This is a genomic window from Alteromonas sp. 5NW40-0090, assembly GCF_057552975.1.
Genome location: NZ_BAAJLT010000002.1, coordinates 287,480 through 402,822, shown reverse-complemented (window position 1 = coordinate 402,822; position 115,343 = coordinate 287,480). Strand labels below are relative to the sequence as shown.

The 115,343-nt window shown below is 45.6% G+C and carries 98 protein-coding genes and 1 pseudogene (2 of these 99 running past the window's edge); 39 read left to right on the top strand and 60 right to left on the bottom strand.

The features are described from left to right. Window positions 1-879: the 3' portion of an agmatine deiminase family protein gene (locus AC27KT_RS03875; protein ID WP_487127532.1), read on the top strand. The gene continues 186 nt to the left of window position 1, outside the view; the window shows 879 of its 1,065 coding nt (coding positions 187-1,065); its start codon lies off the left edge, out of view; the stop codon is at window positions 877-879. Beyond that, entirely contained in the window at window positions 866-1,759 is an 894-nt protein-coding gene (locus AC27KT_RS03870; protein WP_039229281.1) for a carbon-nitrogen hydrolase, read from the top strand. Before AC27KT_RS03875 ends, AC27KT_RS03870 begins: the two co-directional genes overlap by 14 nt. 115 nt (window positions 1,760-1,874) lie before the next feature. On the opposite strand, the gene pdeM is transcribed toward AC27KT_RS03870, so the two are convergent. Together pdeM and AC27KT_RS03860 are read right to left on the bottom strand one after the other, a co-directional pair. Continuing rightward, window positions 1,875-2,579, bottom strand: a complete 705-nt coding sequence (gene pdeM / locus AC27KT_RS03865) for a ligase-associated DNA damage response endonuclease PdeM (protein ID WP_487127530.1) — start codon at window positions 2,577-2,579, stop codon at window positions 1,875-1,877. 40 nt (window positions 2,580-2,619) lie between these two features. After that, window positions 2,620-5,226, bottom strand: a complete 2,607-nt coding sequence (locus AC27KT_RS03860) for a ligase-associated DNA damage response DEXH box helicase (RefSeq protein ID WP_487127528.1) — start codon at window positions 5,224-5,226, stop codon at window positions 2,620-2,622. A gap of 223 nt (window positions 5,227-5,449) precedes the next feature. On the opposite strand from AC27KT_RS03860, the gene AC27KT_RS03855 reads away from it, so the two are divergent. Then, window positions 5,450-6,643, top strand: coding sequence for a DUF418 domain-containing protein (locus AC27KT_RS03855; RefSeq protein ID WP_487127526.1), 1,194 nt, complete (start codon window positions 5,450-5,452; stop codon window positions 6,641-6,643). A 47-nt stretch (window positions 6,644-6,690) separates the two neighbouring features. On the opposite strand, the gene AC27KT_RS03850 is transcribed toward AC27KT_RS03855, so the two are convergent. Next, window positions 6,691-7,506 carry a putative porin gene (locus tag AC27KT_RS03850; RefSeq protein WP_487127524.1) on the bottom strand — a complete coding sequence of 272 codons (816 nt, stop codon included), beginning with the start codon at window positions 7,504-7,506 and terminating at the stop codon, window positions 6,691-6,693. A gap of 244 nt (window positions 7,507-7,750) precedes the next feature. On the opposite strand from AC27KT_RS03850, the gene AC27KT_RS03845 reads away from it, so the two are divergent. From AC27KT_RS03845 to efpL, 3 genes are all read left to right on the top strand, one after another. Beyond that, entirely contained in the window at window positions 7,751-8,767 is a 1,017-nt protein-coding gene (locus AC27KT_RS03845) for a ligase-associated DNA damage response exonuclease (protein ID WP_487127522.1), read from the top strand. After that, the gene (locus tag AC27KT_RS03840; protein ID WP_487127520.1) at window positions 8,767-10,497 is read left to right on the top strand and encodes a cisplatin damage response ATP-dependent DNA ligase; all 1,731 of its coding nucleotides are present in this window, start codon (window positions 8,767-8,769) and stop codon (window positions 10,495-10,497) included. The genes AC27KT_RS03845 and AC27KT_RS03840 overlap by 1 nt, the downstream gene beginning before the upstream one ends. 101 nt (window positions 10,498-10,598) lie before the next feature. Continuing rightward, window positions 10,599-11,174, top strand: coding sequence for an elongation factor P-like protein EfpL (efpL, locus tag AC27KT_RS03835; protein WP_025257482.1), 576 nt, complete (start codon window positions 10,599-10,601; stop codon window positions 11,172-11,174). Between the two features lie 127 nt (window positions 11,175-11,301). On the opposite strand, the gene AC27KT_RS03830 is transcribed toward efpL, so the two are convergent. Further along, window positions 11,302-12,270 (bottom strand): carbohydrate kinase family protein, encoded by a 969-nt coding sequence (locus AC27KT_RS03830; RefSeq protein WP_487127518.1) that lies wholly within the window; start codon window positions 12,268-12,270, stop codon window positions 11,302-11,304. Window positions 12,271-12,555: 285 nt separating this feature from the next. Here AC27KT_RS03830 and AC27KT_RS03825 point away from each other — a divergent pair, with 285 nt between their 5' ends. Together AC27KT_RS03825 and AC27KT_RS03820 are read left to right on the top strand one after the other, a co-directional pair. After that, window positions 12,556-13,728 (top strand): ROK family transcriptional regulator, encoded by a 1,173-nt coding sequence (locus tag AC27KT_RS03825; protein WP_487127516.1) that lies wholly within the window; start codon window positions 12,556-12,558, stop codon window positions 13,726-13,728. Window positions 13,729-13,764: 36 nt separating this feature from the next. Then, complete coding sequence (locus AC27KT_RS03820; protein ID WP_487127603.1) at window positions 13,765-14,685, top strand: homocysteine S-methyltransferase family protein; 921 nt, start codon at window positions 13,765-13,767, stop codon at window positions 14,683-14,685. Window positions 14,686-15,005: 320 nt separating this feature from the next. Here the strand turns inward: AC27KT_RS03820 and AC27KT_RS03815 are convergent, their stop codons facing one another. The 5 genes from AC27KT_RS03815 to ubiG form a co-directional block, all read right to left on the bottom strand. Continuing rightward, entirely contained in the window at window positions 15,006-15,665 is a 660-nt protein-coding gene (locus tag AC27KT_RS03815; protein WP_487127514.1) for a glutathione S-transferase family protein, read from the bottom strand. Further along, window positions 15,665-16,273, bottom strand: coding sequence for a glutathione S-transferase family protein (locus AC27KT_RS03810; RefSeq protein WP_487127512.1), 609 nt, complete (start codon window positions 16,271-16,273; stop codon window positions 15,665-15,667). Before AC27KT_RS03810 ends, AC27KT_RS03815 begins: the two co-directional genes overlap by 1 nt. Before the next feature lie 182 nt (window positions 16,274-16,455). Then, window positions 16,456-17,442: a lipase secretion chaperone gene (locus AC27KT_RS03805; protein WP_487127510.1), complete on the bottom strand. Its 987-nt coding sequence runs from the start codon at window positions 17,440-17,442 to the stop codon at window positions 16,456-16,458. After that, the gene (locus AC27KT_RS03800) at window positions 17,442-18,359 is read right to left on the bottom strand and encodes an esterase/lipase family protein (RefSeq protein WP_487127601.1); all 918 of its coding nucleotides are present in this window, start codon (window positions 18,357-18,359) and stop codon (window positions 17,442-17,444) included. Before AC27KT_RS03800 ends, AC27KT_RS03805 begins: the two co-directional genes overlap by 1 nt. 307 nt (window positions 18,360-18,666) lie before the next feature. Further along, window positions 18,667-19,416 carry a bifunctional 2-polyprenyl-6-hydroxyphenol methylase/3-demethylubiquinol 3-O-methyltransferase UbiG gene (gene ubiG / locus AC27KT_RS03795; RefSeq protein ID WP_487127508.1) on the bottom strand — a complete coding sequence of 250 codons (750 nt, stop codon included), beginning with the start codon at window positions 19,414-19,416 and terminating at the stop codon, window positions 18,667-18,669. A gap of 164 nt (window positions 19,417-19,580) precedes the next feature. On the opposite strand from ubiG, the gene AC27KT_RS03790 reads away from it, so the two are divergent. Next, entirely contained in the window at window positions 19,581-19,940 is a 360-nt protein-coding gene (locus AC27KT_RS03790; RefSeq protein WP_487127506.1) for a DUF2237 family protein, read from the top strand. A gap of 95 nt (window positions 19,941-20,035) precedes the next feature. Here the strand turns inward: AC27KT_RS03790 and AC27KT_RS03785 are convergent, their stop codons facing one another. From AC27KT_RS03785 to AC27KT_RS03715, 15 genes are all read right to left on the bottom strand, one after another. Beyond that, on the bottom strand, window positions 20,036-21,466 hold the full coding sequence (locus AC27KT_RS03785) for an aldehyde dehydrogenase family protein (RefSeq protein WP_487127504.1): 1,431 nt from the start codon (window positions 21,464-21,466) through the stop codon (window positions 20,036-20,038). A gap of 31 nt (window positions 21,467-21,497) precedes the next feature. After that, on the bottom strand, window positions 21,498-23,138 hold the full coding sequence (locus tag AC27KT_RS03780) for an acetolactate synthase large subunit (RefSeq protein ID WP_487127502.1): 1,641 nt from the start codon (window positions 23,136-23,138) through the stop codon (window positions 21,498-21,500). A gap of 447 nt (window positions 23,139-23,585) precedes the next feature. After that, the gene (locus tag AC27KT_RS03775) at window positions 23,586-24,050 is read right to left on the bottom strand and encodes a hypothetical protein (protein ID WP_487127500.1); all 465 of its coding nucleotides are present in this window, start codon (window positions 24,048-24,050) and stop codon (window positions 23,586-23,588) included. A gap of 140 nt (window positions 24,051-24,190) precedes the next feature. Then, window positions 24,191-24,592: a DUF4112 domain-containing protein gene (locus AC27KT_RS03770; RefSeq protein WP_487127498.1), complete on the bottom strand. Its 402-nt coding sequence runs from the start codon at window positions 24,590-24,592 to the stop codon at window positions 24,191-24,193. Between the two features lie 83 nt (window positions 24,593-24,675). Further along, window positions 24,676-25,755 carry a ferrochelatase gene (gene hemH / locus AC27KT_RS03765; RefSeq protein WP_487127496.1) on the bottom strand — a complete coding sequence of 360 codons (1,080 nt, stop codon included), beginning with the start codon at window positions 25,753-25,755 and terminating at the stop codon, window positions 24,676-24,678. Between the two features lie 211 nt (window positions 25,756-25,966). Continuing rightward, entirely contained in the window at window positions 25,967-27,568 is a 1,602-nt protein-coding gene (locus tag AC27KT_RS03760; RefSeq protein ID WP_487127494.1) for an AbgT family transporter, read from the bottom strand. Window positions 27,569-27,862: 294 nt separating this feature from the next. Next, the gene (hflC, locus tag AC27KT_RS03755; protein WP_487127492.1) at window positions 27,863-28,744 is read right to left on the bottom strand and encodes a protease modulator HflC; all 882 of its coding nucleotides are present in this window, start codon (window positions 28,742-28,744) and stop codon (window positions 27,863-27,865) included. A gap of 5 nt (window positions 28,745-28,749) precedes the next feature. Further along, window positions 28,750-29,901 carry an FtsH protease activity modulator HflK gene (hflK, locus tag AC27KT_RS03750; protein ID WP_487127490.1) on the bottom strand — a complete coding sequence of 384 codons (1,152 nt, stop codon included), beginning with the start codon at window positions 29,899-29,901 and terminating at the stop codon, window positions 28,750-28,752. Window positions 29,902-29,968: 67 nt separating this feature from the next. Continuing rightward, window positions 29,969-31,258, bottom strand: coding sequence for a ribosome rescue GTPase HflX (gene hflX, locus AC27KT_RS03745; protein ID WP_136782640.1), 1,290 nt, complete (start codon window positions 31,256-31,258; stop codon window positions 29,969-29,971). Window positions 31,259-31,275: 17 nt separating this feature from the next. Beyond that, window positions 31,276-31,524, bottom strand: coding sequence for an RNA chaperone Hfq (gene hfq / locus AC27KT_RS03740; RefSeq protein WP_014951092.1), 249 nt, complete (start codon window positions 31,522-31,524; stop codon window positions 31,276-31,278). A gap of 78 nt (window positions 31,525-31,602) precedes the next feature. Next, window positions 31,603-32,556 carry a tRNA (adenosine(37)-N6)-dimethylallyltransferase MiaA gene (gene miaA, locus AC27KT_RS03735; protein ID WP_487127487.1) on the bottom strand — a complete coding sequence of 318 codons (954 nt, stop codon included), beginning with the start codon at window positions 32,554-32,556 and terminating at the stop codon, window positions 31,603-31,605. Further along, complete coding sequence (gene mutL / locus AC27KT_RS03730; RefSeq protein ID WP_487127485.1) at window positions 32,540-34,405, bottom strand: DNA mismatch repair endonuclease MutL; 1,866 nt, start codon at window positions 34,403-34,405, stop codon at window positions 32,540-32,542. The genes miaA and mutL overlap by 17 nt, the downstream gene beginning before the upstream one ends. Before the next feature lie 94 nt (window positions 34,406-34,499). Next, window positions 34,500-35,849 (bottom strand): N-acetylmuramoyl-L-alanine amidase, encoded by a 1,350-nt coding sequence (locus AC27KT_RS03725; protein WP_487127483.1) that lies wholly within the window; start codon window positions 35,847-35,849, stop codon window positions 34,500-34,502. 85 nt (window positions 35,850-35,934) lie between these two features. Beyond that, entirely contained in the window at window positions 35,935-36,417 is a 483-nt protein-coding gene (tsaE, locus tag AC27KT_RS03720; RefSeq protein ID WP_487127481.1) for a tRNA (adenosine(37)-N6)-threonylcarbamoyltransferase complex ATPase subunit type 1 TsaE, read from the bottom strand. Window positions 36,418-36,486: 69 nt separating this feature from the next. Continuing rightward, window positions 36,487-37,986 carry an NAD(P)H-hydrate dehydratase gene (locus tag AC27KT_RS03715; protein ID WP_487127479.1) on the bottom strand — a complete coding sequence of 500 codons (1,500 nt, stop codon included), beginning with the start codon at window positions 37,984-37,986 and terminating at the stop codon, window positions 36,487-36,489. A gap of 6 nt (window positions 37,987-37,992) precedes the next feature. On the opposite strand from AC27KT_RS03715, the gene queG reads away from it, so the two are divergent. Beyond that, window positions 37,993-39,135 carry a tRNA epoxyqueuosine(34) reductase QueG gene (queG, locus tag AC27KT_RS03710; protein ID WP_487127477.1) on the top strand — a complete coding sequence of 381 codons (1,143 nt, stop codon included), beginning with the start codon at window positions 37,993-37,995 and terminating at the stop codon, window positions 39,133-39,135. Between the two features lie 62 nt (window positions 39,136-39,197). Here the strand turns inward: queG and AC27KT_RS03705 are convergent, their stop codons facing one another. The 3 genes from AC27KT_RS03705 to nudC all read right to left on the bottom strand — a co-directional run bounded on the left by AC27KT_RS03705 (window position 39,198) and on the right by nudC (window position 42,038). Beyond that, a complete protein-coding gene (locus AC27KT_RS03705; RefSeq protein ID WP_487127475.1) occupies window positions 39,198-39,821 on the bottom strand; it encodes a hypothetical protein in 624 nt (207 codons plus the stop codon). Between the two features lie 23 nt (window positions 39,822-39,844). Beyond that, window positions 39,845-40,936 (bottom strand): uroporphyrinogen decarboxylase, encoded by a 1,092-nt coding sequence (gene hemE, locus AC27KT_RS03700; protein ID WP_014951100.1) that lies wholly within the window; start codon window positions 40,934-40,936, stop codon window positions 39,845-39,847. A 268-nt stretch (window positions 40,937-41,204) separates the two neighbouring features. Then, a complete protein-coding gene (gene nudC, locus AC27KT_RS03695) occupies window positions 41,205-42,038 on the bottom strand; it encodes an NAD(+) diphosphatase (RefSeq protein WP_080752380.1) in 834 nt (277 codons plus the stop codon). Window positions 42,039-42,199: 161 nt separating this feature from the next. Between nudC and rsd the strand changes: the two genes are divergently transcribed. The 5 genes from rsd (at window position 42,200) to AC27KT_RS03670 (ending at window position 45,352) form a co-directional block, all read left to right on the top strand. After that, window positions 42,200-42,664, top strand: a complete 465-nt coding sequence (gene rsd / locus AC27KT_RS03690) for a sigma D regulator (protein WP_487127473.1) — start codon at window positions 42,200-42,202, stop codon at window positions 42,662-42,664. 35 nt (window positions 42,665-42,699) lie between these two features. Then, window positions 42,700-43,173 carry a transcriptional repressor gene (locus tag AC27KT_RS03685; protein WP_014951103.1) on the top strand — a complete coding sequence of 158 codons (474 nt, stop codon included), beginning with the start codon at window positions 42,700-42,702 and terminating at the stop codon, window positions 43,171-43,173. Beyond that, the gene (locus AC27KT_RS03680) at window positions 43,163-43,627 is read left to right on the top strand and encodes a chemotaxis protein CheX (protein WP_014951104.1); all 465 of its coding nucleotides are present in this window, start codon (window positions 43,163-43,165) and stop codon (window positions 43,625-43,627) included. The genes AC27KT_RS03685 and AC27KT_RS03680 overlap by 11 nt, the downstream gene beginning before the upstream one ends. Next, a complete protein-coding gene (locus AC27KT_RS03675; protein ID WP_487127470.1) occupies window positions 43,617-44,054 on the top strand; it encodes a secondary thiamine-phosphate synthase enzyme YjbQ in 438 nt (145 codons plus the stop codon). Before AC27KT_RS03680 ends, AC27KT_RS03675 begins: the two co-directional genes overlap by 11 nt. A gap of 101 nt (window positions 44,055-44,155) precedes the next feature. Next, window positions 44,156-45,352, top strand: a complete 1,197-nt coding sequence (locus AC27KT_RS03670) for an OmpA family protein (protein ID WP_487127468.1) — start codon at window positions 44,156-44,158, stop codon at window positions 45,350-45,352. Window positions 45,353-45,506: 154 nt separating this feature from the next. On the opposite strand, the gene dnaB is transcribed toward AC27KT_RS03670, so the two are convergent. The 5 genes from dnaB to AC27KT_RS03645 form a co-directional block, all read right to left on the bottom strand. Beyond that, entirely contained in the window at window positions 45,507-46,892 is a 1,386-nt protein-coding gene (dnaB, locus tag AC27KT_RS03665; protein ID WP_025257448.1) for a replicative DNA helicase, read from the bottom strand. A 115-nt stretch (window positions 46,893-47,007) separates the two neighbouring features. Further along, the gene (locus AC27KT_RS03660) at window positions 47,008-47,478 is read right to left on the bottom strand and encodes a hypothetical protein (protein WP_076011994.1); all 471 of its coding nucleotides are present in this window, start codon (window positions 47,476-47,478) and stop codon (window positions 47,008-47,010) included. Window positions 47,479-47,732: 254 nt separating this feature from the next. Next, complete coding sequence (locus tag AC27KT_RS03655; RefSeq protein ID WP_487127465.1) at window positions 47,733-48,734, bottom strand: DUF4097 family beta strand repeat-containing protein; 1,002 nt, start codon at window positions 48,732-48,734, stop codon at window positions 47,733-47,735. 13 nt (window positions 48,735-48,747) lie between these two features. Continuing rightward, window positions 48,748-49,260, bottom strand: coding sequence for a hypothetical protein (locus AC27KT_RS03650; protein WP_014999873.1), 513 nt, complete (start codon window positions 49,258-49,260; stop codon window positions 48,748-48,750). Next, window positions 49,253-49,828, bottom strand: coding sequence for an RNA polymerase sigma factor (locus AC27KT_RS03645; RefSeq protein ID WP_487127463.1), 576 nt, complete (start codon window positions 49,826-49,828; stop codon window positions 49,253-49,255). Before AC27KT_RS03645 ends, AC27KT_RS03650 begins: the two co-directional genes overlap by 8 nt. A 117-nt stretch (window positions 49,829-49,945) precedes the next feature. On the opposite strand from AC27KT_RS03645, the gene AC27KT_RS03640 reads away from it, so the two are divergent. Continuing rightward, the gene (locus AC27KT_RS03640; protein ID WP_487127461.1) at window positions 49,946-50,596 is read left to right on the top strand and encodes an MOSC domain-containing protein; all 651 of its coding nucleotides are present in this window, start codon (window positions 49,946-49,948) and stop codon (window positions 50,594-50,596) included. 21 nt (window positions 50,597-50,617) lie between these two features. Here AC27KT_RS03640 and AC27KT_RS03635 read toward each other — a convergent pair whose 3' ends face one another. The 6 genes from AC27KT_RS03635 to rpsF form a co-directional block, all read right to left on the bottom strand. Continuing rightward, the gene (locus AC27KT_RS03635) at window positions 50,618-51,709 is read right to left on the bottom strand and encodes an MBL fold metallo-hydrolase (RefSeq protein WP_487127459.1); all 1,092 of its coding nucleotides are present in this window, start codon (window positions 51,707-51,709) and stop codon (window positions 50,618-50,620) included. A 145-nt stretch (window positions 51,710-51,854) separates the two neighbouring features. Then, the gene (locus AC27KT_RS03630; protein ID WP_487127457.1) at window positions 51,855-52,943 is read right to left on the bottom strand and encodes an efflux RND transporter periplasmic adaptor subunit; all 1,089 of its coding nucleotides are present in this window, start codon (window positions 52,941-52,943) and stop codon (window positions 51,855-51,857) included. A 13-nt stretch (window positions 52,944-52,956) separates the two neighbouring features. Beyond that, window positions 52,957-56,136 carry an efflux RND transporter permease subunit gene (locus AC27KT_RS03625; RefSeq protein WP_487127455.1) on the bottom strand — a complete coding sequence of 1,060 codons (3,180 nt, stop codon included), beginning with the start codon at window positions 56,134-56,136 and terminating at the stop codon, window positions 52,957-52,959. A 458-nt stretch (window positions 56,137-56,594) separates the two neighbouring features. Then, window positions 56,595-57,047 carry a 50S ribosomal protein L9 gene (rplI, locus tag AC27KT_RS03620; protein ID WP_012519953.1) on the bottom strand — a complete coding sequence of 151 codons (453 nt, stop codon included), beginning with the start codon at window positions 57,045-57,047 and terminating at the stop codon, window positions 56,595-56,597. 26 nt (window positions 57,048-57,073) lie between these two features. Next, entirely contained in the window at window positions 57,074-57,301 is a 228-nt protein-coding gene (rpsR, locus tag AC27KT_RS03615) for a 30S ribosomal protein S18 (RefSeq protein ID WP_012519954.1), read from the bottom strand. Window positions 57,302-57,312: 11 nt separating this feature from the next. Further along, the gene (rpsF, locus tag AC27KT_RS03610; RefSeq protein ID WP_014951120.1) at window positions 57,313-57,714 is read right to left on the bottom strand and encodes a 30S ribosomal protein S6; all 402 of its coding nucleotides are present in this window, start codon (window positions 57,712-57,714) and stop codon (window positions 57,313-57,315) included. A 246-nt stretch (window positions 57,715-57,960) separates the two neighbouring features. Here rpsF and AC27KT_RS03605 point away from each other — a divergent pair, with 246 nt between their 5' ends. The 3 genes from AC27KT_RS03605 (at window position 57,961) to AC27KT_RS03595 (ending at window position 60,584) form a co-directional block, all read left to right on the top strand. Then, window positions 57,961-58,248, top strand: coding sequence for a YebG family protein (locus AC27KT_RS03605; RefSeq protein WP_014951121.1), 288 nt, complete (start codon window positions 57,961-57,963; stop codon window positions 58,246-58,248). Window positions 58,249-58,470: 222 nt separating this feature from the next. Beyond that, window positions 58,471-59,253: an ABC transporter ATP-binding protein gene (locus AC27KT_RS03600; RefSeq protein WP_487127452.1), complete on the top strand. Its 783-nt coding sequence runs from the start codon at window positions 58,471-58,473 to the stop codon at window positions 59,251-59,253. Beyond that, window positions 59,253-60,584, top strand: a complete 1,332-nt coding sequence (locus AC27KT_RS03595) for an ABC transporter permease (RefSeq protein WP_487127450.1) — start codon at window positions 59,253-59,255, stop codon at window positions 60,582-60,584. Before AC27KT_RS03600 ends, AC27KT_RS03595 begins: the two co-directional genes overlap by 1 nt. Window positions 60,585-60,689: 105 nt before the next feature. Here the strand turns inward: AC27KT_RS03595 and AC27KT_RS03590 are convergent, their stop codons facing one another. The 9 genes from AC27KT_RS03590 to AC27KT_RS03550 form a co-directional block, all read right to left on the bottom strand. Beyond that, on the bottom strand, window positions 60,690-62,273 hold the full coding sequence (locus tag AC27KT_RS03590) for a methyl-accepting chemotaxis protein (protein WP_487127448.1): 1,584 nt from the start codon (window positions 62,271-62,273) through the stop codon (window positions 60,690-60,692). A 153-nt stretch (window positions 62,274-62,426) separates the two neighbouring features. After that, window positions 62,427-63,932, bottom strand: coding sequence for a sensor histidine kinase (locus AC27KT_RS03585; RefSeq protein ID WP_487127446.1), 1,506 nt, complete (start codon window positions 63,930-63,932; stop codon window positions 62,427-62,429). Window positions 63,933-64,004: 72 nt separating this feature from the next. Then, the gene (locus AC27KT_RS03580) at window positions 64,005-65,087 is read right to left on the bottom strand and encodes a methyl-accepting chemotaxis protein (RefSeq protein ID WP_487127444.1); all 1,083 of its coding nucleotides are present in this window, start codon (window positions 65,085-65,087) and stop codon (window positions 64,005-64,007) included. Between the two features lie 151 nt (window positions 65,088-65,238). Next, window positions 65,239-65,550: a hypothetical protein gene (locus AC27KT_RS03575; RefSeq protein WP_487127599.1), complete on the bottom strand. Its 312-nt coding sequence runs from the start codon at window positions 65,548-65,550 to the stop codon at window positions 65,239-65,241. 132 nt (window positions 65,551-65,682) lie between these two features. Continuing rightward, window positions 65,683-67,041 carry a sulfite oxidase gene (locus AC27KT_RS03570; RefSeq protein ID WP_487127597.1) on the bottom strand — a complete coding sequence of 453 codons (1,359 nt, stop codon included), beginning with the start codon at window positions 67,039-67,041 and terminating at the stop codon, window positions 65,683-65,685. Window positions 67,042-67,062: 21 nt separating this feature from the next. After that, window positions 67,063-68,067 carry a YeiH family protein gene (locus AC27KT_RS03565; RefSeq protein ID WP_487127442.1) on the bottom strand — a complete coding sequence of 335 codons (1,005 nt, stop codon included), beginning with the start codon at window positions 68,065-68,067 and terminating at the stop codon, window positions 67,063-67,065. A 6-nt stretch (window positions 68,068-68,073) separates the two neighbouring features. Continuing rightward, window positions 68,074-69,081: a TauD/TfdA family dioxygenase gene (locus tag AC27KT_RS03560; RefSeq protein ID WP_487127440.1), complete on the bottom strand. Its 1,008-nt coding sequence runs from the start codon at window positions 69,079-69,081 to the stop codon at window positions 68,074-68,076. 9 nt (window positions 69,082-69,090) lie between these two features. Further along, window positions 69,091-70,044, bottom strand: coding sequence for an aldo/keto reductase (locus AC27KT_RS03555; protein WP_487127438.1), 954 nt, complete (start codon window positions 70,042-70,044; stop codon window positions 69,091-69,093). A gap of 354 nt (window positions 70,045-70,398) precedes the next feature. Then, window positions 70,399-71,148, bottom strand: coding sequence for a GntR family transcriptional regulator (locus AC27KT_RS03550; protein WP_487127436.1), 750 nt, complete (start codon window positions 71,146-71,148; stop codon window positions 70,399-70,401). A gap of 99 nt (window positions 71,149-71,247) precedes the next feature. Here AC27KT_RS03550 and AC27KT_RS03545 point away from each other — a divergent pair, with 99 nt between their 5' ends. The 4 genes from AC27KT_RS03545 to AC27KT_RS03530 all read left to right on the top strand — a co-directional run bounded on the left by AC27KT_RS03545 (window position 71,248) and on the right by AC27KT_RS03530 (window position 78,608). Then, window positions 71,248-72,000, top strand: a complete 753-nt coding sequence (locus AC27KT_RS03545) for a TSUP family transporter (protein ID WP_014977677.1) — start codon at window positions 71,248-71,250, stop codon at window positions 71,998-72,000. Window positions 72,001-72,116: 116 nt separating this feature from the next. Next, on the top strand, window positions 72,117-74,183 hold the full coding sequence (locus tag AC27KT_RS03540) for a glycoside hydrolase family 31 protein (RefSeq protein ID WP_487127434.1): 2,067 nt from the start codon (window positions 72,117-72,119) through the stop codon (window positions 74,181-74,183). 16 nt (window positions 74,184-74,199) lie between these two features. Next, entirely contained in the window at window positions 74,200-75,927 is a 1,728-nt protein-coding gene (locus AC27KT_RS03535) for a solute:sodium symporter family transporter (protein WP_487127432.1), read from the top strand. A 272-nt stretch (window positions 75,928-76,199) separates the two neighbouring features. After that, window positions 76,200-78,608, top strand: a complete 2,409-nt coding sequence (locus AC27KT_RS03530; RefSeq protein ID WP_487127430.1) for a TonB-dependent receptor — start codon at window positions 76,200-76,202, stop codon at window positions 78,606-78,608. A 121-nt stretch (window positions 78,609-78,729) separates the two neighbouring features. Here the strand turns inward: AC27KT_RS03530 and AC27KT_RS03525 are convergent, their stop codons facing one another. Next, complete coding sequence (locus tag AC27KT_RS03525; RefSeq protein ID WP_487127428.1) at window positions 78,730-79,677, bottom strand: cation diffusion facilitator family transporter; 948 nt, start codon at window positions 79,675-79,677, stop codon at window positions 78,730-78,732. 392 nt (window positions 79,678-80,069) lie between these two features. Between AC27KT_RS03525 and AC27KT_RS03520 the strand changes: the two genes are divergently transcribed. Both AC27KT_RS03520 and AC27KT_RS03515 read left to right on the top strand, forming a co-directional pair. Further along, the gene (locus tag AC27KT_RS03520) at window positions 80,070-82,754 is read left to right on the top strand and encodes a family 16 glycosylhydrolase (RefSeq protein WP_487127426.1); all 2,685 of its coding nucleotides are present in this window, start codon (window positions 80,070-80,072) and stop codon (window positions 82,752-82,754) included. A 67-nt stretch (window positions 82,755-82,821) separates the two neighbouring features. Continuing rightward, a complete protein-coding gene (locus tag AC27KT_RS03515; RefSeq protein WP_487127424.1) occupies window positions 82,822-85,773 on the top strand; it encodes a TonB-dependent receptor in 2,952 nt (983 codons plus the stop codon). Window positions 85,774-85,876: 103 nt separating this feature from the next. On the opposite strand, the gene nhaC is transcribed toward AC27KT_RS03515, so the two are convergent. The 3 genes from nhaC to AC27KT_RS03500 form a co-directional block, all read right to left on the bottom strand. Further along, complete coding sequence (nhaC, locus tag AC27KT_RS03510; protein WP_487127422.1) at window positions 85,877-87,358, bottom strand: Na+/H+ antiporter NhaC; 1,482 nt, start codon at window positions 87,356-87,358, stop codon at window positions 85,877-85,879. A 233-nt stretch (window positions 87,359-87,591) separates the two neighbouring features. Next, the gene (locus AC27KT_RS03505; RefSeq protein WP_487127420.1) at window positions 87,592-90,144 is read right to left on the bottom strand and encodes a glycoside hydrolase family 3 protein; all 2,553 of its coding nucleotides are present in this window, start codon (window positions 90,142-90,144) and stop codon (window positions 87,592-87,594) included. 12 nt (window positions 90,145-90,156) lie between these two features. Continuing rightward, the gene (locus AC27KT_RS03500) at window positions 90,157-91,419 is read right to left on the bottom strand and encodes a sugar MFS transporter (RefSeq protein ID WP_487127418.1); all 1,263 of its coding nucleotides are present in this window, start codon (window positions 91,417-91,419) and stop codon (window positions 90,157-90,159) included. Between the two features lie 206 nt (window positions 91,420-91,625). Here AC27KT_RS03500 and AC27KT_RS03495 point away from each other — a divergent pair, with 206 nt between their 5' ends. From AC27KT_RS03495 to AC27KT_RS03485, 3 genes are read left to right on the top strand one after another with little or no spacing between them, the layout of a single operon-like run. After that, window positions 91,626-92,984 carry a GH1 family beta-glucosidase gene (locus AC27KT_RS03495; protein WP_487127416.1) on the top strand — a complete coding sequence of 453 codons (1,359 nt, stop codon included), beginning with the start codon at window positions 91,626-91,628 and terminating at the stop codon, window positions 92,982-92,984. 18 nt (window positions 92,985-93,002) lie between these two features. Then, complete coding sequence (locus tag AC27KT_RS03490) at window positions 93,003-94,004, top strand: LacI family DNA-binding transcriptional regulator (protein WP_487127414.1); 1,002 nt, start codon at window positions 93,003-93,005, stop codon at window positions 94,002-94,004. A gap of 1 nt (window position 94,005) precedes the next feature. After that, window positions 94,006-95,580 carry a sugar porter family MFS transporter gene (locus tag AC27KT_RS03485; protein WP_487127412.1) on the top strand — a complete coding sequence of 525 codons (1,575 nt, stop codon included), beginning with the start codon at window positions 94,006-94,008 and terminating at the stop codon, window positions 95,578-95,580. Here AC27KT_RS03485 and AC27KT_RS03480 read toward each other — a convergent pair. The 6 genes from AC27KT_RS03480 to AC27KT_RS03455 all read right to left on the bottom strand — a co-directional run bounded on the left by AC27KT_RS03480 (window position 95,570) and on the right by AC27KT_RS03455 (window position 102,974). Further along, entirely contained in the window at window positions 95,570-97,222 is a 1,653-nt protein-coding gene (locus tag AC27KT_RS03480) for an ATP-binding cassette domain-containing protein (RefSeq protein ID WP_487127410.1), read from the bottom strand. The genes AC27KT_RS03485 and AC27KT_RS03480 overlap by 11 nt on opposite strands. Then, window positions 97,209-98,918, bottom strand: a complete 1,710-nt coding sequence (locus AC27KT_RS03475; RefSeq protein WP_487127595.1) for an ABC transporter transmembrane domain-containing protein — start codon at window positions 98,916-98,918, stop codon at window positions 97,209-97,211. Before AC27KT_RS03475 ends, AC27KT_RS03480 begins: the two co-directional genes overlap by 14 nt. A gap of 250 nt (window positions 98,919-99,168) precedes the next feature. Then, window positions 99,169-99,282, bottom strand: a complete 114-nt coding sequence (gene cydX, locus AC27KT_RS03470; protein WP_061486754.1) for a cytochrome bd-I oxidase subunit CydX — start codon at window positions 99,280-99,282, stop codon at window positions 99,169-99,171. A 10-nt stretch (window positions 99,283-99,292) separates the two neighbouring features. Beyond that, a complete protein-coding gene (gene cydB / locus AC27KT_RS03465) occupies window positions 99,293-100,429 on the bottom strand; it encodes a cytochrome d ubiquinol oxidase subunit II (RefSeq protein ID WP_487127408.1) in 1,137 nt (378 codons plus the stop codon). Beyond that, window positions 100,426-102,006, bottom strand: coding sequence for a cytochrome ubiquinol oxidase subunit I (locus AC27KT_RS03460; RefSeq protein ID WP_487127406.1), 1,581 nt, complete (start codon window positions 102,004-102,006; stop codon window positions 100,426-100,428). Before AC27KT_RS03460 ends, cydB begins: the two co-directional genes overlap by 4 nt. Window positions 102,007-102,371: 365 nt before the next feature. Continuing rightward, window positions 102,372-102,974 (bottom strand): Tll0287-like domain-containing protein, encoded by a 603-nt coding sequence (locus AC27KT_RS03455; protein WP_487127404.1) that lies wholly within the window; start codon window positions 102,972-102,974, stop codon window positions 102,372-102,374. A 127-nt stretch (window positions 102,975-103,101) separates the two neighbouring features. Between AC27KT_RS03455 and AC27KT_RS03450 the strand changes: the two genes are divergently transcribed. The 5 genes and pseudogenes from AC27KT_RS03450 to AC27KT_RS03430 all read left to right on the top strand — a co-directional run bounded on the left by AC27KT_RS03450 (window position 103,102) and on the right by AC27KT_RS03430 (window position 107,517). After that, entirely contained in the window at window positions 103,102-103,356 is a 255-nt protein-coding gene (locus tag AC27KT_RS03450) for a hypothetical protein (protein ID WP_487127402.1), read from the top strand. Then, a complete protein-coding gene (locus AC27KT_RS03445) occupies window positions 103,353-103,502 on the top strand; it encodes a helix-turn-helix domain-containing protein (protein ID WP_487127400.1) in 150 nt (49 codons plus the stop codon). The genes AC27KT_RS03450 and AC27KT_RS03445 overlap by 4 nt, the downstream gene beginning before the upstream one ends. A 62-nt stretch (window positions 103,503-103,564) precedes the next feature. Next, a complete protein-coding gene (locus AC27KT_RS03440) occupies window positions 103,565-103,975 on the top strand; it encodes a hypothetical protein (protein ID WP_487127398.1) in 411 nt (136 codons plus the stop codon). Between the two features lie 71 nt (window positions 103,976-104,046). Next, on the top strand, window positions 104,047-106,164 hold the full coding sequence (locus AC27KT_RS03435; RefSeq protein WP_487127396.1) for a TonB-dependent receptor: 2,118 nt from the start codon (window positions 104,047-104,049) through the stop codon (window positions 106,162-106,164). Between the two features lie 123 nt (window positions 106,165-106,287). Continuing rightward, window positions 106,288-107,517, top strand: a pseudogene (locus tag AC27KT_RS03430) (IS3 family transposase). 11 nt (window positions 107,518-107,528) lie between these two features. On the opposite strand, the gene AC27KT_RS03425 reads toward AC27KT_RS03430, so the two are convergent. Then, window positions 107,529-108,311, bottom strand: coding sequence for a sulfite exporter TauE/SafE family protein (locus tag AC27KT_RS03425; RefSeq protein ID WP_487127394.1), 783 nt, complete (start codon window positions 108,309-108,311; stop codon window positions 107,529-107,531). 116 nt (window positions 108,312-108,427) lie between these two features. On the opposite strand from AC27KT_RS03425, the gene AC27KT_RS03420 reads away from it, so the two are divergent. From AC27KT_RS03420 to AC27KT_RS03410, 3 genes are all read left to right on the top strand, one after another. Continuing rightward, complete coding sequence (locus AC27KT_RS03420; protein WP_487127392.1) at window positions 108,428-108,604, top strand: hypothetical protein; 177 nt, start codon at window positions 108,428-108,430, stop codon at window positions 108,602-108,604. Window positions 108,605-108,928: 324 nt separating this feature from the next. Then, window positions 108,929-109,351 carry a YybH family protein gene (locus tag AC27KT_RS03415; protein WP_071816291.1) on the top strand — a complete coding sequence of 141 codons (423 nt, stop codon included), beginning with the start codon at window positions 108,929-108,931 and terminating at the stop codon, window positions 109,349-109,351. 144 nt (window positions 109,352-109,495) lie between these two features. Beyond that, window positions 109,496-109,966, top strand: coding sequence for an isochorismatase family protein (locus AC27KT_RS03410; protein ID WP_487127390.1), 471 nt, complete (start codon window positions 109,496-109,498; stop codon window positions 109,964-109,966). Here the strand turns inward: AC27KT_RS03410 and AC27KT_RS03405 are convergent. Beyond that, window positions 109,890-110,960 carry a 5-methyltetrahydrofolate--homocysteine methyltransferase gene (locus AC27KT_RS03405; protein ID WP_487127388.1) on the bottom strand — a complete coding sequence of 357 codons (1,071 nt, stop codon included), beginning with the start codon at window positions 110,958-110,960 and terminating at the stop codon, window positions 109,890-109,892. The genes AC27KT_RS03410 and AC27KT_RS03405 overlap by 77 nt on opposite strands. Window positions 110,961-110,999: 39 nt before the next feature. Next, on the bottom strand, window positions 111,000-113,402 hold the full coding sequence (locus AC27KT_RS03400) for a TonB-dependent receptor (protein ID WP_487127386.1): 2,403 nt from the start codon (window positions 113,400-113,402) through the stop codon (window positions 111,000-111,002). Window positions 113,403-113,492: 90 nt separating this feature from the next. On the opposite strand from AC27KT_RS03400, the gene AC27KT_RS03395 reads away from it, so the two are divergent. From AC27KT_RS03395 to folE2, 3 genes are all read left to right on the top strand, one after another. Further along, the gene (locus AC27KT_RS03395; RefSeq protein WP_487127384.1) at window positions 113,493-114,155 is read left to right on the top strand and encodes a ZrgA family zinc uptake protein; all 663 of its coding nucleotides are present in this window, start codon (window positions 113,493-113,495) and stop codon (window positions 114,153-114,155) included. 71 nt (window positions 114,156-114,226) lie between these two features. After that, window positions 114,227-114,703 (top strand): MerC domain-containing protein, encoded by a 477-nt coding sequence (locus AC27KT_RS03390; RefSeq protein WP_487127382.1) that lies wholly within the window; start codon window positions 114,227-114,229, stop codon window positions 114,701-114,703. A 95-nt stretch (window positions 114,704-114,798) separates the two neighbouring features. Continuing rightward, a protein-coding gene (folE2, locus tag AC27KT_RS03385) for a GTP cyclohydrolase FolE2 (RefSeq protein WP_487127380.1) crosses the window boundary here: on the top strand, window positions 114,799-115,343 show its 5' portion. Its footprint extends 382 nt past the window's final position; only the first 545 of its 927 coding nucleotides appear in the window; its start codon is at window positions 114,799-114,801; the stop codon falls past the right edge of the window.

Below are 115,343 nucleotides of genomic sequence, written 5' to 3'. Positions count from 1 at the left end.
GACGATCTCAACTCTCGTTTACCAGAGAATGCTCGAGTGCTTATTGTTCCTGCCTCATTTAACGACACATGGATGCGTGACTACGGCTTCATTACTTGTAAAGACAGCGAAGGCAATGGCTCGCCGGTAGAATTTCGCTTTAACGGTTGGGGCAATAAGTTTGACGCCGCTGAAGATAACCTGGCGAATCAGCGTTATCTTGCCAGCATGTGTAAATCTGTACTTCGTAGCAGTCCAATTGTGGCTGAAGGTGGCGCGCTAGAAATTGATGAAGACGGACATCTATTAAGTACTGCGCAGTGTTTACTCAACCCAGAACGTAACGGTGATATGTCGCTAAGTGCTTACGAAGATGCATTTAAAGATATGCTAGGCTGCAGCAAAGTTACTATTTTGCAGCATGGTCATTTAGAAGGCGATGATACTGACGGTCACATTGACACCTTAGTGCGCTTCACGCCGAACAAAGGGCTAGTGATTCAAGCGTGTAACAACCGCCCAAATGATAGCCATTTTGAAGGATTGAAAGCGTTGTGCGACGAGTGCGCTCTTGAGCTGCCTGAGCATGAACAGTTTCATTTACCGCTGCCTAATATTGTAAATGACGAAGGGGATCGCCTGCCGGCATCGTACGCAAATTACTTAATTTGTAACAACGCAATATTATTGCCTGTTTACGGTGAAGAGGAAGACGCAGAAGCTATTGAAACTGTAAAGAGAGCACATCCCAATCATATTGTTGAACCAATCGATTGCAGTGTACTCGTAAGACAATACGGCAGCTTGCATTGCATTTCCATGCAGGTGCCTACAAATACGTTAAAAGATTCGATTATCACCACCTTAAAGAAAGGAGTGTCATTACATGCGCCCAGCTAAGCTAAAAGTGGGTCTGGTACAACAGGCCGTTGCCGATAACGATAAAGCAACGAACTGGAATAAAAGTGCCGAGCAAATTGCCAAATTAGCGGCTGAAGGATGTGAGTGTATTTTGCTTCAAGAACTACACAGCACCCTGTATTTTTGCCAGCAAGAAGATACTGACGCCTTTGATTTGGCTGAACCAATCCCTGGACCTGCGACAGAATTTTTTGGTGAATTAGCCGAAAAACACAATATCGTGTTGGTGACATCTTTATTTGAAAAGCGCGGTTCAGGTTTGTATCACAACACCGCAGTCGTGTTCGACCGCAGTAAAGAAATTGCGGGCAAATATCGTAAAATGCATATTCCTGATGACCCAGGCTTTTACGAGAAGTTTTACTTCACACCGGGCGATATGGGTTTCACGCCTATTGAAACCAGCGTAGGTAAACTTGGCGTATTGGTATGCTGGGATCAGTGGTATCCAGAAGCGGCACGTCTGATGGCGATGGCTGGTGCGGACTTGTTGTTCTACCCTACCGCAATTGGCTGGGATTTAACTGACACAGAAGAAGAACGTACCCGTCAACATGGTGCATGGGAAACCATTCAGCGCTCTCACGCTGTGGCAAACTCAGTACCGGTAATCGTGGCAAACCGCACTGGATTTGAAGCGTCACCTGTTGAAGGTGATCCAGGTATTCAGTTCTGGGGACAAAGCTTTGTAGCAGGCCCGCAAGGTGAGATTTTGGCCAAAGCCGAAGCTGAAGGTGAAACCACGCTAACCGTAGAGCTTGATATGGAACGTACCGAACAGGTCAAGCGCATTTGGCCTTACTTCCGCGACCGCCGCATAGACGCCTACGACGAACTAACTAAGCGCTGGCGCGACTAACCCAAATAATGGGGTCAGAGTACATTTCCCGAGACAATTCTATGTCACGAAATGTATTCTGCCCCCTTTTTTGATTCTGCCAAGTTGGAAATGTACTCTGACCCAATTTGGTGATTCATACTTTAAATATAATGTTGTCGTAAAGCATAAATACCTGTCGTGAGCGTTTGGGCAGAAGCGTTAGCATTACCTCTTCATCTATATCCAGCCCACCAGTGAACTGACCAAAGGCTGGCATCACAAATACATTTTCGTTGTTAGTAAAGCATTTGCCTGAATATCGGCGGCGGGTGATAGTTGTGCGCTTTTTGGGGTGATAATGGCCAATAACCTGAGCACGAGTTTCACTCGTTTCTACTTCGTGTCTGAATACCATATTATCTAGCACTATTTCAAAACACGGCGTACCCGGTATGCCGTCGGGTAAATCTGGATCATGATTACCTTCTACCCACATCCACTCGTCCACATTGCTAACTAATCTGCATAAGTGCTGACGGTCCTCAGTGGTCATGCGCGACATACTTTGTTTATCGTGAAAGCTGTCACCTAAGCTGATAACTCGCAGTGGCTTGTAATCTTCGATGATACTTTCTAACCGCGTTAACGTAGCGGTGGAATCTAAGCTCGGTAACGGGTTCGCATAGCTACGTAAATAACTGCCTTTTTCTAAGTGGAGATCAGACACTATAAGCCAATCGCATGCGGGTAAATACGCCACACCGCGCGCGTCTAACAGCCACAAGTAGTCTGCATATTTTGTAATAGTGATGTGGCGCTGGCTTACTTTTTCGGTTAGCCACGCGTCAGTTATTGCCAAATTATCCTCTTATTCTTTTCGTTTTTGCTTCTTTCTAATACTACTCAACAGATGAGCCCGATAATAACGCACGTACTTCATCTAACATGGTTTCAGCTTCTGCATATAAATTAGCTTGCTCAATGATAGCCTGTGCGCCAGCGCCTTTCACTTGTTCACTACGCACATCCAGCACTATAGGAATGGCCATGGGCGACGGCTTTTCAAGATTCACTAATGTCGCTGAATCTACATAGCGAATAAGTAAATTAGCGAGTCGTCGTAAATCTAGTAGCTCACGCTCTGCATCTGCCCGTGCAACTTTAAGTAAGATATGGTCGCGGTCGTGTTCACGCAATGTATCGTAAATAAGGTCGGTAGAAAACGTTACCTGCTTCATGGTTTTTTGGCTGGCGTGATAGCGCTGTTCAGTGAGGCCACTCACCACCGCCACTTGCCTGAACGAGCGCTTAAGCATAGGTGCCTGTAACATCCAGTCTTCTAACTCGTCCCCTAAAATATCTGGCTGGAATAGCTGCTGCAGCTGTCCTTGGGTGATGGCGTTTACTGATGCTACCGATAATCCGTAATCGGTCACGCTGAAGCTTAAAGGCTTAATGCCCATTTTTTCCATTCGTCGCGTTAGCAACATACCCAAGGTTTGGTTCGCTTTGCGTCCGTCGAAGGTGTAGTACAAGGTATAGTGCGCCTGTCTAAACGGAAATTGTTCTACAAGCACGTTGTCAGGACTAGGTAGTTGAGAAAACGCCTGTTGAAGTTTAAGCCACTCTTGTACCTGTGCAGGCAGTGCTCTCCATGATTTCTGAGTAGCCAAAATTGCCCGTACCCCTTCCGCCAAATAGGTAGATAACGGCATTTGGCCACCTGCGTAGCTTGGTATTTTCGGCTCTTTGGCTTTTGCAGGCTTGGCATGCAGCTGCATGTCGCGAATAGCCTCGAAACGCAGCACTTCTCCGGCAAAGTAGAAGGTATCTCCAGGTGTTAACTGCTGGGCGAAATACTCTTCAACCTCACCTATAATCTTGCCCTGATTTCCCCTACGAATGCGTTTTACTTTAAGCCGACCCGCTTCAACGATGGTGCCTATGTTTTGCCTGTGTCTTTGAATAACCCGCCGATTCGCTGGCGAGTAAGTGCCATCGTCGTTTTTTGTCAGGCGTTGATATCTTTCATATGCGTTGAGCGCACTGCCGCCGTCTTGGGTAAATTGCCACAGCTTATCGAAATCATCTCTATCCAATCCTTGATAAGGCGTGGCGGAAAGTATCTCTTGGTATAAGGTATCTGGACGATCAGCCCTACTACACAAGCAGTTCAATATAAATTGCGGAACAATATCCAGCGCCCCTGGCTGTGGACTTTCCCCGTCTAACTCCCCTTTTTCAATAGCGGTGATCGCCGCCTGACATTCCAGTGCTTCAAAACGGTTTGCCGGCACGAGTAACGCTTCGCTCGGCTCGTCGAGCCTGTGATTTGCTCGCCCTATCCTTTGCAGCAGCCTGCTTACGCCTTTAGGTGCACCAACTTGTATGACCTTGTCTACATCACCCCAGTCGATACCTAGCTCTAACGCAGAGGTACACACAATTGCTCTTAGCATACCGCTCGCCATCATAACTTCGGTTTTGCGCCTTTGTTCTTTGCTCAAACTGCCGTGGTAAAGCGCAATGGGTAACGCAGCTTTGTTTGCCTCCCACAGCATTTGAAACAACAGCTCTGACTGAGCGCGGGTATTCACAAAAACCAGCGTGGTTTTGGCGCTTTCAATGGCCTGGTAAATATCATCGATGGCGTAGCGAGCCATAAAGCCGCCAAAAGGCATGCGCGCTTTAGAGTGCAGCATTTCCACCTTAGGTTTTTCACCCGCTTTCACTTTTACAATATTAGCGACACCGTCACTGCCGGCCAGCCACGCACCTAGCGTTTCGGGAAATGCCACGGTGGCAGATAATCCAATACGCTTACAATGCGGTGATAGAACGCTTAACCGCGCGAGGGCGAGTGAAAGAAAGTCGCCGCGCTTGTTGGCCATTAAGCTGTGTGTTTCGTCGATGATCACGCGTTTAAGCTTGCCAAAAAGCTTATCGGCATCGGCGTAGCTCAACATCAGCATGAGCGACTCTGGTGTGGTAAGCAGGATGTTTGGCGGCTTTTTACGTTGACGCTGGCGCTTGTGTGAGGGCGTATCGCCTGTGCGTGTTTCTGCCGTTATCGGCAGCGCCATCTCTTCAATGGGCTGTAACAAATTACGATGAATATCTTGCGTGAGGGCTTTCAGCGGCGATATGTAAAGGGTATGCAGGCCGTTGAACCCACCCTTTTCTTTTCCTTTCTTTGCCTGTTTATTTATTGCTTTTGTTTCGACCTGTTCACTGGTTCCGGTCTTCTTAGCGAGCTCCCTGTTTTTAGACATCTCAGTAAGTTCACTCGTACCAAATGTCTCTGCAAGTTCGCTGTTTTTCGACATCTCAGCAAGTTCGATTAGGCTAGGTAAAAAGCCAGACAGGGTTTTGCCAGCGCCGGTTGGCGCAATCAATAATGTACAGTCATGCTGGTCTTTCTCCACCAGCATGGTGTGTTGATAATCGCGTAGTTGCCAGCCTTTTTGTTCAAACCAATGGGCAAAGACTGAAGGAAGTGGCGTCATTGATGGTTCTTGTTAATACTTTTAGCACTTATACGGCAAAACCTTGGTTAGGTTTACTTGTCACGCTTCACGATAGATGCACAATGTAATCATCCTCAGCGCGTTTAATGTTTAGATACACTTTTCACTTCGACCTTATGCATTTTCTTGGCGTAAACTTTAGTGCAGAGTTTTCGACCTTCTTATGCTTCACGAAATAGCGATTTGCCTACAAGGACCGTACATGCGAATTCACTCAATAGACGCCGTTAGAGGCTTAGCCATTCTTGGCATCTTATTCATGAACATTACGTTTCACCAAAATGGATACGCTAATTATGCATTTTTTGAAGAGCCGCTATTATCAGACACGGTTATTTCACTTTTCAACACGCTGTTTTTGGATGGACGATTTCGTTCTCTGTTCTGCCTGTTGTTCGGTGCGGGTCTGGCAATTCAATTTGAGGCCTGCGAAAAGCGCGGACACCATTTTTTAGATTTCTCACAAGCCAGACTTAAGTGGCTGTTTGTGTTTGGGCTACTGCATGGTGTGTTTATTTTCAGCGGCGACATCTTGCTGTATTACAGCCTGTGCGCATTTTTTATTTTAAAACACTTCACACTCCCTCAAGATGAACTCAAAAAGAAAAGTATTCATTACCTTATTGTGGGAAGCGCAATTATGTTAATCGGTGGTCTCGTCATGGCGTTTGTTTATGACATGGGGGCTGAACTACCAACGCGCCCCAGTGAAACATTTAACGAAGAAGCGTCCTTGTGGCAAAGCGGCTATTTAGCACAGCTTGGTATTCAAGCGTCGTTTATGCTGTCTACGGTTATAGTCGCGCCATTCACTATGCTGTGGCAGTCTATGGGGCTTATGATGTTTGGTGCATACCTGTATAGAACAGGCTTTTTTAATCACGGCTTCTCATTAGTGGTCTTTAGGAAGTTAGTTTTGGTTGCTATCGTCACATCCATCATCACAGCACTTCCACAATTTTTGTTCAAACAAATAACATTAGATGTGGTTCCCATGTTCACCAGTATTCCAGCTATTTTTTGTGCTTTGGTATACGCTCACATATTGATAAACATAAAACATACTGCAGCGTGGTGGTATCAGTCGCTTATAAACTGCGGCAAAGTTGCACTCACGCTCTACCTAACCCAATCAATAGCACTCGCCGTGCTCTTTCGCATCGTCATGCCGGCATATTTTCCAAACTTTATTTACAGCGTAGCGTTACTTGATTTGCTTCTGGTCACCATTGTCTTCACCGCAGTACAAGTTATTTTGGCAAACGCCATTAATAAGCACTTCAACCAAGGTCCCTTCGAAGCCCTATGGCGAAAAATGTATTTGCGCAGTTTTCACAAAAAGCAAAAATTAAAATATGATGAGAAAGAGCAGTTCACCTACACGGATGAAGTATAAAAAAGGACCTTTAAAAAAATAAGGCCCTCGTCCACTTGAGTGGCGTATTAGAATCTAAATGTTCCTAACAACGTAGCCGAACCCAACTGATTCTCATCGGTATCATAGCCTAAGCCAAATTCGATAGATGAATGCGGGTTAAACCAGTAGTGTGTGCCTAGTTCAATCACGTTGTCAGAGCCTATGACCTCATTACTCTCGTGAATGTAAGTAACGCCTACGCTCCAATCAGGACGGAAATAATAATCTGTATCTAGCTCAACGGAGAACTCACCATCAAACTGCGTTGCTTTTAACTTGGTATCCCAGCCTGGAGGAAACTTGCCAGCGCGCTGCCCAAAACTCGTATATCTTGCAAATGCACTGTAGCTAAATTCAGAATCTGAACGCTCCTCGCTAACGCCAGCATCAATGGAACTGAAAAGCTCTTCATTTAGATGAAAGTACTCTACGCCAACGCCGTATTCCCAATTTTGGTTCGCGAAAGTAGACACCTCTACAGCATAGCGATTTAACGTTTCTTCAAAATATCTGCTGTCGTTGGTTATACGCCCATAGCGCCCTCGAATTACCAGCGCATTTGAGTAAAACCATTCTCCTCGTACATTCATACTATCGATGTTATCAATACCAAAATAATCTACAGAAACATTGTTCGCTCTTTGAAGGTAGGGGCTAATAGACCAAGGTTGCTGGTCTATATTCACTGATTGAAAATAGTAGCGGTAACTTGCGCCAATAAAGTTGTCGTCGGCATCGCGTACATCAGAAAACCCTAACGCAATTTCATGCTGAATATCAGTTGATTGGGCAAACACAGGAAGGGTTGAAATAGCTAGTAAACAAGCGCTTAAACGCAGCATTAGGCAATATCCTTATTTATAGTAAGCATCCAAAAAAAGCTCTTTTGTAGTAGGCGTTGAAGTTAAATTAAAAGGTCGTGTAGTGCAATAATTGACAGCATATCGACATATTTTGTGACAATTCATAAAGCCAACTGCTTCAGCACGCATATCGAGTTATTGGTCTTGCATACTTCAAGTGGTCGTTTTAAGGGAGTGAATACGTAGTAACAAGCATTCTCTAATTTGGCAGGAATGGTAAGTAGTGCACCCATCAACATGGCTAAAAACTGATGATACTGGCTTGTATTGTGAACCTGGTAAGTTTTACATTGACCCCATGAATGAAGTAGCAACAGCGCTTGTCACCCACGGGCATGCAGACCATGCACGGGCAGGTCATTACAGTGTATTCGCAAGTTCAGAAACACTGGCAATTATGAAAACCCGATACGGTGAAGATATGGCTATCCACCAGCACGCTGTAGCAATGGGTGAAGCCGTAAATTTTAACGATGTAAGAGCCACATTTTATCCTGCTGGCCATATTCTTGGGTCTACACAAATTCTTATTGAATATGCAGGCTACCGAGTTGTGGTTTCAGGCGACTACAAACGTCGCCACGATCCTACATGCCCACCGTTTAAGGTCGTTCCATGCGATGTATTGATAACCGAAGCCACCTTTGGGCTTCCTGTCTTTAAGCACCCGCCCATTGAACATGAAATTGAAAAGCTCCTGCATTCGTTACGGGTGTTTCCCGAACGATGCCATTTAGTAGGCGCTTATGCGCTGGGCAAATGCCAACGGGTGATATTGGCGCTGCGCGAGGCGGGTTACGCCAAGCCAATATACTTACACGGTGCGCAGCTAAAATTGTGCGATCTATACAAGCAATTAGGAATAGACTTAGGCGAGTTAATTCCGGTGTCTGAGGTCGCGGATAAAAAAACGTTAGCCGGTGAGATAATCATTGCTCCCCCTTCTGCACTTGCCGATAGGTGGTCGCGAAGCTTACCTAATGTACGCCCTGTTGTGGCATCTGGCTGGATGCAAATTCGCGCTCGCGCTAAGCAAAAAAATGCCGAGCTACCGCTTATTATCTCTGACCATTGCGACTGGCCTGAATTGCTGCAAACCATTGAAGAAGTCAATCCGAAAGAAGTGTGGGTGACTCATGGCAGAGAAGATGCGCTGATGTATCAGGCAGAGAAAATGGGGTATAAAGCCAGAGCGCTATCGCTAGTTGGTTATGATGAAGATGAGCAAGGAGGCGACTAGTGGAAGCATTCAGTCACTTACTCGAACAGCTGTATTTTACGTCTGGAAACAAAGCCAAGGCGCAGCTGATTGCCGACTACATTGCCAATGCGCCAGACCCCGACCGCGGATGGGCAATTGCAGCTATGGCAGGCACATTAAGATTCGACTTCTTTAAGCGAAACACGGTAAAAAAGCTTATTACCGAACATACCGACCCAGAGCTTTTTGCCATGAGCTATGACTATGTGGGTGAGGTTAGTGAAACTGTGGCCCATTTATGGCCTTATAGCGAGCCTTCAGATTCACTACCCACGCTTACCGAGGTGGTAGAAACCTTTACGTCTATAAGTAAGCAGAAAGTTTCTGCCACACTAGCTCACTACCTAACGATAATGACGCCTGCCCAACGCTGGGCGTTACTAAAATTAGGCACCAGAGGCCTGCGTATAGGCGTTTCGGCTCGCTCTATAAAACAAATCTTGGCCGACTATGGCAATAAAGACATTAAAGAAGTTGAGACACTTTGGCACGCGGTTACCCCGCCATATGTCGATATGCTGGGTTGGCTAGAAGGAAAAGTCGACAAGCCTGATATTGAAAATGCCGTCACCTTTCATCCAGTTATGCTTTCTCATCCCATTGAAGATAGCGATATCAACGCTTTCACCAAGAACACGTGGCAAATTGAGAACAAGTATGACGGCATTCGTGTGCAGCTTGTCGTTAAGTCAAATAACCCTGTCAATGATAAGGCTCAGAACGGTAGTGGGGCCGATGGCGATAAGCCCCAAAAAGCCCTTTTCTCCCGCACTGGCGATGATATTAGCCACTCATTCCCTGATCTGCTTGAGTCTATAAGTGGCAATATGGTGCTAGATGGAGAGCTGCTGGTTATCCATAATGCAGAACCTGGCTTTCACCCATCTGAAGAATCGACTGCCCAAAGTGCAGCTAGTCAACGCACGAGTAGAGATAAAAGCGGTAAACAAGCTTCATCCGCCACACAGCCTGATGTGGATACCTTTAATGCCCTCCAGCAGCGCCTTAATAAAAAGAAACCGAGTAAAGCGTTACAGTCTTCCGCCCCGGTTGGACTAATCGTTTACGATGCTTTAGTGCTTAATGGTGAAGATCTAACAGAAAAAACACTAAAAGCGCGGCGCCACGACCTTGAAGAATGGTTTAGCAAAATGAATAACAGCCGTTTGTTTCTTTCTGAAACACTCAATGCCACCTCCCCCGAAACTTTGCGCCAGCTTCACACCCAAGTATGCCAAAATCGTGCGGTAGAAGGGCTGATGATAAAGCGCTTAGATAGTCATTATGTACCTGGCAGGCCTAAAGGCCAGTGGTTTAAATGGAAGCGCGATCCGCTAGTTGTGGATGCGGTAATGATGTATACGCAGCGCGGGCACGGTAAGCGCTCCAGCTTTTATTCTGACTACACGTTTGGCGCTTGGGAGGACAGTCAGCTTCTGCCTATCGGAAAAGCATATTCCGGGTTCACCGATGAAGAGCTTAAAAAACTGGATAATTGGGTAAGGCGCAATGCCGTAGGACGGTTTGGCCCGGTAAGAGAAGTGAAAAAAGAGCTAGTGCTTGAAGTGGCTTTCGACGCTGTACACCCTTCATCTAGGCACAAGTCGGGAGTCGCGCTGCGCTTTCCCCGTATACATAGAATTCGTTGGGACAAGCCTGCGAGTGAGGCTGATACCTTAGCGAATGTAAAAGCATTAATAGAAGGGTAACCCCATCAAAAACCCTTTCTTAGTCGTGTAAAATCGCAGAGAATAGAGCGAGATAGAAATAAGGCTTGCGCCTTAAGAAAATAAAACAATAGGAAATCGCCATGCCTAAGGCTAGTGAAATTAAAAAGAATAACACTGTGGTATTTGACGGAAAAACTTGCATAGTGCGAGACATTGAACGCTCTGTCCCTCAAGGTCGTGCAGGCGGTAGCATCTATCGTATGCGCATGTACGATGTGGTAACAGGTGCCAAATACGATGAAACATTTAAAGACTCAGATACCCTAGATATGGCTGACTTAATTCGTCGCCCTGCTATGTTTTCGTATATTGATGGCGAAGAATATGTATTCATGGATAAGGAAGACTACACCCCTTATCACTTGAACAAAGAAAGCATTGAAAACGAAGCCTTGTTCATTAACGAAGAAACTGACGGCATTCAAGTTGTTATTGTTAGCGAAGTACCTGTTGCCCTGGACTTGCCTATGAGCGTAGAACTTGAAGTAGTTGAGACCGACCCATCAATTAAAGGGGCATCGGCGACTTCTCGTACTAAACCCGCTACGCTTTCAACTGGGCTAGTGGTGCAGGTGCCAGAGTACATCAGTACAGGCGAGTGGATAAAGGTCAACACCGAGGAACGTAAGTTCCAAAGCAGAGCCGATAAGCACTGAGCTGAGTTAACTTATTAAATTAAGCTGCCATCGACGCTTGTTAAGCTTTAAAATGACAAAAAAGGGTTCGTATCGAACCCTTTTTTATTGCCTTGAAATCAGTTTTGAAAACCTTGTTCAACGCCTCTTACTTAGCGATATTAGCCTGTGTAGGCAGCGCACTAAATGCACCGTACTGAGTTACCGTGTAAGCTCCGCAACGAATAGCAAATTCCGTCGCTTCGCTAACGTTTTCAAAGTTTTCTACCCATGCACCAAACTCATCGGCGCTCTTAACTTTGGTAGAAAGGAAGTAAAGGAACCCACCGATAAATGAATCGCCTGCTGCAGTCGTGTCTTTTACATCCATTTTGGGTGACGCTAGCGTGCCGCTAAACGACTTTGTAATATAGTGAATTGGCTCACCACCATCGGTTACCAATACAACTTTAACGCCGCTATCAAGCCATTGCTGAACTTTTGTATCGGCATTTTCTTCGCCATAAAGCTCTGCTAACTCTTCACGGCTTGCCTTAAGTATAGAAACTTTCTTTGCTGCTTCATCAATACGTGTCGGCGCATTTGCAGTGTCATCCCAAAATGCTGGGCGATAATTAATGTCTAAACACACCATCATGCCGTTTTCCTTCGCCTTGTTTAAAATAAACTCGGCGCCAGGAATAAGTTCAGGGCCTGAAATTGAACCTGAACAGAAGTGAAGCACTGTATTTTTGTCGCAATCAATTGTCGACAAGTCTTGCTCTGAAATATGTTTATGTGCGGCATTGTCAACATAAAAATCAAACGAACGCTCGCCGTCTTCATCTAAGTTCACAAATGCCAGCGCCGTATTGCCTTCCTGTGTAGTCCACACAAAGTCCGTATTTACTTTGTAGTGCTCAAGCATTTCTTTAAGAAAGGCGCCAAAGGTATCGTCACCTACCTTCGATACCATTGCACTCTCTCCACCCAGCTGAGCAACAGCAACCGCTACGTTAGCAGGTGCACCGCCAGCATAAGGCTGAAAAGGCTTCATTGCCGGTATGTTACCATCTTTGGGCGCAGCACCTTGGCTTAACATATCAATGAGTACTTCACCTAAACACAAAATTTTCATACCAGCCTCTCTTAACAAAATTTAAAAATTGCAGCTTACCTATGCACAGTTCGCGCAAGGTTAACGAATCGTTAATTAATTGGGGCATAGTATTGTCGAAAGAATCAATTAAATCAACCTAATTGATTTAACCTTTTGCGCAAAAATCAATGGGTGTGATAGGGTTGACGTAGTACTGTCGAATAAAGTTATGTCTGAACAAGTACCTACACCATTTCTTAAATTTGATACACGGCTAGGTTGTTATTACACTCTAGCTTCTTAAAACGATAGATTGTAAATACATTGAATACTGAATCGGCCTTTTACCTGCCATCACAAAAAGCACCTACATTGCTTGATAGCCGCTCAGCGAATGAACGGGATATCCTTACCCTAATTCGCCAACGTTCTTCATTGCCTAAAGCTGAAATAGCCTTATTAACAGGGCTGTCTGCACAATCAGCGACAGTGATCATTAAAAAACTCGAGGCTGATGGCCTTGTTAAGCGCCTAAAGCCAATTAAAGGCGGGGTAGGCCAGCCCAAGGTGCCGTTTGGTCTCAATGAAAATGGAGCGTTTGGTATAGGGCTGAAAGTAGGTCGACGAAGTTTCGATATGACGTTACTCGACTTAAAAGGCAATGTAAGAGCAACACTTCACGAGAAGTTTGCTTACCCGACCGTAAGCAACCTGCTTACCTTTGCAAAACGTGCTTTCAATGTACTAATTAAAAATTTGGATACCGACCAACAACGCCTAATCCGAGGTTTAGGTGTTGCTATGCCTTTCGAAATTTGGAGCTGGGCAGAAGAAGCTGGAGCTCCGAAAAATGAATTGGAAGAGTGGAGAGAGTTTAATCCACAAGCCGCGTTGGAAGATTTATTATCGCTACCTGTGTTTATAAAAAATGATGCTGGTGCAGCTTGCAGCGCAGAGATGTCTTTCGGTAATCCCCAAAATTACAATAGTTTTCTTTACATCTTTGTTGGCACATTCTTAGGTGGTGGCCTGGTACTCAACAACCAGTTAGTTAATGGAAAAACAGGCAACGCAGGGGCTATTGGCTCTTTACCCTTTTACAATGGCAGTACACAACGCCAGCTAATAACCCAGTCTTCACTTTATTTGCTGGAAAGAAAGCTAAACGACGCTGGGCACAACGGTCAGCATATTTATGAATCGCCATCCCACTGGTCTTGTGACACGCACTCAATACAAGACTGGTTAAGCGAAACCGCCAGAGGATTGGCCTTTGCGACTCAATGTGCAATGAGCTTGTTAGACCTAGACGGCGTAATCATAGATGGCGCAATTCCTGATGATGTCAAAAACGCATTGGTCGCGCATACGCAAAGCGCGATGAAGACGCTTGATATGCGAGGCCTTGCTCAGGTACACATAAGCGAAGGTCTTGTAGGCAGAAAAGCGCAATCCATTGGAAGTGCAAACCTAGCCCTTCAGGCAAATTATTACTAATCATCTAACATCTCAAAAGGTTTGTCTTTGGGCAGTATGAAAGAAGAAATGCATGACATTTTAATTTTAGATGGCGGCATGGGGCGAGAGCTGAAAAAGACAGGTGCGCCCTTTAAGCAGCCAGAGTGGTCAGCACTGGCACTAATGCAAACACCTGAATTAGTAAGTGATGTGCACAAACGTTTTCTTGAAGCCGGTGCCTGCGTTATTACCACTAACGCCTATGCGCTTGTACCTTTTCATATTGGAGAAAATACATTTAAGGCGCAGGCTTTTACTCTAGCCCAGAGTGCGGCCGAACTCGCTCGAGGTGCAGTAGACACATTAAAGAGCGATAGTGACAATAAGCGATTTGTCGCGGGTAGCGTTCCTCCAGCTTTTGGTTCTTACCGCCCGGATTTATTTGATGCGAGCCGTGTAGCCGACATTCTCACACCGCTTATTAAAGCGCAGGAGCCCTATGTTGATGTTTGGTTGATTGAAACTGCAAGCTCGGTAGAAGAAGCTAAAGCCGTGGTATCACTTATAAAACAGCACTCATCACTGCCTATATGGCTGTCATTCTCCGTTAGCAATCGAGAAACTCCTAACGAGCCTGTAACATTGCGCTCAGGTGAGCCGCTAAGTGAGATAGCGCCTATATTGAGCGAAGTAGAAAGCATACTTTTCAATTGTTCGCAGCCGGAAGAGATGGAAGACGCTATTTCAATAACGCGAAGTTTAAATACTTCGATTAATATTGGCGCTTATGCAAATAGCTTTTCTGAGAGAAAACGTACGCATGCGGCCAACGCACTACTTTCAGAAATACGTGACGATATAACCCCCGCTCGCTATGTTGAATACGTTAAGACTTGGGTGGCTGCTGGCGCAACTATCATCGGGGGCTGCTGTGGTATCGGCCCTGAACATATTAAAGCCATCAGCGACATTTTTGGTCAAAAAAGCACTAAATAGACGGGGCTAGCTTTACAGCGCAAAGTCCTGTGTTTCGACCTTTTGTGGAATAAAACGCGGCATCGGTTCTGATGGATGGAGAGACGACAAAGTACCCCGTTCAATTCGCTATCGATGTAATGATTTTGGCACGCTGATATCTATTGTCCGACAAGGACTGGCCTTGGCCTACGTGCCTGACTTCATAGCAAAAAGCCATAACCTTACAAGCGTCGACGTATTAGGTTATGACTTTTATCATACGGAGCACTTCAAACTTGTTTACAAACTTAGCATGGCATCGGGATGGCTCAACCGGTTTGTCGACTCAGTTAAGAGCGCTATTTCGTAACAACATTTTTAGCCCCTTTGATCAGTGCTTCTCTGTCAATTTTATTCGGGACTTCCACTCCACGCCGTGCGGCTGGCCTCGCTTCAATACTGTTTTTCCAACGGATTAAGTTGTCTAACCCTTCAATACTTACACCAGACCATTCATATGTGCGTACCCAACACCAGTTCGCCATGTCGGCAATACTGTATTCGTCGACCAAATACTCGTGCTCCTCTAGCCTGCCGTCTAGCACGGTAAATAAACGTCGCACTTCGTTTTGATAACGCGCTATCGCTACCGGAATTTTTTCTTCTAGATAACGATGGAAAACGTTAGCTTGTCCCATCATGGGGCCGATGCCGCCCATTTGAAACATCACCCACTGCATCACCTGACTCTTGCGCTTAACGTCAATCGGTAGAAACTTGCCTGTCTTTTCAGCAAGGTAGACCATAATAGCGCCAGACTCGAACACTACGTGACCATCGGCTTCTCTATCAACAATAACTGGTATGCGCCCGTTCGGGTTCATTGCTAGAAACTCAGGTGTTTTCTGCTCGCCCTTCATTAAGTTTACAGCATGTGCCGTGTATTCAAGCCCCATTTCTTCAAGCGCTACTGACGCTTTCCAACCATTGGGCGTGGCTGCGGTATATAAATCAATCATTAGGCTTTTGCACTCGCTCGGTTGCTTACGGCCCCATACCAGCGCGCTAAATTAACATGCTCATCACTCATACGAATTTTTACCACCCGCGCAAAATCCATGGCGCATAACGCGGTTATATCAGCAATAGAAAATGTATCGCCGGCGATGAACTCTTTGACACCGAGTCGACGCTCTAAAATATTAAGATATTTAGACGCATTGATACCCGCTTCTTTGCCATATTCGGGCACCGGAGTCATGCGATCTTTAAAGTACCCTGTAGTGTGCTGAAAGCACATACCAACTTGCATCATAAACGCTAATTCGACCTGCCGCTGCCACATAGATATAGTCGCTTTTTCAACGGGTGTTGTTCCCATTAAAGGTGGATCTGGATGCAGCGCTTCAAAATACGTACAAATGGCATCGGTTTCGGCAATACATGTGCCGTCATCTAGCTCAAGAATGGGTATCTTTCCCAATGGATTTTTAGCGCGCATTTCTGCACTTAGATTTTCACCTTTTTGTATATCGACCTGAATATAATCCACATCAATGCCTTTTTCGGCTAAAAACATGCGTACTCGACGTGGATTAGGCGCCGTTCTTGTTTCGTAGATTTTCATAATGATTGTCACAAACCTTATTGCGGATTGTTGAAAGTAGGGTATTACCTAGATTAGTAACTGCACAAACTGCTTTCAAATCACTATGCCTATGCACAAGACTATTCAGTGCTTTTATGGTTATACCTCTTTGCTATTTCTCATTTTCGCAACAGCTAGACCGCAACCTTGGAAGCATTGCTTTAAGACCCAGCAATAACCTTTAGGCGCTTTATTTCATTAACAGTGAAGTTTTCAAACTGGTATTCGCGTAGCGTGCTTTCAAACTCGCCCGCTGTTAGCGACTGCTTTTTCAGGTTATCGCGAAACCTTTCATAGTCTGCAATTTTGTTTTTCCACTGTACTTGTTTATCCCAGGTCCTTGCGAAGCGGTCTGCGATCTCACTGCCGAATTCAGCCGCAACGGCGTTGTATCGGTCATTAAGATCACTGTGGCTGCGTTTTATTTCATTGATACGGTGCATATTCAGCGTAGGCTGAAAAACGTCGCGTTCGGTTTGACTTCCCGTTTCTAGCGACTCAACAATAAGCGCTTTTCTTTCTTCCCTAGACAGCGTTCTTTCCTGAGCAAGCTGTAAGCGCGCTAACGCCGCCTCGTCCACTTGGGCTTCTTGGCTAAATATATAGCGGTATTCGGTATCATTGAAATAAGTGCGTCGAATTTTTTCGCGCTCATCGAGCTTATAAGACACATCTTGCAAACTGTGACTTGAAAGGTCGATCTCAACTTCAATTGAAGAGAGTGCCACTTTGTAATCAACGTAGCGATTAAACAAGTCTATCGCCACAATCCGCGTGTCGGGGGTGAATACGGTAATTACATGGGTTGAGTAAGAGAGCTTAACGACATGTGGCTCCTCAGAGGTGCGCATAAGTATAAAACGATCGAAGCTGTCTTTTGTTGAGTAATCGAGCATAAAAACGTTAAGACCAGTATTTGCAGTAACTGTTTCGTTTTGCAACCGATCACTGACTACCGAGTCAACTTGCGTATATCCGCTTTCAACTAGCGTTTTTTCACTAGCATTGTCTCGAGCCTCTTGCAATGAAGCTCGGTTGAGGGTATCTGCTTTGAAAGCAGGATTCGCATAAAAAATACAGGCCAATATTAAGAGGGCCAGAAGCCCTCCCAATAATGGGTAAACCTGGCGTGCTTTACGCGTCGTCACTACAGCCCCAATCTTTTAAGACGGTTGGCCTGACGAACAAATACGTCTACCGGATCAGTTTCAAACCAATGCGTAATGCCAAAGCTCTGATTCACTTCATCCAGGTGATTCATTTTGTAATTATCTTTTAGCACCTTGCCTAAGTGCGAACTACACGTTGAAACTAAACCGTCGTTTGGTTCTTTAAACGCAGTGCCTGTAATGGCAAGAAAAGGGTCTACAACGTCAAGGGCATTGGTATAAGTCCTACCGCCGCTCCATGAGAAATAATACACCCCGTTCTCAGCTAACATTTTTCCATCATTGCGGCAGTAGGCCGTTGGCATGCCTTCTGGGTATTTTTTATTGAAAGCCACCGAGCCTTCTGTTGAAAGTGAGTTAAGTGCAGCGATTGAATCAGTAGGCTTGTCTCGGGGATCTGATCCAGAAGCAATCTCAATAATATTAGCGAAGGCATCAACCACTATGCCTGCAGCACCTTCACCTACTGAGTCTTCAGCAAATGCATCCCTTAATTCATCAGCTACTTTGCTTCCCCAATTAACACCCGCGACTGAACTTACAGATGCAACTTTGTCAGGAGCGACACTTGCGGCGTAACGGGCGGTAGGACCGCCATGACTATGTCCGATAAGGTTCACTTTATCCGCGCCTGACAGGGCAAGTACCTCATCGATATACTCGAGCAGTTGCTCTCCTCGCACTTCTGTCGAATTCGCAGGAGACACCTCAGCAATGTATACAACCGCACCGTTGCGAGTAAGCTTGTGTGGAACTTTATAAAAGTAATCGACAAAGAGTATGTCTTCAAACCCGAAAAGGCCGTGAACCAATACTATTGGATGATTGGTTTTTGCATATGTACTTGCGAAGGCGTGCCCTGCTCCCCCAACAAATGTACCAACGCCTGCAAACATTGCAAGCAACGTGACAATGAGAGCATTCCTTGCTCTTTTATTTTTGGATTTTCTCATCGTGTGTGCCCCATAATTATGACATTGTGGTCTGTGGTCAGACCTTTGTTATGATTATGTAAACTATATGTAAAGATCAACCTTCATGTTAAAACTTTAATAGTGCCGATGAGCAAATATGTGTAAAAACCTGTGACAAACAATCGCTGTTAGTCAAAGAATTCAGTGAGATAGCACTTTTCGACGGTTATTCCATCTCATACCATTTCCCCTCTGCATACAGAAAATAAATAATACTTATAAAATACTATTATCTTTTACAATACGTTTGAATGAAGTTAACAGCCAAGCTTGAGGTCGTCATCCACTTACCTTTAAGCGGATTGAGTTTCATACCTACCTGGTGCATAAGTGTAAAGTCATCTTTAACCCACTTTTCCAATTCAGTAGGTTTTACAAATTTTTTCCAATCATGGGTTCCCACAGGTAAGTAACGCATCACATATTCGGCGCCCACTATCGCAATAACGTAGCTTTTTAGCGTACGATTTAACGTTGCCAAAATAAGTAACCCGCCTGGTTTAACTAAGCTAGCACATTCACGGATAAGCTGTTGCTGGTCAGGAACGTGCTCCACCACTTCAGCGTTTATCACGACATCATACTGCAAACCTTCTTTTACCACTTCGCTGGAAAGCATATGTCGGTACGTTACTTCAACCCCATGTTTTTGCGCATGGCGTTTTGCTACTTCTACGCTCACCGCACTGGCATCTATTCCCGTAACCTGCGCTCCCAGTTTGGCCAGCGGTTCACTTATAAGACCGCCTCCGCTTCCGATATCAATGATAGATAATGCTGAATAGTCTGGCGGTAGGTTACCTCTGCCAAAGTGATTCTCTATCTGTGATCTTATTACATCTAGCCTTGCACGATTAAATTCCAGCGCAGTTTTATATTTTCCTTGCGGATCCCACCAAGATTCCGCCAGTGCGTCAAAGCGCGAAATTTCTTGTTCAGAAAAGTTACTGTCGCCTGTTTTTTTGCTTTTATCGAGCACGATTTTTTACCTTAAAACGTAGTTACCGTAGCGCTTTGTTGTTGACCCTTATCGAGCAGGGTCATAAGGTGGACAGATAAGGTTCTATTCACCCTAATTTCGCACTTGGCGATTTGAATTAGTCATACCTATCAAAATATACGTTGTAAAAGAGGGTTCTGATTTTGGCGAACGCAAAAAATGTCTATGGTCGACCGCTACAGCTATGCTGTGGAAATACTGGATTTACGCGAGAAGGATTTTGCTATGTTCCTGACGCTGATGTGGGTAATCACAGTGTATGTGCTGTCGTCACTGACGAGTTTCTTCAGTATTCGCTAAGACAAGGTAATGACCTTATCACGCCGTGGCCGAGCATGTCATTTCCTGGCTTGTTAGCGGGCGACAGGTGGTGCCTATGTGCAGCTCGCTGGCTACAGGCTTATGAGGCAGGTGTAGCGCCAAAAGTACGTTTGGAAGCTACCCATGAAAAAGCGTTAGACATTATTCCACTATCACTGCTAGAAGAATACGCAGCAGATTAATTCTAATATCAGTCCGCATAGATAGTGCGCCCTCACGTACTTTTTTATGAAACATTGAGGGCGCACTGCATAAAGAGATAGTCAAACTCAGTAATCTACTGGGGAGTACGAATAACCATAAGTCGAGTTTCAGACATATCCTCTATCGCGTAGCGAATACCTTCGCGACCCAGTCCAGAGTCTTTAACACCGCCATATGGCATGTTATCCACCCGCCAGCTTGGCACGTCACCAATGACAACGCCGCCCACTTCTAGCTCATCCCAGGCTTTGTGCGCTTTATAAATATCACGGGTAAATACACCAGCTTGAAGTCCGTAACGACTGTTGTTTACTTCCTTAAGTGCGTTGTCGTAGTTGTCGAAAGGCACAAGGATAGATAGCGGGCCAAACGCTTCTTCGGCACTGGCATCACAGTCTTTCGGTACGTTTTCCATAACCGTAGCTTCAAGCATTGCACCTTCTCGAGTACCGCCACACAAAATAGTTGCGCCCTTTTCCTTGGCCTCTGTAATCCAACCATGTAAGCGTTCAGCTTCGCCCTCTGAAATCATAGGTCCAATGAAAGTATCTTCGATAGAAGGGTCACCCGACACTAGAGCCTTTACTTTTTCTACATAACGCGACTTAAATTCATCGTATATTTTTTTATGCACTAAAAGGCGCTGAACACTGATACAGCTTTGACCAGACTGATAGTAAGCCCCAACGATCACGCGATCGATAGCGTCTTCAATATCCGCATCTTCATCAATCACACATGCAGCGTTACCGCCAAGCTCTAATACCACAGGTTTCTTTCCTGCTTTTGCTTTAAGCGCCCAGCCCACATCAGGTGAACCTGTGAAGCTAAGCAGCTTTAGTCTTTCATCAGTAGTGAATAAATCAGCGCCGTCACGGCTACAAGGTAAAATAGAAAATGCGCCTTTGGGTAAGTCGGTTTCAGCTAATACCTCTCCAATAATGAGCGCACCAATAGGAGTTCGCGAGGCAGGCTTTAGTACAAAGGTACAGCCTGCCGCGATTGCAGGCGCCACCTTGTGCGCAGCCAAATTCAGAGGAAAATTAAACGGCGATATGAATGAGCATGGACCAATAGGGACTTTCTTGGTCATGCCTTGATAACCTTTGGCGCGCGCCGAGATTTCTAAATTCACCACCTCACCATTAATACGCACTGATTCTTCTGCCGCTATTTTGAAGGTATCGATAAGGCGGCTAACTTCGCCCTTAGCATCTTTAATCGGCTTTCCGGCCTCTATACAAAGCGCCTGCGCCAACTCATCGGCCCTTTCAGTAAAGCGCTTGACGCAGTGTTCTAACACCGCTTGTCGTTCATAAGGAACCATTGCCGCCATTGCGGGTTGCGCTTTTTCTGCCGCTGCAATGGCCTTGTCTATAGTATCCGCATCTGCCAATGCAACCTTAGTGGCCACATCTTGCGTGTATTTATTGGTCACTTCCAAATCTGTATTCGCGTATTTTGGCTCGCTCGCTAAATAATAGGGATAGCTTTCCTTTAACATTGGTCACTCCTTACCTGTGTATTACGCTAGCTTATAGCTTGGCGCTTAACGCTTTGATCGTCTGATTAAGTGTTTTGTCATTCATGCTGTAATCAACAGGGCAATCGATAACGTGCACACCTTTCGTGTTCAAACACTTATCCACCATGTGAATAAGTACATCGGTGTCGTCTACTCGCCAGCCCTGCGCACCATAACTTTGCGCATATTTCACAAAGTTGGGATTTCCATAATCTAAGCCAAACTCATCAAACTGCATGTTTGCTTGTTTCCACTTAATCATTCCGTACGCGTCATCACGCAAGATGATCACCACAAGGTCTAGCTTAAGCCTGACGGCGGTCTCAATTTCTTGGCTATTCATCATAAAGCCGCCGTCACCACATACGCTTAACACGGGCGCATCTGGGTTAACGAGTTTTGCAGCGATCGCTGAGGGCAAGCCAGCCCCCATCGACGCCAGCGCGTTATCCAGCAGCAGCGTGTTTGGGTGATAAGCCGGGTAGTTTCTTGCAAACCAAATTTTATAAATCCCGTTGTCTAAAGTGACGATACCATTGTCTGGCATCACCTTTCGTATATCGCGTACAAAACGTTCGGGTAAAATGGGGAATCGGTCGTCATCTTCTGCTTCAGCACGGTGGTCTACATAGGCTTGATGCACATCTTTGTAGAAGTCAAGTTTCCAATTGTCTTGGGGAGTAATGCCTTCTTTTATTTGCCAAATGCTGTTAGCAATATCTCCAACCACTTCGAGTTGTGGGAAGTAAACAGGGTCTACGGCAGCCGAATCAAAGTTAACATGAATGACTTTTTTATCGTTGTGATGCATGAAAAACGGCGGTTTTTCTACTACATCGTGCCCGACGTTGATAATAAGGTCAGCGCGCTCAATCGCTCTATGCACAAAGTCGCCATCAGATAACGCCGTATTCCCGGCAAAGCGAGGGTCACTTTCATTCAGCACACCCTTACCCATTTGAGTAGTGACAAATGGAATACAGGTTTTATCAACAAATTCCCTTAGCATTTTTGCAGTGAGCTTCCTATTCGCGCCTGCGCCAATCAATAACAAGGGGGATTGAGCCTCTTCTATCATTGTGATGGCAGATGCGATTGCTTTATATTCGGCGATGGGTCTGCGCGTTCTACTGGGTGTTAAAAGCTGCGCATTCGTTTGCTCCGCTGCAATATCTTCAGGCAATTCTAAGTGCACCGCTCCAGGGCGCTCTTCTGACGCCAGCCGAAAAGCTTCTCGAACGGTAGAAGGTATTCGGTCTCCACTTACTATCTGATTGGTGAATTTGGTAATGGGCCGCATCATGTCCACTATGTCGATAACTTGAAAGCGACCTTGCTTGCTGGTTTTGATTGGCTTTTGTCCAGTAATCATCAACATTGGCATTGCGCCAAGTTGAGCATAAGCCGCAGGAGTAACCAAATTAGTGGCACCAGGTCCAAGGGTTGATAGACAAACCCCTACTTTTCCAGTCAGTCTGCCGTAAGTAGCAGCCATAAAACCAGCGCCTTGCTCGTGACGAGTCAGCACCAACTTAATGGAGGATTCGCGCAACGACTCAAGTAAGTCTAGGTTTTCTTCGCCTGGGATACCAAAGACGTACTCCACGCCTTCTGCTTCTAACGCTTTCACAAATAAGTCGGACGCTTTCATGTGCTGCACGCTCCTTGTAATTTGAGCAGGAAATAAAGTTATTCTTAGTTGTGCTACGAAACAATGCTGCGAATGGGTTTACTGTGCGTAATAAAATGCCCGTAGCTAACGGGCATGTTAAAAATAGCGTATAGGAGATAAAAAGGAAGTCTAATCACTGATTATTATGCGCTTGTATGCGAGTAAAGAACCGTCCTCGTTTTGTGACACATTAAATGTATACTCATTGTAGTCACTGCCAAACACTGTATCTTGCCCCAGTAACGTGTCCGGCACACCTCGGTGACTGTAGTTGGATGATTGGTACAAATGTCTTGGCAAAAGCTATCGGAAAAGCCAAATTGAGAAACCAATTGATCAGTATTGTTGCGACGTATACGAAAATGGATGTGGATCGCTCGGCTGCTGTACCAGCCGGGAAAACAGCTTTTTAGGTTTATTCTTCCGCTAGCATCTGTCACCGCAATGCCATACTTCAATTTCATAACCGGACAGGGGATTGCAGGCTTCATCAATTAACTGAAGACACAACATCATCGGTAAACCTGTTTGCTCGTATGATATGTCGTCAAGATAATCACTTTGAAAATAGCACGGGCCTTCCGTTTGGGAGCCTGTGAGGGCAATACTGCATACAGAAGCAGAGTCAAATAAGCTATCGTCTGGAAAATCTGATGTCATAGCTGACGTGCCACCGCTTGCCCAACCGTCAAAGTCTTCTTCTGATTCTATATTTGGGTCGGTGTCGTTATTGGAAGGTGAGGAGTTAGATGTTGTGGAACTGTCAGAGGTAGAATTGGAACCTCCACCCCCCCACAATCCGATAGCAATAGGAGCCAATGTCAGTCCTAACGCTGTTTTCATAAAGCGACGTCGTTTGAGCGGCTCTTCCGTTAATTTGTTTGATGTCATCGAACGTTGCCCTTGGTTGTCTTTGCAAAAAAGACATTTCACTTAAGGACATTGCTCTCTTATTTACGCAATCTTTACTCAGCCTTACATATTCCGTAAGTAAGAGGGATTACAGCGAAACTTGGGCCGCTAAATTTACGTCATTCGGCATTCCACTTTGCTAGCGCCTGCTGCGTTACTTTATCTACTTCATGTTTATTTTCACTTATCCACCAGCGTTCCATGATACGGACATTTTTCTGATTGGCTTTATAAAATATGTCCGCGATATCGCCAACAAATGGGATAAAACCTAAGCCAAAATCGATGGCTGAGTTTTTTACCATTTGAGCTATTAACGCTTTGGGCATACCCAATGATTTGCCCAGCCAAACAATACGAAGAGAAACGAATAGCATCAGTGCGTCACCGGCACCTGGGATAAGGCCAACGATAGAATCCAAACCTATTCTTATTGGAATAAAAGGGAGCTTTACGGCAGTGTCCAGTAGATTCGCCAGCTTTTGTGCTTTAAGTAATGCCTTTGGTGCTTTGCCATCCACGACCTTATCTCCCTATAAAAAATTTGTTCGCTAGTGAGCGGGCTATACTCGTTTTTGCTGAGCCATACCCCACCTTTAAAACGCTACTTTTCAGCGCCTAGCGCTCTCGCTAAGCCCGCACGTAAACCGTTGTCTGATTCTACCGCCCAGCCATGTAGATTCTCTTTCACTATGTCAAAAAGCACGTCTATGTGTTCTTCATCACTATTAAGTGCCGCGATATATTCATAGCGCTCACCGCCCGCTTCCATAAAGTACTCGCGATTCTCTTCACCGATTTCTTCAATAGTCTCCAAGCAATCGGCTGAGAAGCCAGGGCACATAACTTGTATTGATTTAACACCTTTTTCAGGCAATGATTTCAATGTTTCATCTGTATACGGTGTTAACCACTCTTCACGACCAAAGCGAGATTGGAAGGTTGTCATATATTCGTCGTGTGAAAGGCCAAGTTTCTCGGCAAGCAAGCGCGACGTTTTGTGACATTCACAGTGATAGGGGTCACCATTCATTAAATAGCGCTTAGGAATACCGTGATAAGACAAAATAAGCTTATCCGCTCTACCATGGGTTTCCCAATGCGCTTTTACTTTGTTCGCCAGCGCGGTGATGAAATTATCGCGGTCGTGATAGTGATTAACGAAACGAAGTTCAGGAAGCCAGCGGCGCGACGTAAAGTCTTTTGCAATGGCATCAAAGGTAGAACCTGTTGTTGACGCACTGTATTGAGGATAAAGCGGAAGCACTACAAGCTTGCGTACGCCTTTTGCCAACATAGCATCAATGGTGTTGCTAATAGCGGGCTTTCCGTAGCGCATGGCAAACTCAACTATGACATCATCGCCGTATTGTGCTTTACAGCGCTCAGCGATAGCAGACGCTTGCGCTTTTGTGATTGCCATAAGCGGAGAGCCTTCTTCCGTCCACACAGTGGAGTATGCCTCTGCCGAACGCTTGGGGCGAAAGTTCAGAATAATGCCATTTAATACAAACCACCAAATTGCTTTTGGCACTTCAACTACGCGAGGGTCTGAAAGAAACTCTTTTAAGTAGGGGCGTAGCGCCTGCTTTGTTGGCGCCTCTGGCGTACCCAAATTTGTTACTAATACGCCTATTTTATCTGGTTGCCCGTGAGTAAAACCTTTGTTCGATTTGTATTTCATGTATTCATAGTCCGAGAAGTACTGCGCTATATCCGTATTATACTGAATTACCTTAGATTATGATCTGCCGTAACGTCAAAAAACTGAGATTGCCGCGATAGGTTTTAGGTATTAAAAAAGCGGCATATGTTCGAAAATATTTTTCAAAAACATGTGCCGCTTTTTAGCTCGCCACTAATTAAACTAGGTGGCTTTTGACCAAGCTATTTAATTAAGGCTGATAGTATGTCGCCGCGCCTGGGCCAACTGGCATTCCAAGCAGAAACACCCAAATATAGAATAATATTGTCCAACCTACGATAAACACCATAGAGTAAGGCAACATCATTGCTATAAGCGTGCCCATTCCCAAGTCTTTCTTGTACCTTGCAGCCATGGCCAAGATTAGCCCGAAATAGCTCATCATTGGCGCGATAACGTTTGTTACTGAGTCGCCGATACGGTAAGCCGCTTGAATAACCTCTGGCGCGTAGCCAATAAGCATTAGCATGGGCACAAAGATAGGTGCTGTAACCGCCCACTGTGCAGATGCACTGCCTAATGACAGGTTTACAACACCACACATCAGAATAAACAGAATAAATACTGCTGGACCATCTAATCCTGCTGCTTGCAATAATGCAGCACCTTTAACGGCTAATACAGTGCCCAAGTTTGTCCATTTAAAAAACGCAACAAACTGCGCAGCGAAGAATACTAGCGTTATGTAAAGCCCCATCGCCCCCATGCTTTTAGACATGGCATCTATTACGTCTTTATCATTCTTCATCGACTTGGTAACTTTACCGTAAACAAAACCAGGAATAGCAAAGGTGATAAAGATGAATGCAACAATGCCTTTAAGGAATGGAGAGCCCGCTACTTCACCTGTTTCGGGGTGACGCAATATACCGTTTTCTGGCACTACCGTTAGCGCTAATATCGCGCAAACTATAACAAACGATATACCTGCCCAACGCAGGCCTTTCTTTTCTAAATCCGTGGGCGCGTCCATTGACTGCTTGCCTAAGTCTATAGAAGCATCAGCAGGGTCAAATTTACCTAGTCTCGGCTCAACAACTTTTTCAGTCACCAACGCACCCATTGTTGCTACCACGAAGGTACTGATGAACATGAAGTACCAGTTTACCTCTGGGCCTACCATATAGTCGGGGTCAATCATGTGAGCAGCTGCCTCAGTGATGCCTGACAACAGGGGGTCAACAGTTCCAAGCAATAGGTTAGCGCTATATCCAGCCGATACACCAGCAAACGCCGCTGCAAGACCTGCTAACGGGTGTCGACCTAATGAATGGAAAATCATCGCTGCCAGCGGAATAAGCACCACATAGCCTAGTTCTGACGCTGTATTTGAAATGATTCCCGCAAAAACGATAGCAAAGGTTACTGCGCGTTTAGAGGCATTCATCACCAATGCGCGCATTGCTGCTGATAACAGGCCAGAATGTTCTGCTACCGATACACCAAGAAGCGCAACAAGTACGGTACCCAGCGGCGCAAAGCCGGTAAAGTTGGTGACCAAACCCGTCACTATTCGCTGCAAACCTTCTGCGCTCATAAGGGATATGACTTCAATCATACCGTCCTCTTCTCGGCCTTTTGCACCGACTGGGCGAGGGTCAGCAACAGCTAAATCGAAGTAACCTAATATCCCGCTTAATAGCACTATGAAAAGCGAAAGCAGCGCAAATAACGTTACTGGGTGTGGAAGTAGATTTCCTAACCATTCCACCGTAGCGAGAAATCGCGAGAATAACCCGCCTTGTCCGCCCTTATCATCGGCAGACACTGAATTTGTATTTTCCGTTGTCAAAATCTTCCCTCTGTCGTTTTATGACGTCTACCACATCAGCGTTAACGCTGGGAAGGCGTTAGTGCTGTACATAAATAGTGACGTGTTTTAATAATATTCAGGTGGTATTTTACCCGATTCAGTGAAAATTTGGCAGTAGGTAGGGTAAATGAAGGGTTGAGTCGGTGTACATTTTCCTTAATAACCAGCACCGTTGATTAAATATAACCCGCTATATCAAACCGTTAGCCTTTTGATAGGCGTAAAAAAACCAGTCTAAAAAGACTGGTTTTTAGCGCTTCAAATCACGGTTGTTTAGTTACCGTTTGACTTGTTCATGTACTTGAAGAAGTCGCTGTCTGGCGCAATAACCATAACATCTTGCTTACTGTTAAAGCTTTGCTTGTACGCGTCCATACTGCGTAAGAAGCTGTAAAAATCAGCGTTCTTTGAGTAAGCGTCAGCGTATATTTGTGCCGCAATCGCATCACCCTCACCACGTAGCTGGCGGGCATTACGTTCAGCGTCTGCAAGCATTACCGTTACTTTCGCATCGATGTTTGCCTTAATGACTTCCGCTTGCTCTTGACCTTCTGAACGGTGCTCACGAGCAACGGCAGCACGCTCAGCGCGCATACGCTGAAAGATTGAATTACTGACCTCTGTCGGCAGGTTTATTTGCTTCACGCGTACGTCAACAATCTCAATACCTAGCTCATCAGATGACGTAGACGCCTGTTCCATTGCTTGGTTCATTAGTGCTGAACGCTCACCAGAGACAATTTGTGCAATGGTGCGAGTACCGAACTCAGAACGTAGGCCGTTGTTTACTTTTTGCTTAAGTAGCGCCTCTGCTTGCAGCTTATTGCCCCCCGTTGATAGGTAGTAACGGGCAAAGTCTTCTATGCGCCACTTAACATAAGAGTCAACGATCAGGTCTTTCTTCTCGCTTGTTACAAAGCGATCGGGTGAGCCATCTAACGTTTGAATTCGCGCATCAAGAACACGTACTGAATCGATGAATGGAAGTTTAAAGTGAAGACCTGGTTCAAATACTTTTGTATCGCCGGTCGCATCGTCTCTTTGCACTTTACCAAACTGAATAACAATGGCGCGCTCGCCTTCTTTAACTGCAAACAGTGAGCCTGATGCAAGCAATACAAGAAGAACGAATACTGCAATTAACAAATTCTTCATTGTGCTTATCTCCCCTCTCTGTAGCTATCGCCACGTAAGCCTGTACTAGGCGAGCTGTTGCGGCTGCGGCCGTTAGCATCAGTTACTGGTGCTTGTAAGCCTTCCAGTGTATTGCGTGTATTCTTATTGTTAGTAGATTGCTGACGTTCCATAATCTTATCTAAAGGCAAATACATCATGTTATTACCGCCTTTGCTATCAACCATGATCTTGCTGGTGTTACTCAACACTTCTTCCATGGTCTCTAGATAGATGCGTTCGCGAGTAACTTGAGGAGCACGCTCGTACTGAGGAAGCAGCTCTTCAAAACGTGCCACTTCACCCTGCGCTTCTAACGTTACACGCTCTTTGTATGCTTGCGCTTCTTCATTCATACGATTGACTTGGCCACGTGCACGAGGCTCAATTTCTCTCGCATAAGCTTCTGCTTCGCGAATGAAACGTTGTTCATCTTCCTGAGCGGCGATGGCATCATCGAATGCATCTTTAACTTGCTCTGGCGGACGTGCATCACGGAAGTTCATATCAATGATAGAAACACCCATGTTGTACGGTTCTATGATGGCCTGTAGTTCTTCCCAAACGCGCTGACGCGTTACCTCACGACCGTCAGTCAACACATCATCCATCTTAGAGTGACCAACAACGTAGCGAATAGCGCTATCAAGCGACTGGCTTAGGCTCTGCTCAGGGCTTTCAACGGCAAATGTCCAACGATATGGGTCTACAACGCGAAATTGCATTTCCATTTGAACGCTCACTACGTTTTCGTCTTCTGTAAGCATAGAGCCTGAAGATGACTGGTCGCGAATTGACTGAACATCAACTGGGATGACTGAGTCAATAAACGTTGGTGCCCAACGAAGACCTGGTTCAACCTGCTCGTGATACTCACCAAAACGAAGGACTACACCGCGCTCTGCTTCACGAATGGTGTAAAAGCCACTAATGAACCAAATCACGACAAGTAAACCTACAAGAATACCAGCACCGATACCGCCTAGGCTTTTGCCTGAGCCGCCACCGTTGCCACCTGACTTTCCAAACTTACCAAATAAGTTTTTAAACACATCGTCCAAATCTGGGGGACCTTGCTCTTTCCCACCGCGATTCTTCCACGGGTCGTTATTGTTGCCACCCGGCTCATTCCAAGCCATGCTGATACTCCATAGATTACTGTTATATTTTTGAATTTTGCATGCTCAATACAGTGGCTAGCACTGATTAATGTCGCACAACATACTCTGATATTCCGTTTTCCAGACGTTTTTCAAGCCTGTTCCAGTCGGCGGCGGGCATTCTTACATCAACCACCCAGTCGCCCTGACTGTCGTATTCTTCGCTTGAAATACAGTTTAGCTCGTACAACACGCCGCGCAATCGACTTTGAGCAGGCGGAATTTTCAATGTGTAATTCACCATGCTTTTACCTAAACATTCGGTCAAAGCTTGGCTTAACAATTCCGTTCCTTCGCCTGTTTGTGCAGACAACCACACTCGAACAGGCACGCCTTCATCGTTTCTTTCTATACGCGGTTGAACGTCGTCTAGTTTATCAATCTTATTACAGATTAGTAATTGTTGAATGTCCCCAGCTTCAATTTCTTCAAGAACGTCGTTCACCTCATCCATGGTTTCACGATATTTCGCATCGGCAATATCGACCACATGAAGCAGCAAATCGGCTTCTTGTGTCTCTTGAAGTGTCGCTTTAAATGCAGCAACTAAGTCGTGGGGAAGATGACGAATAAAACCAACCGTGTCGGCCAAAATTGCGGGGCCAACATCTTTTAACTCGATTTTACGTAACGTTGGGTCTAGTGTTGCGAACAATTGGTCCGCAGCATAAACGTGAGAGTCGGTAATGGTGTTAAATAGCGTCGATTTGCCCGCATTTGTATAGCCAACTAAGGATACCGTTGGAATTTCAGCGCGTTTGCGCGAGCGGCGACCCTGCTCACGTTGCTTCTGCACTTTTTCCAATCGACGAAGGATGGCTTTAATACGACCACGAAGCAATCGACGGTCGGTTTCTAGCTGTGTCTCACCCGGACCTCGAAGACCAATACCACCTTTTTGACGTTCAAGGTGAGTCCATCCTCTGATAAGACGGGTTGAGATATGTCTCAACTGAGCCAGTTCGACCTGGAGCTTACCCTCATGGGTTCTTGCGCGCTGCGCAAAAATATCGAGGATCAGCCCAGTCCTATCTAACACCCTGCATTTACACACCGCTTCTAAATTACGCTCCTGAGAAGGAGAAAGCGCGTGGTTGAAAATAACAACATTGGCATCATGTGCCTTTACTGCTGCTGCTATTTCCTCTGCCTTACCTGAACCGACAAAAAACTTAGCATGAGGCGCGCTGCGTGACGTCGTAATGACCTCTACCGCGTTTACACCCGCAGAAGACACGAGCAATTCAAGCTCACTTAAGTCTTCTTTACTGTTCTCGTCGGAAAAATTAACATGAACAAGTACAGCCTGTTCACCGGCTTCATAACGGTCAAACAAGCGCGTTACCTTTTAAATTATTCACCTTTAGTATTTTCAGAATCTCCTGCGCTAGGCATTGTGATAGCGCGTGCTGGAACAACAGTAGAAATTGCGTGCTTATACACCATTTGGCTTACTGTGTTCTTCAGTAAAATAACGAACTGGTCGAATGACTCAACCTGTCCCTGAAGTTTAATACCATTTACCAGATAAATTGATACTGGAATACGTTCCTTACGCAAAGCGTTCAAGAATGGGTCTTGTAATGATTGCCCTTTAGCCATTTGATATCCTTAGTTTTTATTATCCGTGATAGAAATTTCACTATCACCGCACGTCTAATGTATACCACACTCAAACATTTAAAGTGTGACTTTCGCTGTAATTTTAGTCAAATTATCGTTAGCAAATGTGTCTAGCCATGTAACCTGCTCCCAGCCCCGCAACCACGTAAGCTGACGCTTGGCGAGTTGCCTTGTAGCGATAATGCCTCTCTCACGCATTTCTGCATAATTCAGTTGGCCGTCTAAGTACTGCCACATTTGTCTATACCCTACTGAACGTATAGAAGGTAAATCTTCATGAAGATCACTGCGCTCGTAGAGTTTTAATACTTCTTGCTCGAAACCTGCTTCCAACATCATATCGAAGCGAGTAGCGATACGTTCGTGCAACACTGCCCTGTCAGCGGGCGCTATGGCAAATTGTGCAATATTATAAGGGCACCTTTCACCCTCTTGCTGTTGCCAATGTGTCAACGTCTTGCCAGTACTTCTATACACCTCTAGTGCACGGGTTATTCGCTGTGGATCATTGGGGTGAATTCTCTCACCACTAATTGGGTCTACACCACGTAATTCATCGTGTAATTTAGACCAACCCAAGCGTTGTGCCTGCTGTGTTATTTCATCCCGTACTTTTTCATTTGACTTAGGTAGTGGCGAAATTCCATTTATCAAGGCATTAAAGTACATCATTGTACCTCCAGCCAAAATAGGCACTTTGCCGCGAGATAAAATATCGCCAATCAGTGCGTTGGTATCGTTTACAAATTGCGACACCGAATAACTCTCAGCAGGGTCAATAATATCAATTAGGTGATGCACTACACCTGCTTGCTCTTCCTGCGTAGGTTTCGCAGTGCCGATGTCCATACCTTTGTACACAAGGGCTGAATCAACACTAATTACTTCGCTTTCAATTTTGGCCGCTATATCAAGTGCCAAACCTGTCTTGCCTGATGCCGTGGGGCCCATAATTGCAATCACTGGCAATGCAGAATCTATGCCACTGGACACTTTATTCTCCCCATACATCTAGCACTAAGTTTAAGGGGCGCACTTTAGCAAATTGCTCAATAATTTCCCATTGTTTCGCTTCGCTTTGCTGATCCAACCAGTACCAGAGCGTATTCAATATCTCGTCGTCTAGCACGTGTTCATTTAAAACCAGTGACTTCATCGCTGCTTCAAGCGAATTTACTTCACCGGCACCTTCAATGGATAAAAAGAATTCAAACCATTTTAACCAAGGTAAATGCCGTGTTCCCGCTGGCACTTGCTGTAAGCGGTATTTACCCGCTACTTTGTTCACCTCAAAATGCGATGCGTTTAGCAACTCAACAAGGTTTTCATCGACGTTTTCTAGCGAGACTGCCACAGGCATCAATAGCGGTTGCCCATGCTCTGCTTTTAAAAATAGTTCGCTTAACCAAATACTTGCAACTTTAGTTGCAAAAAGAAGGTAAATTTTTTCTGACTTTGGGTAAATTCTACACGAGGGAGAAAGATTAACGTGAGCATTAGCCCTCTGTTCGCTGTTACCACTATCAACAATGTCACTATTTGGCGTCATCAAAGCGTTATAGCTAGATTGATATGCAGCGCTTGGTCCCCGGCTTTGCCCTCTTCCCTGCAACGACGTCGCGCCACCGCTACCACTAAAACTGCCCGCTGATGGCGGTTTCGCGTTACCAAGGTATTGACCGTTACTTTGCGTCGAATTTTGCGAATATGCCCTCGACGGATGATGAGAGTTGTCATTAAATGTGCGATCGTTATTAAGCGTTTGCTCTTGCAAGGGCCTAATGTAGTCGTGTTCTACCTGAGAAGACATGAAATCTGAGCCAAAGGGGCGGTTTTCGTCCATTCCTGATAAAGGCTGTTCGTCGGTCATAGCGTGCAGCGCATCACTCACGGTTTTACAGATAAAGTCGTGCACCAATCTGCCTTGTTGAAACCTCACCTCATGCTTGGCGGGATGAACATTTACATCCACATCTTTAGGGTTAACCGTTAAGTACACCACAAAGCTTGGTTGCTCCATCACACCCCAAACGCTTTCGTACGCTTGGCGAATAGCGTGCATAATAAGCTTATCTCGCATGCCCCTGCCGTTAACAAAACTGAACTGGCAATCATTGCTGCTGCGAAGCATAGCCTCATTACCTAGCCAGGCATCAATGTGAAGACCTTCATACACGGTGCTAATATGTACGGCGTTTTGAACAAACTTTTGTCCAACCACAGCGCCAATTCGGGTGGCTAAGCTGCCTGCTTTGTCGGCGATAAAGCGCTTTGCAATTTTATCATTGTGTTTTAAAACAAATGACACCTTGGGGTAGCTTAATGCTATGCGTTTTATAACTTCTTCAATATGCTGAAATTCGGTTTTTTCGGTGCGTAAAAACTTTCGTCTTGCTGGCGTGTTGTAAAACAGATCTGCCACATCGATTGTAGTGCCAACAGGGTGGGCCGCTGGCTGGATATTTACCGCCATTTCCCTGCCCTCGCAATAGGCCTGCCACGCCTCACCTTGAGACTCAGTGCGCGATGTCAGAGTTAACCGGCTCACCGAGCTAATACTGGCCAGCGCTTCGCCACGAAAGCCAAGAGAGAGAATTTGTTCTAAGTCATCCAGAGTGGTGATTTTGCTGGTTGCATGGCGACTCAATGCCAGCTGCAGTTCACTTTTGACAATGCCTGACCCATTGTCTTTTATTCGAATGCGTTTGTGGCCACCTTTTTCAATATCGACTTCTATTTTGGTGGCACCAGCATCAAGGCTGTTTTCTAGTAATTCTTTAACCACAGACGCGGGGCGCTCAACCACTTCACCAGCGGCAATCTGGTTTGCAAGTTGGGGAGATAAAAGCTGTATAGGCAAAGGACTACCCTATGATATTAACTGTATGAATTCGTGGCGATACCACATGTAAGTACAATGAGCGCTGAAAAAGCCGATGAAACAAAACCTGCGTTTATGTTCTCGGAATATTGAGTACCTGCCCTACGCGTACAACATCGCTTGAAAGATCGTTAGCGGCTTTAATGCTGCTTACTTTAACATTGTAACGCTGTGCTAATAACGAAAGCGACTCACCGCTTCTTACTTTGTGCGTTCGGTTATTCGCCCTTTCTTGTGCCCACAGTGTACCATCAGGGGGAACTTGCTTGAAGTAACGCTTAGTCGCATTAAACATGGCATTCGCTAGGCGTTCGCGATATTTAGACCAGTTCAGGTTCTTCTCTTCTTGCGGATTCGAAATAAAACCGACTTCGACCAAAATAGAAGGAATGTCTGGCGCGGTCAAAACGGCAAAACTGGCAGCCTGTGGTTTTCGTTTATGCAGACTGGTCACCTGCTTTAACTCTTCAACCACTTTGTTACCTAAATCGTGGCTTGTCGCCATACTGTGATCCATCGATAACCCCAGTATGGTTTCAGTAAGATATCGCTCGCTTGATTTATCATTAATTACTTCAGCTGCACCACCGAGTAATTCAGAGTGACGTTCTGATTTTTCTAGCCATCGACCTAGTTCGGTATCAGCTCTTCGCATGGACAACACCCACACCGAACCACCTCGCGGTTGAGGCTGACTAAATGCATCGGCGTGGATGGAAATAAGTAAATCGGCCTTTTTTTCGCGCGCGATTTCTGGACGTCGATTAGGAGAGACGTAATAATCATCGCCACGAGTCATGATGGCGCGCATGCCTCGCTCTCGATTTATCATATCTTCAAGCTTTTTCGCGATGCTTAGCGTGATGTGCTTTTCGTAAGTTCCCGCCGGGCCAATCGAACCTGGATCATGTCCACCATGCCCTGCATCAATAGCAACGATAATGTCTCGGTCGCGGGCGCTGGTAGAATCATCAATTACCACTGAACCAGTTGATGACGACGCTGCTAGCGTTTTAGACGGTTTAGGGGCTGTATCGGGTAAATCGACAACTAACCTGTGCCCGTAAGCACCATCGGGGGTTACTGCAAACAACGAGGGCTTTGTATTTCTATTGAGCTCAACAACGACTCTGGCAGATGACTTGCTTTTCGGTGTGGAGTAGCGCAGCTTTTTAATCAAATCACCGCTGTTTTCAATGCCAGAAAGCTTAGCGGCGTCGCTGGTGTTATTAAAATCGATGACAAGCCGAAGCGGATTTTTAAGCGTAAAGTAGGTGAACTCTGGCGCTGCTTTCATATCGAAAACAACACGGGTATTGTCTGGCGACGGCCATATCCTAACCCCGTCGATGTTATTTTGCGCGCCGTATGCGAACTGCACCACGAAACACAATAATAATACCGAAACTACACTGCGCACCATAATTAGCCTTTGTGTTATTGTTATGCTGCCCTCGTTAACTCCGGAGCAACTATATATTTAATTCTTCTTTCATTTTGCACTAGCGCTAAACACGCTTGCATTGTTGAAGCAGTTTCGCACCGTGGGCACTTTTTGCTTCCAGAGTAAACTGCCTACCCGATGGCATAATATTTATACTAATCACTAAGTCCGGGGATGCCAAGTATTCGCCCCCTTTTTCCGACCATTCAACAAGCGCAATGGCACCCGAGCCAAAATAATCGCGAATTCCCATGAACTCTAACTCTTCTGGGTCGGCTAGGCGGTAAAGGTCAAAGTGATAGATATTGACGCCGTCCAGCTCATAAGGTTCAACCAATGTATAGGTTGGACTTTTAACGCTACCTGAATGCCCCAAAGATTGAATAAAATATCGGCTAAATGTCGTTTTCCCTGCACCTAAGTCGCCATTTAGATAAATAACAGCATCGGTAGGGAGTTGACTTGAAACAGCTTGCGCTAAATCTCTGGCAAGCTGCGCAGTATCATCTACTTCATTAGCAAAAAAAGAGGTGTGCGGGTAAGACATCAACAATATTCCACAGTAATACAAAGAAACACAGTAGATGCCTGCCCGTTTAAGACAAAACCAACCTATTTAGTGGTTGATAAGCGCACGTACTGCGTCGAACAAATCACTCGCTATCATACCACGTTGACCATATAGTTGGGCAATATCATCACCTGCCTTAGCATGAAGCACTACACCATATTTTGCCGCGATATCCGTTTCTACACCTTGCGCCAGCAGTGCACCTAAAATTCCGCTCAGCACGTCACCGCTTCCAGCGGTAGCCATTCCAGGATTACCGTGACGGCAAACCCAGGTTTTCTTTTCATTGTCGATAAGCGTGCCCGCCCCTTTTAGCACACAGACCGCATGGTATCGCTGTGAGCACTGTCTTGCGTAGTTAAAACGGTCGCTTTCTACATCATCAATAGAAACACCAAGTAAACGCGCAGCCTCGCCTGCGTGAGGGGTTAAAATACTGTCAGACAAGGTGTACGCGGTTGACTGCTTACACAACAAATTTAGCGCGTCAGCATCGATGACCACAGGCTTATTTTGGCTTTGACAGTGCTTCATCGTGCTTTCAAATGCGCTTTCTGCCCATTCATCTTGCCCAAGGCCCGGTCCAATAACCACACAGGTTGCCCAAGCTAATGCATCTTCCAAATTAAAGTCGGTAACCATGAGCTCAGGTCTGCCTGCACTGACCTGAACGACTGACGACTCATGGGTATACACGCGTACCATACCCGCACCGCTTCTGAGCGCGGCTTCACTGGCGAGTCGAATGGCACCTGCTGTTCCGCGGTTACCGCCAATGCACAACAGTCGACCGTAAGTCCCTTTATGACTGTTGATCTCCCGTGGCCCCATACCTTTAAAGTGGTCGATATTTAGCATGGTCGCGCTCGCTTTAGCTAACGCTTGGAACGCTTTGCCAATTCCCAAGTCCGCATACACTAACTTACCGCACGATTGCTTGCCTGCACCGGTAACAAGCCCTGGCTTGATTCCCACAAAAGTCACGGTGATATCAGCCTGAACACATCGCCCCAGGCTCTGCCCTGTATTTGCATCAAGCCCTGACGGCACATCAACGCTTACTACCGGTGTTGATGACGCATTCACCGCATCAATGATGTCTGCAAACTCGTTGCGAATATAGCTATTAATACCCGTACCAAGAAGCGCATCAATCACTACGTCAGACTTCTCGAGGAGCGCAGCGTCAAACCCATTGATACTGCCACCTGAATCGAGCCAGCGCTGCTGTGCTTTGCCAGCATCACCTTCCAGCGTACGTTCAGGCTCAACTGCACATAAATGCACTTGTTTACCCGCAAGTTTTGCGTTTATTGCTGCAATGTAGCCGTCACCCGCATTGTTACCTTGGCCCACCAGCACTAAGTAAACGTCTGAGTTAGGCATAAGCTCAAGACACTGCTTAAAAACCACATCGCCAGCTCGTTGCATCAACGTGAACATATCGCAGCCCGAATCCGCGGCGGCTTGCCCCTCATTTTCCCTAACCTGATCGGCCCGAAATAATTTGTATGATAAACTTGACGTTAATTGAGTATCTAGCATGAGCACATGTCCGAATTTAGTTCTATCGACCTTGTTGAATTAACCAACAATATCAAGGCTTGGGGTACAGCGCTAGGCTTTCAGCAGGTTGGCATCAGCGATATTGATCTACATCAGCACGAGGCACACCTTCAGGAATGGTTAGACAATGGGTATCACGGTGACATGGCCTTTATGGAGAGTCATGGGATGAAGCGTGCCCGACCTGATGAGTTGGTCCCAGGGACATTACGAATTATCAGCGTTCGCATGAACTACTTACCTCCTGACGCCTCGTTTGCCAAGCATTTAAAAAAGCCAGAAATAGGATACATCAGCCGCTATGCATTGGGCCGTGACTACCACAAAGTGCTGCGCAAACGTCTGAAGCAATTGGGAGAGAAAATCACCGCATCCTTGGCGCATACCCAATATCGCCCGTTTGTAGACTCAGCCCCCGTGTTGGAACACGCTATTGCTGAAAAAGCGGGTATTGGCTGGACGGGGAAACACAGCCTGACACTCAACAAAGAAGCGGGCTCTTGGTTCTTCTTAGGTGAGCTGTTCATTAATTTGCCATTACCCACGGACTCACCAATTGAAGAGGGTTGCGGCACCTGCACGGCGTGTCTAACCATCTGCCCGACCAATGCGATTGTTGCGCCTTATAAAGTAGATGCCCGTCGCTGTATTTCCTATCTCACCATTGAATCGGACAAAGATATTCCCGAAGATTTACGCCCCATGATGGGCAATCGCATTTATGGCTGTGACGATTGCCAACTTGTTTGCCCTTGGAATCGCTTTGCCGATGTCACCAGTGAAGAAGATTTCCACCCACGACAAGTGCTTCACGGCCAAAGTCTCAATGCGCTTTTCGGCTGGTCTGAAGAAACCTTCTTACGCAATACCGAAGGCTCTCCCATCAGACGGATTGGCTTTGAGAAGTGGCAGCGTAACATTGCCGTTGCGTTAGGAAACGCTCCATATGATGAACAAAGCATTCTGCTTTTAAGAGAAAGACGAGGGAGCGTGAGTGACTTGGTGGACAGACATATTGATTGGGCTCTTAAGCGGCAGCAAGAGAAGCAACAAGCGTCTGATGCAAAAAACAGGCAGCAAGCGCGACTTATTCGCGTAATTGAAAAAGGTTTACCAAGAGACGCCTAACGCCAGCACACGCTTTAATAAGGCATACCGCGAATTCAATTGGCGATATACACGTTTTGGGGTTAACCCGCTGAGGCAAGCTGACTGTTTAAATCGGCCTGAGTGCTATTCCGATAACGCGCACGAGCATTTGGCGAATGGGATGCGGCGAAAGAAACGTTAAGTTTCAGGCCTCGCTGTGCCACTTGCGTGGTTATGATGGGCGAGCCGAATTCCCACCACGGCTCCTGTTCTAATGCTTCAATAACTCGCGATAGCTCAGTTTCAGAACCATCATACTCACCCGTTATTTCGCAAAGTCCGTTCTCACATTTTACCGAGTCTAAAACAAAGCGCTCGTTGTTCGGCGGCAGCGCAAAAAACGTATTGAGTGAGCCTTCGGTTTTCGTGTAGAAAGCCGAAGGCGCCATGATTTGGACATTCTCAGCAACGGGGGCAACATTCATCTCACCGTTTTTCGTAACGCTTGTATCCAAGAGCACCGCACCTACTTCATTTGAAACTAACTTGGCGGCGGGCTTAATAACTTTCAGCTCACTCGTTTCCGTGGCACGAGAGCGCGCTAACACATTGGTTAGTCGCTCTTTTTCTGCATTGGATTCACTGAGTTGGTGTTGATAGCCAGAAAATTTATATCCTGCTATCAATGCAAACGCTATTAACAACAACACAAGCCACGTTTTCATTTTACTTCCTTTATCGAAGTCGCTTACTTGTGATATTGCTTACTAAGTTCATGTACCGCATTAACAAACACACCTGCATTTTCAGGTGGTACGTCTAGATGGATACCGTGACCTAAATTAAATACGTGACCGCTACCTTCACCGTAACCTTCTAGAATGGACGCCACTTCTTGCTCAATTCTTTGCGGTTGAGCATACAGCATTGATGGATCCATATTACCTTGAAGTGCTACTTTATCGCCAATACGCGCACGCGCTTCTTTAATGTCGATAGTCCAGTCTAAACCTACTGCGTCGCAGCCTGTCGCCGCAATCGATTCTAGCCACATGCCACCGTTTTTGGTGAACAAGGTAACAGGTACTTTACGGCCTTCATTTTCCCGGGTCAGGCCACTTACAATGCGCTCCATGTACTGAAGCGAGAATTCTTTGTAGTCACGAGGAGATAACACGCCCCCCCAAGTATCAAATACCATGACTGACTGCGCGCCCGCAGCGATTTGAGCATTTAAATACTCAGTAACAGAATCAGCCAGTTTTGCTAGTAACGCATGAAGCGTTGCTGGCTCAGCAAATGCCATTTTCTTGATTTTGGTAAAGGCTTTACTTGAACCACCTTCAATCATGTAAGTCGCGAGCGTCCAAGGGCTTCCAGAAAAACCAATTAAAGGCACTTCACCTTTAAGCTCACGGCGAATAGTACGAACGGCATTCATTACGTACTGTAATTCACCTTCTGGATCAGGAAGGCCGATTTTATCCACATCCGCTTTACACGTGATTGGATTTTTAAAGCGAGGGCCTTCACCTGTTTCAAAGTAAAGACCGAGGCCCATCGCATCTGGAATGGTTAAAATATCCGAAAAGAGAATTGCAGCGTCAAGAGGAAAACGACGTAAAGGTTGTAGCGTCACCTCACATGCAAGTTCTGCATTCTTGCACAACGACATAAAATCGCCTGCTACTGCACGCGTCGCTTTGTACTCTGGGAGGTAGCGCCCGGCTTGTCGCATCATCCATACAGGTGTGACATCAACCGGCTGCTTAAGTAACGCACGTAAGTAACGATCGTTCTTTAACGCGGGCTTATCAACACTGGGGAAATTTTGCGACATATAACTCACCTAAATTACTGAAGATATTTGAGCGCGAAAGTATACCAGTATTCTTAACTAAGGTGTGCTAAAACCTGTATTAAAAAATCAACGTTTTAACGACAAATCGGTGCAGTGTCGATTATTAAAGACAAACAATACTTGAACATTACTTTAAAAAGACGCTTGCACTTAAAGTGAGTGTTTGCTATTACTATAACCGTTAAAGAAAAGAAGCCCTACATGGGACCGTGCTAAACTTATTGAAACCCTGCCTCGGCAGGGTTTTTTATTTGTCGCCAATTAGAGACACCGTTTCAGCAATTAGTTGTCCCGCAATAGACACTTTCGGTGGAATAGTCGGCAGCGCATCTATATCAAACCATTGCGCATCATCTATCTCGTTCTCCTGACAACGAATTTCCCCTTCGTCATACTCGGCAATAAACCCGACCATTAGGGAATGTGGAAATGGCCATGGTTGACTATTGTAATAGCGCAAGTTTTTAACCTTAACGCCAACTTCTTCGAAAACTTCTCTGTGGACCGCTTGCTCCAGACTTTCTCCACTTTCTACGAAGCCAGCAAGGGTTGAATACATATTGGATTCTCGATGGCGAACGCCTTTGGCCAACAATATTTTTTCGTTGTCGTGTATAGAAACAATGATACAGGGAGACACTCTTGGATAACTGCGATGTTGACAGCGGTGACAATGCATTGCCATTTCCCAATCTACGCGTTCAGTCTTGGCTCCACATTGCCCGCAAAATTGATGAGTACGCAAGAAGTGGATGTATTGCCAGGCTCGCCCAATAACGGAAAAGGCAATATCGTATTCGGCAAAAAGAAGCTGTCTAAGCGATACCCGTTCCCAACCGGGTTCGTCAACATGCTCAGCGCCCAAATCAACGACATATACGGGCAGGTCTCTATGCGCCGTCTCATTGAGCGGCGGAAGTTGATGAATTTCATCGACATAAGATGCTAAAAATGGAATATCACTCAGGTAAGCAACGGGGATAGACTCAGACGATTCTTGTACTACAATTTTGCCGCGACTAAAAACTACCCACAGGGCTTGCTGAGCAGCTAGTTTCGCCTCATCCAATTTTATCATCATTGCACATCACTCCTGTTCTTTAATGCTTCATACTACACTAAATACTGAGCGTATAGATCGCCACCATACATTTTGAAACGAACTTTTTCGCGCAAAATTTGTGTCGCTAGTGCACAGTGTTATACTGAAACTTATTGTCGCTAAACGGGTAACACATCAAAATGTTGCAACAGTTAGAAAGCGTTAAATCAAAATGGGGTGGGAACAGCCAGGTTATTGACCGCTGGTTAATGGACAGACAGGCACTGTTAGTTTCTTTCTGTGAACTAGCAGGTATTAACAAGCGAAGCGAGTGTTTACCTGACCCAGATGAGATAGACAACTTTTGCAGCGCATTACTCGATTATTTGTCGGTAGGACACTTTGAGGTTTTCGATATGTTGGTTGAAAACGACAATGAAGGCCTTGCACTAAGAGATAAACTTTACCCCAGATTGACAAAAACCACTGACGCAGCACTCGCATTTAATGATACGTTTGCACAAGCAGTAACGCCCGAGCAGGCAGCTGATTTTGACTCAGCGCTGGCCAAGCTTGGTGAAACATTAGAAGAGCGTTTTGCTTTGGAGGATGAGTTAATAGCTCATGTACACACTAAAAAACGTGATCCAGAAGTGACGCTTTAATATAACAATGAAAGTCGAGTTTACGGTTATCATCAATGAACAAAACCACACTTATTCATAAGGCACGGGCTTATTGCGAGCAACGCGGCGCCAGATTCACACCGCTTAGAGAAAAGGTGTACGAAATTCTTGTTTCAAAGCACGGCCCTATGGGTGCTTATGAACTACTCGACTCATTGAAAGAAACAGAGTCTAGTGCCAAACCTGCGACAGTCTATCGCGCCCTTGATTTTCTTCTCGATTTTGGGTTTATTCACCGTTTAGAGTCTACTAATGCGTTTGTAGCCTGCTATCATTTTGGTTGTAACCACCCTGTTCAGTTTCTAATTTGTGACAGCTGTGGTGATGTTGCTGAAATTCAATCTGAAGGTCTTCAAGAGACCCTTGATAGCCAAGCAAAGCAACACGGATTCAAAGTATCGAAACAAACTATAGAGGCCCATGGATTATGCGCCGATTGTCAACAAACGGAAGATCACGCTGCCCAGGAGAGTGTACATGAATGCTGATTTTGTGAACCCGTTTATTGCTGGTCTTCTGAACGTGCTTGAAACCATGGCTCAAACTAAATTGACCCCGGGCAAGCCCAAGCGCAAACAAAGTGATATCGCCAAAGGCGATGTATCGGGGCTAATTGGCATGGTGGGCCCAGACGTTCGCGGCTCTATGTCTATTACTTTTGACGAGTCTTTGGCCCTTACCATAATGGAGAGAATGGTGGGCGAGCGCCCTGAGAAGCTTGATGCAGAAGTAGGCGACATGGTTGGCGAAGTTACCAACATGATTTGCGGTAACGCAAAACGAGACCTTGCTGAGCGGGGTTACGAATTTGGAATGGCAACCCCCATCGTTGTATCAGGAAAGCAACATACGATAAGCCACCAGGTTGATGGTGCTAAAATTATTCTTCCTTTCATGTGCGACGAAGGATTAGCGCATTTGGAAATCTGCTTTGACAAATAATTTCTGGCACTCTGAAAAAATTACACTAGACAGCTACCCGAGAGGATTTCACCTAATAACACAACAGGTGGAATCTGCTCTCCCCAGTATTCGTCATGTTGAAGTTGGCCTTCTACATTTATGGCTTCAGCATACTAGCGCAAGTTTGACAATAAACGAAAATGCCGACCCGACAGTGAGGCAAGATATGGAGGCTTTCTTCAACCATAGTGTAAAAGAAGAGCTTTCTTTTTTCAGGCATACTTATGAAGGTAAAGATGATATGCCTGCTCACTTAAAATCGAGTATACTAGGCTGTCAACTTACAATTCCTGTCCAACAAGGCAAACTTGCACTTGGTACGTGGCAGGGTATCATGCTCGGTGAACACCGAGACCATGGTGGAAGACGAACAATTATTGCCACATTACAAGGGATCGCAGCCTAACCCATATTATAAATGGCACAATTTGTGCTTGCATTATTTGCTAAGCACAACACAAAATTATCAAAAATCGATAATCACTCAACGTTAAACAGGATGTGACTATGAAACAACACTTTAAAATGGCAGCGCTATCTCTTGCTGTACTTTCATCTACCAGTGCATTTGCTCAAGACTCTTCTGAACCAGAATATAAAAATTGGTTCGGCTTATCTGGCATGTACTACAACACTGATGACTCACGCCCATTAGACCTTACCGAAGGCGAGCTTTACGACGACGGTCGTGGTATCGCTTTTGAATATGGTTTCCGTTTTACTCAAAGCTGGGCTGCTCGTGTTGAGTTTACTGCTCTAGATCTTGACTATGCTGGTGGCGGCGATGACAGCGGCGAGATGGTTGGTGTTGACGCTCTTTATTTCATGCCTAACGATGCATGGTTCGTATTTGGTGGTGTTAAGCGCCAATCAGTGGGCGAATCAACTACGTTAGGTAACATCGGTATTGGTAAACACTGGGATCTTCATGAAAGCGTTAAGCTTGTTACTGAAATCGCGGCTTACCATGACTTCGGCGAAGACTACAACGATTATAGCATTAAGCTAGGTATTGCTGTGCCATTTGGTAAGTCTACGCCTGCTGCTCCTAAAGACAGCGACAACGACGGTGTTGTAGACGGTAAAGACCAGTGCCCAATGACTCCAGCTGGCGTTCGCGTTGATGCGACTGGCTGTAGCGTTGATAACGACAATGATGGCGTTTTAAACAGTGTTGATCAGTGTCCTAACACGCCAGCAGGCACTAAAGTAGATGCTACTGGCTGTGCACTTAAAGACGCTGATAACGATGGTGTAGTAGACAGCAAAGACATGTGCCCAGATACACCGGCAGGCGTTAAAGTTGACGCTAAAGGTTGTACAGTATTTGACGAAGAGACGGTAGAAATCACACTACGCGTTCTATTCGACAACGAAAGCGCAGTGGTTAAAATGCCTAAAGATCCAGAAATCTCTGAATTCGCTGAGTTCATGAAGCAGTATCCTTCAACAACTGCGGTAGTAGAAGGTCACACTTCTGCACCAGGTTCTGAAGCTTACAACATGGACCTTTCAAAGCGTCGTGCTGCTAACTTTAAAGAAGTAATGGTAGACATGTACGGTATCGACAGCTCTCGTCTAGAGACTATCGGTTACGGCGAAACTCAGCTTCTAGATACTGATAACGATGCTGAAGCACACCGTGTTAACCGTCGCATTTCAGTGACAGTTAAAGACACAGTGAAAGTAGCTGAAGAAAAATAATTCATTTCGTATGAATTGAAAAAGGCGCCGAAAGGCGCCTTTTTTATATCTGTAGATCTTAGCAAAACGAGAGTTTTGTAGTAACAAATGCTTGATGCTATTTAGTCGCAGCTTGCGAGTTTATCAGACAATTAACTCAACCCAAGAAAATACGTTAGTACTCGTCTGCAATGGCAGGGCCTGCATAGTTATCAAAACGAGAAAACTGGCCTTGGAAGGTAAGTCGACAGGTGCCAATTGGGCCGTTACGCTGCTTACCAATGATTATTTCTGCAATGCCCTTATACTCACTGTTTTCGTGATAAACCTCATCACGATAGATGAACATAATAAGGTCGGCATCCTGCTCGATTGAGCCAGATTCACGAAGGTCTGAGTTAACTGGACGTTTATCGGCACGTTGTTCTAGCGTACGGTTAAGCTGTGAAAGGGCGACTACAGGAACTTCAAGCTCTTTAGCCAGCGCTTTTAATGAACGTGATATTTCAGCAATTTCCAACGTACGGTTATCACTTAGCGACGGTACACGCATTAACTGGAGGTAATCCACCATGATAAGGCTAATCCCGCCGCGCTCTCGCGCTAGTTTACGGGCACGGCTACGCACGTCCATTGGTGTAAGGCCTGAAGAGTCATCAACAAATAAGCTGTCTTTGTCTTTAAGCATAGCCATAGTGTTAGATATACGGGCCCAGTCTTCATCGTCTAGCTGCGCGGTACGAATTTTCGTTTGATCAACACGGCTTAATGACGCCAACATACGCATCATGATTTGTTCTGAAGGCATCTCAAGACTGAAAACCAATACAGGCTTTTCTTCTGCCATCATGGCGTTTTCAATCAAGTTCATGGCAAAGGTCGTTTTACCCATCGAAGGACGGGCCGCCACAATAATCAGATCCGAGGGCTGCATACCACTGGTCATTTTATCTAAATCGGTAAACCCCGTCGTAACACCGGTCACCTCTTTATTGGTTTTCACCAATTCTTCTAGACGATCAATGGTCTTCCCTAGAACTGACTCAACATCGCGAGGACCTTCATTTTCACCCGTTCTTCGCTCAGCGATTTCGAATACTTTACTTTCTGCCAGATCAAGAATGTCTGCGCTGTCGCGGCCTTCAGGGTTGTACCCTACTTCAGCGATTTCGTGTGCAACGCCGATCAGTTCCCGCGTTATAGCGCGCTCACTGATAATCTGCGCGTAAGACACCACATTCGCGGAGCTCGGGGTATTTTTAGCAAGTTCACCTAAGTAGGCAAAACCACCTGCATCTTCCAGCTCGTCATGCTTTTCCAGCTCTTCTGATACCGTAATTAGGTCGATTGGCTGGCTACTGTTTAGTAGTCGAGTGATAGCGCGAAAGATTATTTGGTGTGAGCGATTATAGAAATCATTATCGGTGACGAGTTCCGCGACCTTATCCCAGCTCTCGGGGTCGATAAGCATGCTGCCTAAAACAGATTGCTCAGCCTCAATGCTATGAGGTGGAACCTTCAATTTCTCAACATTTTTATCGTTTTTAGACGCAGACGCCACGAGTGAAACCTATTCCAATGCACAAAAGTCAGTTGGATATTATGCGCTTTTAACGCTCATCTCTCAACAAAGGAAGTAGGACTTTTGTTGTGAAAGCACAAAAAGGCGACATCGTTTAAAGCGTTTTCTCCAGCTTTAAAAACGTACCATCGACCAAGGTATAGGTATTACCGTTTTCCTGAAAGATTAAGGTAGAACCTAAGACGTCCGTGCCTTCTGAGCAAGACAAATTCACTTCAGTAATCTTGTCGTCACTAAAGCCAAGAGAAGACGGCGATGCTTTAAAAGCAGCGTAAAAATCTTGGTTGCTGATATTTTTTGTTGAATAGACCGGTAATTCACAAAGCGTCTGATCTAGTTTAGCCGTGTCTGAAGCATACGTTACAGAGCGACCTAAGAACTTTTCTGATTCTGAAACAGAGTGGGCGGAAATACCCGGATTATAGGCCTTAGTTACAACCCAAGTACCCTCGTAGAAAGCGGGCTCTTGAACAGCACAACCTAAGGTAAACGCGCAAATCCCAAACGCACCAATAATTAGGCTATGAAACCGCCAAAACCTTTTGACGTGTCCAACAATACTCAATTTGACCTCCATGCATAAAACAATTAACTGCGCGATTTTCTTAGGCGTAGCGCGCAGTATTCCTACCGTGTACCTAAGAGCGATTAAAATGTAGTTTTGTTACTTTTAAGCGCCCAATCACACATTTTTAGCGACTAAACAAAAAAGCTGCGGTAACTCGCAGCTTTTCTATACTCACCACATGTCTGATTAATAAATGTGGACTAAACTCTTTTTTTCAACCTAAAGTTTCAATTGCCTTGCCTATAGCTTATTCACTTTTGGTCTATTTCAATTCGCCCGTGCACCGTAGAGATGTCTACATTTGCAGCCCCACCGTTGTGGATAAAGCGTAGCCAGCTACCTGGGCCATACTTAGGCTTTTGCGACTTTTCATCACTGATATTATTTACAATGTTGCCGCCAGCGTGCGTCTCAATATCAAATTGTGCCGATACCCCATCTTGAAAGACAAGTTCCATCGCACCGCCTACAGAGTTCGCTTTTACGCTACCGTTCTTATTAAGACCTAAACTTGCGTAAGTCCTTCCATTAACCGTATTGATTTGCAGTACGTCCACCGCTTGAAGAGACACATCGATTCGACCGTTGACGGTTTCTACTGATACGTCTGGGCTATCGGAAGTAATGTCGAGCTTGCCATTTACTGACGCAAAGCTTACTGGCGTGTTTCCTGAGTGTGTCGCTTCGATTTCGCCGTTTACCGTTTCCGCCTCTAATCGGCCTCTTACGTTCTCAAGCACGATATCTCCATTCACCGACTCGACCTCAACACGCTCACCAATATTTTTAAGTGTGACGTCGCCATTCACAACTTCAACATCTACTGCTTTTGTAATACCTTCCGCAATAAGGTCTGCATTGACCGCGGTGTAATGCAGGTCGCTTGCTTTAGGTATGTAGATAACAAGGTCGTCGCCATCTTTCCCTTTGTTGAACCAGCTCTTTGAGTGACGCTCGACTTCAACGTGTATAACCACAACATCTCCACGTCTTTCAAAGATGAACTCTTCAGTTTGATCGCCCAGTTCACCGGTGACACGAACCTGGGACTTATCCCAAACTCGAATATCCGCTTTTCCGTTAATGTGCTCAATGTCTACTTTCGGCGAAGCCGATGTATCGATGGTCTTATCTACCTTTTCCCCTGCAAATGCCGCTGTAGCGATACTTAGCAACGCAGTAGTAAGTAGCACCTTAGCCGCAACAGGCGTTTTAAACGTGTGCAAAAATGTGTTTTTAGTATTCATATTCATCTTTAAACCCTTATTAAATTTGCTGCCACTTTGGCGCGTGCACTCGCTCAATTAAGGCAATTTGCTGTTGATATACGTGATGCAGCATTTTGATTAATGCTGAGTTGTCTGGATCGTCCTTTAACGCCGCTTTGATAACATCAGCAGCATCGTCTAATTCTTTTAATTGTTCTTGCCAATCTTCAGTTAGCGCTGTTGTACTTTCATAACTAGCAAGAAGACTATTTACTTGTTGTTGCTGCTGCATACTCATTGCGTCAATCAGGGCATAGCCATCACTTCGGCTTTCATCAGCTTTAAACGCAAAAGGAGCAGCGAACCACAATACAGTAACTAAACAAACACTTGCGGCTATCGCCATCCACTGTCTCGATGTAACCGTAGGTGATGAAGCGTCATCATTTGAAGGGTTGTCTTGAGCCGATGCTATACCTAGCTCTATGCCTCGCCACAGATCTCGCTCGGGCTGCTTCTCTTTTGATAGCTCAGAAATATGCTGAGCAAGCTTGTCGTCAAAATTACTCATCATCGACTCCCATAAAATCTTTTAATAATTGCTTAGCACGGAAAAACTGCGCTTTGCTCGAACCCACTGCCATATTCAACATATTTGCAATGTCTTCGTGTCGGTAACCCTCTAACGCATGGAGCACGAAAACCATTCTGGCTCGCTCAGGAAGACGAATAACCAATGCTTCTAAGTCCACATCAGTGCTGTTACCTTCAGCCGGCATCTCGTTAATACCGCTGTTTTCCAAGTTGAACATGCGCTGCACCCAACCTTTCTGCTTGCGCATATAGGAAATGGTAATGTTTGCCGTTACGCTGTGTAGCCACGTGGAAAATTGGCTTTGACCGTCAAAATTACCCAATTTTTTCCATAGCTGAATAAAGACTTCTTGCGAAGCATCTTCCGCCATTCCCTTTTCACATGTTAGCCGGTAACAAAGCGCGTAGACTCGCCCAATATGTTCATCGTAAAGGGATCTAAACGCCTGTTTATCGCCCCTCTTCGCTTTAGATATCAGCGCATTTTCGCTTTTGTTACCAAACACCACATTGGCGTGTACAACACGTTGTTGTGTGTGTTCCATTCTTTTCTCTTTGTTATTTGTGGTGCTGATTAGCATTAGCACTTGTTAGTGTTATAAGGTTAGTCGTACCCTATAGTAGAAAGGTTTAAATGCACAAAAATATTTTTTGGAGATGCCATGTCTGCCACATTTACTGTTAACGCTTTGTTTGCTGGAAAACCTCAGCCACTGGGTCCTCGTGGGGCACCGAGTAGTATTGTCAAATGTCCTATCGACAAGTTAACGGTACATATGGACAGAACCGATGAAGACGAACAAGCCAATAAACGTCTTCACGGTGGACCAGAGAAAGTGCTGCATCAGTTCAACCCGACCAACTATCTAACATTAAGAAAGCATTTTCCTGAAGGCGAATTTTCGCTAGGCAGCATTGGCGAAAACATCAGTGTAGAGGGCATGGACGATGCCACTGTTTATATCGGCGACATATGGAAGTTCGGCGAGGTAGAACTGCAAGTAAGTGCCCCACGTGCCCCTTGCAGTAAAATCTCTCAGCGTTTCAACATTCCCAATTTAGACAGATTTGTCGGAGAACGAGGTATTACTGGCTGGTATTACCGGGTTATTAAAACTGGAACTATTAGCGTTGGCGACGAAGTAACACTACTGTACCGTGAGGACGATACCGTTAATGTTCACACCCTAATGCAATGCGCCCATACCAAAGCAGACAAAGCCCTGGCCCAAAAGCTAGCGAAACTTGAACCGCTTGATGATGAATGGCGGGGAAAATGCCAAAAAATTGCAGATAAGATTGCGGATAAATAGGCCATTTATCCGTAGCTTAAATTAAAAAGACGCTTGCTCACCTTCATTCAAAATAATCCAAGGCATAGAAGGATTTAGCTGCTGCTTCATTTTCATCAGTCGAAACAACGCAGAATGTGACGTCTTGTCACCCATCATCCAGCTGGCATTTCCATAGCCCCAAGGCACTACGGCTTTACAGCCTAGGTCTTGGGCCGCAACAATGGCATCTTCTGGCGTAGTATGTACTTTGCGATACCATTTAGGTGAGGTTTCGCTGAAATAAGAGGCTATAGGTAACAGGCAAACATCTATTTCGCCAAAGCGCGCTTCAATATCCTTGAAGTGCGGTGAATATCCCGTATCCCCCGCAAAGAACAAAGTATTTCCTTCACTCTCAAATACCCAACCACCCCACAGTGTCGCATTGTCGTCCTCGTACAAATACGGCACCCAAATTCGGTTACTGAAATGATGAGCCGGCACGAAGTGGATAGAGGTTTTGCCTACGTTTTTGCTGGTATACCACGCCATCTCGTTAATGGTGTAGCCTCTATTAGGGAAGTGCTCTGCGAAACCTAACGGAACAAGATATTCGGGCTTTGTTCCTAATTCGGCAATATCGGCTTTATTAAAATGGTCGTAGTGTATGTGGGAATAAACCACAGCATCGGTTTGTGCGAGTTTGTCTTCACCTACCTCAGCGGGTTCGTTGCGGCTAAACCCCTCCGCCAATCGAAAAGCCCAATTAACGGGCCAATCAAACTGCCCAAACACAGGGTCAATAAGTATTTGCTCGCCACCTGCGGTGTTAAGTAAAAAGCTTGCGTGCCCCAACCAGGTTACAGTAAAGCCGGTATGTGAGTTGACTGGCGGGTTGTTGCCAACGAACTGACAATTTTGTATGTCACTTTCACATTCAATATCGGCAGACGCCGGGTAGCAATCATTAGTACACGTGACGGGGTATGCTTTAAAACCGTCGTAAATATTGCTGAATCTGTCCTCATACCCAGGCTCATTCGTGTACTTGATTACAGCATTGCTCTCATCTACTCTCGTCACTTGATTAGGTGTAGCACACCCAGCTAGCATGCAGGTTGCTATAAAAAAGGTGGCGGTATACTGCTTCACTTGCTTTCGTCCCTTAATGTCTCGCTCGCTAACGATAAACTAGATTGGCCTACAGTCTAATCAGTAGCACATAATTCACCACCTTTTAATTGTAACAAGTTGACCGTCTATTTATCGGAAGAGGGCTGGCTTGCTCGTTCCTTATTTAATTCTTCGCCGTCAAAGACTCACGCTCATTGTTGTAACGTACTTTCTGGCCTGCGCGTAGGCGTTCAGCCCCTCTCACCACAACAGAACGCTTTGGGTTCACATCACCAAACACTTCAATTCTATCGCCCATGCCCACTCCGGTTGTCACCTTAACCTGCTCAGCTTCGTTATTTTCGTTTAGCTGATAAATAAAAGTGCCCGACTTCCTTAGTACTAGTGCATCGCGAGGTATGGTGACACCATCATGAGTATCGCTGCTAGGCAACGCCACACGCACTGCACTGCCTATAGGAAAGTCACCGGGGTTGATGGCGATTCGTAGCTCCATCATGCGCGATGTACTGTTGCCTACCGGTACAATGGCACGAATAGATTCTTCTACTTGGTTCACGTTATTGTGAACGGTTACGCTCATGCCGTTAGCAATATAGGGTAATACGTTGAGCGGTGCGCGCACCTGAACTTCAACGCTATCAGGGTTTACCACGCGAAGCAGGGTTTGCCCTACCCCAGTGTATTCGCCCGGCGACTGCAGCCTTTCAACCACCAAAGCCGTAAAGGGAGCACGAATACTGCTTTGTGCTATCTGATATTCGGTGAATTCTAAATCTAACTTGGCTTGCGCTAATTCCTGTTTGGCATTCTCTAAGTCTGCTTCCACTTCCTCTAACTCACCTCTGGACGTGTTTTGACTGGCCTGAAGGTTTTTGTACCTCGCGAGACGTTTGGTAAACAGTTCAACCTGCGACTGCCATCTGGCAATATTTGAGGCATCTTGATTGCGGGTAATACTTAAGCGAGTATCGTCGACTTTAACTAAAGGCTCCCCCGCTATTACCACATCACCTACCTCTGCCATCCAAATGATGCGACCATCTACCTCAGAGGCTAGGTTTGCATCGATAACGCTAAGTACCGTTCCAGGAACCCAGGTAAGTTGTGAAATCGCTTGCTCTCTGGCTTCATCTATTTGTACCAGCACCGGCGGTGGTTGATTGCTATCCTGTGCGTGTGCGCTCAACGATACACTGCTTGCAAATAAGGCAAACACACTAAGGGCGAGAGTAGAAGTCATTGCTTTCATGGTTGTCTTTTCCTTACACATGATCGTTGTATTTATTTTGTTTTACGGTGGATGAGGTAGTCGGCGAAGCGCCAGTGCTCTCTATGCGCTCGGCCAGGGGTTTGAGTAAATTTACAGATGACGTTGAAGCCGTCATACGCAGCAAGGTAGGCAGTAAAAGCAAGGTGAATATGGTACTCACCGTCATTCCTCCCACAATAACAGCCGCAAGACCTCGGTAAATAACGCTGCCTGCACCTGGTAGCAACAGCAGGGGCAGCATGCCAAAGATTGAAGTCAGCGTGCTCATAAAGATAGGCCGTAAACGTAGTTTGATGGCTTGTTCTACCGCGTCATCACGGGTCAGCCCTTCTTGCTCGCCTATACGAGTCTGATGCACGAGTAAAATGGCATTGTTTACTACAAGCCCTAGCAAAATAATAAAGCCAATCATGGTTAACAGGTCCATGGGCTGGAAGGTAAAGATGTTCATGATACGAATAGCAATCACCCCGCCCACCGTGGCTAGCGGAATAGAAAGTACTACCAGTACGCTGTCTTTTAACGATTTAAACAACCCCGCCATTAACAGCAGTAGCAACACCATGGCAAAAAGAAAGTTATCAGCCATCGAGGCAATAGCGCCTTTTAAGCTATCCGCGCTGCCACCATAATTAATAGCGCCATCGGTAGGCATCATGGTCATAATGGCGGGCTCAACCTCAGAGGTAATCACTTTCATGGCTTCTTCTAAACTCATACCCTCTGGCGGATTTACGTTTAGCGTAAGGGTTCTTCGACCATCAATGCGCTGAATACGACTTGGACCTACGGCTCTTTCAATACCTACCAGTTCCCCTAATTGCACCACCTCGCCTGATGGCGTCATGACTGGCGTGCTGTTCAAGTCTTCGGGTGTAAACCAAGGTGCTGAGCGGAAGATAATATTCATGCGTTTAGTACCGTCGAAGTACTCCCCCACATACATACCATCACCCATGGCGCGTACTAGGTTCCCCATACTGCCCCGATTTAACCCGACTTCCATCATTCGGCTATCATTAGGGTAAAAGCGAAGCTCTGGTTCGGCTTGCTCTAGTGGAGGATTCGAACGCGCATTAGCGTTAGGGAAAACTTCTCTCAATTTGTCTAAACCTGCCTGCGCAGCAATGCCGAGCATGGCTTGGTCGGTACCTTGAAGATGTATGTCGATTGACCGACCGTTTCCAAAGCCACCGAACAAATTGCCTTGTTGTGAAAAGGTCTGTGTATCCGGCAAATCCTTTAAAATTTCATCGCGAACAATGGCTTCTAACTCTTTGACCTTAGACTGATCTTTAGCGCGCACACCCAAATTTCCGCCATTTGGCCACGTAATAATGTAGTAGTTCTTTAGCGCTGGCTGCTTTTCTCCGTCCATATAGGGCTGCAGTCGCTCTTTGATAATTGGCATCACTTCCTCACTAATAAAGTTTTCACTGGCACCTGCAGGCAAACTTAAGAAGGCGTCAACGGCATCGCGTTTTACGGGCGGCAAATAATCCATGGAAGGCATAAGCAAAACACTACCTGTAATAGGCACGCCCATGAGTGTTATGACTAATACAAGGCGGCGAAGCGGCGTACTTGATAGCGACATAATAGCGCGGGTTATCTTAGCCCATACCCGCTGTAAGCTATCAGCTGGCATGTTGCCATTAAGATATCGAGCGGCAACGACAGGCAACACCGTTACTGCAACCACTAGCGACATACACACTGCAATGGCGATGGTGAGAGCAAGGTCAGCAAACAATTGCCCTTCAACATCTTCCAAAAACATGACGGGAATAAAAATAGCAACGGTGGTAGCTGTTGACGCCATGAGGGCACCAAACACTTCTTTCGTTCCCCGATGGGCACAATCCTCCATGTGCGTTTGTGAATTTGAGTCTTTATTTTCGACTTCGGCGCTCTTTCGCGTTCTTACAATATTTTCCAGCACAACGATAGCGGCATCTAGCACCATACCTACCGCGAAGGCGAGTCCTGCCAGTGAAATGATATTGAGCGAGCGACCGGTAAGCTGAAGCACCACAAAAGTGCTAAGTAGTGAGATAGGAATGGCCAATGCCACAATGAGCGTTGCCCGCAGCTGGCGCATAAAGAGCCAAAGTACGCCAATGGCAAGCAGTACGCCTATAAACAAATTGCTGGTAACTAGCTGCACCGCTCTATAAATAAACACTGAGGCATCGAAGCTTTGCGCCATCACTAACTGTTCTGGGGCCAAGTCCTGTTCGTTTATTTGTGCAACTTTTGCTTTTACGGCTTCTAAGGTAGCTAAAACATTGGCGTTGTTTTGTCTGTCTACGCGAATAGATATAGCCGGATTGCCATTTTGCACACTGTAGTTTGCGCCGTCAGCGCGGGTGATTTTAATTTCGGCGATGTCATTTAGAGTTATAGGGCTGCCGTCTCGCCATTCAAGGATCATTTCACCCATTTGCGTAGGCTCGTAGCGACCTTCAAAACGCAGGGTATAGCGTCTTCTGCCCACATCGACAAAGCCGCCTGAAATATCATTCGCACGCCCCAACTCGTTGGCAACTGCCGTTAGGTCAATGCCTAACTGCGCCGCTTTAAACGGGTCGAAAACAATTTGAAACTCCTCAACGCCGCCAACCCCGCTTTCCATACGCGCCCTTGCAACGCCCGGGATAGATTCAAGCTGAGGTTTAATGACATCGGTAAAAAAGGTTACATAGGTATTAATTTCGTTTGGATTGCCCGGAAGGCGCTGAAGAAAAAAGTAGGTCAAAGCGGGGGCGTCTCCCCCACTTCCAGCAAGCATTATATTAGGGGAGAGGGCATCGCGAGGTAGTGGGGGTAAGCGGTTCATGCGGCTAATCACTTCAATGAGCGTTTTCTGCATGTCTGTATCTAAGCCAAACTCTAGATTAATCCACGCATTACCTTGGTTTGCCCATGCGCTCATCGACTCAAGGCCAGGGATCCCTTGCAGGACTTCCTCTTGAGGTTCAATGATCTCCGACTCAATTTCTTGGGGCGACGCAGCGCGCCACGAGGTCTGGATGTTAATATTCGGTCGTTCAATATCAGGAAACAGCTGTACCGGTAAATTAAACAGGCTATATAGACCTAAAAATACCAGTAGCGTTATTCCGATACCTACCCCGGTCGCGTTTCTTATTGCTTGCTTAGTGATGTCCATAATATGGCACTTATGCTTTTTATTGTTTGGTTTACTATAGGTCGCAGGAATGACAGAAAAAGTTTAAAGCCATGACACTAAGAATTTCAGCGATCGTTAACATTTTGTTTAGATACCGTTTAAAAAACGTTATTTATCGCAGATGAGTGGACCTCAAAAATACGCCATTTGTCGGCACTGGACATATTTGCTTACACCCATCGTTAATTAGGCGTCGCGACGTGGAGTGAGGGTACGGATATTTTAAACTCGCCATTCGGTAAGGTCTGGCAAGCTTCACTCTGGGAATTTGAAAAGCAACGGCCATTCCTGCATTCCCACGCTTTGCTAGGAAACTTACCAGCGCCTTCTAGGTGGGCTATTATCTATACGGATTGGTATTGATCTTAAGTATCGGAGAAAAATTTTGAGCAAAAAAAAGCCGCTCTAAGAGCGGCTTTTTTCAAATACGTCAGCGATTACGCTTCAGCAATGATGATCACTTTGATTGAAGTGATAACGTCAGAGTGAAGTTGTAAGTCGATGTCATACTCACCAGTCTCACGAAGAGTACCAGTAGGTAGTTTAACTTCTGCTTTTTGTACTTCAACGCCAGCTGCAGTGATTGCATCAGCGATGTCACGAGTACCAACAGAGCCAAATAGTTTACCTTCGTCACCAGCAGGAGCTGCGATTGTAACTTCAGCAAGCTCAGCAACTTTTTCAGCGCGTGCGTTAGCAGCAGCTAGTTGCTCAGCAATTTTCGCTTCAAGTTCAGCACGACGTGCTTCGAACTTTTCAACGTTGTCTTTAGTTGCAGGAACCGCTTTACCCTGTGGGAAAAGGAAGTTACGAGCGTAACCAGACTTAACAGTCACTTGGTCGCCCAGGCCGCCAAGGTTGGCGATTTTATCTAGTAGGATGATATTCATCTTAGCTAACCCTTATATTCGCCAAATTACTTGTGTGAATCAGTGTACGGAAGCAACGCAAGGAAACGTGCGCGCTTGATCGCAGAAGACAGCTGACGCTGATATTTTGCGCTTGTACCAGTAATACGGCTAGGGACAATTTTACCGCTCTCAGTGATGTAGTTCTTAAGAGTAGCGATATCTTTGTAATCAATCTCAGTCACACCTTCTGCAGTGAAACGGCAGAACTTACGACGTCTGAAAAAACGAGCCATGGGTGATCTCCTTAAGCGTTGTCTTCAGTGGTTTCAGTTTTCTTTTCCGCGCGATCTTGGCGAGGAGCAGAATCGTCACGACGCTCACGACGAGGCTCTTCTTTCATCATTGGAGAAGGCTCAGTCACAGCAGTCTTAGTGCGCATAACCATGTTACGTAGGATCACGTCGTTGAAACGGAAAGCATTTTCCAATTCATCAACAGCTTCTGCAGACGCTTCAGCATTGATAAGTACGTAGTGGGCTTTGTGCAGCTTTTCAATTGGGTAAGCCAGTTGACGACGGCCCCAATCTTCTAAACGATGAATCTGACCACCGTCTTGCTTTAGGATTGTGGTATAACGCTCGATCATACCAGGTACTTGTTCACTCTGATCAGGGTGAACCATAAATACGATTTCGTAATGACGCATTATAGCTCCTTACGGTTGTAGCCTCGACAGTACAGCCGACTGTATGGAGACAAGGAACGAATTGGGATGGCTGTAAGGGCGCGCATTATACGCAGCAGTTACTAATTGCACAAGCATTAATCACCTTTAGAACAATCATTTGCCCTTTCCCCAAACACTACGCTCAGACATTTAACCAAAATACTGTTTATTTATACAGTAAAATACTGTACAGTTTTTGTGTCTTTAATAAACAGGGGACCTACCATGGCCATTACCACACAGTATGTTGTTACGCACAAAGGGGTAGAAAAATTGGTAACTACCGACAAAAAAGAAGCCGATCAGTATGACAAAATGCTCGATGCAGCAGATAACCTTGCTGACTACATTCATGCGAAGGGCATTAAGCTAGACGATAGCGTAGTGGAAGAGCTCACCATTATGCTGTCTAAAAACAAAGATAAAATCAGTAAGATTTTCAAAGGTGCAACGGCTGAAAGCGTTTTAGAAGATGAAAGCGCAGAAGTGGTAAAACTACAAGCTAACGGCTGATAATTTAGGCGCGCCTCTCTTTTACGTCGTTATGATGAGCAATTAATAAGAGCAATTGCCGCTTTAGGCTGATGAGATCTGATAGCATAGCTATACGCAAAAATGTTATTTGATAACATTACCTCAACGCGGCAATGTGTTTTCTCTGGTTTTTAACTGGGTGAACAGACGTGTCGCTTTTGCTAATGTGAACATAAGACGTAAATACAGGTCGGGCTTAGCGTGAATACCATCAGTAAAAACAATAGCACTCACTCCCAGCGCAACGCAGTGAATAAAGAGCGCAATACAGCGATTGAAGTTAGCAATTTACAGTTTTCGTACACCAAAGAAAGTTCCCCCATCATTGACATTAAAGCGTGGCAAGTTTCGCAAGGTGAGCACGTTTTTCTCTCAGGGCCTTCGGGTAGCGGAAAGAGCACATTGCTCAATTTGCTGTGCGGAACATTAACTCCAACTCAGGGCGACATCGCCTTATTAGCGCAGCCTTTCTCCGCATTATCGAACCGACAGCGGGACAAGTTTAGAGCACGCAATATCGGCGTTGTTTTTCAACAATTTAATCTTATTCCCTACCTTTCTGTGGCACAGAACATTAATGCGGCGGTGTATTTTGCAAGTACAAACGTCAGCAAGACAGCATCAGACGCAAAGCTTCGTCATTTACTGGACAAGCTACAGCTGCCTTCTCACGTGCTGCATGCGAAAGCTGACGCATTGAGTATTGGTCAGCAGCAGCGCGTTGCCATTGCCAGAGCACTGATTAACGACCCACAATTATTAATTGTCGATGAACCTACCTCTGCCCTAGATACCGATGCCAGAGATAGTTTTATGTCGCTGCTAAAAGACGTTGCAGGTGAAAGCACCATGATTTTTGTTAGTCACGATAAAGCCATGGAGAGTTATTTCGACCGCCACTGCAGCATGAGTGAATTAAGCCCAAGTACAAACCACATAAAAACGCGAGGCGCTGAGGCCCCAAAAGCACAGGAGCGTGCGTAATGCTAAGTACCATTGCTATTGAAAGCTTAAAGCGCAGGAAAACAACGGCAATCCTCACACTTTTAAGCATTACCATCAGCATTAGTTTACTTTTGTGCGTGGACATTATTCGCACCCAAGTTAAAACCAGTTTTACGCGCACCGTTTCTGGTGTAGATCTTATTGTTGGCGCACCAAGTGGACAGCTTAATTTACTCCTGTCATCAGTGTTTAATATAGGCACTCCCACCAAAGGTATTGAATATAAAAGTATTGCGGCGCTTCAATCTAACAAGCAGGTATCGTGGCTTATCCCACTATCTTTGGGTGATACCCACAGAGGTTTTAGAGTAGTAGGTACGACCAACAGCTTTTTCGACCACTTTAAATACGGTGATATGCAATCACTTGAAATGGCAGCAGGCTCGACATTTACGCAGCCACTGTCTACCGTTATTGGCGCAGATATCGCCAAATCATTGGGGTACAAGGTAGGGGATAAGATTATTATTTCCCATGGTCTGGGTAGCGTATCGTTCAACAACCATGATGATCACCCTTTCACTATCTCAGGCATAGTTAAGAAAACCGGTACGCCCGTAGATAAAGCCGTATACGTTACCCTACAGGGACTTGAAGAAGCCCACACAGGACCTAAACATTCCCCCACCTCAATGTTAGGCCGTAAATCTGCTGACAAGGCGAACGAGCATGAGCATGAGCATGAGCATGAGCATGAGCATGAGCATGACGAGCATACAAAAGAACATGCAGTTTACAATAGCGAAGCGTTTACGCCTGAGTCAGTATCCGTGGTGATGCTGGGGCTTAAACATCGGGTAACTGCACTGCAGCTTCAGTATCAAATTAATCAAAGTAAAAAAGAGCCGCTAATGGCTATTCTACCGGGCATGGCACTCGCAGAACTTTGGCAAATTATGGGAAATGTTGAATCGCTATTGCTTGGACTTTCCGGTCTTATCGTCATCTGCGCGCTAATTGGGCTTGCGACTATGCTGCTGGCAACGATGAGAGAGCGTTATCAAGAAATCGCGGTTTTACGAACTATAGGCGCAGGACCGTTTACCTTACTGCTACTCATACAGATTGAAGCTATGCTGCTTACGATTGTGAGTGCAGTACTGAGTTTAGGCTTGGTAGCCGGGCTTATGAGCGCACTAAAACCTTGGTTAAGCAGTACCTATGGATTGTTTTTAAGCAGCCCGCTGTTTGGTCAAAGCAGCGTTATTATCATTTTACTAATACTGGGGTGCACTTATTTGGTTTCGCTGTTCCCCGCTGTGGCGGCCTATAAACGAGGCCTGCACGCAGGGCTCAATGCGAACTCATAAGTACCTATGCCTACGGCGCTGTTTTTGGTTTTATAACCTTTTTTAGACCCACATTAGTGTGCAGATAGGCAAAAGGTCTTTTAGTGGGGAGAGCTGGAGAGAGTATTACTCTCCCACTCGCTTATCTGTACTGAAACGCAATATTAGTTCGTGAACCTGATTAACCGTTGCGCGCAAATCATGACTTGCTGCAAGCGATGCTTCAGATGAACGCTGAGTTTCAGACGCGCCGTCAGCGACTTCTACTAACTGCTGGTTAATATGCTCGGCCACCGTGCTTTGTTCTTCTACCGCTGAAGACATCTCTACCGTGGCATCAGCGATACCTTTTACTGCATTGTTAATTTCAAACAGTGCACCTCGGGTTTGTTCTACTATAGCGCTGCCGTGCTCTGCTGAAGCTAGCCCTTCCGTCGATACCCTTACAGCTCGGTCAGAACGCTCAGCCAATTCATTAATGATGTTGTGGATCTTATCGGTCGATTCGCGAGTTTTCGAAGCTAAAGTACGAACCTCATCAGCTACAACCGCAAAACCTCTTCCTTGTTCGCCAGCCCTTGCAGCTTCAATCGCAGCGTTAAGCGCTAACAGGTTAGTTTGCTCAGCGATGGTCGAAATAATGTTGGCCGCTTCACCTATATCGCTAGTTGACTGAGCGAGTTCTGTCACCGTAGAAGAGATTGATTCTACCGCTTCACGCAATGCCACGATCGCCTGCATGGCCTCTTCCGCTTTTTGGTTACCGGTTTCTACGTTGACCGCAGCTGTTTTCGCACTTTTAGCGTTACCTTCAACCCGCTCGGCAACTTCTTGGATAGCCTGGCTCATTTGCGTTACCGCAGACGCGATTAGCTGTGTAGCTTGATTTTGTTGAACAACCGCGGCACTAGTGCTTTCAGCCTGATGATGCGTTGCACTAGCTATAGCCTCAAGCCCCGCTGATGCATCTTTAATTCGGGTTAATGCAGTACGATTTCTCGCAAGCTCACACCCTAGGACAAGTTTGGCTTGACTTATATGAGGAGGATCGGGAAAGTAGGTTTGCGCCACCGTCTCATTAGCGTAGCTTTCTGGGCTAAGTGTAATTAGCTCGCGCCAATCTTTTTTGGCTTTTACTTGTTGAGTCACTATTAAAATAATGGCACCTAGAAGTGCAATGCCGGCCGCAGCAACACCATGTGTAAAACCAAGAGCCAACACCATCAAAGTACTTAAAACTAATGATGGAGCTAAATGAGAAAGTGTCTGTACAGTTCTAGATACTGGCGATACCGGCGACTTGCCTTCTTGCATTCTTGCATAAACGCTCGCAGCTCTGGCAATTTCATCATTTAAGGCAGGCACGCGGACAGATTCATACCCCACGATTGTTTTGCCGTCATATACAGGCGTTACGAATGCTGAAACCCAGTAGTGATCGCCATTTTTTCTTCGGTTTTTCACTAATCCCAGCCAGCTTTGCCCAGACTCTAAAGTACGCCACATTTCCTTAAATACGGGGGCTGGCATATCGGGGTGACGAATCAAGTTATGGTTTTTTCCTATTAATTCTTCGCGGGTAAAACCGCTCGCTTCCACAAACTCACTATTGCAGTGTTGGATGACCCCACGCTTGTCTGTTGATGAAATAAGACGGTGGTGGGATGGAAACTTATACTCTTTTTGGGTAACAGGCTGGTTATTTCTCATTAGATACTTTCTCCATTTTGCAAAGTACTCATCCGTAGAGCATAAAACCTTTGCTTTCTCATAAGACTAGAACATAAACAGCTGCTGTCTAGTTTAAGAAAAAATTTGAGAAATTTTATATTTTATCAGACAGTTAGAAAAGAATTTTATACTTTAGGCTAATGGCAATACGACGGATACTTTTGTACCACTTCCCTCAGCACTGACAATATCAATCTTGCCATTATGCTCCTCAACAATAGTCATAGAAATAGACATACCCAGCCCTGTCCCCTCGCCTGGCGGTTTGGTGGTAAAAAAAGGCGTAAACACTTTACTAAGCGTTTCTTTCGACATGCCTACGCCTTCATCCTCAACTACTAAACGGACATTGTCCGCCTCCTTCTCTACTTTGAGCGTTATTCCTTTCCCTTCAGGGGTGGCATATATTGCATTAGTCAAGAAGTTTACAAGCACCTGCTGAATCTGCCCTGAGTTACCGTTAAAGAAGGCGTCGTCGTCTGGTACTTCAAAGTGCACTGAATTGCGATAACGGTGTAAATTGTTCGTAAGCTTAATCGCTGTATTCATGGCTTCGATAGCACTAATTTGCGAATGCTTACCCGAACCTGGATAAGAAAAGCTTCTTAGTGCTTTGACGATTTCGATAATACGCTCAATACCTTCATGAGATTCATCGAACATTTCTGCAATTTCCGCTGCGCTATCCTTAAGCGAAAACCGCTTTTCTAGCGCCATATATTGCGCCTCAACTTCACCACCCGCTTCTTTACAAAGGCTACCTATTTCCTCGAGAGCGCGTTGATAATCATTAAAGATATCTTTTGCAACGACAGTGTTACTTCGTACATAGCCTATAGGATTGTTAATTTCATGGGCGATTCCAGCAGCCAGCTGACCTAACATTGCCATTTTGTCAGCACTGACCAACCTTTCTTCAAGGAAATCGCGATCCTTTTTTACATTGCTGAGTTCTAACTGTCTGGTATTGAGTTCACTTTTCTTATTTTGGTATCGAGACGTGATATTCAGGTAATGCTTCGTGGTATCTAGTACATAAAGCGTTTGTTCTTCCAGCCTATCATCTTTAGTTAGCAGGACCAGCCACGTATATTCCCCCTGCGACATTTCATGCATGAAATGAAGTAAACGGGATTCTTTACTAGTTTCAGGCTGAATTACCGCACTAACACACCAATGGGAGTAGCTTTCTCGTAAGTCTAAAGGCGTTTCTTGTTTGATAAATTGCGCTAGCGTGCGAGACGTTATCCAGCCCTGCCCATGGACAAGGACACTGTCATCATTGCCAATAATTAAATCACCATCTTTAACGGTAAAGGCTTTACCACAAAACGCACCACTAAATTCTACGGCAGATTCAAGCGCCGAAAATATGTAACTTTCACCGGATGTCGCTTGAGTAAGTTGTGAGGCCGTACGGTTGAGGTAAAGAAGCTCGCGCTCTCTTTGTTTAGAGTCTTTGAGTGCTTTTCGTAATGCCTGATTAGCGAGATAAGCATCCTGGGAATAAGTTTCTAGAAAAGATTCAGCGTTTTTGCGTGCAATCTTTTGACGCTTAAGCTGCCGCTCTAGCGAATTAACACGGGCTTCTAGCGCACGAATACGTTCGTTTTCGGTGGAATACGATGTTTCACTCACCTAAAAGCCCTCCAACGTGCGTGCCGCATGTTAATGCGCACGCCATATACTAATACTTCAGCGCAACATAGCCTAACTAGCTAATCGGTCAAGAAGCATCATTACACGCTCACTCGCCTGCTCCATTTCTATTAGCTTAGCATCTGCCTCTGGGTTATTACCTGCTTGTTTTGCTTTTATTGCTGCAACACCACTACTATGTACCCTCGCATGAGGCACTTCAATCTCTCTAAAGGCTGTGGTTTGACCGATAGGATTAGTTGCATTTTCACTATACCATTGCCCTAGACGGCAACTCGCGTGATCACTAAAGTCAGCTACTGATTTGTTACTAAAGCCACAGAGCACCTCATAGATCCCTGCTTTCCACACAACGTGATCTAGCTTCACTGTCTGTATGAATGTAGACATTGCGCCTTCACTAATTGTGGCTTTCATGCTGTCACAATGCTGCACCATAGTTTGATAGCTGCTATTGAGGTGGTTTATCCCCGTCTCTAATTCTTCATTGTTTCCGCGCAGCTCATTAACGCCTGACACCGCTTTTGATGTGGATTGAATTATCCCGTTTACAAGTTCAGAGACTTCTGTAGCAGACTTATTCGTCTCTGTTGCCAATGCTCTTACTTCATCAGCTACAACACTGAACCCACGTCCTGCATCACCAGCACGGGCCGCTTCAATCGCGGCATTTAAGGCTAACAAGTTAGTTTGATCGGAAATACTGGTAATGGTGGTCACAAATTTATTGATATTATCTGCGGTAGTAGACAGACCTGAGATACGTTCGCTCATGCTGCCCATCTGTACATTAAGACCACTCATGTCAGATACTATTTTACTAAGCGTTGTCGCCGACACGCTAAACAAATCGTTTATATCAACAATCGACTGACTTTCCGCATTTATTCGTTCGTAAGAATGTAAAACCGTCTCGCGAACGCCCTGAACCTGTGACAGTGAATCGACTAAACATTTAACCACTGTGGAATTGGCAAGTGAAACTTCTTCGTTGTGCGCAGTATCTAACGCCGCAGCCAACTCTGCATTTTGAGCTTCAAGTGATGACACTTTATCTAGTGTCTCTTGAAGGCGCTTTTCTAATAGGACAACTTGCGCTTCTTTTTCTTCGAATTTGCTGCGTGATACAAACATGTTTTGTTACCAGTAATTTTTATAGATTTATTTTGTTCAGACTAACAGAGATTATGTGGTCTTAACCATTAGCCTGAAGTAGCGTTATTGTTTGATTATCGGCAAAAATTTCTAAAACTGATGGGATTAATGAAACTATTATCACTGTGCTTTAGTTGGCGGGTAGCAGGTGGGGCGCCAGTGGCGCACGACGAGCACTTTGCTTTGGACCATACCAAGTTGATAGATAGTCTAATATTACTGGCTCTGCCTCACCAAGCGGCCACAGCTTCTGAGTGTCTTGCATCCAGCGGATAGTTTCAAGCCACCTGCCACGGCTCATGGCATTTTGAGTAATAAGAGTGGGCGAGTGACAGGCACTGCAATGGGCCAGCACCAAATTAAAGCCTTCTGCTTTTAGAAGGCCTGATTGATGATCGACAGCAGGCTGCACATGCTCAGTTGATGAATTTGCCATGCTCATCGTTTTTTTAGTCTCGCTATGGGCGGCGGCAACGAATATATGAAAAAGCCCCAATAAAGCAAGAAGCCGAACTATAATGCTAACCATTTCAACGACCCTTTGGCTATTAACATACATAAGATCTCGCTTTGCTTAAACAACACGCACAGCGATACGATGACTGGCATTATTTAAGTAACCTTTGGGGTTCCACCCCGGCAGCACCATTGGCTGTGCTTTTCCATGCTCGTCTTGTGCTCTCGCCCAAACCTCGTAATAGCCCGGCTGAGGGAACTTTATCTGAGTACTGAACTGCTGCCATGCGTGTCTGTTTGCCGGTGCTTTTAGCTGAGCAAGATGCCAGGTTTGGCCAAAATCAATAGAGGTAAACACCTTGGCAATTTTGCCCTCGCCACTCCAGGCATGGCCGCGGACTTCTAATTTTTCTGCCAGAGGGTGATCGCTGCCTGACTTTGGGAACGTAATTAGCGACTTAACCGGCATGGCTTCGATAATACACATGTCCTCATCGGCCACTTTAGCGCCAGGTGCGACAGGTTTACATGGAACCCGATAGGCTTTCCCTAGCATTTTCGCCCCGTCGTGAACGCGATCTCGAATTGCTATTTTCTTAAGCCATTTACCCGACGTTGATGCAGGCCAGCCACCAAATACAAGTCGCAATGGATAGCCATTCATTAAAGGAAGCGGTTTATCATTCATAGCCCATGCAATCAATGACTCGTCTTCCATCGCTTTGTTTATCGGCACCCCGCGAGAAATAGCCGCTTTGCCCGGTGTACGGCTTAAATGCTGATCATCACCATAATAGCCAATATAAACAGCGCTATCTTTTACGCCCACTGAAGTGAGCACATCTTTAAGCCTGACACCTGTCCATTTAGGGCATCCCACAGCTCCGGTAGTCCATTGGTTCCCCGTTGCTGCTGGCGAGAACTCGGCACGTCCATTACCTCCGCATTCCAACGTTAGTTGGTAGGTGTAATGTTTGAATTGGGTTTTGAGCTCTTCCAACGTGAAGGTTTTTGACTGCTCGGCCGACTCCCCTTCAATAGTAAGCGTCCACGTGCTCGCGTCTGGCTTTTGCGGGGGAATACCATTATTTCTTACGAAAAATCGAGAGGTAGGCGTAACGGCATCATCAAGTAGGTGCGCTGGCGTTTCAGCGTTAATTGGCCGGTCGTTAAGTATTGTAAGCCCGTCTTTTCCCTTGATAGAAAAAGGCGTGTTTGACTGGGCAAATGCAGCGGGAATAAGTCCTGCTGGCATAAACTGACCGTAAACGACTTCAGCACCCAGTAGCAAAGACAGAGACTTCAGACCTTTGATAAAACCACGCCGAGTCAGCATGTTGCTTGTTCGCTGAAAAACCTGTTCGTCGGCCTTTACAGGGTCCTTAGCATACAGTTCGTGAAGGCCATGTTTTTTCACTGCTACTACCTCGTCATTGAGTGCTTTGTGTATTAAGAGTGCATTAAGAATAATTGTGATAAATCGCGCAGAAAAACCCTACTATACTGCGAACAAATAGCCCAATATAAGGAGCGCAATCCACAGCGTTTCTGCCACAATCATCACAATTGGCAGCATACCGACTTCGGCTAACTTACCAAGGTTAGACTTCATACCGATTGCCGTAATTGAAACGACTAAGAAGAAGCGTGATATCTGGGTCCCCGTTTCAATAACCACTTCGGGTAGGGTTACAAAGCTGTTGAGTAACATAAGTACAATAAAGCCAACTAGAAATATTGGCATTTTAGGCACTTGCGCTCCGTCAGCCTGACTTTTGGCTTTGTAAAAGTGTTTAATGACAATCATCATAATGAGTACCACTGGCATCAGCATGGCTACTCGTACCAGCTTGGTCAGTGTCGCCATGTCGCCCGCACTGTCAGACACCGAGTAACCTGCCCCCACAACTTGCGCCACATCGTGAATAGTGCCGCCTAAGAAAATGCCAGCTTCCGTATCATTCATGCCCAACTGCGCCGCCACGATAGGGTAGAGCACCATGGCTATGGTCGACATAGCGGTTACGCCAATAACCGTTAGCAACGTGTCTCTTTCGTGGTTTTCTCCCTTGGGAAGAATAGTGGAAATGGCAAGAGCCGCAGACGCACCACAAATGGCTACGGAGCCTCCTGTTAATGCACCAAAACGCTTTTGCAACCCGAGTAATTTGGCGAGGCCCACACCGACAATAATTGTTGTGAGTATGGCAGCGGCCAGCATAAGAGCGGTCTGCCACCCAAGTACTGCTAAGTCACCTAGCGCAATGCGTAGACCAAGCAGGACAACTCCGGCGCGAAGAAGAGTACTTGCAGTGAAATCGATACCACACGCACAGGGCGTATCGTTCTGATACAAAAACGATACGGCCATACCTAAAAGTAATGCGAACAACATAGCAGGGGCGTTGTAATGCTCACTCAAAAAGAGCGCCGCCATACCGGTAATGGTTGCAATTCCCAGCCCTGGCCAAACGTTTTTACATTTTACTGCTATATCGTTCATTTTCTTTTATCGCTCTGAGGCCACAAGCGCAACAAGCACTACGCGCTTTCGCTCGCCAAAATAAGGGCGGCGGCCATGCATTGCACGGTAATTGTCAACAATAGCCACGTCACCATCTTGCCACTCTAGGTCAAAAGTGTAAGTTTCAGACAGTTCTGCAACGCGCTCTAAACCGGCTTTAGGGATTGCACTTCCATCGCCAAAAGTAATTGCAGACGACGGGTTTTCCCTTACTCCTTTCCATCCCATATACGCAGCTATTAGCTGGTTATAGAACACTTCTGAGCCATCACTAAGTTCGATAACCGCAGGTAATACAGGCGTAATGGCTCTAAGACTACCATCCTCCAACCATTGCCAGGTGTATCCTAACTCTTTTAATTTGGCTTCTGCCTCTTCTAATGACTCAACGCTTAGCGTGCTTTTCCAGCTTCTTCCTTGGCCAGAGTTGGCATCATTGGCTGCTGGTATAGTAGTCGTATATTTAAGGCCTTTCTCTTTAAAGTCTTCAGCAAGCGCCGGATTTTCTTCCTTCAATGCTTCAAACAATTTGTCTGAGCGGCACAAAGGCGTTGCTCCACCCTCATCCGCTGCAGTCTTACAAAAGAAAAACAGCTTGCTAGGTGAAATAGGCGTCTGCGCCATTTCATGATGTAGAAAAATTTCTACGTCTTTCGGCGCTTCATTTGCTGTGAATACGCGCTCAGTAAAGTTAATACGCACGGCATTAGACAACGACTCCTGATAGGTAAAGTTAGGATAGCCGAAGCCTGCTGAGAAAACGTCAAAGGTCTCTGCGGAATCAATTGGAAACCCTCGGAAAAGTAGTGCTCCCGACTTTGCAAGTTTTGCTTCAAGCTCTGATTGATTTGCTCTAACAAATGCAACGGTCTCTTCTACCGTTGTACAACCCTCGTTGTTCACGACTATTTCAGGGAACACACCGCCGTTATAATTGTGCTGAGTAGGTACACTTGCGTAGGCTACCGCAGAGCTGTCATTGACGTTTTTCATAGCTAACTCCTAGTCGTAAATAGGGTGGAAACGGTTAAAGGCAGCTTCGCAGAAGTGCCCCGGATCGTTAAATCTGCGATTTACGTTTAATGCAGATATTGCCTGCATTTCACTGTCGCTGAGTGAGAAGTCAAAAAGTGCGAGGTTTTCTTTCATACGCTCAACTTTTGACGTTTTTGGAATGATGGCGTTACCGCGCTGAACTCCCCAACGCAAGACAACCTGCGCAGGCGTTTTACCATGGGCTTCTGCCGCGGCTTTTACTACGCTTTGCTCAAGCACTGATTCCGCCTGATCAGCCATTTCAAGTTCTAGATAAGATAAGGCACCTAGCGGAGAGAAGGCCGTTACCTCCAGTCCATAGTCTTTTGCCAAACGAATTAATCGCTCTTGCGTAAGGTACGGGTGAGATTCAATTTGCAGCATCGCTGGCTTAATACGCGCATAGCTCATCAGGTCGTTAAGCAAACCGGTGTTGTAATTACACACACCAATTTGTTTTGCTTTTCCGCTATCGGCAAGCGACTCCATTGCCTCCCATGTCTTATGTAAAGGTACAGGCGCGAGTTCCATTTTAGGCTCGGCAGCATCAGGTTCGTAAAACCATTCCGGTGGGTAACGGGTCTCGATAGGCACAAATTTCTGCGCTATTGGGAAATGGATCAGGTATAAGTCTACATAATCTAACTGTAAGTCTGACAAGGTTTTTTCTAAAGCAAGACCCACGTGCTCAGGGGCGTGAAAGGTATTCCATAGTTTAGAAGTCACCCAAAGCTCTTCTCTGGTGCATAAGCCTTCATCAATCGCTCGCTTAATGCCTTCACCCACTTCCTTTTCATTGCCGTAATCAGCGGCACAATCTAAGTGTCGATAGCCAGCCTTAATCGCTTGGTACGTGGTTTCCGCACATATGGCAGTATCGACCTTCCAAAAACCAAAACCTACCTCTGGTATCTTATTCATTGTTTCATTCACCTTAGAATTCGTTGCTTTAAGCTAGTACGGACTTTCTTTTAAACGTACTGCAAAGATAAAAAGCCGCGGTTTACTTTTGCAGTATGCTCTTGTATAACTTTAGCTTCAAACTTTAGTCTTGTATAAGACACAAGTTATTACACAGATATACCGATGTCAACAAAGTGTTAACAAACTTAATGAAAAGTTTGAAGTGCAACAAAAAGAAATGTCTAGCGGTGGCATAACAAGGTAAAGCGTTACCTTGTTATGCTAGGTGTTCAAGAATCGGGAAGAAACAATTTTATAAGAACGGACGTTTAAAACGTTAGGGTTGAACAGTTTGGCGTTGATAGCAAAGGATTAATCAAGTTCAACTTGGTAATGGTAGTGGTCAGTTCTACATTTGCTTTCACGATATTCAATGAGTTTACCGTCAATAGACTCAGTGACGCGCGTAACCATAAGTAACGGCATTCCTTTTTCGATACCTAAGCTTTTTGCATCACTTTTTGAGGCCAAAACCGCTTTAATGCTGTCACGGGTCTTAAATACAGTTTGGTTATAGTCCGTTTGATAAAAATGATACAGAGTATGCGGAATATCTTCTCGCTTCTCGATGTCAGGAAATCGCTTAGACGGTAAATAAATAGTTTCAAGCATACAAAATTCGTTATCGAGAATTCGCCTACGCTTAAGCTTCACTACTTTGTCTTTAGCGGTAATTGAAAGTGCGGATTGGACACTTTCAATTGGCTCGACCAGCTCTTTACTTAACAGTTCAGCTTTGGGTAGGTCAGCACCTTTTCCGTCAGCTTGTAGCGGAAAGAAACGAAACAGCGCATCTTGTGCCGTATGCTCAGAAACAAATGTACCGACCCCCTGACGACGGGTTACAATTTTGGTATCTGTCAGCAATGTTAGCGCTTTGCGAACGGTTCCTTGGCTAACATTGAATTCGTCAGCAAGCTTAAACTCACTAGGTAGCATCTCGCCTGGTTGCCAACGGCGCTCGACAATAAGCTGCTTAATGTATTCAGCGACTTGTTGATACAGTGGCTGAAAGGCAAGACTTGGACCGCTGAGTTTGTGATCGAATTGAGATGAAGACATGAACCCTAACCTAAACGCTTAATTTTTGTTGTTATATCATACACAAGAGTTATAGCGCACTTTTGATATAAATCACATACATTGCAGGAATTACACGTGATGCTTTTGGAAACACTGCTTCCCATGTTTGCGCTATTAGGGCTTGCGACACTGCTACAGACCTTAAGCGGGTTTGGTTTTGGCCTTATGGTGGTATCAAGTTTTACGTTGTTTGGCATCTTGCCGCTTACGGCGACCACCTTTATGGTGAGTTTTCTAAGTCTTTTCAACTCCATCAGCTTAGTAGTGAAAAACACGGAGCAAATAAATAGACGTGCTTTCACTATTATACTGGTTAGCGGTATTCCCTTTATGGCGGTAGGCTACGCATTGTTGGAATACCTGTCTGTTGGGATGGCAACTTGGCTCAATTTACTGCTCGGCTTGGCTATTCTCAGCTGCTGTGGCCTTTTATTAATAAAAAGAAAGCGGGCACAGCCATCTGGTCGCGCATACGGTTTTTCTATCGCTGGCGCTCTAGGTGGATTGCTAGGCGGTCTTTTTTCTACCTTTGGCCCACCTGTGGTATTTCAGTGTTATCGACAAACCTGGCCAATTAATGAAATCAGGATAACGCTGCTGGCCGTATTTAGTGTTACCTCACTTATACGCCTTGCCATAATACCGTTTGGTACTTTGCCTTCAACAGAGGTGTTTCTGTCTGCTGTTTTTGCCATTCCCGTCATTTTAATTTTCACACGATTAGGACGAATTCTCGCTGCTCGCGTATCTGCTGCCGCAGTCCGACTGTTGGCCTTAACCATGCTTGCATTAAGTGGCGTAACCCTTATTGTCCAAAATATTAGTATCTAAGACGGCTTGATAGTGAACGCGGATCTAAATCTTCATAATTATCTAATTGCAGATTGACACCCAAGTTACATTTCATTAACTTATGTCTTATATAAGACATGAAGGGTAATGTAGAAATGAGTAACGCGTTTTGTGTAAATGAGCCAGAATGGAACGATATTAAAGCCGCTGACATTACTGAGCAGCCCTTTTTGTCGGATGATAAGACACTTATTGTCCCCACCCAATATGGTGAGTTGAGTCTAAGTATTAGTCAGTTTGGTTTACGCATTCAAAGTGACGTAAATGCTGCAGATGATTTTGGTATGCTTACTCAAGCGCCGGAAAGGCTATCGCTAGTACTTTCCGGTGATCTGTCTCACAGCACCCTGGCAGCAGGCGATTATCGATTAGAAGTTTTTGCCGCACCTCTTCATTTCAAGCTGTATAAAAATGACGTTTTAGTTCAGCAAAGCGCCACCGACGGCCACTTTGTACGTCAGCATCGCTTACCGCCATTCGCTAAAACCGACAAAGGTTGGTTAGTAAGTTTAGAGCTTAGCTACGACGAAGCCGTTTATGGTCTTGGCGAGAAATGGGGCAAGCTTGATAAACGCGGCCAGCTAATTCGCTCGTACAACCACGACGCTTTAGGCGTAAACGCCGAAAAGTCTTATAAAAACACACCTTACGCATGGAGTCCTGAAGGCTGGAATTTATTTGTTCACACTCCAGCACCAGTCACCCATGGAGTCGGCTACGCGCTTTGGTCACAGCGAGCTTACGTGTGCTTAGTTGAAGATGACGTACTCGACATGTTTTTGTTCCATCAAGACTCGCCAGCTAAATGCCTTCAAACCTACAGCGAGTTAACAGGCTTTGCGCCAACACCTCCAACATGGAGCTTAGGCGTAATCCTGTCTAAAGCGTATTATAAAGATGCCGACGAGCTACTAGCAGTTGCCCGCGAAGTGCGCGAAAAGAATATGCCTTGCGATGTCATTACCCTTGATGGTCGCGCATGGCAAGACACAGATACTCGCTTTGCTTTTGAGTGGGACCCTAAACGCTACGCCGATCCTCAGCCGGTTATTGATGAACTTAAAGCGTTAGGCTTTAAGATCTGTGTATGGGAATACCCCATGATCTCAGTAAAAAACCCTCTTTATAAAAAAGCTGCAGAAAAAGGCTGGCTGATAAAAGATAAACGCACTGGCGAAGCGTACCGCTATGAGTGGGATTTAAGCCCTTTTGGCGAAGTGCTTACGCCACTACCAGACTCGGGTATTCTAGACTTTACACACCCAGACGCTTACGAATTTTGGAAAACCTCGCACAAGCCTTTATTTGACCTTGGCGTGGACATGATAAAAGCCGATTTTGGTGAACAACTTGAAGACGACAACATGCTTTCGTATAGCGGTGATTCAGGCAATCGCCTACATAACGTGTACAGTATGCTCTACAACCGTTGTGTTTACGAAGCCGCAGAAGCTTACTGTAAAACAGGTCCATTCTTATTCAGTCGCTCAGCTTGGACGGGAAGTCAGCGTTACCCATCGCAGTGGGGCGGTGATCCGCAAGCCGACTGGCATGGCCTAGCCGCAAGTATTCGTGGCAGTTTGTCGTGGGGGATGTCAGGCGGGCCCTTTTTCGCCACCGATATAGGCGGTTTTTACAAAGACACTCGAGACGCAGAGCTTTACGTAAGATGGGCACAAGCGTCAGTGTTTAGCGCCCACATGCGACTGCACGGTATTGGCCCTCGTGAACCCTGGTCTTATGGCGATGCCGCCTCCAATGCTGTATTCGAGGCGCTGAAACTAAGATACAAACTTATTCCATACCTTAAAGAAACCGCAGAAAAAGCATCTCAAACAGGGCTTCCAGTGCAGCGCGCCATGGCGTTGGCCTTCCCTGACCAGCCGCTTTCTCATGGCTTTGAGCAGCAGTTTATGTGTGGCGATGACCTACTTGTTGTGCCTTGCGTGGTGCCCGGCGGCAAAATTAAATACTACTTACCAAAAGGTGAATGGATACGTTTTGGTACCGATGAAGTTGTGCAAGGTGAACAATACAGAGAAGAAATACTTGCGCTAAATGAAGTGGCGGTGTTCATCCAAAAAGGCAGTCGCATAGTAATGGGCCCAGATGTTCAACATACCGATATGGATATGTCGAACACCACACATTGGCCAGCGTAGCGCATAGGAGCAGTTCATGGATATCACCCTTACCCTATTGTCATGCATGGCATTTATGGCACTGGTTGCCGTTATTTCTTACATGAAAACAAAAGGGGAAGTAAACACGCAGGACGGTTACTTCCTCGCAGGAAGAGGGCTGACAGGCACTTTTATTGCTGGTTCCATGATCCTTACCAACCTCTCCGCAGAGCAGCTTATTGGCTTAAACGGCTCTGCCTTTGGGTATAACTTAAGCGCTATGGCGTGGGAAGTTACCGCAGGTATCTCTACCATTATTATGGCGCTTATTTTCTTGCCTCGTTACTTAGCGGGTGCTTTCTCCACCTTACCTGAGTTTTTGCGCGACCGTTTTGACGATAGCGTTCGCAGAATGACGGTAGTTTTGTTTATGGTGGGGTATTCGTTGGTTACCATTCCATCGGTACTTTACTCTGGCTCTATTGCCGTGCTTAGGCTTTTTGATGTACCCGGGCTTTTCAACGTAAGCTATGAGGTGGGACTGGTACTTACCATCGTCATAGTCGGTACGATTGGCGCTCTCTATGCCATTTTCGGTGGCTTAAAAGCGGTAGCCGTATCAGACACGATTAATGGTGTTGGCCTTTTAATTGTGGGTTTATTGGTTCCCGTTCTTGGCTTGGTGGCCTTAGGCGACGGCAGCTTTAGTCAAGGTCTATCTACTATTGCTACAACGGAAACTGAAAAACTCAATGCTATAGGTGGACCCGACGATCCTGTTCCTTTTGGTACTATTTTCACGGGTATGATTTTAGCCAATTTGTTTTACTGGGGTACTAACCAATACGTAATTCAGCGAACCTTAGGCGCGAAAAATCTGGTTGAAGGCCAAAAAGGGGTGTTGTTCTCTGGCTATTTTAAAGTGCTTGTGCCCTTTATGATGATGTTACCAGGCGTGATTGCTTATCACTTATATCAAGACGAAAATCTTCAAACTATCGATCTTGCCTACCCTCATTTAGTTAAAGATGTACTTCCACAGTATTTGTCAGGTTTCTTTTTAGCAGTATTGCTTGGTGCGGTGTTTAGCTCTTTTAATTCATTGCTTAACAGTGCTGCCACCCTATTTTGCTTAGACGTTTACAAACCCTTCAAAAAAGACAAAGTGAGCGACGAAAAGCTTATTCGCGTTGCCAAGATAACCAGTATTGTTATTGCTGTACTCTCTTTTATCACGGCGCCGCTGCTTATGTTTGCCCCTGAAGGATTGTGGCAAATCATTCGCATATTTACCGGCTTTTACAATATTCCCGTCATCACTATTGTGCTTGTTGGCTTATTTACAAAACGCGTTCCTGCGCTGGCGGCAAAAGTCGCGATTATCTTCCACGTAATTGCCTATGGACTGCTTAAGTTTGTATGGGAAGTCGATATTAATTTTATCCATATCTACGCCATTTTGTTCGCCATTGAATTGGCTATTATGTTGACTATAGGCAGGCTCTACCCAATGACTACTCCATGGCATTTTACTGCAAAGGCTGAAGTCAATATGACGCCATGGCGCTATGCCATTCCCTGCGCCATAGTGCTTGTTGGCCTTATTGCAACGCTATACCTGATGTTCTCTCCTGTAGGCTTTGTGAATGGACTAAGCAACGCGTTTGTCCCTGCACTAGTCGGCTTGTGGTCAACATGTTTCGTGGCAATTGGTATAAGTCTGAAATGGTGGCGAGTAAAGTATGAGCAAGGTCTAAAGCGCCTTGCTTCCCAGCCGACTTAAACCCAACGCTTTGCTTTTGTATAGAAAAACCACAAAAAAATTAACATAACGTTTGCAAACGACTTAACAATTGTTTAACTTAATCACTCTTATATAAGACACTAGATAGAAGATATCTTTTATTTAGTTCTCGAATAGAAATTCGCGTAGCGCTGTACCCTACGTACTAAAAATAAAAACTAAGCACCGTCTACTTACAACGGTTGATATATAAAAAAAGTGTTGGCCATTGTTAGTTAGAGCGAGATAAGCGAAAGACCCTGGAGAACAACATGAATACACAAAGATCGATCATTAGTAAGGCGGTAACCCTTGCTATGACATCTGGCTTGCTGCTTCACGCAAATGGCTATGCGCAAGATGCAGAGACCGAACAAACTAAAACCGCTAAAGACGACAAGTCATTTGAGCAAATTGTCGTTACCTCACAGAAACGTGTACAGAGTATTAGCGACGTCCCTGTTGCAGTATCCGTATTACGCGGTGACCAGATAGAATCGGCTTTCGCAAACAATGTTGAAAATCTTCAAGCGCTTGTTCCATCAGTAAGTTTCCGCAAAGGTACAACAACCCGCAACTCTGCACTAACCGTTCGTGGTATTGGCACAATTTCATTTAGTATCGCTGCCGAGCCAAGTGTGGCGACAGTGGTAGATGGTGTGGTACTAGGCCGTTCAGGGCAAGCTTTCGCTGACCTCTATGACGTTGACCGTATTGAAGTATTGCGCGGTCCTCAAGGCACGCTTTTCGGTAAAAACGCTTCAGCCGGTGTAGTCAACATCACCACAAAAGATCCATCACAAGAGCTAACGGGTAGCCTTTCTACGGAATTTTACCAAGACAACGAATATCGTTTAAAAGGCACGGTGAGCGGCGGCTTAACTGACGACCTTTCAGCTAGCCTGACCGTCTTCCAAGGTAAATTCGACGGCTATATCGACAATGTTTATAACAACGAAACGGTAAACGGCTATGATCGCGAAGGTGCGCGTGCTGTAGTCCTCTACGAACCAACCAACGACTTAAAAGTGAAATTTATCAGCGAATTTTACAGTGCTGATGACGACTGCTGTGCCGACTTAGAGGGCGTATCAAGTGGTCGTAATCCAGATTCACAAGCTGCGCCTAGCAGCGCGACTATTGCTGACGGTATTGATTTAGAGCAGCGTCAAATTGACCATGACTTTGAGTCTCGAACTATTGACGACCATTCAGCCTTTTCTGTTCAGGTTGATAAAACCGTTGGCGATTATACGTTCACTTCAATCACCGCTCAGCGTTCTTGGGAAAATACTGAATTCCGCGAGGGTGACTTCACCTCAATTGCTGGCGACAGCGACCAACCGGTATTTGGCGTACCATTTCAATTACACGATGTAGGTGAACAGGAGTGGAGTCAATTTTCTCAAGAATTCCGTATTGCCTCGAATCTAGCAGGCCCATTTAACTTCCTAGCTGGTATGTTCTACTGGAACATGGACTCAGAGCGTAACTTTACACGTGATGCCAGCTGCCAAAACAATAATGGCCAGCTTAACCAGGCACTATCTTTTTACGCAGAAAATAATTTATCAGGAGACGACCTAACTGACGCGCTTTCAGACCTAGACGCTTACGCTGACTCATTGGGTGTGTCATGTAACGCAAACGATATCGTTTCTGCCACCGCATTTATGAGCACCGAATTTAATAACTGGGCAGTGTATGGCGATGGTACTTATGATTTAAGTGATGATATGCGCCTTATCTTTGGCCTTCGCTATACCGATGATGAAGTGTCCTATAAACATCGCCGCATTAGCAATGATGAGTATGGACGTCGTGGTGTGGGTGTTCGCCCAGCGACTGAAAACACGGATGCCGAAGGGGTGGTTGATGAAACCAACCTATCTGGTCGAGTTGGACTTCAATACGATCTTGACCAAAACCAGATGGTTTATGCTACTTACTCACAAGGCTACAAAGGGCCAGGGTTCAACGTTTACTATAACTTCAACCCAGCAAACGACGGCCGACCTATTGGCGCTGAAGAATCTGACGCTTTCGAAATTGGCTACAAATATGCAAGTCGCGACCTATTGTTAAACGTTGCCTTGTTTAGCACCGACATTGAAGGTTTCCAAGCGAATAACTTCGACTGTTCAGACGGTGCATGTATTACCCGCCTTACTAATGCCGGTGATGTAACAACACAGGGTATTGAGCTTGATATGATGTGGAACGCAACCGACAACCTAACGCTAATCGGTGGTGCTGCATACACGAAAGCAGAAATCGATGAGTTTAACTGTCCTGAAGAAGCGACATGTACTGACCGTTCAGGTCTTGATGTTCCTTTCTCACCTGACATGAAATACTCGCTAACTGCTGAATATTTCATGGAAACCGAGCACGGATTCGATGTTTACTATAACGCATCGTATATCTACACCGACGAACAATACTCTGACTTACCGGGCAACACAGGTGAATTTAATCCGCACTCATTGTTACCTGACTACAGCATGCTTAACGCAAGCGTAAGCTTCTCATTCAAAGACGATGCATTCCGCGTATCGTTGATTGCTAAGAACTTACTTGATGAAAGCTATGCAACAACCTACAGCGGCGATAACTTCCGTTATCAAATTCCTCGTGATGCAGACCGTTACTACGGCGTAGCCTTCAAAGCACAGTTCTAAACCTTTAAAGCGTGTGTGTTGAAAGGGGCGTGTATACGCCCCTCTTTTTTGGTTGGGTTGGAGCTTAGGCGGTAGTAAGCATAATTAACTACCTGCATGCCTTACCTGTATTTTTCGCGCGCTAATTTAGCTCGTCATGCTTATGATGATGAGAGTGAGCATGCAAGTGATCACTTTCATCACGGCAGGGCTCACCCGGTAACTCAAATTCTATCGTGGTATGCGCAAGCCCAAAGGGCGCTATACGCGCAAGAACTTCTTGTTTGAGTAGTCGCAATTTTTCATTGTCTATTGCACAGTTAATTACCACATGTGCAGTAAGCACATGCTGCTCACCGTCAAGCGACCAAAAATGCACGTGGTGGATCTCTTCAACATGCTGTATTCCCAACAACGCATTGCTGATTGCATTCCTTGTAGCCAAGTCAGGTACCCCTTGCAAAAACAAAGACATTGTCTGCACAACGTACCTCACTACGTTTATCAATATAAAGAGAGTAAAACCAATCGATAATATTGGGTCGAGTATGGGCCACTCTGCAAAGTGAAGCACTATCGCCACCACCAGTACAGCTACCCACCCCATTGCGTCTTCAATTAAGTGCCAGTTAAGCACTTTTTCATTCATTGAGTGGCCGCCATGAAGCTTGTAGGCCGCGACCCCATTCACCAATATACCCAATATAGCAAGCCCTATCACGCCCTCCGTAACAGGCATTTCTGGGTTATAAAGGCGGGGAATGGCCTCGGACAATACCCAAGCGGAACCGAGTACTAATATAAGGCCGTTTATCATCGCTCCCATCAAGCTTAGCCGTTTAAAGCCGTAGGTGTACTTTTCAGTGGAAGCTTTATGCCCTAGCTTGCTTAAATACCAGGCTAACCCAATTGAAAGAGAGTCGCCTAAGTCATGAACAGCGTCTGCCATTATGGCCATACTGTTAGTCAACCAACCGCCGATAAATTCGATGATGGTAAAGATAAAGTTCAGCCAAAATGCCCATCCAATACGAGTGGAGTCTTCTCCTGAGAAAGTCACATCGGCGTGGTGATGATGGTGGTTATGCATGGGCTACACTCAATTTGAACAGTAGTAAAAGCTTAACGTGAAGCTCGATTTGGTGCGAGAAAAATACTCAAAACACCTCATTAACAACCATGACTTTTGATTTGTAAATGCTTGGTGAAACTCTATATAAACCCTTCTATCAGCAACAACCAAAAAAATATAAACCATTGTTATAATTACGTTTAATTAAAATGCGTAGTTTATTCACCATTCGACTAAATGTTAATTTTTTGAGAACGGTATTGATCTTTATGTGTCAGTAGCTTAATGTAATGTAAGCGCTTTCAAAAAGCTTTTTATTTATCTGTATTTGTAAGCGCTTACACAAAGCTTTTTACTTGGCATTTGCCACAACATAAACACCCAATTTCTTTTGATCAGGGCTGAAAACAATGACGAAAAAAGCATCTCAACTCTCGCGGATAGCAGCCGCGATCTCAGTCACAACCCTATTTGGCTGTGGAGGTGGAGCAACAACCTCTACGGATATCGACGTTGTTGACGCAACGGTTCCCGTTACCGACTGGGAACTTGTATGGAGCGACGAGTTCGATGGAACCAGTATTAACGATGATAACTGGACCCATGAAGTAAACTGCGATGGTGGCGGTAACAATGAAGCCCAGTGCTACACAGACAGCGAAGATAACTCATTTGTGTCTGACGGCAGCCTGAAAATTGTTGCACTGCCTGCCGAAGAGGGTGCACCTAAACCTTATACGTCAGCCCGATTAATCACTCAGTATAAAGCCGATTTCAAATACGGTCGTTTTGAAATGCGCGCGAAGCTACCGGAAGGGCAAGGTAGTTGGCCAGCATTCTGGATGATGCCTACTGATTCCGTTTATGGCGGCTGGCCTCGCTCTGGTGAAATTGACATTGTTGAAGCAGTAAACCTGAAAGCAGCAGACGCAGAAGGCAACCCTGAAAACCACATCTACGGCACCCTTCACTATGGTCAAGAATGGCCAAACAATGACAGCTCTGGTCAAGCTTATTCTCTTCCGGATGGCGCTAATCCAGCTGATGACTTCCATACCTACGCAATAGAATGGCAGGAAGGTGAAATTCGCTGGTACATGGACGGCTATTTATATGCTACTCAGCGTCGCTCTGAAGTTCGCTATAACGCAAACGGTGATGCTACGGGCCTTTCCCATCGCGGTTGGTACACTGAGTACTTCGACCAAATTACTGGTGAACTAGAGACTCAATGGAATAACGCTCCATACGATCAAAAATTTTACATGATCCTTAACTTTGCTGTGGGCGGAAGTTGGCCTGAAGCCGTTAACGAAACAGGCATAGACGCAGAGGCATTTACAGACGGTCAAACATTTGAAGTTGACTACGTGCGCGTTTACGAGTGTGCCTCAGACCCAGAAACAGGTAAAGGTTGTGAAACGGTTCGCCCTGGCTACGACAGTGTAGACGATGCATTGGTTGAAGGCGCTGCTCCCATCCCGTCGCCTCCTTCTACCGGTATTCCACAAAATCTAACTATTTTTGATGGTACACCTAACCCAAACTGGCCAGCGTGGGATTGCTGTGGCGGCACTACACCAGCGCTAGTTGAAGATGCAGAACAAGGCCAAGTTTATGAATTTACAATAAATGAAGCACCTACTGTGATGGGTTTTATTAGCCGCGGACAATTTATTACTGACCCTGAAGGTGAAGCCTCTCCTTTTGATGCATCACCAATGGAAGAAACAGGCAGCGTTAAATTTGATCTGAAGGTAGCATCGCTTCCAAACAATGCCACCACAAACTGGCTATTTAAAATTGAAAGCTCTGAAGGCTCTACCGCGGCTGAACTGCATTTGATGAGTGGTTACGTGGGCCCAGCAGATACTGCGGGCGATACCCCAGAACAAGGCGTGTGGGAGTCTTATGAATTCCCACTAAGTGCGCTTGCTGAAGCAGGCTTAGATACCAGCGCTATTGATGTCATTATGGTGTTTCCTGCCTGGGATACTGGAAATGGCGCAGTTTATCGCATGACAAACGTTGAAATTTCACAAGAAGGCGGTGTTTCTTATCCTGAACTAACTATCTTTGAAGATGGCCAAAACCCTGATTGGCCCATGTGGGACTGCTGTGGTGGCTCGACTCCAACTGAAGAAATGGATAATGAAGAGCATGGTTTAACTGCGGAATTCCGCATTGGCGCTGAACCTACCGTAATGGGCTTTATAACTCGCTCGGCCGCTGGTGGTGGTGATACGCCGTTTGATGCAACAGCATTAACGGACGGTGGACTACTGCAATTCGACATGCGTGTTGTAAGTGCACCTAACAATGCCGAAGCACAATGGCTATTCAAAATAGAATCAAGCGATGGCTCAACTGCTGTAGAGCTACCTCTTTCAGACAGTGTTGAGGGGCAAGAGCCTGCAGAAGGTGAATGGCAGACATATACTTTCTCTGTTTCTGACCTTCAGGCTCGCGGCTTAGACGTTAGCGCCATTGACGTAATCATGGTGTTCCCAGCTTGGGGTTCTGGCGAAGGTGCAGTATACCGCTTAGATAACGTAAAAATATACCATCCTGACAGTGGTCAAGAAGCGCCTTCAGCGTCTGGCATTACCTTGTTTGCAGACACTGCGGCAGACCAATGGCGTATTTGGGATTGCTGCGGTGGCTCAACACCTACAGAAGAAGTTGATGATGCAGAGCACGGTACAGTAGCTGAGTTCCGTATTGGCGCAACGCCAACTGTTATGGGCATCATTGCTGATGACGGTCACTCTTACGATGCGTCAGCACTACTAGCCAATGGTGCAGTGCGATTCGAAATGAAAGTAAGCTCTATGCCTAATGATGCTTCAGCGCCTTGGTTATTCAAGATTGAGTCTATTGACGTGTCATCAGCTGTAGAACTACCCATTTCAGCTAGCCTTGAAGGTGTAGACCCGGTTGAAGGCGAATGGCAAACCTATACCTTCCCTCTTCAAACGCTGTACGACTTAGGTCTGGATATCAGTGCAATCAACGTCATCATGATGTTCCCTGCATGGGGCTCCGGTGAAGGCGCAGTATACCGCGTCGATAATGTTGAAATTGCAGCGCAATAGCAAAGCATGTGTTGCCTAAGCGGAGCTTGGGCAACATACGAAATTGATAAGAATTAGTAGGGCAATTATGAAAAACACATCTTTTAAAAAGACCCAACTTGCCACATCAATGGCTTTGTTGATGGGCTCTTCTCTTGTGCTACCCGCATATGCTCAAGAAGCGGAAGCAGAAGCTGCAACACCTGCAGAAGGTGAAGTAGAAGTTATTCAAGTTAGTGGTATTCGCGGCAGCATGATCCGTTCAATGGATTTAAAGCGCAGCTCAAGTGGTGTAGTAGACGCCATATCAGCTGAAGAGCTAGGTAAATTTCCTGATACAAACCTAGCGGAAGCGCTGCAACGCATTACCGGTGTCACCATCAGCCGAAATAACGGTGAAGGTAGCCAAATTACCGTTCGTGGTTTTGGTCCTGAGTTCAACTTGGTAACCCTAAACGGCCGTCAAATGCCTGGTACTGGTTTTACCCGTTCTTTTGACCTCGCTAACCTTTCATCTGAAGGCGTAAGCACGCTAGAACTTCAAAAAACGGCTCGTGCAGAAAACCCGAGTGGTGGCTTAGGTGCTACGGTAAACATCATTACCATGAAGCCGCTAGCCCAGTCGGGACAAAACGCTACTATTTCAGTGAAAGGTATTTACGATACGTCGAACGAAGAAGGTGACGATGTAACCCCTGAAATTGCGGGTGTTTACACAAATACTTTCGCCGATGACATGTTCGGCTTCGGAGTATCTTTTTCGCACCAAGAGCGTGATTTCCAGCAGCAGTCGGCAAATATTCAAGGTTGGGTACTTCAAGAGAATGATGCACTGCCTGAGCTAGATCCAAGCGACGTTGTTGATAATCGTACTAATATTACAGATGCGGCTTTCTTCCCGAAAGACATGAACTACAGCATTAATGACGTACAGCGCGAACGTTCAAACGGACAGGTTACTTTCCAGTTTCGTCCTGTTGACGAGTTTACCGCGACCATCGACTACACAGCGTCTCGCGCAACCACCGGCACTAACAGTGTAGGTTGGGGTATTTGGAACAACTTTGGTGCTAACATCAACGCTTACGAGCTTGATGAAAATGGTACGGCTGTTTATGCAGACATCAGCGGCGATGACGGCTCGTTTACCGCAAGCCGCAACACTACCCGCGTTGATGCACGCTCACTAGGTGTAAACTTAGACTGGATGGTAAGTGACGATTGGCACTTCCGTTTGGATTATCATGATTCTTACAACAAAACCGACAATGGTTATGACGAAGGGCTGGGTAGCGCTGGACAGATCATTCTTGGTTCAAACCAGTTAGAATCTAAAATTTATGACTACCGTGAAGGTGAAATCCCTCAGGTCTTCGTTAACTGGAATAACGGCACTAATGAAATTTTGCCGGGTGAAATTGACTCTAACTTCAGTCAGTTCATCTATTCACCAGGACGCTCTGACATTGAACAGCTGCAGTTAGACGGTACTTGGTATAACTCAGCGTGGGATATCCCGCTTGTCAAAATCGATTTCGGTGTAGCTCGCACAGAACAGTCTTTGACTGGCTTTACCGCATGGAGCGGACTACGCGGCGGACCTGGCTTTAGCCCATCGTTCACTGAAATTTTCCCAGACAGCATGTTCGTTCGCAACGACACCTCAGGCTTCCTAGACGCTTTTGATGGTGGTGGTGCGAGCATGAACCCAGGCTATTATTACACCTTTGACTTTGATGAAGCCATTGCGCGTCAGCTTCAATTCATCACTGCCGACGTTGTGGGCGAAAGCAACGCGTACTCTATCGACCCGTACTTCAGCGGCGCACCTTCAGTAAGCAACGTAGAAGAGACAACCGACTCAATTTACGTACAGACCGAGTGGGACTTTGACGTTAGCGATTACTACGTTCAAATTAACGCAGGCCTTCGCTACGAAGAAACGGAAGTACCTAGCACTGCTGAAGTTCGCGTACCTATTCAAGTAAACTGGGTTGCAGCTGGTGAGTGGATCACTGTTTTCCAAGACGGTGTTGAAGAGCAAGACTTCACAGGTAAGTACGATGTACTGCTTCCTATGTTCGACGTGAAAGTTGATGTTACTGACGACATTGTTGCCCGTTTCTCTTGGGGTAAATCAATTACTCGCGCACCTATCGGCTTTTTACAAGGCGGACGTTCATTTAGCGGAAGCCCTAAAATCGGTTCAAGAACAGTGTCTGAAGGCAGTACCGATCTTAAGCCTTACGAGTCGACCAACTTAGACTTATCTTTCGAATGGTACTACGACGAAGCGAGCTATGCGTCTGTGGGACTATTTAGAAAGTCGGTTAAAAACTACATCGATACACAAGGTGCACTTGAAACCTTCGACGGTCTGAATGACATCTATCTAGGCCCCAGATGGCAAGAAGCGGTATCAGCGCTTCAAGCAGAAGGTATCCAGGCAACCGACAGCAACATTTATGACTACTTCTTGTCGGCAGGTTATGCTAACGAAGAAGGCGTAGTAGAGCCTAACTCTGATGACCCACTAATTGAGTGGAACGTGGTGAAGCCTCGTAACCTTAACGAATCAAAAACCGTTGAAGGTATCGAGCTTGCAGTTCAACACACATTTGGGGAAACCGGCTTTGGTTTTGGCGCTAACGCGACGCTTGTTGACGGTGACGTAGAGTACGACCCGTACAACCTAGAACAGCAGAACCCGCTGGTTGGTATCAGTGACTCAGCTAACTTCCAGGTGTTCTACGAAAAAGAAGGTTTGTCGGTAAAAGTGACCTATGCATGGCGTTCTGACTATGTTGTTGGTATTGGCCAAGCGCAAGGGTCATCAGATAACCCAGCAACTCAGTTCGACACCTTTGGTCAGGTTGACGCCAGCATCAACTACGATGTGAATGAACACCTAACGGTATTCTTAGAAGGTGTAAACATCAATGACGAAACCGAACGTGGATACGGTCGCTTTGAAGAGCAATTCTTATTTGCTCGTCAATACGGACCTCGCTATACACTAGGTGCTAGATACAGCTTCTAAGTTTTATAAGCACTAACGACAAGGGCCTTTTTTAAGGCCCTTTTTTTGATCATCATTGATGTCATCGATACAAGTAGCTCACAAAACAATGACTAAGCTTCGATTAATCAGTCATGGGTGTGCCATCTTTATTAAACTTCGCAATTGCCGCGCCGGACGCCTTCCAGTGTTCACGTTCGGCGTCTGTGGCTTTTGGCGAGAACCAGCCAACATAGGCGTAGAATATCCCTATTAGAGGAGCCGTCCAGCAGGCAAAAGCAAGAGGGATATACAGCAAGTTTTGCAAGTTAGCGCCAGAAATACCAAGACCAGATATCACAAACGCGCCTCCAGCATTCCAAGGTATAAGCGGAGACATTAGCGTTCCTCCCTCTTCGATACCGCGTGACAGATTAAGGGTGGAGTAGCCCATGCCACGATAAACAGGAGAATACATCCTGCCAGGTAAAGCAACCGATAGATATGGGTCGCCTGCCACTAAGTTAGTAGAAAAGGCAGTGCCAACTGCCGCAACCTGTGTACCGGCAAAGGTCTTCGCTTTGCTTTTAATTGCGTTAATGATGCTTCGTAAGCAGCCCGTAGTTTCTAACGCTCCACCGAAACCGAGGGCAATAAGCACCAAGGAGATGGTCCACATCATAGACTGAACACCACCGCGATTGAGCAGACTATCTATTTCAATGATATTGGTATTAATGGAGTAGCCGTTATTTGCATAGTCGAATATGGCCTGCAGGCTTTGCCCCTGCATAAACATGGCAAATACACCTCCTACTACGGCACCAGCAAATAATGCAGGAAGTGGCGGAATTTTCTTAAGCGCCAACCCCATAACAATCAGCGCAGGCAATAGTGCCCAGCCAGATATGGTGAAATTATCTTCTAGCGCTGTAGTGATACCCGCAATTTTGGCAAACGAAACGCTCTGGGCATCGATGACAAAGAAGCCTACACCTAGATAGATTAGAAATGCTATTACCATGGCGGGGATTGTTGTTGCCATCATATTTTTTATATGTGAAAACACATCCGTACCCGTAACGGCTGGGGCAAGGTTGGTGGTATCTGACAGTGGTGAAACTTTATCACCAAAGAAAGCACCAGAAACCACAGCTCCCGCTGTCCAGTACATGGGTATATCGAAGCCCTCGCCAATGCCCATTAATGCTAAACCAACGGTGCCTACGCTCCCCCAACTTGTACCTAACGAAACGGAAACGATTGCACAGATAACCATACCGGCAGCCAGAAAGATTTGAGGAGAAAGGGTCTTTAACCCATAGTAAATAATGGTAGGTACAGTACCGCTGGCTATCCAAATACCTATAATCATTCCAACTACAATAAGAACACTTACCGACGGCAAAGCCACGTGGATGACCTTAAAAATACCTGCCCGTACTTCTTCCCATGTAAGACCAAGATAAGTTCCCACAAAGCCGGTCAATGCTATGCCAATAGCAAGCGGTATATGAGGTTCAAACACGCCGAAGTAGAAGATCTGCATACCCAATATTAAGAGGGTTAAGATAACTGGCGTCAAAGCAAGATAAAGATGAGGTGTTGGCGTTTTTTCATTTGTCATATTACTACCCTGTAAATAAACATGTGAAGTGAACGAGGACTTAGCAAAACACCTTGCTTGAATCAGCTTTAATCCAGCTACTGATTTGAAGGTTTAATAAACATTGCTACGGGATGACATGGGGAAAAGATCGGTGACGCATATGAGTGGGGGTTGAGCTTTTTACAAACAAAAACGTCGCCAAGGCTTTTGCCCCAGCGACGTTGTTTAAAATCTAGCGATAGAGCTTTAACTTACTCTTGGCAGCTTATACTCGCTGATTCTGAAGCACTTGGCGCAAACTGAATATCTGCTACGCTCAAACTTGCCTTACCTGAGCTGCCTAACTCAAACGGTACGACAAGGCCTGTGAAGTCAATGCCCTCATCAACAAAGCACTGCAGGTCAATGCTCACGTGTGTCCACGTATCAGTAGGCATTGCTTTAAGCTGCTCGCTAATATCAATCTGTGTTGAACAGCTGCCGGCTGCATCACCTTCGCCCTCACAGTTCATGCCTACGGTAACAGCCCCATTAATATCTGAGTGACGGCTAACGTTAAAGCTTAGCGCCCCTTCAGTGAGTAACTGTGCACTTAAGTCTTCGCGGAAAAAGCTTTTGCTCGCAAAGCGCATCGCCGCAAATTCAGAACCATCAAAGGTAACTTTCCGTGCATCTTCTTGCACTACTTTATCTACAGTACGGTAGGTCAGCGCGCCAACGGTATGAGTGCTTGCGTTCACAGGTAGCGATTCATCACCTGAATACAGCCATAGTACCCACGGTGACTGCACGGCACCGTTTAGAATTTCCATTGCCTTGTTGTTATCCGTGCTTACTTTAATCTCAGTGTTTAGCGAATCGCTTAACACGTTTTCGGCATCAAAGGTTAACCCAAATCCATAGGGTAGCAATGGTTCGTAGGTCTCATCGCCCTTGTTCACGATTTGCTGAGGTTTTGACGGCCAAGAGAAAGAAAGCTTACCTTTAAAGTCTTGCTCGCCAAACAGCACGTCGGCTACCGCAGCACCTTCAGAGCCCGGCAACCAAGCGGCCACAAAGGCGTCGGACGCATTAAGCTCAGCATTTACCCACATTGGACGACCGCTGATAAATATAGATACCACTGGGATACCTTGTGACTTCAGCTTTTCAAGTAGTGCTAAATCTTTCTTACTGCCGTTTTGGTAGATTAGCGTATCTCTATCGCCATGGCCTTCTGCATACGGCTCTTCACCGAATACCACAATGGCTACATCAGGCTTAGCTTCAAAATCGCCCTCAACAGAAAGCTCAACGTTACCACCTGCACTTTCTACATGCTCTTTGATACCGTCGTATATAGAGCTTCCGCCTGGAAAGTCGTCATTGGTATTATTCGTGCCTTGCCATGTAATACTCCAGCCGCCAGACTGCTTACCAATATTGTCGGCACCATCACCAGCCACTAATATGTTTTTATTTGCAGAAAGAGGGAGAATTTTGTCAGTATTTTTCAACAGCACAAGTGACTCACGTACCGCTTGCGCTGCTACTTCACGGTGTTCTGCTTTGCCAATTAATGAACGGTCACCTGAAAGTGGTCGATTTGCTGGGCTAGGCTTATCAAAGATACCCGCTCTTGCTTTCACGCGAAGAATTCGGCGCACCGCATCATCGATACGAGTCATAGGGATAGTGCCGTCTTTTACTTGAGCAAGGGTGTTGTCATAAAGTACCTTCCAATCGTTAGGTACCATAAAGATATCTAGACCCGCGTTGATAGCTTGGGCGCAGTCTTCATTATTACAACCTTTAACTTGCCCATGGCCGTTCCAATCGCCTACTACGAAGCCGTCAAAGCCCATTTGTTCTTTAAGTACATCATTTAATAGATACTTATGACCGTGAAGTTTGTCGCCATTCCAGCTGTTGAACGACGCCATGACAGACTGTGCCCCAGCGGTCAATCCACCAACATAACCTTGAGCATGAATATCGAACAGGTCTTGCTCGCTAGCTAGGTTGTCACCTTGGTCGTCTCCACCTACAGTACCGCCGTCACCGACAAAGTGTTTTACAGTACTAATTACGCGCTGGTCACTTAAAAAGTCTTTGTTCGCTGCGCCCTGAAGACCTTTAACCACAGATGCTGCATATTCTCTAACAATCACTGGATCTTCAGAGTAGCTTTCATAGGTTCTACCCCAACGGTCGTCACGTACAACAGCCACCGTTGGCGCAAATACCCAATCAATGCCCGTCGCCATCACTTCTTTCGCTGTGATATGAGCAATTTTTTCCACTAACTTAGGATTATTCGCCGCACCTAAACCTATGTTATGCGGGAATAAAGTCGCACCAATAACATTGTTATGCCCGTGGACAGCATCAGTACCCCACATTGTCGGAATTGTCGAACCATCTAGGCTGTCGTCGACGGAAGCTTGATAAAGCTTTTCTGCAAGCTCCACCCAATCTTCAGGGGTTGCGTGCTTGTCGTTGTTCGGAAATGCGCCACCACCGTTAAGGTAAGAGCCAAACCCATACTTGCGCATATCTTCAACAGTGATGTTGCGAATTTCTGGCTGAATCATCTGCGCAATTTTCTGCTCAAGCGTCATGGTAGATAATATATCTTCAACCTTTTTTTCTACCGCTGGGTCAGACTTTACTTCGATATCTAGCTTAGGCCATATCTCACTGGCTTTATTCGATTTTTCTACGGCACTGTTAACTGAAGACGCGTCTTCATCGGATGCACAAGCGCTAACTAAGACACTGACCAGTGCACCTGCAACAACCTTCGCGATTAGACTTTTTCGCATTATTAATCCTCGTTACTTTTCAGTGGTTTGAAATTTAGATACGCGACTTCCTACAAGGCCATAATAAGCGATGTAAAGATAGCACGAAGCGGGTAATAGGAATGAAAGCGTCACCCCAATAAAGTCGGCCAGCATACCTTGAAAGAGTGGAACAATAGCACCACCCACAATAGCTAAGCATAAAATGCCTGAACCTTGAGGTGTGTCCTTACCTAATTGCTGTAATGCAAGACTAAAAATGGTAGGGAACATAATTGAGTTAAATAAACCTACGCCTAAAATGCTCCACAGGGCAAGATCCCCCGTAGTTGAAAGCGATAGCAAAATAAGACCAATCGCCATACAAGCATTGAAAGCCAATACAAAACCACCTGAGATTTTTTGCATGACTACAGCACCGATAAAGCGCCCTACCATGGCACCACCCCAGTAGTACGCCAGCAGTTTTGCTGCACTAGCTTCAGTTAGGCCACCCACCGCTGGGCTAGCTAAATAGTTAACCAGCATACTACCAATGGCAACTTCAGCACCTACGTACATGAATATACCCACCGCACCTAACACAAGGTGCTTGTGATGCCATGCGCCACCTTTAAATACACCTGCATTTGCGCCTGTGTGATTAAGCTTAGGTAACTTCAAGTACATGAATACAAGAGCCAAAAGCAGTAGCGAAGCCGCTAATATTAGATAAGGAACCTGCACATCTGACGGACTTGGCGTGCCGCCACCGTGTTCGCCTGTGGCACCGTAGATAAGATAAGAGCCGAAGAAAGGCGCCACTGTAGTACCAAATGCATTAAACGCTTGAGTCATGGTAAGTCGCGAAGAGGCCGTTTTAGGATCACCAAGTGCGGTGACATAAGGGTTGGCAGACACCTGGAGTATGGTAATGCCCGAAGCCAACACAAAGAGCGCTAATAGGAAAACACCATAAACTTGACTTGAGGCAGCAGGGAAGAATAGCAAACACCCCACGCAAGCTATAGCTAAGCCAAGCACAATGCCTTTTTGATAGCCGATACGCGACACAACCATCCCGGCAGGAAGCGATACAATAAAGTATGCGCTAAAGAAACAAAATTGAATCAACATTGCTTGCGTAAAGCTGAGGTTAAAAGCTCCTTTCAGGTAGGGAATAAGAATGTCGTTCAAACATGTAATAAAACCCCACATGAAAAACAACGTGGTAAGTGAGATTAGCGCAAAGCGGTAGTTACCGTTTGCCCCTTGCTCTTGGGCGGATGAAATGTTCGGCTGCACTGGTGTGTCCACAAGTAACCTCTGTTGCTATTTTTCGAATTAATGATAAATTTACATTTGAAAGCGCTTACACTTCGAGCAAACGAAATTTGTAAGCGCTTACATTGAGGTAGATAATTACATGAAGCGTTATCGAATTCAATGTAAATATGATGTTATTTGCGTCGCAATTGGCGAAGTAAATATGACGAAATTGTTATTGCTGGGACATTTCTCCAATGAAAGACATAAACCTTCCCTCAAACTCTATGATGCTGTCTAAAGACTTTCTGTTTGGTGTAGCGACGTCAAGTTTTCAAATAGAAGGTGATAGGAAGGGAAGGTTAGACTGCATTTGGGACACCTTCTGTGAAGAAGACGGAACGATCTCGGATGCAACAAACGGCGATATTGCTTGCGATCATGTTGCGTTATGGAAGCAAGATGTAGCACTCATCGAAAGTTTAGGTGTAGATGCCTACCGCCTATCTATTTCTTGGCCCCGCGTTATGAATCAGGATGGCACCGTTAACGAAATGGGCATGCAGTTTTATGTCGACCTAGTGAATGAGGTTGTTGAACGTGGTATGAAAGTGTTCGTAACGCTATATCACTGGGACCTTCCTCAACATTTAGAGGACAACGGAGGCTGGCTTAACCGCGACACTGCCTTTGAATTTGAAAAATATGCCGAAGCTGTCGCAAGTACATTAGGCGAAAAAGTTTATTCATACGCCACGTTGAATGAACCCTTCTGCTCTGCTTACTTAGGTTACGAAGAAGGGATACACGCGCCTGGCAAGACCGGCATAGCTAACGGGCGTCGGGCAGCCCATCACCTACTACTTGCTCACGGCCTAGCCTTAAAAGTACTTAAGCGTCTGTGCCCAAACAGCAAAAATGGGATTGTGCTTAACTTTAGCAACTGCCACACGATAGGCAGTGACAGTAACGATCTTGAAGCCGCAAAACTTGCCGATGAATATCATAATCAATGGTATTTACAGCCAATCATAGATGGTAAGTATCCTGACGTAATCGAACGGCTAGACGCAGGCGTAAGGCCTGAAATCCTAGATGGTGACATGGACCTTATTTCACAACCTATCGATTACCTGGGCATCAACTTTTACACTCGCACACTGTATAAAAGCGACGGAGCAGGTTGGTTTGAAGTTGTGCCTCCTGCTACCACCGAACTTACGGCTATGGGTTGGGAAATCACGCCAGATGCATTTACAGAATTATTAGTTGATCTTAATCAGCGCTACGCGCTGCCGCCTATCTACATCACTGAAAACGGTGCGGCTATGAAAGATGAACTAATTGATGGCGAAGTAAAAGATGACGATCGAACTGCCTATTTCCATACCCACCTTAATGCAGTTGATGAAGCGATGAAGCAAGGCGTGGATATACGCGGATATTTTGCCTGGAGCCTGATGGATAACTTTGAATGGGCGCTGGGCTATTCAAAGCGCTTTGGCATTGTGTATGTAGACTATGAGACGCAAAAACGTACGTTGAAACAAAGTGCTTTAGCCTACTCAAAACTGGTTAAGAGCCGTGTAAATGGGTACATTAGCGGTATCAAATAAGAATAAGTACCGAACTGTATGGCAACAATTTATCAAGTCTCAGAAGCTGCGGGTGTTTCACTAGCTACCGTGTCTCGTGTTATGAATGGTAACGCTCGGGTGAGTGAACGCACGCGCAAGAAAGTAGAAGACGCGATGGCATCCTTGGGGTATCAACCCAATGCTATTGCCCAGTCTCTGGCGTCAAACCGGACGAACAGTGTAGGTTTACTCGTATCAGAGTTGCATGGCTCCTACTTTGGCGACTTGATGAGCACCGTAGAGCAGGTACTAAAGCAAAACGGCAAACACGTTATTATTACCGCCGGACACGTCGATGAAAAACGTGAACACGAGGCTATAGAGTTTTTAAAAAGTCGTCGCTGTGACGCTCTCATTTTGCACGCTGAAGCAGTGTCTGATGAATATCTAAAAAAACTCGTCGACGGTAACATTCCCGTTGTTGTCATTAACCGCATGGTAGATGAATTAAATGACAACTGCTTTGTTGTGGACAACGAACAAGGCGGCTATCTGGCCACACAGGCAGCAATTAATGCTGGCCACAAGCATATTGGTTATATCAGCGGCCCACTGTTTAAAAAAGATGCCAGTGATCGGCTTTCAGGCCACAAGCGCGCACTTGAAGAGGCCGGGATTAGGTTTGAAGAAATCAGTATGTTTGAAGGAGATTTTCACGAATCAGCAGGCCAAGACGGTATGCTCCACCTTCAAAAACACTATCCCAATTTTACTGCGCTAGTTTGCGCCAACGACGAAATGGCCTCAGGTGCAATGACAGCAGCAAGAGAAGCTGGCTTTGATATCCCTGAACAGCTTTCCATTGTTGGTTTCGATAACGTGTTATTTTCACGTTATCTTTACCCTAAACTTACCACAATAAATAACCCTATCCACGCTATGGGAGAAATGGCGGCTTATTGGGTGCTTCAACATGTTTATAACATAAAGAGCCCTATCCCAATTGAGCATCTGTTTGTTCCTGAAGTGATAAATAGGGATACATTAGGCAACCTATAAAATGAATAAAGCCCTGTCTCCATCTCTGTATTACACCCTAATTGTCTCGCTTGGAGGCTTTATTTTCGGTTTCGACGCCAGTGTAATAGCGGGAGCCAATGGCTTTATAGACGCTGAATTTGGTTTAAACGACTGGCAGCAGGGGTTTGTTGTCAGTTCACCTACCCTTGGAGCACTCGTCGCTATGCTATTTGCTGGCGGTATCAGTGACGCTATAGGCAGGCGAAAAGCGCTTATACTTGTGGCATTCTTATATTTACTTTCGTCTGTTGGCTCTGCCCTCGCCCCCAACTTCGAACTGCTGGTGCTCTCTCGGTTTATCGGCGGCATTGCATTCTGTTCATTAATTATCGCCCCACTGTACATTTCCGAAATTAGTGCACCACGCAATAGAGGAAAGATGGTGTCGGTTAACCAACTCAACATTGTGTTTGGCTTCGCCCTATCCTATTTCACCAACTATTACCTGTTGCAGCTGAGTAACAGCGGTGCAGGTTGGGTGATCGACATTGGCTTAGATATACATTTGTGGCGCTTTATGTTGGGCCTGGAAATTATCCCAGCACTTATTTGGTTTAGCTTACTTTTTACTATTCCTCGCAGCCCCCGTTGGCTGGTGTTAAAGGGCCGTCAGCAAGAGGCAGAGCATGTAATAAACCGCTTATTTGACCATGAACAAGCAAAAGCGCTGGTTGAGGATATTTCGTCATCTTTGAAAGAAAAATCCTGGTCACTGGTCGAGCGACTTGGCTTTCTAAAAACAAAAGCCATGCGTTTCCCTTTGATGGTGGGCGTTATTATCGCTATTGCGCAGCAAATTACTGGCATCAACGTTATCTTTTTCTATGCTCCTACTATTTTTGAACAAAGTGGTGTGGGTACCAATGCAGCTTTTATGCAAGCGGTATTGATTGGTCTGGTAAATGTAGCGTTCACCATAGTCGCCATGCTCACCATTGATAAGTGGGGCAGAAAGCCTTTATTGTTAATAGGCCTTGCTGGCGTAGTGATCAGTATGGCTATCTGCACTTATGGATTTAAGCAAGCAACCTATCAAGTGCAGCAAACTGAGATTACAGAGCTTTCCCAAAAGAATCCATCAGTCGCCGCCAAGCTAACTCCGTTTACCGATGAAACCTATTATTCAGATGTGAGCTTTAAGCGTGCGCTTAAAGCCGTGCTAACAAACAGTGAATACGACACCTATCAGCAACCGCTACTTACTAGCAGTATTACTATGAATGCGCCGTTAGTGCTTTTTGGCATCATTGCCTTTGTTGCTTCGTTCGCTATGTCTTTGGGCCCTGTTATGTGGGCCATGCTGGCCGAGATATTTCCTAACCAAACTCGGGCACTTGCTATTTCTCTGGTGGGTATGGTGAATTCACTCACAAGCTTCTTGGTTCAAATGGTCTTCCCATGGGAGCTTGCCAATTTAGGGGCTGCCGCCACTTTTGCCATATACGGCGGCTTTGCTTTAGTAAGCTTGATACTGGTCGCCAAGCTCTTCCCTGAAACCAAAGGAAGAAGCCTGGAAGACATTACAAAAGACTTCGAGCAGTTCGCTACAAAGTAGCGCGATGCTCGCCGTTGACGGTAACCATGCTAGGTTCGTCTAACTGTACGTTTTTATGCACCACAAGGGCTTGAGGTGTGACGTGTGAAGCAATTATCACTAGCTTATCGGTAGCATAGCGGTTTAACACGTCACACACACGTTGTTGTGTATGAACGTCTAAGCCTTCAAACGGCTCATCCACAAGCAACACTCGTGGTTTAGCTAAAATAGCACGAGCTAGCGCTACGCGCTTTCTTTCACCACCAGACAGTGGTCGTCCTGCTTTGCCTACCCAGGTAGTCAATAATAAGCCCTTATCCAAACCTAGCTCTTGCAAAAGCGCCGTCATTTGATTGTGGGGTGTTTCCTGTCCAGCAGGATCTAAATTCAAAGCAAGCGTGCCCGATAATATGATGGGCTCTTGCTCAACATAGCGCCAGTTTGAGACTAAACCAGGGGGCATGTTCACACCATCAATCTCTCGTTTTCCGTTAGCAGGAAGTAGCCCAGCGAGCCCCTGAAGCAAAGATGATTTACCACAACCAGAGGCACCCGACACACAAACCACACCTTTGGCTGGCATGCTGGTACTCACCTTATTCGTACGACGGCCTTTTATCGAAAAATCCGTTAAGGTTATCGCGGTATTTACCTCTCTTTCGCAAAGCATCTTGACGGGTGTTGTTTTCATTTGCCGAAGCGCTTTTACGCTTTGCTTGTATTGTGCAAACTTAGATATGCTTGAAAAAGCGTTTCCTGCCCAATCGGGCGCCGCAAGCAATACCATAGGCACTACGATAGCGATGGGTGCAAAAAGCAACGTCTGTGCGATAGATAAAGCTCCAGACATTATTAGCACAACCAGCAAAAACGCTATACCCTGAAACCACCACGCGGCACGATTAGCTGTATTTTTTTGTGCGATCTTTTCTTGCCATACTGCTTTAGCACTAACGTTTTTTCCGATTATGTTTGATGTTTCTTTCTCTTTATCATCTAGCGTACTGGCATTAGAAGCGCTATGGCTATTGTGCTCCCAATTAACGTTGTCTTCGCGATGACCTTCAAGCCCCCTGCTTAAATGCCAGATTGCACTACTATTTAAAAAGTTGTTTGACGCTTGTCTAAACTCGGCGTTCGCGCACGTCGCGCGCTCAGCGATACGAAGCGCCCCTAGCCCTTGTAGTGCCGCGACTAACGACCATGCCGCAAACAGGGCAATAAGCAATCCTGACCCAGGAAAGCCAAACCACGTGGCTATAAAACAAAGACTCGTGAAAATAAATATAGCGCTAGACAGCGGCGCTACCCACGCTATCCAACGACTAGCCAGCTCTTCGGTATGATGAGCTAGTGCTTCCGTCGTTAAGGCTTTTTCATTAATCTGGCTGTTTTCTAGCTGGCTAAATACGCCTAATCTAATATTAGCTATTCGAGCGAGTAAATCGTTGTGGCCAACCCACATACTGGCGTAGCCTGATGCAATGCGAAGTAGCGCTAGTGCGCGGATAACAACAGCAGGAATAACATAATTAAAGCCCACAGGCGCAATTGCGCTGACAGCAATAAACCAAGAAGAAATAACCAAGATACTGACGCCTGCTACACCATGAGCTAAGGCGAGCAATACAGTTAAATAGGCGGGTTTAGTACGATTCATTTGTCGATGCCTGCTCTTTGTTTTGGCTAGCTATTGATACTGTTTTCACTTCACCATCTTTTATAGTCCAAAAGTGTGTGAACCAATTGGCAGGCAGTGCCTTGTGTGAAGCCCAAATCAAGGCCCTGTTTTCACCTAGGCGATTGATAAGCTGAGCTAACCTGTGATGTTGGGGATCAGGTAAATGCGCCGTTGGTTCATCCAATAACCATATGTCTGCGTCTCGCAACAAAGCCCTTGCTAAAGATAAACGCTGCGCTTCGCCCCCAGAAAGTAATGGGTAGTCTGTCATTAACGTGTCTAATCCATAGGGTAATTGGGCTAGCCACGGCCCCAATTCTACGGCGTGAAGCACCTCGTTAAGCGCTTCATCCGTATAGCTGTCATCAAGGCATAGGTTTTCTCGTACCGAACCTGGGGTAACCACTGGGTGCTGCGTAATCCACACAACCGACTCGCTAAACTTGTGAGATGCAGGGCGCTGTCCACCTAGCGCCTCTAACAACAGCGTTTTACCAGTCCCCGAAGCACCGCTGAGTAAAATTCTATCGCCTTTGAAAACATAAAGGCTATCTGAGCTAAGTAATGCAGGCAGTTGGTTTGTAGAGGATGATAACGACGTAAATAGCGACGCGTTCATCTCAAAAACGTTAAAGTGAGAGGCTGCAAGCAAAGATTCGCGTACTGTATTTATACGCTTAGAGTGGCTATCTTCTTTTGTGTCTGAAAACATTTTAATTTGAGCTTGAATGGGAACAGAAAACAAAGGAGAAAGTTCGTCTTGCGCGGCTTCTGCTTGTGCTTTTTGATGATAGATCTGACCCAATTTTTTCATTTCACTTAACAGTAAGGGTACGGTAAGCAACACCCACAAACCTTGCTGTAGTGTTATTGCTGGGCCAATATCTAATTCGCCCAGCAATGAAAAACCGATAAATACCGCCACTAAGGCCACGGCTAGCGTGGCGAAAAAGTCCAACACGCTGTTAGATAGAAACGCCACACTCACCACTTTCATAGTTCGCGTATTTAAATTATCACTGGCTTGCTTTAACAAATCAGTTTGTTTTTGATGCGCTTGAAAGCTGGCTAGCATAGGCAGTGCAGTCAAGCGATCGGTAAACAAGCTACCCAATCGTTCAAGCGCAATAAAGTGCTTGCGATGCAGTGCGGCCGCCCCTTTGCCTACGATGATCATAAAAAGTGGCACAACAGGTAGTGTAAGAAGTAGACCAAACCCGATTACGGGGTTTATAAAGAAAATAACGACTAAAGCCAGCAATGGCACTATCACCGCTATCAATTGCTGCACTCGATATTCTAGCGCCCAATCGGTAAAAGCCTGCATATGCTGCAGCCAAAGGGTTTGCCAGTAATACACTGAGTGCTGGCGAATAAGCGCATACTGACGGGCTACAAACACCTGTTTCAAACACACTTCAAGTTGATCAAAGGCCTTCGCTTTACCCATACTAGAAAAGGCGTTAAACGCGCCTTGAAATAACCAGCAGAATGCTAAGCTGCAAGAAAGCCCTACAATATCGCTACGGGTAGTGGATGTTTTATTCATCACCCAGTCTTGGGCAATATTAGAAAAATAATAAAAGCCAATAATTAAAGAAAAAAGCGACAAACACTTAACCGCTACCTGTGATATAAGCGAACGGCGCAAGCCAAGCGATAGCGCGCTATCCATTTCCTTACACCACTTAGTAAGTGTTTGCCTGTTGGGAACCTTTTCATTAGTCACTGTTTGTTTCTATCTTTTTATGTTGCTTCGTTTCTTCGAAGTGGTGGAGAGTTGGCTACAAGAACACTTTCCCTCACCTTTCAATAATCCTGATAGCGCAGTGTTCACCCGTTTTCAAACCTTCAGCAGCAGAGGCTGCTGAAGGTCCCTCATGGATAGGTTAACGGCGTGTTCTCTGGCCAGCCTACCTCCACTTCTATTCTTGTTCTTCGGGTCTATCCATGTTCTCCGTTGACTCTAACCACATGGCGTTGATAATGCCGAAAGAGCACGCCAATAAAACTCCCAATATCCACGCGAAATACCACATAAATATCTCCTTAATAAATAGTGTGAGATTGGTCGAGGTCATCATTTTTGATACGACCACGCATCACGTAAAAACTATAGGCAGTGTAGCTCAGTACAATAGGCACAAAGATGCAGGCAACGATGAACATAACGTTTAGTGTCATATGACTCGACGTAGCGTCCCATACTGTAAGGCTGGCCTCAGGCATAGTGATGCTTGGCATTAAGAACGGAAACATTGAACAACCCGCAGTTAAAATTACGCCTGTAATAAACAGCGCACTTGATACGAACGCCATACCCGGGTTGCCTTTCTTAGAGAAGAACGCGCAGGCAAGACCAGCTACTACACCTAATACAGGGGCTATCACCATGAAAGGATATTTGCTGTAATTGCTCATCCAAGCGCCCGCTTCAATAGCTACCTCTTTCTTAAGCGGGTTCGATGTAGCAATGGTGTCTACCGCAGAGGTAATTACAAAGCCATCTAAACCAAATGCTACCCAAAAACCTGCAATGACAAACAATGCAACGCCTACCAGACTCAATATTACAGACACAGCTCGTGCGCGAACTTCAATAAAGCCATCAGTTTTCATTTGTAACCAAGTTGCGCCATGGTTAAGTAAAATAGCCACCGACAGTAACCCACTCACTAAGGCAAAAGGTGTTAGCAGCCCGAAGAACGACCCTGTATAAGTAGATTTCAGAGTATTATCTAATTCGAAAGGCACCCCTAACAGCAGGTTACCGAACGCAACACCGAAGATGAGCGAAGGAATGATACCACCAGCAAATAAGGCCCAGTCCCAAGCTTTGCGCCACTGTGGGTTAGGCAATTTACTGCGGTAATCGAAGCCAATCGGACGCATCCATAAGGCGATTAGCGTCAACGCTAAAGCAAGATAAAAGCCGGAAAACGCCGTAGCATAAATCATCGGCCATGCAGCAAAGATTGCACCACCTGCTGTAATAAACCACACCTGATTACCATCCCAGTGAGGCCCAACAGTGTTAATCATCACGCGTCGCTCTTTATCGTTTTTACCGATAAGTGTAAGCAAGGCACCCACACCTAAATCGAAGCCGTCTGTCACTGCAAAACCAATTAGCAGAACGCCAACTAAGCACCACCAAATGACACGTAACAGTTCATAATCAATCATGCTTTTGCTCCTTGCTCATCAAGGTCAATAAGATCAAGTTCGGCCTCAATTTTGGTGTCTTCTGGAGGCACCGGACCTTTTTTCGCGAATTTTTTCATCAAATAAAAGCCGATGATGAACATTATTGTGTAGAAGACGGTATAGGCCACGATGGTGGTTACCACGTCGCTAATCGCCAAATTAGACACAGAGGTATGGACCGGCAATACTTCTGCAATAGACCATGGCTGACGACCATATTCAGCGACGAACCAGCCTGCTTCACACGCAATCCAAGGAAGTGGCAATCCATAGAGAGCGCCTTTTAGCAGCCAGCGAGGCTGAGTGATTTTGTGTTTTGTGCTGTAGTAAAAAGCACATAAGAAAAGCGCCAGCATGATAAAGCCTGCAGCAACCATGATTCGGAAGCTCCAAAATAGCGGCGCTACCGGAGGAATGCTGTAGTCAACGGCTTGTTGAATGGCATTTTCTGAAGGGTTAGAAACATTATCGGTATAAGGCTCTAACAACATAGCGTACCCAAGACTGTCTTTGTTCGCTTCAAAAGCAGCGCGTTGCTCAGCGGTCGCAGTGCCGTTTCTAACATCATCAAGCACTTCGTACGCTTTAATGCCGCTTAAGATACGCTCGCGGTTTTCTTCTTTTAAATCTTTTATACCTTTTACTTCTTCAGTTAACGAGCGTGTAGCAATAATGCCCATTGCCCACGGAATCTGAAGTGCATACTCGGTTTCTTCTTTTTCATCGTTCGGTATACCGAAAACAGTAAAAGGAGCCGGCGCGGGGTGGGTTTCGTACTCTGCTTCTACAGCAGCCAACTTCACTTTTTGTACGTCACCAAGTTCATAACCACTTTCATCACCCAACACAATAACTGAGAGGCTTGAAGCCAAGCCAAAACTTGCAGCAATGGCGAAAGAACGGCGAGCAAAAGCAATATGCTTATGTTTAAGTAGGTAATAGCTTGAAATGGCCAACACAAACATAGCACCGGTCACGTAACCTGCAGATACCGTATGAACAAACTTGACCTGTGCAACCGGATTAAAAATGACTTCAGCGAAACTAGTCATTTCCATACGCATGGCTTCAAAGTTAAATTCAGCGCCTACCGGGTACTGCATCCAGCCATTAGCGATTAGGATCCAAAGCGCTGAGAAGTTTGAACCAATGGCCACCAGCCAAGTTGCCATAAGGTGTTTAACCTTCGACATTTTGTCCCAGCCAAAGAAAAACAAACCTACAAACGTAGATTCTAAGAAGAACGCCATCAATCCCTCAATGGCCAGCGGTGCTCCAAAGATATCACCTACATAGTGAGAATAATAAGACCAGTTCATGCCGAACTGAAACTCCATGGTTAAGCCCGTAGCTACCCCGATGGCAAAATTAATCCCAAACAGCTTTCCCCAAAACTGGGTCATTTGCTTGTATATCTCTTTACCTGTCATTACGTAAACGGATTCCATAATGGCAAGTAGAAAACTAAGCCCTAGTGTTAAGGGTACAAAAATAAAGTGGAACATCGCAGTTAATGCAAATTGCCACCGCGATAGTTCTATTAACGTATCGCTCATGGGTTATCTCCCTTGTCTCTTTTGCGCGATAAGCGCTTGACCTTAAATAAATTTATTGGTTATTCAGTGGTAGTCACATGAACATTCATCACAGCTAGAGCATGGTTTGTGCCATACATCACTATGCTCGTTAATCTGAACTAACAATCGATGAATGACAGTCTATTCGTACTGTGCAGGACAATTATTCCATGGCGAAAAGTTGCGCACTTTGATCCATCGCAAGGATCTAATATGTTCACTGCGCCAATTTTGTCACTTTTAATGACAAAATTGACACAAGCACAAAGAAGAGGGGCGCCGTAGCGTTGTTTAATAGGTTGAGAGGAGAGCTTTTGCTTCAGCTGATACAAAATTAACTTAAATTACTGCAGAGAATAGGTCAGTGTGAACGCGCCGCGCAATTCACCAAGTTCAAACCCTGAGGCCTCATCTTTGGGGTAATATTTTAAAATTTCGTCCTTTACTGAAAGTGCAACTTGGCCACCGTGGCACGTCATGCAAACTTGACCTTGTTGAATAGCCATCATGTACCGGAATTCGCCAATGTCACTGTCATATTTATAGGTATCCATAGGCGTAGGTGGCTGTTTACCCTCTAGCTTAGCCTTTGCCAATAGAGAGGCGAAAAGCGCTAGCTGCTCGCGCTCCCACTCGTCTGGCGCGTTATTCGGGTTTCTCACTTTTAGCGCAGTGCGCCCGACTTCCCATCCATTTTGGGTAAAACTTTCGGCGATAGGCTCGGCGGCCAACTGACACTCTTGTACACCCGCTTCCAAACCGCCAGACTGAATTGCCTGTTTTAGTCTAGATTTAAGCGCTCCACCAAGGGCTTTTGCGTGAACTCTCGCCTGCTTCACTTTTGTTTGTACTTCGCTGTCAACTAGCTCATTGTTTTGTGCATTCGCGAGAGGGCACCCAGCGCTTACTGCTAACCCCAACGCAATTAAAAAGATGCGTTTTCTCATTGTGTAACTCTCCTATTGACGGACGTATTGGCAATCAGGCATTGTCATTCAACTAAAACAATCAACAAGCTCTATGCCAATATATTAAGTTGGCGAGATAAAAGTAGCATTAACCAATACGCTGACAATGAACATATCAATTGTACAAGCAATGATAGATGCAATAGACAAGCCCGCTATTTTCATCAATCAAAACTACATTATTGAGGCGGTCAATGCGCCTTATAGAGATACTTACCCTGTCGACATCAAGCTCGGTTATAGCACTTGCTATCAAGTATCTCATCGCAACAGCAAGCCCTGTGATCAATGCGGCGAGCAGTGCCCTATGCAAGAAAGCAAAAAATCTGGACGAGCAGCAAGCGTGGTAAGAGTATTATGACTCTTGACGAGGTAGAAGATACGTATCTTGCTCAGGTAGCGAGCTCCTTTAAAGGCGATATAAATAGCCTTGCAGACGCATTAGGCGTAAGTACCCGCACGCTTTACCGAAAGCTTAAAAAGGCCGGTATTAAAGAACTTAATTAAAATATGGAAATATCCATCCAACGCACGCTATGATAAAAAAGCGCAACGTAAAAAGATAAACAATGTCGATTAAACGCCTGACAGCCTTAACACTCTGCCTTTGTATGCTTTTGCAAAATGCATTAGCACTAGGGCTTGCTTCGCATACTATGCAGCACGCCCGCGGGTTCGTGGGCGACGATATTGAACTTATCTGTACTGGCAAAACCATGCGCTATATATCGGTAAGTGCAACAGCGCTTGAAGGTGAATTTGTATTTATAAGCCCAGAGCTACTTAAAGCACCTGTTGAGCACGTAGATTGTACCAACGGTACGCTGGCAGACCTTCCGCACATTGACAATGTGCCGGTAGATTCAACGGCGGTGCTATCCCTTGTGCGCTATCGCGCCTTAGTATCTCGTCTTGCGGCAGCGCCCTATACATCGTTTGCCTTTGCCGCCCCGCTAGGCCGCGCTCCACCAATTGCATAACAAAACCTAAAAACACGCTCAACGCGCATGGTTTAACCGTGCATATAGTTCGTTTATTTAATGGAATTGTTATGAAGTATTCTTTACTGGCGTTCGCTGTTACAGCTGCCTGTACATCTGCACACGTTTTGGCAAACACATCTGAGTTTATTGACAGCGCTTCAACAGAAGTGATTACTGTGATGGGCTCTTCGCTTAATGATAATACAGTAGAAATAGAGCGAGAAGCGGTGACAGCCGCTACCAACTTAGACGCTGACTTTGGCGATCAGTTAGCGCAATTGCCGGGCGTATCCATTTCCCGAAACGGCCCGGTTACAGGCCTTATTCAATACCGAGGACTGTTTGGCGATAGAGTGAGCGTATCCATCGACGGTGTCGACATCGCTGGCGCGGGGCCTAATTCCATGGACTCGCCATTATCCCACGTCCTGCCAGAGCCAGGGCTTACTGCCACTTTGTATCGCGGTATTGTACCGGTGAGTGCTGGAGTACAAACGCTAGGCGGCAAGCTGCGTATTAACGCAGATGCAGCATCCCTTTTTGCTTTGGGAAGCGGTATTACTGGCAGTGTAAATGCCAGCTTAATTGGCCTAGGTAACGGACAGCAATACCAGGGCAATGTGCTTTTCAAAACGGACCAAGCCTTTATTAGCGGCACGTACATGCATCAGCAACGTGATAAGCGAGAATCGGGCGATAACACCGTTATTCCTAATAGCCACTACCAAAGGAATGGCGGCAAATTTAGACTTGGCTACGAATGGGGAAAACACCAAGTAAACGTAAGCTATCAACAGCTAAATACCGATGAAAGCGGCACACCTGCATTAGCCATGGATATAGGTTTTATCGATGCAGCATGGTACCGACTCGGTTATCGCTATAACGCCGGCGAAGCCGAGTATTTTGCTATAAATTGGTTTGGTAACAGTAACCAACACGCCATGGATAACTTTTCTCAGCGCATGGTAATGTCTGCTGACATGGCAAGAGAGAATAACGCTGACGCTATCGCTCAAGGCATGGATGCCAAGTACGTTGCGCCGTTAAATAGTGGCGAGCTTGAATTGGGCGCTTATCTGCACCACAGCCGAAATAACTCTGTTATTACTAACCCCAATAACAGTATGTTTTTTGTAGATAACTTTACTAATATACAAAGAGATACCGCGAGTATCTATGCCCAATGGACAGTAAATACAGAAGCCTATTCATCTACTTACGGTGCGCGATACACCCTTATTACTATGGATGCTGGAGAAGCGGGTTCTAACATGGTGATGATGAACCCAGCAGTTGCTACGTTGGTCAGTGATTTTAACGCCGTTGAGCGTGACAAAAACTACAACATGCTGGATATAGCCGCTACCACCCGATACCATGCAAGCGACTCCCTTGATATCGTGCTTGGCATTTCTCAGAAAAATCGCGCCCCTACCTATTTCGGACGTTACACCTGGCTGCCACTTGGCATCTCGGGCGGCATGGCTGACGGTTTTAACTACATAGGTAACCTTGATTTAGACAATGAAACCGCGCGCAAATTAGATATGGGTATTGATTACACCTATCAAAACTGGACTATTGCGCCCCGCTTTTTCTATCAAGATATAGAAGATTACATCACCGGCTCACCTAGCACGAATATGGCGGCGAACATGGTGTCTACCATGATGGCTGGTACAGCGCCATTTCAGTGGACGAATACCGACGCTGTGATTAAGGGTGCGGATATGACGGTGCAAGGTCAGCTTAGTGAAAACTTAAGTGTGCGAGCAGTAGCAACCATTCAGCATGGTAACCGTGATGACATTGATGATGCTTTGTTCCGCATTGCGCCAGAACAGTTAACAACAACCGTTCAATGGAATACGCAAGTATTTGATGCGCCGCTTCAAATGCAGCTAAAATCAGAGTTAGCAGGTGCACAAAACCATATCTCCGCGCTGCAAAATGAGGCACCCACAGCAGGCTATGGTTTATTTCATATCTCGGGGCTTTTAACGCTTTTTGATAATGCACAGTCAAATCTTCAGGTTACGGCCACTATTCATAACCTTTTCGACAAACAATATGCCCCACACACAGCGGGCATTAATCGAGTCATGAATGCCGATGTTGAAGTAGGTGAGCGTGTGCCTGGTGCTGGGCGGGAGTGGTATTTGTCACTGAACTATCGCTTTTAAGCAGCCCAAAAAATAACGGAAAAAGGCAAAAAACATGCTGAGCTTAAAAAGCTAACTTCTTAAGCTCTTTTTTCTATAACAATGTCCCGTCCTGAAATACGTTGACATAAAGAGGACTTCTTTATGACAACTTCAAGTAATCAAAGACCTAAGCGCACACAGCGTGATTACACCTTAGCTTTTAAATTGGGTGTAGTTGAGCGTGTAGAAAAAGGCGAATTCACTTATAAGCAGGCACAAGCTCACTTCGGGATACAAGGAAAGTCGACGGTACTAGTTTGGCTGAGAAAGCATGGTAGACTTGACTGGTCAAAACCATTTCAGCATCCACTTATGCCTAGTTCAAAAGAAACACCAGCCGAAAAAATAAAACGCCTCGAGAGAGAATTAGCCGATGAAAAGCTCCGTAATAAAATCCTCAATGGGATGGTAGATATTATGGATAACGAGTATGGAGCGGGCCTCAGAAAAAAGTACTTATCCGGTACGTTTGGCAAGCCAAAACAAGAAAAGAAATAGGTTTGGCGGCAGCATGCCGGGTTGTGGGAATATCCAGGCAGTCGGTTTACCAGGCTGTTTCTCGTATGGAGCATAGAAGAACAGAGCTATCGGTGATTAAAGAGTGGGTACTTTATTGGCGTAAGTTTATGCCACAAATAGGGACGCGCAAGCTCTACAAACTAATAAAACCGAAACTGATTGAGCACAGCATTAAACTAGGTCGAGATGGTTTTTTTACTTACTTAAGGAGTGAGGGACTACTCGTTAAGCCAAAGAAAAGCTTTACCAAAACTACATTCAGTAAACATTGGATGAAAAAGCATCCAAATTTACTTAAGGAAGAAGGGCTCCATAATGCAGAGCATGTGCTTGTTAGCGATATTACTTACCTTGAGTCTGACCAAGGCGTGCATTACCTATCGCTGGTGACCGACTCTGGTTCCCGGAAGATTGTTGGCCATCACTTAAGTTCAGACATGAAAGCTGAGAATGTAGTGAAAGCACTAAAAATGGGCCGTTAAAGATAACCGGTATAAAGGCAACGCTGTACACCACTCTGACAGGGGACTGCAGTACTGTTCAGCTATTTATCAGAAGGAATTAACAGCATATGGTATTCATCCTTCAATGACAGATGGATACGATTGTTACCAAAACGCATTGGCAGAGAGAATCAATGGCATACTCAAACAAGAGTTCTTACTCTACCGATGTAAAACCATCGAAGAGTTGAAAATACTCGTTACCGAATCAATTAATATTTACAATGAAATGAGACCGCACTTAGCATTAGATATGGAAACGCCTAACGCAGTGCATAATAGAAAAGGCCAGCTTCGAGAGCTGGCCTAATAACTGTCAACCTATATCAGGACGACACACAAGCTTGTTATAGCCTGCCATAGCAGGCGCAGGGCTAACAGCGTTACCACAATTTTGAACGCCAGCATAAATTTTTCCGCTGGAATACGCTTTAATACTTTCAAACCGAAGAATGTGCCGAGCGCACCACTGGTGGTCATAATGATGATAAGCCCCGCCCACTGTGCAAATGAAAATCCTACAAAGGTAAATACGAAGGCTTTAAGGCCGTGTTGAAGTGTCATGCAACTGGCAAAAGTGCCGGTTATCTGCATTTTACTGTAATTATTTCGGTGTACAAATGCCGCCACCAAAGGCCCTGTGGCACCAACAAACATTGAAACCAAGGTGGTCACCAAACCAGCCAATGTCCTACCTGCGGGCTTCATTTCTTGTGCTTTGGGTTTACTCCCCCACACTAAGAATAGGATAAATGCGGCCACCGCAAATTGAATTATCACCAGCGGCAGCTGAACCACAATAAACGACGCGAAAAAAGCGCCAACGATCGCGCCTAAAGAGAAGTACTTCAGCATACGCCAGTCAATATGCTTTGCCGTCATCAATGCACGGTTACCGTTTGAACCAAGCTGCACTAGGCCGTGAACGGGGATCAGCGCACTAACCGGCATAGTACTGGCCATTACCGCCAGTAACAAAACCCCGCCACCAATTCCCAATGTTGCTGTCATCATAGACGTAAAGAACGAAGTAACAACAAGTATGACTGAGGATGACATCGACAATGTGTCGTTGGCCGTTAACCAGCTAAAAAGTATTTCCAAGGGTTAAATTCCCCTTTATTTAGGGCACTGTTTACGTGAATTTAGTGATCATAACACCGCAGCGAATCGTTTAAAAATCATACAGAATTTACCCATTTCGCATTAGGTTATTCATCATGCCTTCTATTAGTTATTTACACAAAGCACTTCAAATAATATGCGACAAGCACAGTACAAAAGACGCCAAGCTTGTTGCCAGGCAAATTCTCCATAATAGCGGCTTTACTGATGAAGATATCTATAACTGTTTAAAGCAGGGCTCAATTATTCGCATTACCATATTTGAAGCATAGAGTAGCATTAAAACTTACATCTTATACTTACCGCTTGCCCACTCATCCGCATGGGTCTAATTTCGACACCTAAAACCCATTGACTTTCTTTATTGTGCACAGGATACTCGGGTCATTAAATACTCACTAGCAGCCTTGTTTTTAAATACTATGCCTAAAAACACGAATACACATACTGCTTACTCAGCGTCTGCGCTGATTATTATTCTCGCTATTCTAAGGAATGGGCGGGTTAGCTAGTGTGTAAATAGAATTCACTAAACCCGCCGCAAAGGCGGGTTTTTTATTGGCTCGTCTTGCGGTAAAAATAACGGAACGACAGCCATGAACAATCCAATATCTCACGTATTACAACAGCTGCATGACGCAGTAAACCGCGGCGATCAAGACGCCTTATCCCAATGTTATGCGAGCGATGCAACTGTGGTCGCTACCCCCATGTCCAGTTCAACGCAAAACCAAGCCGCTGAAGAACATGCCACGCAGCGCGACTGCGTTGATGCCCTACTTAAATTTCAAAAGAAATTCATGCCCGATCATTTTGTTACAACCGGAGATGAACGGGTTATACAAGCCGGTGACGTAGCGCTTGTCGTCGCTAAGCTTTACCTTGTGCCCAAAGCAACACCCAACGCCCTACCCTGCGAAGGCAAGCGCGCCGTTTACGTTCTGCAAAGGGATGTAAGTGGTGAATGGCGCTGTGTCATCGATAACTTTTTCGGTACTGACTTGTTAGATTTTGCGTGATCCTCTCAAACCCAAGTATTTAATTCTAAAAATCAGAATGGTTAGATGAATTTTTACGCGCTTTAAATCAACAAAAACGAACATAAGATTTATCTCGAGATTTACGATGTACTCACAACAAACTTAATCCAAGAGGAAATCACAATGTTTAATATTATAAAATCAATGGCAGCGCTTGTTACTGGCTTAACCTTTCTTGTTCCTTCTGTGCAAGCGGGAGAGCCAGCCAAGAGCCTTCTGCCCCCCGACAACCACACGGTCATTCTTATCGACCACCAGCCTCAAATGGCGTTTGCTACACGCTCACATTCAATCGAAGACGTGCGCAACAACGTTACAGGTCTGGCAAAATCTGCAAAAGCATTTAACGTACCTACTATTCTGACAACCGTTGCTGAAAAGTCATTTAGCGGCCCGCTTTTCCCGGAATTAAAAGCTGTATTTCCCGACCAAACACCTATCGACCGCACTACGATGAACACCTGGGAAGACAAGCGAGTGACCGACAAGGTTAAGAAATTTAAAAAGAACAAAATTGTTATTGCAGCGCTTTGGACAGAAGTTTGTGGTGTAGGGCCAGTGCTGTCTGCCAATCAATTACGCTCATTGTGCTAGTTACAGGCGACACATTGGCCAAGATGGCGCTGCCACCGCCGTGCTGTGAAGCAATACCAATAAACGCTTCTGCGTGTTCGTGTCCATACATTGTGCCAATGCGCAGCTCGCCAAGCCCATCAATGTTGTCAATAAACGCGCTGGTAAATACCTCATCAGCTTCGTTGAGTATTAATACGCCGTCGCTACAGCCAAATGCCACAGCCACTTCGTTTTGAGCAGCGCCATGTAAGTCAGCACATTCACCGTCAAAACGTTGCTCTTCTTCGTACTCACCATCATGCCAATGATATACCGAAACACTGTCTGGCAAGATTGGATTAGCAGAACGAGACTCTGCATCATCACGACGTACGGTACTAATTAGCATGTCTCCACGCGGTTCCGCGACACCGTGCATGTTTACAGTAAATTCCAAAGTAGGTACTTCTGTAATTTCACTGGCAATTTGAGTGTCAGTTACCACTTTTACCGCTGCCGGCATGCTGGTATCGGCATTTCCGTCGTAAAACACAGCAAGCTGGCCGTCATGGGTAACTACGTGGGTCGGTTGGCTACCTTCTAGTGTGAAATCAGACAAACTTGGAGCTTCTTCATAGTCGTGTAGATGCTCTACGTGATCTTCTCGCCACAATCCACCATCAAGAAACTCTGTTAATCCGTTTGCTCGACTATTAATTACTGCAAAGCGATAGTCTGCCGAGGCGCTTACACTGCTTCCATCAAAGGTTGCAGAAAACGTATCAAGTACTGAGTTATCATCTAAATCAAAGACAGTGAGCGAATTTGATGCAGCATCAGCAACAACCAACCTGACTTCACTTTCAATTTCATAGTCTGAGTCGTGGTCGCCATCGTGATCATGGTCGTCGTGGTCGTGATCATCTTCTGGCACCTCAATAGGATCCAGCTCTACAATGTTGGTTTCTGCATCACCACAGCCCGCTAGCAAAAGTGCACTGGCTATAGCAGTGAGTACTAATCTATTTTTCATGTGTGTATCCCTATCAATAATTCTTTTTTTAAGCTGCTCTTAGAAATAACCGCGTACGCCGAAAGCAAAGTTTCTACCTGGACGTGGTGCAATATCTTTCAAAAATGAGGTATGAACGCGCGCTTCTTCGTCGGTTAGGTTTTCACCGCTCAGGTAAACCGATAAATCAATATCCCCCATTGGAATGTCATAGGTAATTGATGCATCAACAAGGGTGTAACCGTCTGTTTCAGTCTCGAAGGTTGAGATGTCGTCTTGTTTGGCAAAATGGGTAATGTCTAAGTCGGCTCGAATGTTGTCGAGCGAGTAGGCAACATGTGCCACCACGCGCATAGGCGAGGTTCGCGGCAGTGCGCCACCATCTTTAAGTCGGGCTTTAACGTAGTCGGCAAAGAAATCGAGTTTTAAATTATCAGTGGTTTGCCACGCAACTTGTAGCTCAAAACCATGAAGAATGGCATCAGCAGAACCAAACAGGTAAACAGGCAATTCATCGCTGTGTTCGTCTTCGCTGTGCTCCTCTTCTCCATGATCATGGTCATGGCCACTTTCAGCGAATAAGCCGGTTTCTTCTTGGAAGTAGTAGTTATCTACCTGGTTGTAAAAAGCATTAAACACAAAGCCAACATCGCCCTGTGTTTTTCTGAACGTTAGGTCGATATTGTTGGCTGTCTCAAGATCGATAGGCGTTTGAGAAAGCACAAACTCGCCTTCTTCTGACAAGTCAAACAAGGCGCCTATCTCATAGGTACGGGTGCCAATATGCGGGCCAAAAGAAAGGAGCTCAGACGCTGAAGGCGCCCGCTCTGAACGGGAAAGTGAAACGCCAACGTTATAGCTATCATTGATGGTGTAAACCACACCTGCCGACAGTGATATAGGGGTAAACTCTTGGTCTACCGCGAACTGTCGAATGAACTCGCTGCCTTCATGTTCATGTTCGTCGTGGGCATGCTCATCATGCTCGTCATGTTCGTGTTCATCGCCATGGTCGTGAGCGTCAAGCTCAGGCAACAACACACTTGATGCGTCTAATGTTACGCTTTCCGCTCGCGCTCCTAACTGAACCAAGAAGTCACCAAAATGACGTTCTTCCATCAAAGCTATAGCGAACATCTCCATTTCTGAAGGAGGTGTAAAGGCTTCTTCGCCTTGGGCCGAAACGTCCGCGCCTTTGTAGTGAAGGCTTACACCGCCACGCCAGTCGGCCATGGGTTTGTGCAATAGCTCAACGCGAAGTTCTTCAGTTTCATTGCTAAATGTAGTACCGACAAAACCACTCTCTACTTCAGCGTGTTCATAATCGGTATAGCCCGCTCTAAAGTGAACACTTTGCAAAAAGTCATGAGAAAAGTTGTACTCACCTAAAAGCTGATACTTAGTCTGCTCAAGATCAGCGAATACCGAAGTATCTCCGCCGTGACTGTGCCCAGGCACGCCATACTCTCGCTCAAACCGCTCTACCGCTACGCCAACATAGCCTTGGTCGAATAAGTAGCTGGTCCCTAACGTAAACCCACTCGATTCTTCGTTACTGTTTTCAACCACATGGGCACCATCCGGTTCATCAATGTCAGGGGCAACAGGTGTTTCATAATCATTCGAGTCGCGATAAAAGCCGTCAGCATAGAAGGCCATGTTGTTAATGCCAGTGGTCACGTTAAACGATGCAAGCTTCTGGTCGTTAACGGTTTGGGTTTCTAGTAAAAATTCACCGCGCGTTTCAGTGGAGGTCGGTACGCGTTGGTCAACTACGTTCACAACTCCGCCTATCGCACCGCTTCCAAAGAACAGGGTTGCAGGCCCTCGCAGCACTTCAATTTGTTTAGCGGTCGATGCTTCACTTGCTACTGCGTGGTCGGGGCCAACACGGGAAACGTCGCTCACATCCAAGCCATTTTGCGTGATCAGTACCCGTGGTCCGCTAAGGCCACGAATAATTGGCGTGCTCGCAACATTGCCATGAAAGTTAGATTGTACGCCAGGCAGTTTCTCTAACGTATCGCCCAGCGTGGCCGCTTGTTGACGTCGTAAGGTTTCACCTGATAGCACGCTCACCGGTGTAGCCGACTCCATGACTGACAAATGCATAGGCGTAGCGTGTACGTCAATCACTTCAATAGCGCTTCGTGCTAAGACAAAGTTAACTCTATCCGAAGCATTCGACTGAACGCTTGTACCTTCATGTAAATGGGCAAAACCAGAAGCGAATATATGCAGCGTATAGTCGCCTTCCTTAACGTCAGAGAAAGTAAACTCGCCCAACTCGTTAGTGCTAGTTACACGCTTTAACGCCTCAATTTCAACAGTTGCGTTGGCGAGGGGCTTTCCGTCAGCATTCGTTACCGTGCCAGAAAGTGTTTGTGCTAGCACTGACGGAGACGCTAAAAGTGACGCAGGCGCTAAAAGCGATAAGCCTAACGCCAATCGAGACAGTGTCATTATTCTAACCTCTGAATTTTTATAATGTGATAATGTATCAACTCTATTTTTATGGTATGTTATATTGTAACAATTGTGCAAGAGGTAAAAATGAAAACCATTTCTATTACGTGGAAGAATTCACAAAAAGCGCTACGCGCCTCTTCAACTTTTCTTAAGGTAGGTACTTTTGTTGGATTGAACTTGGCTGGGATAGGTATCAACACTGTTCATGCTGCGCCTCATACTCACGGCGAAGGCAAACTACAAATCCTACAAGCGGAAAGTGAGTGGCAGTTTGTGCTGCAGCTGCCTGCTGCTGATGTTCTGGGGTTTGAATACACACCATCCACGGCTAGCGAGAAAAAGCGTTATGAAGAAACGCAAAAGGTTTTTTTGCGCTTTGACGACATATTTACCCTAAGCAATACGTGTGAATTACTCGATACCACACTTGAAAGCCCATGGGAGATCGCCGACGAGCATGACGAGCATGACGAGCATGACGAGCATGACGAGCATGACGAGCATGACGAGCATGACGAGCATGACGAGCATGAAAGTGAACACGAAGACTATCCCCATCGCAACACCCACTCTGATTTTCGTGTCGCATATTTGCTTAGTTGCCAAGGCCCCTTAAAACATATTGCGATGACAGGGTTTCCCCATTGGCCAAGCCTGCAGCACGTTAATGCAATTTGGGTAACCAACAAAGGACAAGGCGCACTGGAGATAACTCCAAGTCAGCCAACCTTAATGATAAGCGGCTAGTTATATTTTTTACTCTCCCAGGCGCAAGCTTCACCCATTATAGCTGCGCCATAGAAATTTTCGGACATACTATGAATTCGATATCTCAAGGAAGCAGCGCAATGCCAAAAGTGCAGTTCATTTCAGACAGGCTCGCTATGCTCCTTTCATCCCTTTGCGTAATACATTGTTTATTAACGCCTATTTTATTGATTTCCATACCTGCATTGGCAAGTGTATCAATTCTCAATGATGAAACCTTCCATCAAATATTACTGTTCTTTGTATTGCCCATTGGGGCTCTTGCACTCTCACTAGGCTATCTACATCACAAAAATAAGTGGGTAGTGTTTACAGGCGTTTTTGGCTTAACACTTTTAAGTAGTCCGCTGCTTGTTGAGCGGATAGGCTTAGGACACGAAGTGCTAGGTGAATATGGTGAAGTAACAATCACGGTAATCGCGTCGTTTATTATCGTTGGTGCGCACCTGATTAACTATAGGCTAAGGTCAACCGTGCGGGTGCCTGTTTGCGAAGAGCGTGAGACCACTCAACCACAACACTATTAGTTCCATCATAACCTCAAAAACGGGTAATTCTTATCGAGCGACGCTCGCAAAATTAGTGATGTAAGCCGTTTTTGAGGTCTCATTCAGAGGTTATTTTGTCTAGTTTTAATCATTCCGACACGGTACTTCCCGATGTCACTACAGAGCATTCCACAGTGCAACTTCCTGTTATTGATAGTGTAGGCATGCAGGGCATTGCTATCCCTCTGCACGTGCTAGGTAAGCGCGGTGAGCGATTAGCCAGCCAAGCAAAAGTCGATGTAACAGTGAGTTTAGATCACCCCAATGCTAAAGGCATTCACATGTCTCGATTGTACAGTTTGCTGCAGCGATATTTGAGCAACCAAGACTTACATAAATCGGCACTTTTGTCGTTAATGAACGCGCTTATCGAGTCACAAGATGGGCTGAGTAACAGTGCCCAGCTTAATTTGCACTTTGACCTCACCGTGTCGCGTCCGGCGCTCATAAGTAGGATGTCAGGATATCAATCGTATCCCGCTTCACTTTACATTAGGCGTTCACCTGAACATTATGAGGCACAGCTTAGGTTAAGAGTACCTTACTCTAGTACTTGTCCTTGTTCGGCCTCCCTCTCTCGCAAAGCGTTATCAGAAGTATTTGTGCAGCAATTCGAAGG

What these genes read in the sequence shown, in the direction of transcription:
- AC27KT_RS03605 (WP_014951121.1), top strand. Translation starts at nt 57,961, where the DNA reads ATGGCCATTACCACACAGTATGTTGTTACGCACAAAGGGGTAGAAAAA.
- AC27KT_RS03785 (WP_487127504.1), bottom strand. Translation starts at nt 21,466, where the DNA reads ATGTTAAAGGAAAGCTATCCCTATTATTTAGCGAGCGAGCCAAAATAC.
- AC27KT_RS03555 (WP_487127438.1), bottom strand. Translation starts at nt 70,044, where the DNA reads ATGAATAAGATACCAGAGGTAGGTTTTGGTTTTTGGAAGGTCGATACT.
- AC27KT_RS03505 (WP_487127420.1), bottom strand. Translation starts at nt 90,144, where the DNA reads ATGCGAAAAAGTCTAATCGCGAAGGTTGTTGCAGGTGCACTGGTCAGT.
- queG (WP_487127477.1), top strand. Translation starts at nt 37,993, where the DNA reads ATGTCCGAATTTAGTTCTATCGACCTTGTTGAATTAACCAACAATATC.
- AC27KT_RS03630 (WP_487127457.1), bottom strand. Translation starts at nt 52,943, where the DNA reads ATGAAAGCAATGACTTCTACTCTCGCCCTTAGTGTGTTTGCCTTATTT.
- AC27KT_RS03400 (WP_487127386.1), bottom strand. Translation starts at nt 113,402, where the DNA reads ATGACACTGTCTCGATTGGCGTTAGGCTTATCGCTTTTAGCGCCTGCG.
- AC27KT_RS03855 (WP_487127526.1), top strand. Translation starts at nt 5,450, where the DNA reads ATGCGAATTCACTCAATAGACGCCGTTAGAGGCTTAGCCATTCTTGGC.
- AC27KT_RS03485 (WP_487127412.1), top strand. Translation starts at nt 94,006, where the DNA reads ATGAATAAAGCCCTGTCTCCATCTCTGTATTACACCCTAATTGTCTCG.
- AC27KT_RS03445 (WP_487127400.1), top strand. Translation starts at nt 103,353, where the DNA reads ATGACTCTTGACGAGGTAGAAGATACGTATCTTGCTCAGGTAGCGAGC.
- AC27KT_RS03625 (WP_487127455.1), bottom strand. Translation starts at nt 56,136, where the DNA reads ATGGACATCACTAAGCAAGCAATAAGAAACGCGACCGGGGTAGGTATC.
- AC27KT_RS03680 (WP_014951104.1), top strand. Translation starts at nt 43,163, where the DNA reads ATGAATGCTGATTTTGTGAACCCGTTTATTGCTGGTCTTCTGAACGTG.
- AC27KT_RS03525 (WP_487127428.1), bottom strand. Translation starts at nt 79,677, where the DNA reads ATGCATAACCACCATCATCACCACGCCGATGTGACTTTCTCAGGAGAA.
- rpsF (WP_014951120.1), bottom strand. Translation starts at nt 57,714, where the DNA reads ATGCGTCATTACGAAATCGTATTTATGGTTCACCCTGATCAGAGTGAA.
- AC27KT_RS03390 (WP_487127382.1), top strand. Translation starts at nt 114,227, where the DNA reads ATGAATTCGATATCTCAAGGAAGCAGCGCAATGCCAAAAGTGCAGTTC.
- AC27KT_RS03475 (WP_487127595.1), bottom strand. Translation starts at nt 98,918, where the DNA reads ATGGATAGCGCGCTATCGCTTGGCTTGCGCCGTTCGCTTATATCACAG.
- AC27KT_RS03830 (WP_487127518.1), bottom strand. Translation starts at nt 12,270, where the DNA reads ATGAAAATTTTGTGTTTAGGTGAAGTACTCATTGATATGTTAAGCCAA.
- AC27KT_RS03650 (WP_014999873.1), bottom strand. Translation starts at nt 49,260, where the DNA reads ATGAGTAATTTTGACGACAAGCTTGCTCAGCATATTTCTGAGCTATCA.
- AC27KT_RS03590 (WP_487127448.1), bottom strand. Translation starts at nt 62,273, where the DNA reads ATGAGAAATAACCAGCCTGTTACCCAAAAAGAGTATAAGTTTCCATCC.
- cydB (WP_487127408.1), bottom strand. Translation starts at nt 100,429, where the DNA reads ATGATTGATTATGAACTGTTACGTGTCATTTGGTGGTGCTTAGTTGGC.
- efpL (WP_025257482.1), top strand. Translation starts at nt 10,599, where the DNA reads ATGCCTAAGGCTAGTGAAATTAAAAAGAATAACACTGTGGTATTTGAC.
- hflC (WP_487127492.1), bottom strand. Translation starts at nt 28,744, where the DNA reads ATGAAGAATTTGTTAATTGCAGTATTCGTTCTTCTTGTATTGCTTGCA.
- AC27KT_RS03575 (WP_487127599.1), bottom strand. Translation starts at nt 65,550, where the DNA reads ATGAGCATGGCAAATTCATCAACTGAGCATGTGCAGCCTGCTGTCGAT.
- AC27KT_RS03530 (WP_487127430.1), top strand. Translation starts at nt 76,200, where the DNA reads ATGAATACACAAAGATCGATCATTAGTAAGGCGGTAACCCTTGCTATG.
- AC27KT_RS03460 (WP_487127406.1), bottom strand. Translation starts at nt 102,006, where the DNA reads ATGAGCGATACGTTAATAGAACTATCGCGGTGGCAATTTGCATTAACT.
- AC27KT_RS03685 (WP_014951103.1), top strand. Translation starts at nt 42,700, where the DNA reads ATGAACAAAACCACACTTATTCATAAGGCACGGGCTTATTGCGAGCAA.
- AC27KT_RS03775 (WP_487127500.1), bottom strand. Translation starts at nt 24,050, where the DNA reads ATGACATCAAACAAATTAACGGAAGAGCCGCTCAAACGACGTCGCTTT.
- AC27KT_RS03655 (WP_487127465.1), bottom strand. Translation starts at nt 48,734, where the DNA reads ATGAATATGAATACTAAAAACACATTTTTGCACACGTTTAAAACGCCT.
- AC27KT_RS03490 (WP_487127414.1), top strand. Translation starts at nt 93,003, where the DNA reads ATGGCAACAATTTATCAAGTCTCAGAAGCTGCGGGTGTTTCACTAGCT.
- AC27KT_RS03450 (WP_487127402.1), top strand. Translation starts at nt 103,102, where the DNA reads ATGAACATATCAATTGTACAAGCAATGATAGATGCAATAGACAAGCCC.
- AC27KT_RS03410 (WP_487127390.1), top strand. Translation starts at nt 109,496, where the DNA reads ATGTTTAATATTATAAAATCAATGGCAGCGCTTGTTACTGGCTTAACC.
- AC27KT_RS03670 (WP_487127468.1), top strand. Translation starts at nt 44,156, where the DNA reads ATGAAACAACACTTTAAAATGGCAGCGCTATCTCTTGCTGTACTTTCA.
- AC27KT_RS03435 (WP_487127396.1), top strand. Translation starts at nt 104,047, where the DNA reads ATGAAGTATTCTTTACTGGCGTTCGCTGTTACAGCTGCCTGTACATCT.
- AC27KT_RS03820 (WP_487127603.1), top strand. Translation starts at nt 13,765, where the DNA reads ATGAAAGAAGAAATGCATGACATTTTAATTTTAGATGGCGGCATGGGG.
- AC27KT_RS03860 (WP_487127528.1), bottom strand. Translation starts at nt 5,226, where the DNA reads ATGACGCCACTTCCTTCAGTCTTTGCCCATTGGTTTGAACAAAAAGGC.
- miaA (WP_487127487.1), bottom strand. Translation starts at nt 32,556, where the DNA reads ATGTATGGGGAGAATAAAGTGTCCAGTGGCATAGATTCTGCATTGCCA.
- hfq (WP_014951092.1), bottom strand. Translation starts at nt 31,524, where the DNA reads ATGGCTAAAGGGCAATCATTACAAGACCCATTCTTGAACGCTTTGCGT.
- AC27KT_RS03580 (WP_487127444.1), bottom strand. Translation starts at nt 65,087, where the DNA reads ATGTTTGTATCACGCAGCAAATTCGAAGAAAAAGAAGCGCAAGTTGTC.
- tsaE (WP_487127481.1), bottom strand. Translation starts at nt 36,417, where the DNA reads ATGTCTTACCCGCACACCTCTTTTTTTGCTAATGAAGTAGATGATACT.
- AC27KT_RS03540 (WP_487127434.1), top strand. Translation starts at nt 72,117, where the DNA reads ATGAGTAACGCGTTTTGTGTAAATGAGCCAGAATGGAACGATATTAAA.
- hemH (WP_487127496.1), bottom strand. Translation starts at nt 25,755, where the DNA reads ATGAAATACAAATCGAACAAAGGTTTTACTCACGGGCAACCAGATAAA.
- AC27KT_RS03850 (WP_487127524.1), bottom strand. Translation starts at nt 7,506, where the DNA reads ATGCTGCGTTTAAGCGCTTGTTTACTAGCTATTTCAACCCTTCCTGTG.
- rplI (WP_012519953.1), bottom strand. Translation starts at nt 57,047, where the DNA reads ATGAATATCATCCTACTAGATAAAATCGCCAACCTTGGCGGCCTGGGC.
- AC27KT_RS03420 (WP_487127392.1), top strand. Translation starts at nt 108,428, where the DNA reads ATGCCTTCTATTAGTTATTTACACAAAGCACTTCAAATAATATGCGAC.
- AC27KT_RS03520 (WP_487127426.1), top strand. Translation starts at nt 80,070, where the DNA reads ATGACGAAAAAAGCATCTCAACTCTCGCGGATAGCAGCCGCGATCTCA.
- AC27KT_RS03715 (WP_487127479.1), bottom strand. Translation starts at nt 37,986, where the DNA reads ATGCTAGATACTCAATTAACGTCAAGTTTATCATACAAATTATTTCGG.
- hemE (WP_014951100.1), bottom strand. Translation starts at nt 40,936, where the DNA reads ATGTCGCAAAATTTCCCCAGTGTTGATAAGCCCGCGTTAAAGAACGAT.
- AC27KT_RS03780 (WP_487127502.1), bottom strand. Translation starts at nt 23,138, where the DNA reads ATGAAAGCGTCCGACTTATTTGTGAAAGCGTTAGAAGCAGAAGGCGTG.
- AC27KT_RS03415 (WP_071816291.1), top strand. Translation starts at nt 108,929, where the DNA reads ATGAACAATCCAATATCTCACGTATTACAACAGCTGCATGACGCAGTA.
- AC27KT_RS03455 (WP_487127404.1), bottom strand. Translation starts at nt 102,974, where the DNA reads ATGAGAAAACGCATCTTTTTAATTGCGTTGGGGTTAGCAGTAAGCGCT.
- AC27KT_RS03815 (WP_487127514.1), bottom strand. Translation starts at nt 15,665, where the DNA reads ATGATTGATTTATATACCGCAGCCACGCCCAATGGTTGGAAAGCGTCA.
- AC27KT_RS03515 (WP_487127424.1), top strand. Translation starts at nt 82,822, where the DNA reads ATGAAAAACACATCTTTTAAAAAGACCCAACTTGCCACATCAATGGCT.
- AC27KT_RS03595 (WP_487127450.1), top strand. Translation starts at nt 59,253, where the DNA reads ATGCTAAGTACCATTGCTATTGAAAGCTTAAAGCGCAGGAAAACAACG.
- AC27KT_RS03870 (WP_039229281.1), top strand. Translation starts at nt 866, where the DNA reads ATGCGCCCAGCTAAGCTAAAAGTGGGTCTGGTACAACAGGCCGTTGCC.
- AC27KT_RS03395 (WP_487127384.1), top strand. Translation starts at nt 113,493, where the DNA reads ATGAAAACCATTTCTATTACGTGGAAGAATTCACAAAAAGCGCTACGC.
- AC27KT_RS03535 (WP_487127432.1), top strand. Translation starts at nt 74,200, where the DNA reads ATGGATATCACCCTTACCCTATTGTCATGCATGGCATTTATGGCACTG.
- AC27KT_RS03800 (WP_487127601.1), bottom strand. Translation starts at nt 18,359, where the DNA reads ATGTTTGCAGGCGTTGGTACATTTGTTGGGGGAGCAGGGCACGCCTTC.
- AC27KT_RS03705 (WP_487127475.1), bottom strand. Translation starts at nt 39,821, where the DNA reads ATGAAAACGTGGCTTGTGTTGTTGTTAATAGCGTTTGCATTGATAGCA.
- AC27KT_RS03545 (WP_014977677.1), top strand. Translation starts at nt 71,248, where the DNA reads ATGCTTTTGGAAACACTGCTTCCCATGTTTGCGCTATTAGGGCTTGCG.
- AC27KT_RS03550 (WP_487127436.1), bottom strand. Translation starts at nt 71,148, where the DNA reads ATGTCTTCATCTCAATTCGATCACAAACTCAGCGGTCCAAGTCTTGCC.
- rpsR (WP_012519954.1), bottom strand. Translation starts at nt 57,301, where the DNA reads ATGGCTCGTTTTTTCAGACGTCGTAAGTTCTGCCGTTTCACTGCAGAA.
- AC27KT_RS03480 (WP_487127410.1), bottom strand. Translation starts at nt 97,222, where the DNA reads ATGAATCGTACTAAACCCGCCTATTTAACTGTATTGCTCGCCTTAGCT.
- AC27KT_RS03565 (WP_487127442.1), bottom strand. Translation starts at nt 68,067, where the DNA reads ATGAACGATATAGCAGTAAAATGTAAAAACGTTTGGCCAGGGCTGGGA.
- rsd (WP_487127473.1), top strand. Translation starts at nt 42,200, where the DNA reads ATGTTGCAACAGTTAGAAAGCGTTAAATCAAAATGGGGTGGGAACAGC.
- AC27KT_RS03440 (WP_487127398.1), top strand. Translation starts at nt 103,565, where the DNA reads ATGTCGATTAAACGCCTGACAGCCTTAACACTCTGCCTTTGTATGCTT.
- AC27KT_RS03645 (WP_487127463.1), bottom strand. Translation starts at nt 49,828, where the DNA reads ATGGAACACACACAACAACGTGTTGTACACGCCAATGTGGTGTTTGGT.
- AC27KT_RS03810 (WP_487127512.1), bottom strand. Translation starts at nt 16,273, where the DNA reads ATGAAAATCTACGAAACAAGAACGGCGCCTAATCCACGTCGAGTACGC.
- AC27KT_RS03495 (WP_487127416.1), top strand. Translation starts at nt 91,626, where the DNA reads ATGAAAGACATAAACCTTCCCTCAAACTCTATGATGCTGTCTAAAGAC.
- AC27KT_RS03640 (WP_487127461.1), top strand. Translation starts at nt 49,946, where the DNA reads ATGTCTGCCACATTTACTGTTAACGCTTTGTTTGCTGGAAAACCTCAG.
- nudC (WP_080752380.1), bottom strand. Translation starts at nt 42,038, where the DNA reads ATGATGATAAAATTGGATGAGGCGAAACTAGCTGCTCAGCAAGCCCTG.
- cydX (WP_061486754.1), bottom strand. Translation starts at nt 99,282, where the DNA reads ATGTGGTATTTCGCGTGGATATTGGGAGTTTTATTGGCGTGCTCTTTC.
- AC27KT_RS03560 (WP_487127440.1), bottom strand. Translation starts at nt 69,081, where the DNA reads ATGAAAAACGTCAATGACAGCTCTGCGGTAGCCTACGCAAGTGTACCT.
- nhaC (WP_487127422.1), bottom strand. Translation starts at nt 87,358, where the DNA reads ATGACAAATGAAAAAACGCCAACACCTCATCTTTATCTTGCTTTGACG.
- AC27KT_RS03405 (WP_487127388.1), bottom strand. Translation starts at nt 110,960, where the DNA reads ATGAAAAATAGATTAGTACTCACTGCTATAGCCAGTGCACTTTTGCTA.
- hflK (WP_487127490.1), bottom strand. Translation starts at nt 29,901, where the DNA reads ATGGCTTGGAATGAGCCGGGTGGCAACAATAACGACCCGTGGAAGAAT.
- AC27KT_RS03725 (WP_487127483.1), bottom strand. Translation starts at nt 35,849, where the DNA reads ATGGTGCGCAGTGTAGTTTCGGTATTATTATTGTGTTTCGTGGTGCAG.